The organism is Variovorax sp. ISS6 (assembly GCF_056523145.1).
This window is the reverse complement of record NZ_JAWRZC010000002.1, coordinates 1,740,962-1,850,240: the sequence shown is the minus strand read 5'-3', so window position 1 is coordinate 1,850,240 and position 109,279 is coordinate 1,740,962. Positions and strand designations below refer to the sequence as shown.

At 70.3% G+C, this 109,279-nt stretch carries 110 protein-coding genes and 1 pseudogene (1 of these 111 only partly in view); 49 read left to right on the top strand and 62 right to left on the bottom strand.

Going from position 1 to position 109,279, the window contains the following annotated elements; translation table 11 throughout:
• The 6 genes in view from AC1HIL_RS40360 to AC1HIL_RS40335 are tightly spaced (at most 31 nt apart) and all read left to right on the top strand, a layout consistent with a single transcriptional unit that may run on beyond the window.
• Positions 1-1,054, top strand: partial view of a Tm-1-like ATP-binding domain-containing protein gene (locus tag AC1HIL_RS40360; protein ID WP_479669659.1) — the 3' portion only. 164 nt of this gene lie to the left of the window's left edge; 1,054 of the gene's 1,218 nt are visible here — the last part of the coding sequence; its start codon lies off the left edge, out of view; it ends in the stop codon at positions 1,052-1,054.
• Between the two features lie 27 nt (positions 1,055-1,081).
• Entirely contained in the window at positions 1,082-1,912 is an 831-nt protein-coding gene (locus AC1HIL_RS40355; protein WP_261211165.1) for a phosphoenolpyruvate hydrolase family protein, read from the top strand.
• 17 nt (positions 1,913-1,929) lie between these two features.
• Positions 1,930-3,618, top strand: coding sequence for a flotillin family protein (locus AC1HIL_RS40350; RefSeq protein WP_479669358.1), 1,689 nt, complete (start codon positions 1,930-1,932; stop codon positions 3,616-3,618).
• A gap of 3 nt (positions 3,619-3,621) precedes the next feature.
• Entirely contained in the window at positions 3,622-4,062 is a 441-nt protein-coding gene (locus tag AC1HIL_RS40345; protein ID WP_479669359.1) for an SRPBCC family protein, read from the top strand.
• Positions 4,062-5,534, top strand: a complete 1,473-nt coding sequence (locus AC1HIL_RS40340; protein WP_422098936.1) for an SRPBCC family protein — start codon at positions 4,062-4,064, stop codon at positions 5,532-5,534. The genes AC1HIL_RS40345 and AC1HIL_RS40340 overlap by 1 nt, the downstream gene beginning before the upstream one ends.
• Positions 5,535-5,565: 31 nt before the next feature.
• The gene (locus tag AC1HIL_RS40335; RefSeq protein ID WP_296727183.1) at positions 5,566-5,943 is read left to right on the top strand and encodes a VOC family protein; all 378 of its coding nucleotides are present in this window, start codon (positions 5,566-5,568) and stop codon (positions 5,941-5,943) included.
• Positions 5,944-5,961: 18 nt separating this feature from the next.
• Here the strand turns inward: AC1HIL_RS40335 and AC1HIL_RS40330 are convergent, their stop codons facing one another.
• The 3 genes from AC1HIL_RS40330 to AC1HIL_RS40320 all read right to left on the bottom strand — a co-directional run bounded on the left by AC1HIL_RS40330 (position 5,962) and on the right by AC1HIL_RS40320 (position 8,280).
• The gene (locus AC1HIL_RS40330) at positions 5,962-7,182 is read right to left on the bottom strand and encodes a type II toxin-antitoxin system HipA family toxin (RefSeq protein WP_057592683.1); all 1,221 of its coding nucleotides are present in this window, start codon (positions 7,180-7,182) and stop codon (positions 5,962-5,964) included.
• Positions 7,172-7,450, bottom strand: a complete 279-nt coding sequence (locus tag AC1HIL_RS40325; protein ID WP_261211160.1) for a helix-turn-helix domain-containing protein — start codon at positions 7,448-7,450, stop codon at positions 7,172-7,174. The genes AC1HIL_RS40330 and AC1HIL_RS40325 overlap by 11 nt, the downstream gene beginning before the upstream one ends.
• 65 nt (positions 7,451-7,515) lie before the next feature.
• The gene (locus AC1HIL_RS40320) at positions 7,516-8,280 is read right to left on the bottom strand and encodes an IclR family transcriptional regulator (protein ID WP_479669361.1); all 765 of its coding nucleotides are present in this window, start codon (positions 8,278-8,280) and stop codon (positions 7,516-7,518) included.
• A 174-nt stretch (positions 8,281-8,454) separates the two neighbouring features.
• Here AC1HIL_RS40320 and AC1HIL_RS40315 point away from each other — a divergent pair, with 174 nt between their 5' ends.
• The 12 genes from AC1HIL_RS40315 (at position 8,455) to AC1HIL_RS40260 (ending at position 18,804) form a co-directional block, all read left to right on the top strand.
• Positions 8,455-9,444 (top strand): tripartite tricarboxylate transporter substrate binding protein, encoded by a 990-nt coding sequence (locus AC1HIL_RS40315; protein WP_479669362.1) that lies wholly within the window; start codon positions 8,455-8,457, stop codon positions 9,442-9,444.
• Between the two features lie 23 nt (positions 9,445-9,467).
• The gene (locus AC1HIL_RS40310; RefSeq protein ID WP_479669364.1) at positions 9,468-10,475 is read left to right on the top strand and encodes a 2Fe-2S iron-sulfur cluster-binding protein; all 1,008 of its coding nucleotides are present in this window, start codon (positions 9,468-9,470) and stop codon (positions 10,473-10,475) included.
• A 53-nt stretch (positions 10,476-10,528) separates the two neighbouring features.
• Complete coding sequence (locus AC1HIL_RS40305) at positions 10,529-11,893, top strand: aromatic ring-hydroxylating oxygenase subunit alpha (RefSeq protein ID WP_395346473.1); 1,365 nt, start codon at positions 10,529-10,531, stop codon at positions 11,891-11,893.
• A 20-nt stretch (positions 11,894-11,913) separates the two neighbouring features.
• Complete coding sequence (locus tag AC1HIL_RS40300; RefSeq protein WP_413765525.1) at positions 11,914-12,723, top strand: SDR family NAD(P)-dependent oxidoreductase; 810 nt, start codon at positions 11,914-11,916, stop codon at positions 12,721-12,723.
• A gap of 26 nt (positions 12,724-12,749) precedes the next feature.
• Positions 12,750-13,340 carry a 3-phenylpropionate/cinnamic acid dioxygenase subunit beta gene (locus AC1HIL_RS40295; RefSeq protein WP_057592676.1) on the top strand — a complete coding sequence of 197 codons (591 nt, stop codon included), beginning with the start codon at positions 12,750-12,752 and terminating at the stop codon, positions 13,338-13,340.
• Positions 13,341-13,349: 9 nt separating this feature from the next.
• The gene (locus tag AC1HIL_RS40290; RefSeq protein WP_093352531.1) at positions 13,350-13,544 is read left to right on the top strand and encodes a hypothetical protein; all 195 of its coding nucleotides are present in this window, start codon (positions 13,350-13,352) and stop codon (positions 13,542-13,544) included.
• 79 nt (positions 13,545-13,623) lie between these two features.
• Positions 13,624-14,607, top strand: coding sequence for a Bug family tripartite tricarboxylate transporter substrate binding protein (locus AC1HIL_RS40285; RefSeq protein ID WP_479669365.1), 984 nt, complete (start codon positions 13,624-13,626; stop codon positions 14,605-14,607).
• A 17-nt stretch (positions 14,608-14,624) separates the two neighbouring features.
• The gene (locus AC1HIL_RS40280) at positions 14,625-15,593 is read left to right on the top strand and encodes a Bug family tripartite tricarboxylate transporter substrate binding protein (protein WP_479669366.1); all 969 of its coding nucleotides are present in this window, start codon (positions 14,625-14,627) and stop codon (positions 15,591-15,593) included.
• Between the two features lie 44 nt (positions 15,594-15,637).
• Entirely contained in the window at positions 15,638-16,426 is a 789-nt protein-coding gene (locus tag AC1HIL_RS40275) for a class II aldolase/adducin family protein (RefSeq protein WP_064266408.1), read from the top strand.
• Positions 16,427-16,442: 16 nt separating this feature from the next.
• On the top strand, positions 16,443-17,864 hold the full coding sequence (gene pdxR / locus AC1HIL_RS40270; RefSeq protein ID WP_479669367.1) for a MocR-like pyridoxine biosynthesis transcription factor PdxR: 1,422 nt from the start codon (positions 16,443-16,445) through the stop codon (positions 17,862-17,864).
• A gap of 120 nt (positions 17,865-17,984) precedes the next feature.
• Positions 17,985-18,449, top strand: a complete 465-nt coding sequence (locus tag AC1HIL_RS40265) for a carboxymuconolactone decarboxylase family protein (RefSeq protein ID WP_057592721.1) — start codon at positions 17,985-17,987, stop codon at positions 18,447-18,449.
• A 118-nt stretch (positions 18,450-18,567) separates the two neighbouring features.
• Positions 18,568-18,804, top strand: coding sequence for a hypothetical protein (locus AC1HIL_RS40260; RefSeq protein WP_057592671.1), 237 nt, complete (start codon positions 18,568-18,570; stop codon positions 18,802-18,804).
• Positions 18,805-18,825: 21 nt separating this feature from the next.
• Here AC1HIL_RS40260 and AC1HIL_RS40255 read toward each other — a convergent pair whose 3' ends face one another.
• The 3 genes from AC1HIL_RS40255 to AC1HIL_RS40245 are packed head-to-tail and all read right to left on the bottom strand — an operon-like array spanning position 18,826 to position 23,619.
• Entirely contained in the window at positions 18,826-21,486 is a 2,661-nt protein-coding gene (locus tag AC1HIL_RS40255) for an AAA family ATPase (RefSeq protein ID WP_479669368.1), read from the bottom strand.
• Positions 21,483-22,616, bottom strand: coding sequence for a metallophosphoesterase family protein (locus tag AC1HIL_RS40250; RefSeq protein ID WP_479669369.1), 1,134 nt, complete (start codon positions 22,614-22,616; stop codon positions 21,483-21,485). The genes AC1HIL_RS40255 and AC1HIL_RS40250 overlap by 4 nt, the downstream gene beginning before the upstream one ends.
• Before the next feature lie 58 nt (positions 22,617-22,674).
• Entirely contained in the window at positions 22,675-23,619 is a 945-nt protein-coding gene (locus tag AC1HIL_RS40245) for a LysR family transcriptional regulator (RefSeq protein WP_057592669.1), read from the bottom strand.
• A gap of 125 nt (positions 23,620-23,744) precedes the next feature.
• Between AC1HIL_RS40245 and AC1HIL_RS40240 the strand changes: the two genes are divergently transcribed.
• Positions 23,745-25,256 (top strand): CoA-acylating methylmalonate-semialdehyde dehydrogenase, encoded by a 1,512-nt coding sequence (locus tag AC1HIL_RS40240; protein WP_479669371.1) that lies wholly within the window; start codon positions 23,745-23,747, stop codon positions 25,254-25,256.
• Positions 25,257-25,384: 128 nt separating this feature from the next.
• On the opposite strand, the gene AC1HIL_RS40235 is transcribed toward AC1HIL_RS40240, so the two are convergent.
• The 3 genes from AC1HIL_RS40235 to AC1HIL_RS40225 form a co-directional block, all read right to left on the bottom strand.
• On the bottom strand, positions 25,385-26,119 hold the full coding sequence (locus AC1HIL_RS40235) for a Fic/DOC family protein (RefSeq protein WP_413765532.1): 735 nt from the start codon (positions 26,117-26,119) through the stop codon (positions 25,385-25,387).
• A complete protein-coding gene (locus tag AC1HIL_RS40230; protein ID WP_479669372.1) occupies positions 26,103-26,423 on the bottom strand; it encodes a hypothetical protein in 321 nt (106 codons plus the stop codon). Before AC1HIL_RS40230 ends, AC1HIL_RS40235 begins: the two co-directional genes overlap by 17 nt.
• 107 nt (positions 26,424-26,530) lie before the next feature.
• Complete coding sequence (locus tag AC1HIL_RS40225) at positions 26,531-26,986, bottom strand: surface-adhesin E family protein (RefSeq protein ID WP_479669373.1); 456 nt, start codon at positions 26,984-26,986, stop codon at positions 26,531-26,533.
• Positions 26,987-27,240: 254 nt separating this feature from the next.
• Here AC1HIL_RS40225 and AC1HIL_RS40220 point away from each other — a divergent pair, with 254 nt between their 5' ends.
• Positions 27,241-27,621, top strand: a complete 381-nt coding sequence (locus AC1HIL_RS40220; protein WP_422098923.1) for a RidA family protein — start codon at positions 27,241-27,243, stop codon at positions 27,619-27,621.
• Positions 27,622-27,698: 77 nt separating this feature from the next.
• On the opposite strand, the gene AC1HIL_RS40215 is transcribed toward AC1HIL_RS40220, so the two are convergent.
• From AC1HIL_RS40215 to AC1HIL_RS40200, 4 genes are all read right to left on the bottom strand, one after another.
• Positions 27,699-28,241, bottom strand: a complete 543-nt coding sequence (locus tag AC1HIL_RS40215; RefSeq protein WP_057591196.1) for a hypothetical protein — start codon at positions 28,239-28,241, stop codon at positions 27,699-27,701.
• 245 nt (positions 28,242-28,486) lie between these two features.
• Positions 28,487-29,302: a class I SAM-dependent methyltransferase gene (locus AC1HIL_RS40210; protein ID WP_479669374.1), complete on the bottom strand. Its 816-nt coding sequence runs from the start codon at positions 29,300-29,302 to the stop codon at positions 28,487-28,489.
• 31 nt (positions 29,303-29,333) lie between these two features.
• The gene (locus AC1HIL_RS40205; protein ID WP_479669375.1) at positions 29,334-30,443 is read right to left on the bottom strand and encodes an LLM class flavin-dependent oxidoreductase; all 1,110 of its coding nucleotides are present in this window, start codon (positions 30,441-30,443) and stop codon (positions 29,334-29,336) included.
• Between the two features lie 15 nt (positions 30,444-30,458).
• On the bottom strand, positions 30,459-31,532 hold the full coding sequence (locus AC1HIL_RS40200; protein ID WP_479669376.1) for an LLM class flavin-dependent oxidoreductase: 1,074 nt from the start codon (positions 31,530-31,532) through the stop codon (positions 30,459-30,461).
• A gap of 131 nt (positions 31,533-31,663) precedes the next feature.
• Between AC1HIL_RS40200 and AC1HIL_RS40195 the strand changes: the two genes are divergently transcribed.
• On the top strand, positions 31,664-32,008 hold the full coding sequence (locus AC1HIL_RS40195) for a DUF3088 domain-containing protein (protein ID WP_479669377.1): 345 nt from the start codon (positions 31,664-31,666) through the stop codon (positions 32,006-32,008).
• Positions 32,009-32,032: 24 nt separating this feature from the next.
• On the opposite strand, the gene msuE is transcribed toward AC1HIL_RS40195, so the two are convergent.
• Positions 32,033-32,629 (bottom strand): FMN reductase, encoded by a 597-nt coding sequence (gene msuE / locus AC1HIL_RS40190; RefSeq protein WP_093352586.1) that lies wholly within the window; start codon positions 32,627-32,629, stop codon positions 32,033-32,035.
• A 284-nt stretch (positions 32,630-32,913) separates the two neighbouring features.
• Here msuE and AC1HIL_RS40185 point away from each other — a divergent pair, with 284 nt between their 5' ends.
• A complete protein-coding gene (locus AC1HIL_RS40185) occupies positions 32,914-34,155 on the top strand; it encodes an acyl-CoA dehydrogenase family protein (protein ID WP_479669378.1) in 1,242 nt (413 codons plus the stop codon).
• A 6-nt stretch (positions 34,156-34,161) separates the two neighbouring features.
• Here the strand turns inward: AC1HIL_RS40185 and AC1HIL_RS40180 are convergent, their stop codons facing one another.
• A complete protein-coding gene (locus AC1HIL_RS40180; protein ID WP_413765540.1) occupies positions 34,162-35,115 on the bottom strand; it encodes a LysR family transcriptional regulator in 954 nt (317 codons plus the stop codon).
• Between the two features lie 103 nt (positions 35,116-35,218).
• Here AC1HIL_RS40180 and AC1HIL_RS40175 point away from each other — a divergent pair, with 103 nt between their 5' ends.
• From AC1HIL_RS40175 to AC1HIL_RS40160, 4 genes are read left to right on the top strand one after another with little or no spacing between them, the layout of a single operon-like run.
• Positions 35,219-36,352, top strand: a complete 1,134-nt coding sequence (locus AC1HIL_RS40175; protein WP_479669379.1) for an aryl-sulfate sulfotransferase — start codon at positions 35,219-35,221, stop codon at positions 36,350-36,352.
• 14 nt (positions 36,353-36,366) lie between these two features.
• Positions 36,367-37,338 (top strand): ABC transporter substrate-binding protein, encoded by a 972-nt coding sequence (locus AC1HIL_RS40170; protein ID WP_479669380.1) that lies wholly within the window; start codon positions 36,367-36,369, stop codon positions 37,336-37,338.
• Positions 37,335-38,102, top strand: coding sequence for an ABC transporter ATP-binding protein (locus AC1HIL_RS40165; RefSeq protein WP_479669381.1), 768 nt, complete (start codon positions 37,335-37,337; stop codon positions 38,100-38,102). The genes AC1HIL_RS40170 and AC1HIL_RS40165 overlap by 4 nt, the downstream gene beginning before the upstream one ends.
• 13 nt (positions 38,103-38,115) lie before the next feature.
• Complete coding sequence (locus AC1HIL_RS40160; RefSeq protein ID WP_479669382.1) at positions 38,116-38,925, top strand: ABC transporter permease; 810 nt, start codon at positions 38,116-38,118, stop codon at positions 38,923-38,925.
• Between the two features lie 6 nt (positions 38,926-38,931).
• Here the strand turns inward: AC1HIL_RS40160 and AC1HIL_RS40155 are convergent, their stop codons facing one another.
• The 8 genes from AC1HIL_RS40155 to AC1HIL_RS40120 form a co-directional block, all read right to left on the bottom strand.
• The gene (locus tag AC1HIL_RS40155) at positions 38,932-40,611 is read right to left on the bottom strand and encodes an amidohydrolase (RefSeq protein WP_479669383.1); all 1,680 of its coding nucleotides are present in this window, start codon (positions 40,609-40,611) and stop codon (positions 38,932-38,934) included.
• Positions 40,598-41,491, bottom strand: coding sequence for an ABC transporter permease (locus AC1HIL_RS40150; protein ID WP_479669384.1), 894 nt, complete (start codon positions 41,489-41,491; stop codon positions 40,598-40,600). The genes AC1HIL_RS40155 and AC1HIL_RS40150 overlap by 14 nt, the downstream gene beginning before the upstream one ends.
• A complete protein-coding gene (locus tag AC1HIL_RS40145; protein WP_479669385.1) occupies positions 41,488-42,276 on the bottom strand; it encodes an ABC transporter ATP-binding protein in 789 nt (262 codons plus the stop codon). The genes AC1HIL_RS40150 and AC1HIL_RS40145 overlap by 4 nt, the downstream gene beginning before the upstream one ends.
• Before the next feature lie 4 nt (positions 42,277-42,280).
• Positions 42,281-43,300, bottom strand: a complete 1,020-nt coding sequence (locus AC1HIL_RS40140) for an ABC transporter substrate-binding protein (RefSeq protein WP_479669386.1) — start codon at positions 43,298-43,300, stop codon at positions 42,281-42,283.
• A gap of 39 nt (positions 43,301-43,339) precedes the next feature.
• The gene (locus AC1HIL_RS40135; RefSeq protein ID WP_479669387.1) at positions 43,340-44,563 is read right to left on the bottom strand and encodes an acyl-CoA dehydrogenase family protein; all 1,224 of its coding nucleotides are present in this window, start codon (positions 44,561-44,563) and stop codon (positions 43,340-43,342) included.
• A 160-nt stretch (positions 44,564-44,723) separates the two neighbouring features.
• Positions 44,724-45,380, bottom strand: a complete 657-nt coding sequence (locus AC1HIL_RS40130) for a methionine ABC transporter permease (RefSeq protein ID WP_261211133.1) — start codon at positions 45,378-45,380, stop codon at positions 44,724-44,726.
• On the bottom strand, positions 45,361-46,461 hold the full coding sequence (locus tag AC1HIL_RS40125; protein ID WP_479669661.1) for a methionine ABC transporter ATP-binding protein: 1,101 nt from the start codon (positions 46,459-46,461) through the stop codon (positions 45,361-45,363). Before AC1HIL_RS40125 ends, AC1HIL_RS40130 begins: the two co-directional genes overlap by 20 nt.
• Positions 46,458-47,276, bottom strand: a complete 819-nt coding sequence (locus AC1HIL_RS40120) for a MetQ/NlpA family ABC transporter substrate-binding protein (protein ID WP_479669388.1) — start codon at positions 47,274-47,276, stop codon at positions 46,458-46,460. The genes AC1HIL_RS40125 and AC1HIL_RS40120 overlap by 4 nt, the downstream gene beginning before the upstream one ends.
• A gap of 230 nt (positions 47,277-47,506) precedes the next feature.
• Between AC1HIL_RS40120 and AC1HIL_RS40115 the strand changes: the two genes are divergently transcribed.
• Positions 47,507-48,532, top strand: coding sequence for an ABC transporter substrate-binding protein (locus AC1HIL_RS40115; protein WP_479669389.1), 1,026 nt, complete (start codon positions 47,507-47,509; stop codon positions 48,530-48,532).
• A 9-nt stretch (positions 48,533-48,541) separates the two neighbouring features.
• Here AC1HIL_RS40115 and AC1HIL_RS40110 read toward each other — a convergent pair whose 3' ends face one another.
• The 5 genes from AC1HIL_RS40110 to AC1HIL_RS40090 all read right to left on the bottom strand — a co-directional run bounded on the left by AC1HIL_RS40110 (position 48,542) and on the right by AC1HIL_RS40090 (position 55,568).
• The gene (locus tag AC1HIL_RS40110) at positions 48,542-50,230 is read right to left on the bottom strand and encodes a dipeptide ABC transporter ATP-binding protein (protein ID WP_479669390.1); all 1,689 of its coding nucleotides are present in this window, start codon (positions 50,228-50,230) and stop codon (positions 48,542-48,544) included.
• On the bottom strand, positions 50,227-51,102 hold the full coding sequence (locus AC1HIL_RS40105) for an ABC transporter permease (protein WP_479669391.1): 876 nt from the start codon (positions 51,100-51,102) through the stop codon (positions 50,227-50,229). The genes AC1HIL_RS40110 and AC1HIL_RS40105 overlap by 4 nt, the downstream gene beginning before the upstream one ends.
• Complete coding sequence (locus AC1HIL_RS40100; protein WP_057591208.1) at positions 51,099-52,016, bottom strand: ABC transporter permease; 918 nt, start codon at positions 52,014-52,016, stop codon at positions 51,099-51,101. Before AC1HIL_RS40100 ends, AC1HIL_RS40105 begins: the two co-directional genes overlap by 4 nt.
• A 7-nt stretch (positions 52,017-52,023) precedes the next feature.
• Positions 52,024-53,667, bottom strand: coding sequence for an ABC transporter substrate-binding protein (locus tag AC1HIL_RS40095; RefSeq protein ID WP_479669392.1), 1,644 nt, complete (start codon positions 53,665-53,667; stop codon positions 52,024-52,026).
• Between the two features lie 218 nt (positions 53,668-53,885).
• Positions 53,886-55,568 carry a M14 family metallopeptidase gene (locus tag AC1HIL_RS40090; protein WP_479669393.1) on the bottom strand — a complete coding sequence of 561 codons (1,683 nt, stop codon included), beginning with the start codon at positions 55,566-55,568 and terminating at the stop codon, positions 53,886-53,888.
• A 215-nt stretch (positions 55,569-55,783) separates the two neighbouring features.
• Between AC1HIL_RS40090 and AC1HIL_RS40085 the strand changes: the two genes are divergently transcribed.
• Genes AC1HIL_RS40085 through AC1HIL_RS40075 form a run of 3 tightly spaced genes read left to right on the top strand, consistent with a single transcriptional unit; the run spans position 55,784 to position 58,437 of the window.
• On the top strand, positions 55,784-56,656 hold the full coding sequence (locus AC1HIL_RS40085) for an ABC transporter permease subunit (protein ID WP_479669662.1): 873 nt from the start codon (positions 55,784-55,786) through the stop codon (positions 56,654-56,656).
• Complete coding sequence (locus AC1HIL_RS40080; RefSeq protein ID WP_479669394.1) at positions 56,653-57,387, top strand: ABC transporter ATP-binding protein; 735 nt, start codon at positions 56,653-56,655, stop codon at positions 57,385-57,387. Before AC1HIL_RS40085 ends, AC1HIL_RS40080 begins: the two co-directional genes overlap by 4 nt.
• 42 nt (positions 57,388-57,429) lie before the next feature.
• Positions 57,430-58,437: an NrtA/SsuA/CpmA family ABC transporter substrate-binding protein gene (locus AC1HIL_RS40075; protein ID WP_479669395.1), complete on the top strand. Its 1,008-nt coding sequence runs from the start codon at positions 57,430-57,432 to the stop codon at positions 58,435-58,437.
• Positions 58,438-58,476: 39 nt separating this feature from the next.
• Here the strand turns inward: AC1HIL_RS40075 and AC1HIL_RS40070 are convergent, their stop codons facing one another.
• On the bottom strand, positions 58,477-59,898 hold the full coding sequence (locus AC1HIL_RS40070) for a trypsin-like peptidase domain-containing protein (protein WP_479669396.1): 1,422 nt from the start codon (positions 59,896-59,898) through the stop codon (positions 58,477-58,479).
• 222 nt (positions 59,899-60,120) lie between these two features.
• Between AC1HIL_RS40070 and AC1HIL_RS40065 the strand changes: the two genes are divergently transcribed.
• Complete coding sequence (locus AC1HIL_RS40065; protein ID WP_422098903.1) at positions 60,121-61,008, top strand: hypothetical protein; 888 nt, start codon at positions 60,121-60,123, stop codon at positions 61,006-61,008.
• A gap of 18 nt (positions 61,009-61,026) precedes the next feature.
• Here AC1HIL_RS40065 and AC1HIL_RS40060 read toward each other — a convergent pair whose 3' ends face one another.
• On the bottom strand, positions 61,027-61,635 hold the full coding sequence (locus AC1HIL_RS40060) for a TetR/AcrR family transcriptional regulator (RefSeq protein ID WP_479669397.1): 609 nt from the start codon (positions 61,633-61,635) through the stop codon (positions 61,027-61,029).
• Between the two features lie 78 nt (positions 61,636-61,713).
• Between AC1HIL_RS40060 and AC1HIL_RS40055 the strand changes: the two genes are divergently transcribed.
• Positions 61,714-62,337, top strand: coding sequence for an NAD(P)H-dependent oxidoreductase (locus AC1HIL_RS40055; RefSeq protein ID WP_479669398.1), 624 nt, complete (start codon positions 61,714-61,716; stop codon positions 62,335-62,337).
• Positions 62,338-62,345: 8 nt separating this feature from the next.
• On the opposite strand, the gene AC1HIL_RS40050 is transcribed toward AC1HIL_RS40055, so the two are convergent.
• From AC1HIL_RS40050 to AC1HIL_RS40025, 6 genes are all read right to left on the bottom strand, one after another.
• A complete protein-coding gene (locus tag AC1HIL_RS40050) occupies positions 62,346-63,470 on the bottom strand; it encodes a 3-deoxy-7-phosphoheptulonate synthase (RefSeq protein ID WP_479669399.1) in 1,125 nt (374 codons plus the stop codon).
• 57 nt (positions 63,471-63,527) lie between these two features.
• Positions 63,528-63,764, bottom strand: coding sequence for a hypothetical protein (locus tag AC1HIL_RS40045; RefSeq protein WP_296727040.1), 237 nt, complete (start codon positions 63,762-63,764; stop codon positions 63,528-63,530).
• Positions 63,765-63,804: 40 nt separating this feature from the next.
• Complete coding sequence (gene kdsA, locus AC1HIL_RS40040; RefSeq protein WP_296727037.1) at positions 63,805-64,650, bottom strand: 3-deoxy-8-phosphooctulonate synthase; 846 nt, start codon at positions 64,648-64,650, stop codon at positions 63,805-63,807.
• Positions 64,651-64,719: 69 nt separating this feature from the next.
• Positions 64,720-65,229, bottom strand: a complete 510-nt coding sequence (locus AC1HIL_RS40035; protein ID WP_422098900.1) for a hypothetical protein — start codon at positions 65,227-65,229, stop codon at positions 64,720-64,722.
• A 167-nt stretch (positions 65,230-65,396) separates the two neighbouring features.
• Entirely contained in the window at positions 65,397-65,732 is a 336-nt protein-coding gene (locus AC1HIL_RS40030; protein WP_057591221.1) for a YnfA family protein, read from the bottom strand.
• Positions 65,733-65,769: 37 nt separating this feature from the next.
• Positions 65,770-67,728 carry a PAS domain-containing hybrid sensor histidine kinase/response regulator gene (locus tag AC1HIL_RS40025; protein WP_479669400.1) on the bottom strand — a complete coding sequence of 653 codons (1,959 nt, stop codon included), beginning with the start codon at positions 67,726-67,728 and terminating at the stop codon, positions 65,770-65,772.
• Positions 67,729-68,023: 295 nt separating this feature from the next.
• Here AC1HIL_RS40025 and AC1HIL_RS40020 point away from each other — a divergent pair, with 295 nt between their 5' ends.
• The 5 genes from AC1HIL_RS40020 (at position 68,024) to AC1HIL_RS40000 (ending at position 72,712) form a co-directional block, all read left to right on the top strand.
• Positions 68,024-68,710, top strand: a complete 687-nt coding sequence (locus tag AC1HIL_RS40020) for a CC0125/CC1285 family lipoprotein (protein ID WP_261211110.1) — start codon at positions 68,024-68,026, stop codon at positions 68,708-68,710.
• A 55-nt stretch (positions 68,711-68,765) separates the two neighbouring features.
• Positions 68,766-69,818 carry a S1C family serine protease gene (locus AC1HIL_RS40015; protein ID WP_261211109.1) on the top strand — a complete coding sequence of 351 codons (1,053 nt, stop codon included), beginning with the start codon at positions 68,766-68,768 and terminating at the stop codon, positions 69,816-69,818.
• Positions 69,818-71,269 (top strand): TonB family protein, encoded by a 1,452-nt coding sequence (locus AC1HIL_RS40010; RefSeq protein WP_479669401.1) that lies wholly within the window; start codon positions 69,818-69,820, stop codon positions 71,267-71,269. Before AC1HIL_RS40015 ends, AC1HIL_RS40010 begins: the two co-directional genes overlap by 1 nt.
• Before the next feature lie 73 nt (positions 71,270-71,342).
• Positions 71,343-71,516 (top strand): hypothetical protein, encoded by a 174-nt coding sequence (locus AC1HIL_RS40005; protein WP_479669402.1) that lies wholly within the window; start codon positions 71,343-71,345, stop codon positions 71,514-71,516.
• Positions 71,501-72,712, top strand: a complete 1,212-nt coding sequence (locus AC1HIL_RS40000; RefSeq protein ID WP_479669403.1) for an NAD(P)/FAD-dependent oxidoreductase — start codon at positions 71,501-71,503, stop codon at positions 72,710-72,712. The genes AC1HIL_RS40005 and AC1HIL_RS40000 overlap by 16 nt, the downstream gene beginning before the upstream one ends.
• A gap of 12 nt (positions 72,713-72,724) precedes the next feature.
• Here AC1HIL_RS40000 and AC1HIL_RS39995 read toward each other — a convergent pair whose 3' ends face one another.
• The 15 genes from AC1HIL_RS39995 to AC1HIL_RS39925 all read right to left on the bottom strand — a co-directional run bounded on the left by AC1HIL_RS39995 (position 72,725) and on the right by AC1HIL_RS39925 (position 85,456).
• Positions 72,725-73,567: an IclR family transcriptional regulator gene (locus AC1HIL_RS39995; protein WP_261211105.1), complete on the bottom strand. Its 843-nt coding sequence runs from the start codon at positions 73,565-73,567 to the stop codon at positions 72,725-72,727.
• 95 nt (positions 73,568-73,662) lie between these two features.
• On the bottom strand, positions 73,663-74,382 hold the full coding sequence (locus tag AC1HIL_RS39990; RefSeq protein WP_057591225.1) for an SDR family NAD(P)-dependent oxidoreductase: 720 nt from the start codon (positions 74,380-74,382) through the stop codon (positions 73,663-73,665).
• Positions 74,383-74,407: 25 nt separating this feature from the next.
• The gene (locus AC1HIL_RS39985; protein ID WP_082321687.1) at positions 74,408-75,391 is read right to left on the bottom strand and encodes a tripartite tricarboxylate transporter substrate binding protein; all 984 of its coding nucleotides are present in this window, start codon (positions 75,389-75,391) and stop codon (positions 74,408-74,410) included.
• Between the two features lie 49 nt (positions 75,392-75,440).
• Entirely contained in the window at positions 75,441-76,181 is a 741-nt protein-coding gene (locus AC1HIL_RS39980; RefSeq protein WP_479669404.1) for an SDR family NAD(P)-dependent oxidoreductase, read from the bottom strand.
• Entirely contained in the window at positions 76,178-76,705 is a 528-nt protein-coding gene (locus AC1HIL_RS39975; protein WP_057591227.1) for a 2,4'-dihydroxyacetophenone dioxygenase family protein, read from the bottom strand. The genes AC1HIL_RS39980 and AC1HIL_RS39975 overlap by 4 nt, the downstream gene beginning before the upstream one ends.
• Before the next feature lie 139 nt (positions 76,706-76,844).
• On the bottom strand, positions 76,845-77,759 hold the full coding sequence (locus AC1HIL_RS39970) for a LysR substrate-binding domain-containing protein (protein ID WP_261211103.1): 915 nt from the start codon (positions 77,757-77,759) through the stop codon (positions 76,845-76,847).
• A gap of 60 nt (positions 77,760-77,819) precedes the next feature.
• Positions 77,820-78,719, bottom strand: a complete 900-nt coding sequence (locus AC1HIL_RS39965) for an alpha/beta hydrolase fold domain-containing protein (RefSeq protein ID WP_479669405.1) — start codon at positions 78,717-78,719, stop codon at positions 77,820-77,822.
• A complete protein-coding gene (locus tag AC1HIL_RS39960) occupies positions 78,719-80,224 on the bottom strand; it encodes a GMC family oxidoreductase (protein ID WP_479669406.1) in 1,506 nt (501 codons plus the stop codon). The genes AC1HIL_RS39965 and AC1HIL_RS39960 overlap by 1 nt, the downstream gene beginning before the upstream one ends.
• Positions 80,221-80,835: an isochorismatase family protein gene (locus tag AC1HIL_RS39955; protein ID WP_479669407.1), complete on the bottom strand. Its 615-nt coding sequence runs from the start codon at positions 80,833-80,835 to the stop codon at positions 80,221-80,223. Before AC1HIL_RS39955 ends, AC1HIL_RS39960 begins: the two co-directional genes overlap by 4 nt.
• Before the next feature lie 216 nt (positions 80,836-81,051).
• Positions 81,052-81,561 (bottom strand): hypothetical protein, encoded by a 510-nt coding sequence (locus AC1HIL_RS39950; protein WP_479669408.1) that lies wholly within the window; start codon positions 81,559-81,561, stop codon positions 81,052-81,054.
• A gap of 116 nt (positions 81,562-81,677) precedes the next feature.
• A complete protein-coding gene (locus AC1HIL_RS39945) occupies positions 81,678-81,995 on the bottom strand; it encodes a toxin-antitoxin system YwqK family antitoxin (protein ID WP_479669409.1) in 318 nt (105 codons plus the stop codon).
• A gap of 85 nt (positions 81,996-82,080) precedes the next feature.
• A complete protein-coding gene (locus tag AC1HIL_RS39940) occupies positions 82,081-82,374 on the bottom strand; it encodes a type II toxin-antitoxin system Phd/YefM family antitoxin (protein WP_413765572.1) in 294 nt (97 codons plus the stop codon).
• Positions 82,375-82,450: 76 nt separating this feature from the next.
• Positions 82,451-83,581, bottom strand: a complete 1,131-nt coding sequence (locus tag AC1HIL_RS39935) for a CaiB/BaiF CoA transferase family protein (RefSeq protein WP_479669410.1) — start codon at positions 83,579-83,581, stop codon at positions 82,451-82,453.
• A gap of 38 nt (positions 83,582-83,619) precedes the next feature.
• Positions 83,620-84,468 (bottom strand): HpcH/HpaI aldolase/citrate lyase family protein, encoded by an 849-nt coding sequence (locus AC1HIL_RS39930; protein WP_057591236.1) that lies wholly within the window; start codon positions 84,466-84,468, stop codon positions 83,620-83,622.
• A 10-nt stretch (positions 84,469-84,478) separates the two neighbouring features.
• Entirely contained in the window at positions 84,479-85,456 is a 978-nt protein-coding gene (locus AC1HIL_RS39925; protein WP_479669411.1) for a Bug family tripartite tricarboxylate transporter substrate binding protein, read from the bottom strand.
• Between the two features lie 92 nt (positions 85,457-85,548).
• Between AC1HIL_RS39925 and AC1HIL_RS39920 the strand changes: the two genes are divergently transcribed.
• From AC1HIL_RS39920 to AC1HIL_RS39905, 4 genes are all read left to right on the top strand, one after another.
• Entirely contained in the window at positions 85,549-86,265 is a 717-nt protein-coding gene (locus tag AC1HIL_RS39920; RefSeq protein WP_479669412.1) for a GntR family transcriptional regulator, read from the top strand.
• A gap of 140 nt (positions 86,266-86,405) precedes the next feature.
• Positions 86,406-87,377 carry a tripartite tricarboxylate transporter substrate-binding protein gene (locus tag AC1HIL_RS39915; protein ID WP_093347169.1) on the top strand — a complete coding sequence of 324 codons (972 nt, stop codon included), beginning with the start codon at positions 86,406-86,408 and terminating at the stop codon, positions 87,375-87,377.
• A 14-nt stretch (positions 87,378-87,391) separates the two neighbouring features.
• A complete protein-coding gene (locus AC1HIL_RS39910) occupies positions 87,392-87,748 on the top strand; it encodes a hypothetical protein (RefSeq protein ID WP_479669413.1) in 357 nt (118 codons plus the stop codon).
• A 142-nt stretch (positions 87,749-87,890) separates the two neighbouring features.
• The gene (locus AC1HIL_RS39905) at positions 87,891-89,213 is read left to right on the top strand and encodes a hypothetical protein (RefSeq protein ID WP_479669414.1); all 1,323 of its coding nucleotides are present in this window, start codon (positions 87,891-87,893) and stop codon (positions 89,211-89,213) included.
• Positions 89,214-89,219: 6 nt separating this feature from the next.
• Here AC1HIL_RS39905 and AC1HIL_RS39900 read toward each other — a convergent pair whose 3' ends face one another.
• From AC1HIL_RS39900 to AC1HIL_RS39890, 3 genes are all read right to left on the bottom strand, one after another.
• Complete coding sequence (locus tag AC1HIL_RS39900; protein ID WP_479669415.1) at positions 89,220-89,945, bottom strand: alpha/beta fold hydrolase; 726 nt, start codon at positions 89,943-89,945, stop codon at positions 89,220-89,222.
• Positions 89,946-90,156: 211 nt separating this feature from the next.
• Positions 90,157-92,391 (bottom strand): LVIVD repeat-containing protein, encoded by a 2,235-nt coding sequence (locus AC1HIL_RS39895; RefSeq protein ID WP_479669416.1) that lies wholly within the window; start codon positions 92,389-92,391, stop codon positions 90,157-90,159.
• A gap of 50 nt (positions 92,392-92,441) precedes the next feature.
• Positions 92,442-92,933 (bottom strand): hypothetical protein, encoded by a 492-nt coding sequence (locus tag AC1HIL_RS39890; RefSeq protein ID WP_479669417.1) that lies wholly within the window; start codon positions 92,931-92,933, stop codon positions 92,442-92,444.
• Between the two features lie 284 nt (positions 92,934-93,217).
• Between AC1HIL_RS39890 and AC1HIL_RS39885 the strand changes: the two genes are divergently transcribed.
• Entirely contained in the window at positions 93,218-93,625 is a 408-nt protein-coding gene (locus tag AC1HIL_RS39885) for a hypothetical protein (protein ID WP_479669418.1), read from the top strand.
• Positions 93,618-94,085, top strand: a complete 468-nt coding sequence (locus AC1HIL_RS39880; RefSeq protein ID WP_479669419.1) for a YybH family protein — start codon at positions 93,618-93,620, stop codon at positions 94,083-94,085. Before AC1HIL_RS39885 ends, AC1HIL_RS39880 begins: the two co-directional genes overlap by 8 nt.
• A 1-nt stretch (position 94,086) precedes the next feature.
• Here the strand turns inward: AC1HIL_RS39880 and AC1HIL_RS39875 are convergent, their stop codons facing one another.
• Positions 94,087-96,381: a TonB-dependent receptor gene (locus tag AC1HIL_RS39875; protein WP_479669420.1), complete on the bottom strand. Its 2,295-nt coding sequence runs from the start codon at positions 96,379-96,381 to the stop codon at positions 94,087-94,089.
• A gap of 313 nt (positions 96,382-96,694) precedes the next feature.
• Here AC1HIL_RS39875 and AC1HIL_RS39870 point away from each other — a divergent pair, with 313 nt between their 5' ends.
• Positions 96,695-97,591 carry a LysR family transcriptional regulator gene (locus tag AC1HIL_RS39870; protein ID WP_479669421.1) on the top strand — a complete coding sequence of 299 codons (897 nt, stop codon included), beginning with the start codon at positions 96,695-96,697 and terminating at the stop codon, positions 97,589-97,591.
• The gene (locus AC1HIL_RS39865) at positions 97,588-98,568 is read left to right on the top strand and encodes a tripartite tricarboxylate transporter substrate-binding protein (protein WP_479669422.1); all 981 of its coding nucleotides are present in this window, start codon (positions 97,588-97,590) and stop codon (positions 98,566-98,568) included. The genes AC1HIL_RS39870 and AC1HIL_RS39865 overlap by 4 nt, the downstream gene beginning before the upstream one ends.
• Positions 98,569-98,601: 33 nt before the next feature.
• Here AC1HIL_RS39865 and AC1HIL_RS39860 read toward each other — a convergent pair whose 3' ends face one another.
• On the bottom strand, positions 98,602-98,892 hold the full coding sequence (locus tag AC1HIL_RS39860; protein ID WP_057594164.1) for a DUF1330 domain-containing protein: 291 nt from the start codon (positions 98,890-98,892) through the stop codon (positions 98,602-98,604).
• Between the two features lie 189 nt (positions 98,893-99,081).
• Between AC1HIL_RS39860 and AC1HIL_RS39855 the strand changes: the two genes are divergently transcribed.
• Positions 99,082-99,861: a glycerophosphodiester phosphodiesterase gene (locus AC1HIL_RS39855; RefSeq protein ID WP_479669423.1), complete on the top strand. Its 780-nt coding sequence runs from the start codon at positions 99,082-99,084 to the stop codon at positions 99,859-99,861.
• 13 nt (positions 99,862-99,874) lie between these two features.
• Here AC1HIL_RS39855 and AC1HIL_RS39850 read toward each other — a convergent pair.
• The 5 genes and pseudogenes from AC1HIL_RS39850 to AC1HIL_RS39830 form a co-directional block, all read right to left on the bottom strand.
• A pseudogene (locus AC1HIL_RS39850) lies at positions 99,875-101,453 on the bottom strand (acyl-CoA synthetase).
• Between the two features lie 14 nt (positions 101,454-101,467).
• The gene (locus AC1HIL_RS39845) at positions 101,468-102,643 is read right to left on the bottom strand and encodes an acetyl-CoA acetyltransferase (RefSeq protein WP_479669424.1); all 1,176 of its coding nucleotides are present in this window, start codon (positions 102,641-102,643) and stop codon (positions 101,468-101,470) included.
• Positions 102,644-102,674: 31 nt separating this feature from the next.
• Entirely contained in the window at positions 102,675-103,913 is a 1,239-nt protein-coding gene (locus tag AC1HIL_RS39840; protein ID WP_479669425.1) for an MFS transporter, read from the bottom strand.
• 4 nt (positions 103,914-103,917) lie between these two features.
• Entirely contained in the window at positions 103,918-105,096 is a 1,179-nt protein-coding gene (locus AC1HIL_RS39835) for an alpha/beta hydrolase (RefSeq protein WP_479669426.1), read from the bottom strand.
• Positions 105,097-105,184: 88 nt separating this feature from the next.
• Positions 105,185-106,066, bottom strand: a complete 882-nt coding sequence (locus AC1HIL_RS39830; RefSeq protein ID WP_479669427.1) for a DMT family transporter — start codon at positions 106,064-106,066, stop codon at positions 105,185-105,187.
• A gap of 95 nt (positions 106,067-106,161) precedes the next feature.
• Here AC1HIL_RS39830 and AC1HIL_RS39825 point away from each other — a divergent pair, with 95 nt between their 5' ends.
• A complete protein-coding gene (locus tag AC1HIL_RS39825) occupies positions 106,162-107,013 on the top strand; it encodes a LysR family transcriptional regulator (protein WP_479669428.1) in 852 nt (283 codons plus the stop codon).
• Between the two features lie 95 nt (positions 107,014-107,108).
• On the opposite strand, the gene AC1HIL_RS39820 is transcribed toward AC1HIL_RS39825, so the two are convergent.
• A complete protein-coding gene (locus AC1HIL_RS39820; protein WP_479669429.1) occupies positions 107,109-107,378 on the bottom strand; it encodes a hypothetical protein in 270 nt (89 codons plus the stop codon).
• Between the two features lie 482 nt (positions 107,379-107,860).
• On the opposite strand from AC1HIL_RS39820, the gene AC1HIL_RS39815 reads away from it, so the two are divergent.
• Both AC1HIL_RS39815 and AC1HIL_RS39810 read left to right on the top strand, forming a co-directional pair.
• A complete protein-coding gene (locus AC1HIL_RS39815) occupies positions 107,861-108,370 on the top strand; it encodes a DUF1993 domain-containing protein (protein ID WP_479669430.1) in 510 nt (169 codons plus the stop codon).
• Positions 108,371-108,595: 225 nt separating this feature from the next.
• Entirely contained in the window at positions 108,596-109,096 is a 501-nt protein-coding gene (locus AC1HIL_RS39810) for a hypothetical protein (RefSeq protein ID WP_479669431.1), read from the top strand.
• Positions 109,097-109,279: the final 183 nt, after the last annotated feature.

Sequence of the window (109,279 nt, the reverse complement as noted above, 5' to 3'; positions counted from 1 at the left end):
CCATCCCAGGGGCGAGTCGGCGGTGTTCAGCGGAGACCGCGGCAGCGCCACCGCCGCCATGGGCCTGGCCTTCGAGGCCTTCCTGCGCACGCGGCGCGACCTCGGCGGCCTGATCTCGGCCGGCGGCTCGGGCGGCACCTCGATGGCCACGCAGGGCATGCGCGCGCTGCCGATCGGCGTGCCCAAGCTCATGGTCTCGACCATGGCCAGCGGCGACACACGGCCCTACGTGGGCCCGAGCGACATCTGCATGATGTATTCGGTCACCGACGTGCAGGGCATCAACCGCATCAGCGAGAGCGTGCTGTCGAACGCAGCCAATGCGCTGGCCGGCATGGTGGCGCATCCGGCTTCCGTGTCGGCCGTGACCCGGCCCGCCATCGGCCTCACGATGTTCGGCGTGACCACGCCCTGCGTGCAGGCCGTGACGCGGCGGCTCGAGGACGACTGGGACTGCCTGGTGTTCCATGCCACCGGCGTGGGCGGCCAGTCGATGGAGAAGCTCGCGGACTCGGGCCTGCTCGCGGGCGCGATCGACGTGTCGACCACCGAGGTGGCCGACGAGATCGCGGGCGGCGTGCTGTCGGCCGGGCCCGACCGGCTCGACGTGTTCGCGCGCCACGCCCTGCCCTATGTGGGTTCGTGCGGCGCGCTCGACATGGTGAACTTCGGCGCCTGGGACACCGTGCCCGAGCGCTTCCGGGCGCGCAATCTCTACCGCCACAACACCACGGTGACGCTGATGCGCACCACGGCCGACGAATGCCGCGCCATCGGCGAGTTCATCGCCGCCAAGCTCAATGCCATGCGCGGGCCGGTGCGATTCCTCATTCCCGAAGGCGGCGTCTCCGCCATCGACCGGCCGGGCCAGCCCTTCCACGACCCCGAGGCCGACCGCGCGCTGTTCGCCGCGCTCGAGGCGGGCTTCCGGCCCGGGCCGAACCGCCAGCTCCAGCGGCTGCCGCTGCACATCAACGACGAAGCCTTCGCCGACGCGCTGGTCGAGGCCTGGCGCGAGGTCTCGCGGGCCGCGCCCGGCGCGCGCCGCGCATGAGCGAAGAACAACCCAGGAGGAGCCCCCATGACCCGCATCTCACGCACCGCGCTGCTGGAGCGCTTCCGCACCAAGATCGCCTCGGGCCGGCCGCTGATCGGCGGCGGCGCCGGCACCGGCCTGTCGGCCAAGTGCGAGGAAGCCGGCGGCATCGACCTGATCGTGATCTACAACTCGGGCCGCTACCGCATGGCCGGGCGCGGCTCGCTCGCGGGGCTGATGGCCTACGGCAATGCCAACGAGATCGTGTGCGAGATGGCGCGCGAGGTGCTGCCGGTGGTGAAGCACACGCCGGTGCTCGCGGGCGTGAACGGCACCGACCCGTTCATGATCCCCGACGAGTTCCTGCACCGGCTGATCGCGCTGGGCTTCTCGGGCATCCAGAACTTCCCGACCGTGGGCCTGATCGACGGCACCTTCCGCGCCAACCTCGAGGAGACCGGCATGGGCTACGGCCTCGAGGTCGAGCTCGTGGCGCGCGCGCGCGCCCTCGACCTGCTGACCACGCCCTATGTCTTCGGCGAGGCCGATGCGCGCGCCATGGCCGGCGCGGGCGCCGACATCGTGGTCTGCCACCTGGGCCTGACCACGGGCGGCGCGATCGGCGCCGAGACCTCGCTGAAGCTCGACGACTGCGTGCCGCTGATCAACCGCTGGGCCGCGGCCGCGCAGGAAGTGAACCCCGGGGTGATCGTGCTCTTTCACGGCGGCCCCATCGCCACGCCGGAGGATGCGCAGTACGTGCTCGCGCGCTGCCCCGCCTGCGACGGCTTCTATGGCGCCAGCTCGATGGAGCGCCTGCCCGCGGAGGTGGCGCTGACCGAGACCACGCGCCGCTTCGTTCAGATCACGCGATAAACCAGGAGACGACATCCATGTCAGGTTCTCAATTCGGAAGTTTCATCCTCGGGCTGCTGGTGGTGGCGATCGCGGTCGCGATCGTCGTCTGGCTGCTGCACTGGCTCTACCTGCGCAGCTCCAAGGAACGCGCCTTCGTGCGCACCGGCCTGGGCGGCCAGAAGGTGGTGCTCGACGGCGGCGCCTTCGTGCTGCCGATCGTGCACGACGTGATCCCGGTCAACATGAACACGCTGCGGCTGGAGGTCAGCCGCGGGCGCGACAAGGCGCTGATCACCAAGGACCGCATGCGCGTCGATGTGATCGCCGAGTTCTACGTGCGCGTGGCGGCGAAGGCCGAGTCGGTGGCGGTGGCCGCGCAGACGCTGGGCCTTCGCACCATGGAGCCCGAGCAGCTCAAGGAACTGGTCGAGGGCAAGTTCGTCGACGCGCTGCGCACCGCCGCGGCCGAGATGACGATGGAGGAGCTGCACGAGAAGCGCGGCGCCTACGTCAAGCGGGTGCGCGAGGCGGTGGCCGAGGACCTGACCAACAACGGCCTGGAGCTCGAGGCCGCCTCGCTCACGCAGCTCGACCAGACCGGCATGGAGTTCTTCAACCCCAGCAATGCCTTCGACGCCGAGGGCCTGACGCGGCTGACCGAGCAGATCGAGCGCCGCAAGAAGCAGCGCAACGACGTCGAGCAGGACACGCTGATCGCGATCCGCAACAAGAACCTCGAGGCCGAGAAGCTGTCGCTCGAGATCGATCGCGAGAGCGAGCATGCGCGGCTGACGCAGCAGCGCGAGGTCGAGATGGCGCGCTCGCGCCAGCGCGCCGAGGTGGCGATCGAGCGCGCGCAGCGCGAGCAGCATGCCGAGAGCGCTCAGATCGCGGCGCGCCAGAGCATCGATGCCGCGCGCATCCGCTCGGAGCAGACCATCGAGGAGGAGCGCATCGGCAAGGAGCGCGCGATCCAGAGCGCCGAACTCGAGCGCCGCACCTTGCTCGAGCTGGCCGAGCAGCAGCGCTCGATCGCCGTGGCGCGCGAGAGCAAGGCGCAGAGCGAGGCCCAGGCCGAGGCCGAGGCCGCGCGCGCCCAGGCGGTGACGGCCGAGGAGAAGGTGTTCACGGCGCGCGAGGTCGAAAGCGCCGAGCGCAAGAAGACCATCGAGCTGATCGCGGCCGCGCTGGTCGCCGAGCGCGAGGCGCTGCGGCTGACCTCCGCGGCCCAGGCCGAGCACGACGCGAGCGCGCACCGCGGCGCCGCGCTACGCGCCCAGGCCGAGGCCGATGCCGACGCCGAGAAGATCCGCGCCGATGCCACGCGCGTGCGCGCCGAGATCGAGGCCGAGGCCGCGCGCTGGATGAACGAGGCGCACAACATGCTCACGCCCGAGGCGCGCCTGTCGGCCCTGCGCATGCGGCTGGTGGAGAAAGCCGAGGGCATCATCCGCGAGTCGGTGCGGCCGATGGAGCGCATCGAGGGCATCAAGATCCTGCAGGTCGACGGCTTCGGCGGTTCCTCGGGCGGCGCGCGCAATGCCGAGGGCGGCGGCAACTTCGCCGACGGGCTGGTCAATTCGGCGCTGCGCTTCCGGGCCCAGGCACCGCTGGTCGACCAGCTGCTGCGCGAGATCGGCATCGAGGGCGGCGACATCCAGAAGCTGGTCAACGAGAGCAGCGGCGCGCGTGCCGCGCTGGGCGCCGGCACGCCCAAGGAATAAGGCATGGTGAACGTCTACGTCTCGAGCGTGATCGACGCGAGCGCCGACAACGTGTGGGCGCGCGTGCGCGACTTCAACGGCCTGCCGCAGTGGCATCCGCTGATCGCCGACAGCCGGATCGAGAACAACCAGCCGGCCGACCGCGTGGGCTGCATCCGCCATTTCCACCTGCGCGACGGCGGCATGATCCGCGAGCGGCTGCTCGCACTCTCGGACTACGACTACAGCTGCAGCTACGAGATCCTCGAGAGCCCGATGGGCGTGAGCCACTACACCGCCACGCTCAAGCTCACGCCGGTGACCGACGGCGGGCGCTGCTTCGCCGAATGGAGCGCCGAGTTCGACTGCGAGGAACACCGCGAGCGCGAGCTGGCCGACTCGATCGGCGAGGGCGTGTTCCAGGGCGGCTTCGATGCGCTGAAGCGGCACTTCGGGGAACGCTGATGCTGCAGCGGGTCGTGCGCTCCACCGTCATCGACGCGCCGATCGAGCGCGTGTGGGCGGTGCTGCGCGACTTCAACAGCCATGCCGACTGGCACGAGGTGGTGGAGGCCAGCCGCATCGAGGGCGACGAGCGCGGAGACCAGGTGGGTTGCGTGCGCAGCTTCACGCTGCGCGACGGAAACCGCATCCGCGAGCAGCTGCTGAGCCTGTCGGACAGCGAGCACAAAAGCACCTACTGCATCGTCGAGGCCACCCTGCCGCTGCAGCGCTACGTGGCCACCGTCACCCTGAAGCCCGTGACCGATGGCGACCGCACCTTCTGGCATTGGGAATCGACCTTCGCCACGCCGCCGGGCCGCGAACGCGAGCTGCGCGACACGGTGGCGCGCGGCGTGTACGAGGCGGGGTTCGAGAACCTGCGGCGCTACCTGGAGCGCGGGGCGCCCACGTCTTCCGTGGGCATCGCCGCATCGGCCGCGCTCGCGCTGCCGCGGCGCGGCGTGGGCCTCGAAGCCTATGGTGGCCCCGAGGTCCTGCGCCCGCGCGACGACGAAGCGGCGGCGCCCGCCGAGGGCGAGGTGCGCATCCGCCAGCGCGCGATCGGCGTGAACTTCCTCGACGTCTACCTGCGCCGCGGCTGGATGCCGTCGATGCTGCCGGTGTCGGAGGGCGCGCCCGGCGTGCCCGGCATGGAGGCGGCCGGCAGCGTGATCGATGTCGGCCCCGGCGTCAGCGGCCTCTTTCCCGGCGATCGCGTGGCCTACCTCGGGCCCGTGCCCGGCGCCTACCGCAGCGTGCGCTCGGTGCCCGCGGACTGGGTGGTGCGGCTGCCCGCGGCCGTCGAGGACGACGAGGCCGCGGCGCTGCTGCTCAAGGGCCTCACGGCCGACTACCTGCTGCGCGACCTCGGCCGCGTGCAGCGCGGCACGCGCATCCTCGTGCATGCCGCGGCCGGCGGTGTCGGCCTGCTGCTGTGTTCCTGGGCGCGCAGCCTCGGCGCGGTCGTGGTGGGCACCGTCTCGAGCGAGGAGAAGGCCCGCGTCGCGCGCGACCATGGCTGCGAGCACGTGATCGTCACGCGCGACTACCGCTTCGCCGATGCGGTGCAGCGCGCCTGCGGCGGCGTCGACGTGCTGGTCGACGGCCTCGGCGAGGCCGCGCGTGCCGAGAACCATGCGGCGCTCGCGCGCCGCGGCCACTGGATCAGCCTCGGTCAGGCCAGCGGCGCGCTGGCCGCGCTGCCGCCCGACCTGCTGATCGCCAAGTCGCTGAGCTTCTCGCGCCCCGTGGTGTTCGACTATGTCGCCACGCCCGCGCAACTGGCCGAGCGCGCGCAGCGCCTGTGGGATGCGCTCGCCAGCGGCGCCATCCGCAAGCCGCCGATCGAACGCTTCGCGCTCGATGCCGCGGCGCGCGCCCATGAACGCCTCGAATCGCGCGCCAGCATCGGCGCCTTGGTTCTGCTGGCCTAGGGCCTGTTAACGCTATGCAAGGAGAACGCCCGTGATCGTCGGCATGAACCACTTCACCGTCACCGCGGAAGACGAGCGCCAGACGCTGGACTTCTACACCGGCCTGCTCGGCCTGCGCGTGGGCCACCGGCCCGACCTCGGCTTTCCGGGCGCCTGGCTCTACGGCAGCGGGCCGCAGGCCGTGCTGCACCTGTACTTCGGCCGGCCCGTGCCCGCGCAGCGCACCGGCGTCATCGACCACATGGCCTTCACGGCGCAGGACCTGCGCGCGGTGAAAGCGCGCTTCGACGCGGCGGGCGTGAAGTACGAACTGCGGCAGCAGGCGGGCGCGGGGACCTGGCAGCTGTTCTGCCACGATCCGAACGGGGCGAAGGTGGAGCTGGATTTCGATCCGACGGAGACGCTTTAGGACAGGTGTTCCGCTGGCCTACCGACCCTTGGCGTGGGCCATGCCATCGCTCCAGATGTCTCGCATCTGTGCCAGCAGCTCCTTGGGAATCCGCGGGTCACGGGCCGCCAGGTCCAGTGTCTTGCCCATTCCCTCGGCGATTCGCGCGAGCACCCTTTCCGGCTTCGCGACCGCGCAGACCTTGCTGCCGAACTGCAGCAGTTCCTCGGTCGTCGGATAGGCCTTGGTGTGGCCCTTGCCGGCGAAGAGCTTGAGGGCCAATGTGCGGTCCTCGAGCTCGGGTCCGCCTTCGTAGCGCGTGTACCGGTAGAGGGACGTCGTCACCACGTCGAACATCGGCGCGAGGCGGCAGTCGGCCGCCGAGGTATAGAGCAGGCCGTAGTTCTTGAGATGGCCGTCGCCGTTGCGCACCATGACGCTGAAAGCAACCTGCTCGAAGAAACGCTCGAGGTTTTCGATCGGCAACTGGAGGTACCGCATCAGCTCGGCGATGCGCTGGTAACTCCCGTGGTACTTCCGGTCGGATTGGATATCGCGCACGCGAAGCCCCATCAGCGCCGCGATGTCCTCGAAGGCGATGCGGGAGCCATCGGCGGCGATGTCGAAGCGGTCGACCAGCAGCAGTTGTCCGTCGTCCGAGAGGTCGAAGGTGGGTGTCTCGATGCCGGCGTGGCCGGCCGCTGTCAGGCACAGGAATTCGTTGGCCGACAGGCCGGGGTAGGACGGCGCGGCCGCCTTCACGATGATGGTGGGCACCGGAACGCTGACCCGGTCCGGCACCATGATCTTCGGCTGCATGCCACCGATGCCGGCACCGGTGCTCATGTACGCCCGCACCAGTTCGTCGAACACCTCGGGCGTGTAGCGGGTGGCCAGCAAGGTCTTGCGGTCGATGAGCCGGGGCGCGGCGAGCGCCGGCGCCCCCGGCAGCCGGAAGCCCAGCCGGCCGATACCGTTCGACCCCACCACCGCGAGCAGATGCATCGGGGTCAGCTCCTGCTTCGGAAACATGGCACGCAGCCGCAGGTACAGATCGCCCTCGGGCAGGTTCTGGTCCATCACCGCGAAGAGGTTGCCGTCCTGGTAGGTCGGCCGGGTCGGCGGCATGAGCAATGCGACCGAGGGCTGCTCAGTCTGGCTGTCCAGGTACCGGAACTCGTAGATCGAATGCTTGAGCAGTTGGCCGGCCGGCGCGCCGGCGATCTCGACCTCGAGCTGCCTTATCTTTTCAGGAAGCATCGTCGTCGTCCTCGTCCTGCCCGAAGCGCTGCGCGACTTCCTCCAGCGTGGGCATGCCCAGGCGCTCCAGGCGGATCGTGAGATCCATGGCGCGCAGGATGTCCAGCAGCGATGCGACGGTGATGTCCTCCCCGCGTTCGAGCCGATAGAGGACGTTGCGCGCGCGGCCGGAGCGCGCGGCGATGTCGGTCGCCTTCAGGCGGCCTTCCTTGCGCGCGCGTTGAATGGCTTGGCCGAGGTCGATAGGCAGCCTGATTTTGTCCTGCATACGCCACATTTTCCGGAAAAATCCAGAAAATGTCCATTATCCAGGACACTTTCGAAGAAGATCCGTTACGGGACCGCCCCCTTCACCCCCAACGCCTGCGACAGCCGCGCGCAAGCCTCGACCACCTGCCGCCCCAGCGCATCCACATGCCCTTCGCCGATGCGCGCGGCCGGGCCGAAGATGCCGATCGATCCCGCGACGCCGCGGCCGTTGTAGAACGGCGCGGCCACGGCCACGGCGCCTTCGATCAGTTCGTCGCGGCTCACGGCATAGCCGCGCTCGCGCGTGCGCTCGAGTTCGGCGCGCAGCTTCTTGAGGTCGATCATCAGGTCCCTGGTGTACTGCTCGAGCCGTTCGTCGGCGCCAGGCATGAAGGCCAGGATCGCGCGGCCGCTGGCGCCGCGCGCGATGCGCTCGGTGTAGCCGACACCGCGCTTGAAGTTCAGCGGCTGCGGGCTCGGCATCTCGGCCAGGCACAGGCGCATCTCGCCCTGCGCCACGAACATCGCGACCGTCTCGCGGGTCTCGCTCCACAGCCCGCGCATGATCGATTCGGCCAGCGCCGACAGGTCCAGCGTCTCGGTCCACACGTGCGACAGCCGCGCCACCGAGGGCCCGAGCCGGAAGCGCTGCGGGTCGCCGACCGAGACGATGAAGCCCTTGGTCTCGAGCGTGTAGAGGATCCGGTAGAGCGTGGGCCGGCTCAGGTCCACGCGCTGCAGCAGCTCGCCGGCGGTGAGCTCGGCGTCGTCCTTGGTGAACGCCAGAAGGATGTCGAGGGCGCGGTTGACCGCGCGCACGTTCTCCGAATTCTTCTCCTTCGGCTCCATGGCCCCTCCTGTGTCGTCGCTTTGCATCGCGGCATTTTCGCTTCCCGCCCGATCCCCTCCCCGCGCCGCACGGCCGCGCCGGCGCGGCCCGATTGCGCGATCGAATCTTGTCCGTATAATGAGCGTACAGTCCACACAATGGACAAAACGCACCGACAAGCGATTGGAGACACGATGAACCCCGCCACCCCTTCCCGCCTCCGCGGCCGCTCTCTGCTGGCGGGCGCCGCCCTCTTTCTTGCAGCCCTGGCCGCGCCCGCGCAGGCCGCCTACCCCGACAAGCCGGTGCGCGTGGTGGTCGGCTTCGCGCCCGGCGGCACCAACGACATCCTGGCCCGGCTGATCTCGGTCAAGCTCTCGGAGCGGCTCAAGCAGTCCTTCGTGGTCGACAACCGCGCGGGCGCCAACTCGATCATTGCGGCCGAGCTGGTGGCCAAGGCGCCGGCCGACGGCTACACGCTGTTCGTGGCCTCGTCGGGCGCGATGACGGTGAACCCGGCGGTCTACGGCAAGCTGCCCTACGACCCGGTCAAGGACTTCCAGCCGGTGGCGCTGCTGGGCTCGTTCCCGCTGGTGGTGACGACCAACGCCGCGTCGAGCGCGAAGACCATGGCCGAGCTCAAGGCGCTCGCGGCCAAGGCACCGGCCGGCGGACTCAACCACGGCGTGGCCTCGTCCTCGTTCCAGCTCGCGGCCGAGCTCTACACGAGCGAGGGCGGTGCGAAGTTCACGCACGTCAACTACAAGGGCACGGGGCCGGTCATCACCGCGCTGCTGGGCAACGAGGTCGACCTCGGCTTCCTCGACATCGCGGCCGTGCTGCCGCAGATCCAGGCCGGCCGGCTCAAGGCCGTGGCCGTGACGACGGCGAAGCGCTCGAGCGTGCTGCCGCAGGTGCCGACCATCGCCGAGTCGGGCACGCCCGGCTACGACGTGCCGATCTGGACCGGCCTGGTGGCGCCCGCGGGCACGCCCACCGAGGTGGCGGACCGCATCCGCGCCGCGCTCAAGGAGGTACTGGCCGAGCCCGACACCGTGAAGAAGCTGCAGGCCCTCGGCATGGAGCCGGGCCATGTGGACAGCGCGGCCTTCGGCAAGCAGATCGCCGCCGACATCGCGCGCTGGACCGCGCTCGCGAAGAACGCCAACCTCAAGGTCGACTGACCGGCGCACCCAAGGAGCCACCGATGAGCGCCAGCGTCGCGATCACCCTGCTCTTCGCCGATGGCGGCACGCGCCGCGTCGATGCGAATCCCGGCGACACCGTCGTGGCCGCGGCCGCCGAGGCCGGGCTCCACCTGCTGACCGACTGCAGCAACGGCCAGTGCGGCACCTGCACCGCGCAGCTGGTCTGCGGCAGCGTCGAACTCGGCGACTACGACCGCGCCGTGCTGCCCGATGCCGACCGCGCGGACGGCGCCACCTTGTGCTGCGTCTCGCGCGTCACGGCGCAAGACTGCGTGATCGAACTGCCCTACGACCTTTCCGAGGCCACGGCCGAGGAGCCGCCACCGATCGCGGGCACGGTCAGCGCGATCGAGCGCGTGGCGCTCGAGACGATGCGGCTCGAAGTCCGCGTCGATGCGCCCGTGACTTTCCAGCCCGGCCAGTACGTGCGCCTGCGCGCCGCGGGCAGCGAGGCCTGGCGCTCCTACTCGATGGCCAATGCCTCGGGCGACAGCACGCTGGTGTTCTACGTGCGGCTGGTCGACGGCGGTGCCTTCTCGAGCTGGCTCGCGCAGTCGGCCGCGGTCGGCGCCACGCTCGAACTGAGCGAGCCGCGCGGCAGCTTCTTCCTGCGCCAGGAACCGCGGCCGCGCCTGTTCGTGGCCGGCGGCACCGGGCTCGCGCCCTTTCTCTCGATGCTCGAGGCGATCGCTTCGCGCGAAGGCGCGGCGATGCAGCCGACCACGCTGCTGCTCGGCGTGCGCAGCGGCGCCCACCTGTTCGCGCTCGAGCGGATCGAACAGCTCAAACAACGGCTGCCGGCGCTCGACGTGCGCCTGGCCGCCGAGGCCGAGCCCGGCGACGCCTGCCACGGCGGCTATGCCACCGACCTGATCGGCACGCTCGCGCTCGATCCCGCCACGCGCATCTACCTGTGCGGCCCGCCGCCGATGGTCGAGGCCGGCCGCAGCGCCGCGGCCTCGGCCGGCCTTTCGCGCGCCGACATGCTCTGCGAACGCTTCAACTGAAGCGCCGCTCTCCGATTCCCCACCCGACGCACACGACGACAAGGACGCAACGAATGACGACGACGACACCGATGGTCTATCACCGGATGGTCGACCTCAAGCAGGGCACGATCAGCCGCGAGATCTTCTCGAGCAAGGACGTGTACGAGGAAGAGCTCGAGAAGGTGTTCGCGCGCGCCTGGCTCTTCGTGGGCCACGAGAGCCAGATCCCCAAGCCCGGCGACTATTTCACCTCGCGCATGGGCGCGGAATCGGTGATCCTCACGCGCGACAAGAAGAACAAGGTGCACGTGTTCCTCAACTCCTGCCGCCACCGCGGCATGAAGGTGTGCCAGTACGACCACGGCAACACGCAGCTCTTCACCTGCCCCTATCACAGCTGGAGCTACACCACCGAGGGCAAGCTGTTCGGCGTGCCGCAGTTCAAGGCCATCTACGACGGCTGCCTCGAGAAGGAGAACTGGTCGCTGATCGAAGTCGCGCAGCTCGCGATCTACAAGGGCACGGTGTGGGCCACCTGGGACAAGGACGCGCCCGACTTCCTCACCTACCTGGGCGACGCGCGCGCGCACCTCGACCTCGCGCTCGACTGCCGCGACGGCCGCGAGGGCGGCTCCGAGGTGCTGGTGGGCGTGCAGAAATGGGTGATCCCCTGCAACTGGAAGTTCGCGGCCGAGAACTTCCTCGGCGACACCTATCACAACGTGAGCCACCGCTCGGTCGACCTGATCGGCATCGGCCCGAGCGCCGAGGTCGGCGTGAAGGGCCGGCGCGACAACGAGCTCGAGTACGCGCAGCACCTGTGGGTGAACTTCCCCGCCGGCCACGGCGTGCACAGCGCGCTGCTGCCGGAAGACACGCCCTTCGTCGACACCTACAAGAACAACCCGGTGATCGCCGAGTACTTCCGCCATTGCCACGAAGAGCGCAAGCGCCGGCTCGGCGCCGAGAAGAACCGGCTGGTGCCCTTCGTCGGCACCATCTATCCGAACACCTCGTTCCACGGCAAGCAGCCGCGCAACCTCTGCGTGTGGCATCCCAACGGGCCGGAGTCGACCGAGGCCTGGCGCTTCTTCCTGGTCGACGCCGACGCCCCGCAGGAGGTGAAGGACTTCCTACGCACCTACTACATGCGCTATTCGGGTCCGGCCGGCATGACCGAGCAGGACGACATGGAGAACTGGAACTACGCCACCGCGGGCAGCCGGGGCACCATCGCCAAGCGCTATCCCTACAACTACCAGCAGTCGATGGGCAAGGTCACGACCGAGGGTCCGGTGCCCGGCAACGTCAGCCTGCAGGTCAGCGAGGAGAACCCGCGCCAGTTCTACCGCCGCTGGCGCGACTACATGGACGGCGCCGACTGGGACACCCTGCTGGGCCGCCACGACACCGGCGCGGCGAGCTTCGCCGGATGACGGCAGCGGAATCAACAGGCATGGCGCACCAGCCCGTCACCCTCGTCACCGGCGGCACCTTCGGCCTCGGCGAAGCCATTGCGCTCGAGCTGGCCCGGCGCGGCCACCGCGTGCTGGCCTTCGGGCTCGCGCAGCCGCAGGTCTCGAGCACCGCGCAAGGCCTCGAGGGCGTGCGCGCCGCGGCCGAGGCCGCGGGCCTGGCCGAGCGCATCGAGGTGCTCGAGGCCGATGTGTCCAGCGCCGCCGATGTCGAACGCGTGGTCGAACGCGCGCTGTCGCGCTTCGGCCGCATCGACGGCCTGGTCAACAACGCCGCCATCGGCCCGCTCGGCACGGTGCTCGACACGAGCGAGGAGATGTTCGACCGCATCCTGGCCGTCAACGTGAAGGGCGTGTACCTCGCCTCGCGCGCCGTCATCCCCACGATGGCCGCGCAGGGCGGCGGCTCGATCGTCAACATCGGCTCGGGCGCCGGCCACGGCAAGCCCAACATGGCGGCCTACGCGGCCAGCAAGGGCGCGGTGCTCGCGCTCACCACCGCGATGGCCTACGACCACTTCCACCAGCACATCCGCGTGAACCTCGCGATTCCCGGCGGCGGCGGCATCGTCTCGGGCATGAGCGTGGGCCGCGTGGGCGGCGACGCCGCGCTGTTCGCGGGCCGCAAGGTCGCGGGCACGGTGGCGGGCCGCCCGGCCAACGGGCGCGACCTGGCCAACGCCGTGGCCTTCCTGCTGTCCGACGACGCCGCCACCGTCTCGGGCACGGTGGTCGATGTCGGCTGCTTCGCGAACCAGGGCGGACCGATCCCGCCCGCACCGAATTCCTGACCGAACCTCCCACGAAGGACGCATCGATGACCGAGACCCTCACCGAACCGACCGCCGTCGCCAGCCCGCCGCCGAGGCCGCCACGCGACGCGCGCTACTACGAACTCAAGCGCGATATCGAGGAGTTCCTCTACGACGAGGCCGAGATGCTCGATCAGCGGCGCTTTCGCGAATGGCTGGACACGCTGGCCGAGGACCTCGTGTACTTCATGCCGATGATGTTCAACGTCAAGTTCGGCCAGCACGAGACGCGCGAGAAGACCCGCTACGAGAAGGACATGAGCTGGTTCAACGAGGGCAAGTGGACCCTGACCAAGCGCGCCGAACAGATCCTCACCGGCGTGCACTGGGCCGAGGAACCGCTGTCGCGGCTGTGCCGCCTCGTCACCAACGTGCAGCTCACCGCGATCGAAGAAAACGCCGCCGGCCAGCAGGAGGTGTCGGTGCTCAGCGGCTTCCTGATATACCAGAACCGCTGCGAGCACGAGGAGTACTACTTCGCCGGCAAGCGCAGCGACGTGCTGCGGCGCGTGGACGGCCGGTGGCAGCTCGCGCGGCGCGAGATCCGGCTCGGCCAGAACGTGCTGCTGGCCAAGAACCTCACCATGTTCTTCTGAGGCCCGCCCATGCTGAACATCATGCACCTCGAGGCGGGCCGCCGGCTCGAACTGCGCAGCGGCGCCATCGGCGAGATCGTCGAGAACATGGGCGACGGCATCTGGGTGCAGCTGCGCATCCTGAGCGCGCCGCGCGGCGACTTCGCCGCGGGCGACGAAGAGCTGATCCACTGCGAGGACATCAAGGACCTCGCGCCCGACTGACATCGACACACGACGGACAGGACCGGGCCATCGAAGCCCGGCCGTCCGTCGACGCCCCTACCAACCGGAGACAAGCCCCATGAAGATCCTTTCGACGCGCCTGAGCGCGCGTGCGCTCGCAAGCGCCGCCCTCGCCCTTTGCGCCTTCGCCGCCACGGCGCAGCCCTTTCCTTCCAAACCGGTGACGCTGGTCGTTCCCTTCGCGCCCGGCGCCTCGGCCGATGGCATCGCGCGCATCGTCGGGCGCGAGCTCTCGGTGTCGCTCGGCCAGCCCGTGGTGGTCGACAACAAGCCCGGCGGCGGCGGCGCCACCGGCCTGATCGGCGTGGCGAAGGCCGCGCCCGACGGCTACACCATCGGCATGGGCGCCACCGGCGCGATCGTGGTCAATCCGAACCTGCCCGATGCCGCGCCGCTCAAGCCGCAGGAGCAGCTCGCGCCGGTCGCGAAGGTGGCCGACATCCCGCTGGTGCTGGTGGCCGGCGCGAAGACCGGGCTGCGCGACCTGCGCGGCTTCATCGAGAAGGCGCGCGCCACGCCCGAGGGCACGAGCTACGGCACCACCGGCCAGTACACCGCGCAACACCTCGCGGGCGAACTGCTGGCCAGCATGGCGAAGCTCAAGCTGGTCGCCGTGCCTTACCGCGGCAGCGGCCCCGCGGTCACCGACCTGCTCGGCGGCCAGTTGCCGGTGGCGGTGGTCGACCTGACCTCGGCCTATCCGCACATCAAGAGCGGCGCGCTGGTGGCGCTCGGCGTGACCAGCGCCACGCGCAGCGCGGTCGCGCCCGAAATTCCGACCCTCGCCGAGGGCGGCGTGCCCGGCTATTCGGCCACCGCGTGGATGGGCCTGTTCGCGCCCGCCAAGGCACCGCCCGAGGCGATCGAGAAGCTCGCGGGCGCGATCCAGGCCGTGGTCGCCAAGCCCGAGGTGCAGTCGCAGATCGTCGGGCTCGCGGCCGAACCGCGCTACCTCGGGCCGGCCGGTTTCAAGAGCTTCATCCACGCCGAGTCGGACAAATGGGCGGGCGTGATCGCCTCCATTCCCGCGCCGCAGAAGTAGCCCGCCAAGGAGACGCCATGAACCGCCTGAAGAGATTCGCCGGCCTGCTCGGCCTCGCCATGCTGGCCGGCGCCAGCACCGCCGCGCCCTGGGCGCCCACCAGGCCGGTGCGCATCATCGTGCCGATCACCGGCAGCACCAACGACACGGTGGCGCGGCTGGTGCAGCCGAAGCTGCAGGAGGCACTGGGCCAGCCGGTGATCGTCGAGAACCGGCCCGGCGCGGGCGGCAACATCGGCGCCGACTACGTCGCCAAGTCGCCGCCCGACGGCCACACGCTGCTGGTGGGCTACAACGGGCCGATCGCGATCAACGCCACGCTGTTCCGCAAGATGCCCTTCGATCCGCGCAAGGACCTCGCGCCGATCACGCTGGCCGTGACCTCGCCGCAGTACCTCGTGGTCAATGCCGACCTGCCCGCGAAGACGCCGGCCGAGTTCGTCGCGCTGGCGAAGGCGCGCAAGGGCGGGCTGTCGTATGCCTCGGTGGCGGTGGGCAGCGCCTCGCACCTCACGATGGAGATGCTGAAGTCCGCAGCGCAGGTCGACATCACGCACGTGCCGTACAAGGGCGCCGGGCCGGCGCTGGTCGACCTCGTGGCCGGCAACGTGCAGAGCGCCTTCCTGGTGCCGGGCAACGTGCAGCAGTTCGTCAAGGACGGCCGGCTGCGCGTGATCGCGACCACGGGCGAAAAGCGCTTCGCGAACGTGCCCGAGGTGCCGACCATGGTCGAGTCGGGCTATCCCGATTTCGTCGCCACCTCGTGGGTCGGCTTCCTCGCGCCCGGCGGCACGCCGCGGCCCGTGATCGACCGGCTCAATGCCGAGATCGTGAAGATCGTGCGCTCGCCCGAGATCAGCGCGAAACTCCGGGAGCTGGAATTCGACGTGGTGGCCGGCTCGCCCGAGGATTTCTCGCGCTGGATCGACAAGGAAGTGACGCGCTGGGGCGCGGTCATCAAGTCGACCGGCGCCACCGTCGACTGACCAGCGCACCCACGATCCGAACGAAGAACCCAGGAGACACACGAATGACGATGGATGCGGCCTCGGCCCCACCCGCTCCCCCCGCGCCGGCCGGCATGCCGGCCGCCGAATGGACCGCCCGGCTCGACCTGGCCTGCTGCTACCGGCTGTTCGACCACCTCGGCTGGACCGAGCTGATCTTCAACCACATCACGCTGCGCGTGGACGAGGCCGGCGAGGGATCGGAAGCGCGCTACCTCATCAACCCCTTCGGACTGCACTACGCCGAGGTCACGCCACTGAACCTGATCTGCACCGACATCGGCGGCAACTCGCAAAGCGAGAGCGCCTACACGGTCAACAAGGCGGGCTTCGTGATCCACAGCGCCGTGCATGCCGCGCGGCCCGATGCGCACTGCATCATGCACGTGCACACCACCGCGGGCTGCGCCGTCGCGTCGAAGGAAGAGGGCCTGCGGCACGACAACTTCTACAGCGCGATGATGTACGGCGACGTGGCCTACCACGACTACGAGGGCGTGACCACGAACCTCGACGAGCAGCCGCGGCTGGTGCGCTCGCTCGGCCAGGCCAACCACCTGATCCTGCGCAACCACGGGCTGCTGGCCGCGGGGCCCGACATCCCGACCGCCTTCAACCGCCTGTGGACCCTGCAGCGCGCCTGCGAGATCCAGCTCGCCTCCGATGCCGGGCGCGGGCCGAACCGCGCGATTCCCGCCGAGATCCTCGAGACCGTGCCGGCCACGCGCGTCGCGGGGCGCGGCCCCGTCAACCGGCTGGTGTTCGAGGCCATGCTGCGGCGCGCGGGCATCTCGCGCGCGATGTTCGGCTGAGCGGGCGCCGCACGCCATGGCCGCCGGCAGCAAGGGCACCCTTCCCCCGCTGGACCGCGGATCCGCCGAGCCCTTCTACCGCCAGATCTACGAACGCTTTCGCAACGCCATCGCGAACGGCACGCTGAACCCGGGCGACCGCATCCCCTCGGCGCGCGCGCTCACGCAGGAGCTGGGCCTGGCGCGCGGCACCATCGATGCCGCCTACGGCCTGCTCGCGGCCGAGGGCTACATCCAGGCGCGCGGGCAGGCGGGCACGGTGGTGTCGCCGGGCCTGCGGCCGCGCATGCCCCTGGCGCGCGAACGGCCCGCGCCCGCGGCCAGGCCCTACGCGCCGAGCTTCCGGCCCGATTCGATCCTGCCGTTCCAGATGGGCCTGCCCGCGCTCGACGTCTTCCCGCGCAAGATCTGGGCACGACTCGGCGCACGCGCCGCGCGCGCGATGCAGCCCATCGACATGACGCATCCGGCGGTGCCGGGCCTGCCCGCGCTGCGCGCCGGGATCGCCGCCTACCTGCATGTGTCGCGCGGCATCGACTGCGCACCCGCGCAGGTCTTCCTCACCTCGGGCTACCGCCACACGCTCGAGCTGGTCGCGCAGGCGCTGCTCGAACCGGCCGACCGCGTGTGGTTCGAGAACCCCGGCTATCCGCCCACGCGCGAACTGCTGGCGGCGATGCGGCTCGCGGGCGTGGCGGTGCCGGTGGACGCCGAGGGCCTGGTGGTGGACGAAGGCCTGCGGCTCGCCCCGAAGGCGCGCGCCGCGGTGGTCACGCCCGCGCACCAGAGCCCGCTGTGCGTCTCGCTGTCGCTGCCGCGCCGGCTCGCGCTGCTCGACTGGGCCCGGCGCAACCGGTCGTGGATCGTCGAGGACGACTACGACGGCGAGTACCGCTATGCCGGCCGTCCGCTGCCCGCGCTCAAGAGCCTGGACCGCGACGGCCGCGTGATCTATGCCGGCACCTTCAGCAAGGTGCTGTTCCCGAGCCTGCGGCTGGCCTACCTCGTCGTGCCCGAGGCGCAGGTCGGGCGCTTCGAGCGGGCCTTGTCGATGTTCGCGGGCGGCAGCCCGCAGCTCACGCAGGCGATCGTCGCCGACTTCATCGCCGAGGGCCACTTCGCGCGCCACATCCAGCGCATGCGCAGGCTCTATGCCGAGCGCCGCGATGCCACGCGCGCCGGCCTCGAGCGCGTGCTCGGCGCCAGGGTGCGCATCGACGAACAGCCCGGCGGCATGCACCTGATCCTGCGGCTGCAGGGCCGGCGCTCCGACCGCAGGCTGGTCGCGCGCATGCGCGAGGAAGGCCTGTTCGCGGAGGCCCTGACCGACTGGGCCGTCGACCGGGACATCGCGCCGGCGCTGATGGTGGGGTTCACGAACGTCGATTCGCAGGCCACGGCCGAGGCGCTGGCGCAGCGGATCCTGAAGCTGCTGTGAGCGAGCGGGAAGGCCGGATCATGGCCTAGTGCACAAGGCCGATCTTGGCTCTTTCGAACTATGCCAAGCACGGGCACCATGAAGTCCTTCATCGCCACATCGCATCCAGAGGATTCCGTCATGACCCATCGCATCGACTACGCCAAGGTTTCGCCCGAAGGCTACAAGGCCTTCGGCGGGGTGTACGCCGCGCTCCAGAAGAGCGGCCTGCCCAAGGAACTGGTCGACCTCGTCTACCTGCGCGTTTCGCAGATCAACGGCTGCGCCTACTGCATCGACATGCATTCGCGCGACCTGCTCAAGGGCGGCCTCGCCGTCGACAAGCTGGTGCTGGTGCCGGTGTGGCACGAGGCCGGCGCCGTGTTCAGCGCGCGCGAACGCGCCGCGCTGGCCTGGTCGGAATCGGTGACCCGCGTGGCCGACACCGGCGTGCCCGATGCCGACTACCAGGCCGCCAGAACCGAATTCAGCGAGAAGGAACTGGTCGACCTGACCTATGCCATCGGCCTGATGAATGCTTTCAACCGCCTTGGCGTGACCTTCCGCGCCACGCCGGCCGCGGCCGTGGCCGCCGCCAAGGCCTGAAGCGGCGGCCGCTCCCACGCGCAGGAGGCATTCAGTTACAGGCCTCATCGGCGCCGTCCGACGCACCGCCCCGAGCCCCCGCCACGATCATTCCCGCCATATTCCCGGAGGTTCCCAAATGGCTGTGGCGCAAAAGAACTGGATGACGGACGGCGGCGGCCCCAAGGAGGCATCGCTCGCCACATGGACCGTGCTCGTGTCGCTGGTGGTGGTGGTCGTGACGATGGGCTGCCTCTACCTCGCGGTCCAACGAGAGCGGGCGGCCGTGGCGCAGGCACCCGTGTCGGCCGTGTCGGTGCAGACGCAACCCGAAGAGATCTCCCTGGCGAGCATGCCGGTCGGGCTGGCGAAGTAAGGCCAGCCGGGCCAAGACCGCTCAGGCCAGCGGCCGCAGCGCCACCCCCATGTCGCGCCAATCCTCCGGATGGCAGGTGAACAGCAGCACCTGGTGCCGCTGCGCCGCATCGAACAGCACCCGCTTCATCTGCGCCAGGCGCGGCGCATCGCTGTGCACCAGCGCGTCGTCGAGGATCAGCAGGGTCGGACGACCCGCCTCCTGCAACAGGTCGGCATAGGCGAAGCGGCTGATGAGCCGCAATTGCTCGCGCGCGCCGAAGCTCAACTCCTGCAACTGACCGCTCTCCACCGCGCCGCCCAGGCGCGCGCGCGTGAGCGTGGCGGGCGCGAGTCCCGCATCCATCTCGACCGTGGCGCCGGGCATCAGCAACGGCAGGTAGTGCTGCATGCGCGCCTGCAGCGGTGCCTGCAGCCGGGTCAGCGTGGCCTGCCGCTTCTGCTCCAGCTTGCGGCACAGCAGCGACAGCGCCTCGGCACGGCGCTGCAGGTCGGCCTGCCGGCGCTGCGCCTGCGCGAGCTGGCCGGCCAGCGCCTCACGCTGTTCCTCGAGGCCCTGGGCACCGGACTGCTGCAAGGCGCTCTCGAGCACCAGCAGCTGTTCGCGCCGTTGCTGGTGGCCGCGCATCAGTTGCTCGATGCTGCGCCGCAGCCGCTCGATGTCCTGCAGCACGATGTCGGGTCGCGCGGCCTGCAATTCGGTCTCGGTGAGATCGATGCGCGCGGCCAGGGCATCGGCCTCGGCGCTCGCGGCCAGCAGTTGCTGGTTCGCCTGCGCCTGGCGCTGCTGGCGGCCCGAGTCGGCCAGCGTGGCCTGGGCCGCGGCCAGTTCGCGCCGAGCCGCCTCGCTCGCACCCTGCGCGGCCGACTGGCGGCGCTGCGCCTCGCCCAGGATCTTGCGCAGCGCCTGCTCGGCCGCCACGGCGGCTTCTTGCGCGGCCTCGGCCTCTTCCATCGAGGGCAACTCGCCCGCGGGCGGTGCGGGCAGCCGTTCGAGCGCGGCCTGCGCGCCCGCATGGCGGGCCTGCGCCTGGGCATGCTCGCCGCGCAGCGCGTCGATGCCGCGCGGCGCGACGATCGCCAGCGCCTGCTGCGCGAGCCGGGTCTGGGCCTCGAGGTCGGCCGCGGCGCGCTGCCGCGCCTGGGCCTGCGCGACCTCGTCCACGCCGAGCGAGCGCAGCGCCGCCTGCAGCGCCTCGCGCGCATCGGCATGCTGGCGCGCCAGGCCCGCGAGATCGTTGCCGCCGGGCGTGATGATCAGTTGGCCGCCGCCGGGCAGGTGCAGCGTGGCGGGCGCATCGACGAGCCGTTCGCCCTCGGCGCGCAACTCGTGGCTTTCGCCGCGTGCCTGCAGGCGCAGCGCCTGGCCTTCGGGCAGCACGAACTGCAATCGCGTGGCGACAGCCTGGCGGCGCAGGTCGGCATCGCGCTCGGCGCGCTCGAGCTTGAGCAGCCGATCGAGTTCGGCCGGCTGGATCGCCGGTGTGGAGGCGGCCGTGGCGCGCAGGGCCGCGAGCCGCTCCTGCGCTTCCTCGGCACGCGCGAGGTTCTCGGCATGGCGCACGACCTCGGCCTGGGCCTGCTGCAGTTGCTGCTGCAGGCCGCGCCGCTGCGCTTCCTGGCTCGCCGCGCGCCAGGCCTCGCGTGCGGCATCGACGCGCCGTTGCGCCGCATCGGCCTGCGTGCGCGCCTGGGCCACGGCCTCGTCGCTCTCGCGCAACTGGCGCTCGGCCTCGTCGGCGGCCCGCTCGCGCGCCTGCGCCGTCGCCTGCTGCTGCGCCAGGCCCTCGAGCGCCTTGGCGAGCAGGTCGCGCGTTTCCTGCAACTGCCGCAGCCGCGCGCGGTCGCCAAGCAATTGCGCCTGGCCGGCCTGCAGCGCCTCGTTGCGCGTCTGCGCGGCCTGCAGTTCCTCGCGCAGCGCATCCCAGGGCCGGGCCGTCTCGTCGGCCTGGTGCTGCTGGCGCATCAGCGCGAGCTGGTCGACCTGCTCGCGGTAGGTGGTGATCTGCGCATCGAGCGCGGCCCGCTGCGCCTGCAGCGCGGCGGCCTGCTCGATGACCTCGGCATAGGCGGCGCGCGGCTTGCCGGTCGAGGTCAGCAGCTCGTCGCGCTGCGCGCGCAGGCTGTCGAGCAGCGCATCGCCGCCGCTCGCGGCCAGCGGCGCCGCGGCATCGCCGGCCGGGTCGCGCAGCGCATCGTGCAGGTGGTCGCGCGCATGGCTCACGTCGAGCTCCTGGCCGCGTCCCTGCTCCACCCACAGCAGACCCGGAATGCCCCAGTTCTCGGGCCGGCTCGCGCCCTTGGCCGCGAACGAGAAACCGAACAGCTGTGCCAGGTGGTCCTCGGCCTCGGTGCCCTCGAGGCTGCGCGCGCCGGCATCGAGCACGCAGCGCTTCTTCGCGAGGAAGCTCTTCATGAGCCGGTGCGGCTGGCCGTCGAGCAGGAAGTCGAGTTCGACCTGCGGCGCGGCGCCCGTGCCCTCGCCCCAGGGGCGCAGGTCCTCGACCTGGGTGGAACGGTGGCGTTCGAAGAAGGCCGCGCGAATGGCGCGCACCAGCGTGCTCTTGCCGGCCTCGTTGGCGGCCGCGACGATGTTGAGCCCGGGCTCGAAGCCATCGAGCTCGAAGGGCGCGCGAAAGCGCCGCAGCTGTTCGACACGCAAGCGGGTGATCTGCAGCTTCATGGCCGGGCCCCCTCCGCCGCGCCGCGCGCGAGTTCGGCCGCGAGCAGCGCGAGTGCGTCCTGCGCGATGCGCGCCTGCGCCGGGTCGGCGCCGGCCTGGGCCTCGCGCAGTTCCTGCATCACCTCGCCGAGGTAGCCATCGGCGCGCAGGCCGGCGATGTCCTCGTCGGTGGGCTCGAGCCGCAGCGCCGACAGGTCTGCCTGCAGATGGCGTGCACGCGCCTCCGCGCGGCCGATCGTGGCCTGCAGCCGCTGCAGCCCCACGAGGTCGATGCGGCCCTGCACGCGCAGGTCGACCACGTCGTGCGCATCGAGCCCCTCGAGCTGCGCTTCGAGCGCATCGACGTCGGTCGCGACCTGCAGCACGCCGGCGATGGCCTGCCAGCGGAAGCGGCCGACCTGGAGCTGCGTGACGCGCGGCTCGGCACCGGGCGCGTCGATCTCGACCAGCAGCGCCTGGCCCGAGCCGTTGTCCTTGAAACGGTCGGGCTCGGGCGTTCCCGCGTACCAGGTGCGCGCGTCGATGCGCTTGCAGCCGTGCCAGTCGCCGAGCGCGAGGTAGTCGAGCCGTGCGCTCGCCGCGCGCTCGGGCGCGATCGGGTTGGCCGAGTCGATGTCCTCCGACAGCAAGCCCTGCACGCTGCCATGCGCGAGGCCGATGCGCAGCAAGCCCGCGGGCGTGTCGGCCTCGTCGAACCAGGCCGTGAGGTCGTTGTAGGTGTGACGCTGCGCGAGCGGCGCGGGCAGCACCGCGAAGCCCTGGGCCTCGAACAGGCGCGGCTCGGGCGCGAGCAGCAGATGCACGTGGGACGGCACCGCGCCCAGGCGCTGCGCGCGGGTCCACACGCTCTCGGCCAGCGCGGCGTCGTGGTTGCCGGGAATCAGCAGCCAGGGGCCGGAATAGGCGGCCAGTGCATTGAACAGCCGGCGCAGCGTGCGCTCGGAGACGGTCTGGGCATCGAACACGTCGCCCGCGACCAGCACCGCGTCGACCCGGTGCTCGAGCGCGAGCGCGGCGAGGCGCTCGACCACGGCGATGCGCGCCTCGGCCAGGATCGGCGCGTGCTCGGGGTCGAAGCTCGCGAACTGGCGGCCGATCTGCCAGTCGGCCGTATGAAGAAAACGTGTCATGAAAGGATGGGAGGGTGCGGCGCTCTCGCGCCGTGGCGTTGCATTGTCGGTGCTTCGCTCACGCGTCGAAGCCCTCGGCCAGCGTCTCGCGCAGCCAGGCCACGAACACGGCCACCGCGCGCGGCACATGGGTGGCATAGGGACGGATCGCATAGAGCTTCTCGCCGAAGGCACCGACCGAGCGCCATTGCGGCAGCACCTCCTGCAGCTTGCCCGACTGCAGCGCCGACTGCGCGCTGAAGTCGGGCACCAGCGCGATGCCCAGGCCGCTCACGGCCGCGTCGCGCAGCGCCTCGCTGTTGTTGGCCACCAGCGGCCCCGACACCGGCACCGTGATGCGCTGCACCGCCGCCTTCGAGGCCGCGGCCCGAGCCTCGAAATGCCAGGTCGGCGTTTCCTGCGCGCGCGGGTAATGCAGGCAGTCGTGCTCGGCCAGCGCCTGCGGCTCGCGCGGCGTGCCGCGGCGGCGCAGGTAGGCGCGGCTCGCGACCAGCACCGAGCGGGTGTCGCACAGCGTCCAGGCGACGTGGGTGTCGGGCGGCGCGGCCGTGTGGCGGATCGCGAGGTCGAAGCCCTCCATCGCGAGCGAGCTCAGGCGGTCCGACATGTCGAGCTCGATGCGCACCTCGGGCTGCGCGCGCAGGAAGGCCGCGAGCCGCGGCACCAGTTGCTGGCGCGCCAGCGCCACCGGCGCGGTGACGCGCACCAGTCCGCGCGGCACGCCGGCCAGGTCGCGCACGCCCTCGAAGCTGTGGGCAATCTGCTCGAAGGGCCCGCGCATGTCCTCCACCAGCCGCTGGCCGGCCTCGGTGAGCCGCACGCTGCGCGTGGTGCGCTGCACCAGCGAGGCGCCGGCCGCGCGCTCGAGCTCGGCGATGCGCTGGCTCATGGCCGCCTTGCTCACGTTGAGCCGCAGCGCCGCCGCCGTGAAGCTGCCCTGCTGCGCCAGCACCGTGAGCCAGTGCAGGTGGGTCCAGAGCGACTCGATATTTTGGGTCTTCATGGATCCATTGTTCACTATCGCAAACAATAAGTTCAAGCTTCGCGTCTAGGCGGCGGCGGCCTCGCTGCCTAAACTGCCCTCGATCCCCCGCATTCCCGCCTCCTTTCACACGAGAGACACGCACCATGCCCATCCAGTCCATCGATCACTACATCGCCGGCAAGGCCGTCGCCAACACCTCGGGCCGCACGCAGGACGTGACCAACCCGGCCACCGGTGCCGTCACCGGCCGCGCCGGCCTGGCCGATGCCAGCCAGGTCGCCGCCGCCGTGGCCGCCGCGCAGGCCGCCTTCCCGGCCTGGGCCGACACCCCGCCGCTGCGCCGCGCGCGCGTGATGTTCAAGTTCCTCGAGCTGCTCAACCAGCACAAGGACGAGTTGGCCCACCTGATCACCGCCGAGCACGGCAAGGTGTTCACCGACGCGCAGGGCGAAGTCAGCCGCGGCATCGACATCGTCGAGTTCGCCTGCGGCATTCCGCAGCTGCTCAAGGGCGACTTCACCGACCAGGTCTCGACCGGCATCGACAACTGGACCCTGCGCCAGCCGCTGGGCGTGGTCGCGGGCATCACGCCCTTCAACTTCCCGGTGATGGTGCCGATGTGGATGTTCCCGGTGGCGATCGCCGCGGGCAACACCTTCATCCTCAAGCCCAGCCCGACCGACCCGAGCCCCGCGCTGCGCATCGCCGAGCTGCTCAAGCAGGCCGGCCTGCCCGACGGCGTGTTCAACGTGGTGCAGGGCGACAAGGCCGCGGTCGATGCACTGCTCGAGCATCCCGACGTCAAGGCCGTCAGCTTCGTGGGCTCGACCCCGATCGCCAACTACATCTACGAGACCGGCGCGCGCCACGGCAAGCGCGTGCAGGCCCTGGGCGGCGCCAAGAACCACATGGTGGTCATGCCCGACGCCGACATCGACCAGGCGGTCGACGCGCTGATCGGCGCGGGCTACGGCTCGGCCGGCGAACGCTGCATGGCGATCAGCGTGGCGGTGCTGGTGGGCGACGCGGCCGAGAAGATCATGCCGAAGCTGATCGAGCGCACCAAGACCCTGAAGGTGCTTGACGGCGAGAACCTCGAGGCCGAGATGGGCCCGATCGTCACGCGTGCCGCGCACGAGCGCATCACCGGCTACATCGCCCAGGGCGAGAAGGAAGGTGCGACGCTGCTGGTCGATGGCCGCCAGTTCGACGGCGCCAAGGCCGGCAAGGGCTGCGACGACGGCTTCTGGATGGGCGGCACCCTGTTCGACAACGTCACGCCCGAGATGCGCATCTACAAGGAAGAGATCTTCGGCCCGGTGCTGTCGTGCGTGCGCGTCGCCAACTTCAAGGACGCCGTCGACCTCGTCAACGCCCACGAATTCGGCAACGGCGTGAGCTGCTTCACCCGCGACGGCAACGTGGCACGCGAATTCGGCCGCCGCATCCAGGTCGGCATGGTCGGCATCAACGTGCCGATCCCGGTGCCGATGGCCTGGCACGGCTTCGGCGGCTGGAAGCGCTCGCTGTTCGGCGACATGCACGCCTATGGCGAGGAAGGCGTGCGCTTCTACACCAAGCAGAAGTCGATCATGCAGCGCTGGCCCGAGAGCACGCCGAAGGGGGCGGAGTTCGTGATGCCTACGGCAAAGTAAGCGACTCGACGTTTCGTTCGCTGATTGAACGCCCCCTCGAGGGGCAATGCAGCCGCCGCCGGGGAACCCGTTGGCGGCTGCGTGCATTGGGGGTCATGGCACGGGCCGACGACGGAATGGGGACTGCTTCATACGTCGGGGTCGATGCGGTAGTCCCGTTGCTGCTCGAACTCGCGGTACTTCTGCGACACCTGCTCATCGGTGTATTCGCCCTCGACGGTGTCCTCGATGCCTCGGCCGCTCAGACCCGGCAGCCCACCGATCGCGCCGCCCCACAGGTGCCGCTCCTGCGGCACGCCCACGAACGCCAGCAGATACGCATCGAGGATCCCCTTGCCCGGCGACGCGATCTCCGCGCTCAGTGCCGCAAGGTAGTCGGCCTTCCGTGTCCGGTGCCACTCGATGCAGAAACCGGCGCGATGGCACAGCTCGCTATGGATCACGAGCATCGTCCGCCCGTTGCCGTCCAGAAACGGATGCCCATAGGCGAACAGCCCCATGACCTCTCCGGGCCGCTGCCGCAATTGCCGCGGGTTGGCGGCCATGCGCAGTCCGGCCTCCACCGCGCGACGCGCATCGCGCGGATGACTGAACCACGTGCCGGCCTTGGAGACGGCCGAATCGGGCGCCGTGGCCGCCCGGTCCTGTCCCGCCCAGGGGTAGAAGGCCGAGAACAGGATCCTGTGAACTTCCAGGAACTCCGCGTAGGCCACGGTCCGCCGCGTCGCGAGGAACGCCAACGCTTCATCGAGCCCCGCTCGAAACAGCTGGTGCTCGAGTTCCTGGACGATCTGCGGGTCTTTCTCCGTGTAGAGATTGCGGAGATAGCCCCGCTCGTCGAAGTCCTTAAACGGATCGAACACGCTGCTTCTGTTCGCGCAGGTAATTGATCAGCAAGGTGGCCATGTCCTGGGTGGAGAGCTTGCCCGCCCGCTTCAATGCAATGAGCAGGTCCTGCACATCGCCGGAGCGGACCTCGTCGCCCGCCAGCCGCGTGACCGTGTCCGCCCATTGATCGGCGGGTGTACGGGTGTAGCGCACACCGAGCTCGTGCGCGAGATTCCGGACGAAGGCCTCGACACCGCTGACAGGCAGCACCAGACCGCGGGGGAGCGTGCGCCCCTTGTGCGCGCGCGAAGGCGTGTGCGTGCGATCCTGGAGTTTCATGGGTGTGTCGATGGCCCCCGCATTTTATCACCCCGCCCGAAAATTATTCAAAAACCTCAATTACATCAACAACTTACATGCTGCCAACGAACCGACGGCCAGCCGACTCAGCTCGCCCGCATCCGGCAAGCCGCCCGCACGATCCGCGCCGTCGGATTCGGCGTCATGTCGAGAAAACGCATCGGCTTGGGCGAGGCCCTGTAGTCGGCCACATGGTGCGGCTCGCCGCGCCACAGCGGCTCGGCATAGAAGCGCGCCTGCACATAGGTCGCGCTTTTCGCCTGGCAGTCGAAGACCACGCGCGATTCGTACGAGCGATAGGGGATGCGGTCCCAGTTGAAGCGCGGGCCCGAGCGGTTCACGCGCACGTTCATCTCGATCAGCGGCTTCTCGGGCGCGGCTTCGCCTTCCGCGGGCGGCGGTGCCGCGATGCGGTTCGGATCGACCTGCACCGTGTCGGCCGCCTTGTCGAGCGGATCGCCGACCACGGTGAACCATGCGGGCTGCGCCCATGCCAGGCTGCCCGCCACTGAAAGACCCGCCGCCAGCCACCAATGCCTCACGCGTTTGCTCCTCGTTGTCGCGACCGGGCCCCGCCGGGTCGGCAGGGAAAATAACCGAAGAATCCGGTTCGCTGACACAGGAATTTACAGTTTGGGGTCTGCCGGATTTGTCGGACGCCGACGTGGAGGACCTGCGGAAAGCATGCCGTTGGCCCGCCCGACGCCGGACAAAGCTTGCGCGCCGGCCGCATGCCGAGGCGTTTTCCGACATGACGTCAACGCATGACCCACCGAATCTGCAAAGGATCGCACTCATGACCAGAAAGCTCATCAGCTCCGGCTCCACCTTCGAACAGCAGATCGGCTACTCGCGCGCCGTCGTCGCGGGCGACTGGGTGTTCGTCTCGGGGACCACGGGCTTCGACTACTCCAACATGACCATCTCGGACGACGTGGTCGAGCAGACCGAGCAATGCCTGAAGAACATCGAGGCGGCGCTGCAGGAAGCCGGCGCCAGCCTGCGCGACGTGGTGCGCGTGACCTATGTGCTGCCGAACGGCGCCGAGTTCGAGGCCTGCTGGCCGGTGCTGCGCAAGTACTTCGGCGAGGTGCGCCCCGCGGCGATGATGATCTCGGCGGGACTGGCCGATCCGCGCATGAAGATCGAGATCGAGGTGACGGCGCTGCGCGGTTGAGTGGATGGGAAGAGAGGCAACGCGCAGCCTCGACTCACCGCGCGGGACGGCAGCGAGCCGCGCTCGCCGCTACCTGCTCACAGACCATCGCTCACATAGAACGGCCGCGAGGCATAGAAGCGCTGTTTCGCGATGTCGGCGGTCAGCATCTCGACGTCCTTCTGGGCAATGCCGTACTGTCCCTTGAAGACCTGGGCCGCGATCCCCTTGGCGATCTGCCGGAACGACTGCGTGCCGACGTCGCGGCCATTGACCGCCAGGATGTACAGGGCCTCGGCGATATAGCCCATGGCCTCGTTCTCGTACCCCGAATGCTTGCCCAGCGTCAGCATGTCGAGGTGCGCATGCGTCGCCTCGTGGATCACCAGCGCGCGGTCGCGCTCGTCGAGCAGGTTCAGTGTTTCCGCCACGTCCATGACACCGAATCTGGCGTCGTACTCCGCGGCATTGCCCTTCCCGACGTTCGTGCCGATCCGGATCTTTCCGGTTTCGACGGCGCGCGCGACGTCACGGTAGGCGCTCGGCCAGACCCTCAGGTTGTTGATCGCGAAGTTGTGCTTCGCGATCGCCCTGTCGTATTTCAGGATCTGGATGACATGACTCTTCACGGTGGCGTTCACTGACGGCTCCTCGACGGTTGTCCCAAAGAAGCCTGGATTCTGCGAAGACCACGGGCCTTGCGACCATATGCTGTTGGAGGTGGCAGCACCCCGTCGGGGCCGCGCTTACGGCCGATCACATTTGGGAGTGCCCCGGCCGCTCGGGGCCGAGGCGTGTCCGTCAGAGCACTCCAGGCGCCCGCCGGACGATGTCCCGTACCCGGAGGCGCCGCGGCTTCACGAAACGCAGCGTCATGCGGTCCGATTCACCGATGGCGAGGTACTTCGCGCGGTCCACGTCGCCCCCGCGCAGCGTCGGCGGCAATGCCCAGACGCCGTTCCTGGTCGCGCGTGTCGCGCGGATTGGCATTGATCTCGCTCTCGCCGTCGAACACGAAGCCGGCCGCGCGGGCGCGCGCGATCACGAAGTCCTGCGCCACGTAGCCGCTGTCGATGGTCCGCGCGAGCGAGGTGCCGGGCAGCGCGCGATGCTCCTCCACCCCGAGCACGCCACCGGGCTTGAGCACGTCGTAAAAGGCGCGCAAGGTCTCGTCGAAATGGCCGTCGGCGATCCAGTTGTGGATGTTGCGGAAGGTCAGCACCGCGTCGGCGCCACCCGGCGGATGGATGTCGGTGAAGCGGCCGGTGGGCAAAGTGCCGAGCACCACGCGGCCGTAGTGGGCTGGATCGTCCGCGAGTTTCTTCGCGAAGGCCGCGCGGGCGCGTTGCTGCTCGGGCGTGCCGTCGGCCGGCGCATGGGCCGCGTAGAGGCGGCCTCGGGCTTTCAGAAAGGGCGCGAGGATCTCCGTGTACCAGCCGCCGCCCGGTGCGATCTCGACCACCGACCACTCGGGCCGCAGGTCGAAGAAGGACAGCGTCTCGAGCGGATGCCGCGCGCCGTCGCGCGCGCGGTTGGCCGCGCTGCGCTGCGGGCCGTCGATCGCCGACTGCAGCGCGGCGAGCGCGGGATCGGTCGCGCCCATGGCAACGGGCGCGACGGCGGCCGAGGCCAGGCCCAGCAGCAGCGCGCGGCGCCGGTCCGAGTGACGGCCGGGCATGGCGACAAGGGATGCGATGGACATGGGACGCTGCTCTTTCTCGAAATGGACGCTCTCAGGCCAGGGCGGCATCCGCGCGTGCCGCGAGCGATCGCGCGGCCGCGCCGGCCACGCGCGGCAGCACATGATCGGCGAAGCGGCGCATTTCCGCTTCGAAGGGCTGGAACTGCAGCATGAACAGCTCGATGCCGGCCGCGTGGAAGGCCTCGATGCGGCGCGCCACGCTGTCGTAGCTGCCCACGAGCTCAGCCGCGGTGCCGCCGTTCGAGCCCACGCGCGGCGACTTCCGCGCGGTCTGGAACATCACGGCCTTGGGATCGATGTTGGGTTTGTTGGCCGCGCGCAGCGGCGCGTCGAGCGCCGCGAGCGCGAGCAGCCGCGCATGCTCGGCGCGCGCCTCCTCGTCGGTCTCGCGCGCGACCACGAAGGCCGAGAGCCCGAACTGCAGCGGCGCCCAGCCGGCCGGGCGCTCGCGGCGCCGCAAGTCGGCGATCAGCGCCTGCACGTCGGCCAGCGGCTGGCCGTTGATGAACCAGGTGTCGCCGCGACCGGCCACCAGCGCGCGCGCCGGCTCCGATTCGCCGCCCACGTAGATGCGCGGCCGCGCACGGTGCAGGCCCGCCGGGCTCAGCCGGTAGTCGTCGAGCTTGAAGTGCTCGCCCGCGAAGCGCGTGCGCTCGCCGCGCAGCAGCGACTCCACCACCTCGATCCATTCGCGGCCATAGGCATAGCGCGCATCGTGCTCGGCGAAGGGAATGCCGGCGCGCTCGAGCTCGGGCCGGTTCCAGGCATTGACGAGGTTGATCGCGAAGCGCCCGCCGCTGATCTCCTCGATGCCCAGCGCCATCTTCGCGAGCACCGCCGGGTGATAGAGGTAGGGCTTGATGGCCGCGATGATCTCGATGCGCGAAGTGAGCGCGGCCAGCGCCGCGGCCGCCGTCCAGGCCTCGAGCTGGGCGCTCTCGCCATCGTGCGGATTGACCGTGTGCTGCGCCACCAGCACCGAGTCGAAACCGAGCCGCTCGGCCTCGAGCACCAGCGCGCGGTTGCGCCGCCAGGAGGCGTCATAGGGTTCGTCGGGATCCTGCAGCGCGGCGCGGCTGCCATGCACCAGCGCCCAGATGCCGAAGCGCGGGCCGGGCCCGCTGGAAAAAGTAGAGGTCATGGCGATGAGGAAAGGTTACGCCGCGGCATCGCGCAGCAGTGGCAGCAGCTGCTCGCCCTGCCGGCGGATCTCGTGGAGGTAGGGCGTGTCGGACAGCACGAAATGCGTGATGCCCAGCGCCTGGTACTTGCGCAGCGAGCGCGCGACGTCCTGCGCCGAGCCCACCAGCCAGGTGGTGGCGGCACCGCCGCCGCCGTACTTGCCGGGCGTGGTGTAGAGGTTGTCGTCGAGCACCTCGCCGCGCTCGTGCAGCTGCAGCAGCCGGCGCTGGCCCACGGCCTGCGCGCGGTCGGGCTCGCCGGGCGCCGCGCCGCGCGCCATCTGCGCCACCTTCGCCTCGGCATCGGCCCAGGCTTCCTCGGTGGTGTCGCGCACCAGCGTCGTGACCCGCAGGCCGAAGCGCAGCGGCGGCAGATCGCGGTCGAGGCCGCGGCTCAGCGCCTTCAGCCGTTCGATGCGTTCCTCGATGCCGTCGCGCGGCTCGCCCCAGAACAGCTGCACGTCGGCCTCGGTCGCCGACACCCGCTCGGCCGCCTCGGAGGCGCCACCGAAATAGATCGTCGGATGGCGCCGCGTGCCGCGCACCTCGATGCGCGGCTGCACGGTGGCGTTCTCCACGCCGAAGTGCTCGCCACGGTACGTCACGCCCTCCTCGGTCCAGAGCCGGCGCACCAGGTGGATGAACTCGCGCGTGCGCGCATAGCGCTGCGCGGGGTCACCCTCGCTGTCGCCATAGGCCGCGAGCTGGTCCTTGCCCGAGACGATGTTGATGCGCACGCGGCCGCCGCTCAGGTGGTCGAGCGTGGCCGCGGCCGATGCGAACTGCGCGGGCCGCCAGTAGCCCGGGCGGATCGCGATCAACGGCTCGAAACTGGTGGTGCACGCGGCCAGCGCGGTCGCCACCGTGAAGGTGTCGGGCCGGCCCCAGCCGGCGCCGATCAGCGCGCCCTTCCAGCCATGCGCCTCGAGCGCCAGCGCATGCCGGGTCAGCGTATCGAGGCTGTTGTGGCCCTCGACGGCGGCATCGCCGCGATGGCCGGCCACGACCTGGTTGGGGACGTACCAGAGGAATTCGGTGGGTTCGCTCATCGCCGTGCCTCCACCACCGGGACGCAAGCGCGCGATGCGGATATGCACATGTGCTTTTCTTCGTTCGCCCGCGAGCGGCTTCGCTCCATCGTTGGGTTCTTCATTTCACCGACTTCCAAAGGATTCCTCGCATGAGCCGCGACCGACTCTTCCTGCTCGAGGCAGGCTTCACCGACGACAGGTACCCGGGCGATGCCTTCGTCTGCCCCGACGGCCTGCCGATCGAGGGGCTGCTGGCCTCGGCGCCCGAACAGGCCGCGCGCCTCGAGGTGCACCGGCTGCCGTTCCCGCGCCCGCGCGCGGCCGTGGTGGCGCTGCTCGACGAGGCACACCAGAGCCTGCCGGTGCTGGTGTTCGGCGACGAGCCGCCGGCACCGGCCGACGCGCAGTCGCTCGGCGCCTTGCGCTTCGTGACCGACACGCGCCGCATCCTCGCGCTGCTGGCCGAGCGCCACGGCTTTCCGAAGGTACATTGACCCCCGAGCCGGGCGCGGCTGGCTTCAGGCCACGGCGTGCAGCTGCGGTCGCGGCGCGGCGGCGCGCTCGGCCTGCGGCTGCAGCTGCCGCAGCACCGGCAGCGCACGCGAGACCGCCAGCGCGATGCGCGCGCGCAGCAGCTCGCTGCGCACCTGGTAGTTCTCGAAATCGCGGTCGGTGGCGTAGACACCGATCGGCAGCGTGTGCGACTGGAAGAAGCTGAACAGCGGCCGCAGCTGGTGGTCGATCACCAGCGCATGGCGCTCGCTGCCGCCGGTCGCGGCCAGCAGCACCGGCTTGTCGATCAGCGCATCGTGGTGCACGAAGTCGAGGAAGTGCTTGAACAGGCCGCTGTAGGCGCCGCGGAACACGGGGCTGGCGGCGATCACCAGGTCGGCCGACTCGAGGGCCACGAGGGCTTCCTCGACCGCGGCCGGCAATTGCGGGCGGTAGAGCACGGCGCCGAACTGCGGCACCAGGTTGCCGATCTCGATCACGCGGCTCTCGACCGGGATCGCCTGGGCGATGCCTTCGATCAGCTCCTCGACCAGCACCAGGGTGCGCGAGGGGCGTTGCAGGCCGCCGGACAGGGCGACGATCTTGAGGGGGGTTTGGGGCATGGGATGGATGGCGCGGCCGGCGGGCTGCGCGTGTGCAGACTAGGGCTGCGGCCATTCTGCGCGCCGTGCGCGGCGCGTGAACCTCGACTTTCGCATGTGCTTCTGCGAACTTCGTCTATGCGCCGCACGGGGTGCGCCGCGCGCATGGCAGGCATGCGCGGCGGCCATGGGAGAAGCCGCATATGGGCCGCATATGGATGTGCGCAATCGTTCGTTCCGCGCGGCCGATGCGCGTCCCAGAATCGCGCCGGCCCTCTCCCTCCCCCTCTTCTCTCTTCCCCCGCATGACGCTCCCCACCTCCGCCATCGATCATCCCTGGGGCGCACCGCCCAGCGCGCGCTACGACGAACTCGCGCGGCCGTTCCGCGCCGTGTTCGCGCGCATCCGCGAGGGCGCGGTGGCGCGCGACCTCGCGCACCAGCTGCCGCACGAGGAGATCGGCTGGCTGCGCGAGGCCGGCTTCACGCGGCTGCGCCTGCCGGTCGAACGCGGCGGCGCCGACGCCAGCCTGGTCGAGCTGTTCGCGCTGCTGACCGAGCTCGGCGCGGCCGACACCAACGTGGTCAATGCCCTGCGCGCGCACTTCGGCTTCACCGAGGACGTGCTGCTCGCGCCCGAGTCGCCGTGGCGCACACACTGGCTCGAGCGGCTCGCCACGGGCGAGCTCGTGGGCTCGGGCTTCTCGGAGACCGGCGGCGCCAAGGTCGGCGCCTTCTCGACCCGGCTGCGCGCCACGCCGCGCGGGCTGCGGCTCGACGGGCGCAAGTTCTACACCACCGGTTCGCTGTTCGCCGACTGGATCAACGCCGTGGCCGACGACGACGAAAGCCAGCCCACGATGATCTCGGTGCCGCGCCAGGCTGCGGGCGTGCAGGTGCTCGACGACTGGGACGGCTTCGGCCAGGCGCTCACCGCGAGCGGCACCGCCACCTTCGAGGACGTGGCCATCGATCCACTGTGGGTCAACCCGAGCAAGCAGCGCTTTCCCTACGCCTCGCCCTACTTCCAGACCGTGCACCTGGCCTCGCTGGCCGGCATCGCGCGCGCCTCGAGCGACGACCTCGCGCAGCGCGTGCGCGAACGCGACCGCAGCTACAGCCACGGCAATGCCGCGCGCGTGTCCGACGATCCGCAGATCCTGCAGGTAGTGGGCCGCGGCCGCAGCGCGGCCTATGGCGCGAGCGCGATCGTGCTGCAGGCGGCCGGCGCGCTGCAGCGCGCGCACGATGCGCACCTCGACGGCGCGCTGTCCGACGAGGCACGCGCCGCCGCCGCGGCCGCCGCGCATGTGGAGGTCGACCAGGCAGTCTCGGTCGTCACGCGGCTGGTGCTCGACGCGAGCACCGAGCTGTTCGACGCGCTCGGCGCCTCGGCCACGCTGCGCACCCACGGGCTGGACCGCTACTGGCGCAACGCGCGCACCATCTCCTCGCACAACCCGCGCGTCTACCGCGAACGCCAGGTCGGCGCCTTCGCGGTCAACGGCACGCCGCCGCCGACCTTCTACCGCGTCGGCAGGAGCTGAACGCCGCTACTGCGCGAACGCATCGAGAGCCAGCGCGCCGGCCGGCCGGTCGAAGCGCTGCTCGATCTGCTGGATCGCCTGCGCGAGGAACTGCAGGAACATGCCCATCGCCACCGCGGTGGTCTGGCCCGCGCGCTGGTAGAGGCAGCTGAACGAGCGCGCGCCCGCGTCGGCCAGGCCGGTCCACACCAGGCGGCCGGCCGCCACGTCTTCCACCACGTTCTCGGCGATCAGGAAGCCGATGCCCGTGCCGCCGGCCACCAGGCGCCGCACCATCGCGACCGAGCTGGTCTCCACCAGCGGGCGGGTCTGGCGGTGCGCGCGCAGGTCGATCTGGTCGACCATGGCGCGCAGCTCGGTATCGGGCGTCATCAGGATCAGCGGATGCTCGAGGCAGTCGCGCAGCCGCGGCAGCTTGCCCAGCGCCGTGAGCGGATGGCCGGGCGGCGTGACCAGCCCGAGCTGCTGCGCGAAGGCGCCGATCTCCTCCACGCCCGGCGGCGGCTTGCGGCGCAGGCAGTAGCCGATGTCGGCCTCGCCGGTCGCAACCCAGCGCAGGATGTTCTCGCCGCTGCCCGAGCGCACGCCGTAGGTCACGCCGGGGTAGCTCTTCATCGCGGCCTCGATCACCTCGGGCACCAGTTGCTCGGCCGAGGAGTGCGAGACCGCGAGGTTGATGTGGCCGCGGCGCAGCGAGCGCAGGTCCTCGACCTGGCTCAGCGCGCTGTCGAAGTCGCGCTGGCCGCGGCGCACCGCGGCAATCATGATCTCGCCCGCCGTCGTGAGCTGCATGCCGCGCGGCAGCCGGTCGAACAGCGGCGCGCCGACCTGCTCCTCGAGGTTGAGGATCTGCTGGTGCACGGCCGCGGCCGTGAGGTGCAGCGACTCGGCCGCCTTGCGGATCGAGCCGCGGCGGGCGACCTCGTCGAAGCAGCGAAAGGACTGGGAGATGGCGCGCATCGGGGCAATGTACGTTTTTTCCTGACGCACCGTTCAAAACAATCATATTTTCCTGACGGCTCGGGCGGCCTAGATTCGGCGCCATCGCACTGAGGAACCCGTCTTGAACACTCGCATCCGTCCCGCCTCCACCGTCGACCAGGTCACGCAGCGCCGCCGCGGCGTCGGCCTGATCGCCCACGATCCCGTGCTCAGCGCGGGCGGCTACACGCTGATCGCGCCTCAGACCGCGCGGGGCCACGTCTACCTCGTCGGCATCGACGGCGAGGTGGTCCACCAATGGAAGCTGCCGGTGCGCGCGGGCCGCCATGCCGTGATCCTCGGCAACGGCAACCTCGGCTACAACGGTAACCACGCCGATTCGCTCGACCGCTACCCCGCCTGGTCGATGTGGCACGGCGGCGACTTCCGCGAGCTCACGCCCGAGGGCGAGCTGGTCTGGCACTACGAGGACCCGTCGCATCACCACGACGCCATGTGGCTGCCCAACGGCAACCTGCTGTACGCGGCCTGCGCGCCCGTGCCCGCCGACTTCGCACGCCGCGTGCCCGGCGGCACCGCGCACGCCGGCGACGACACCATGTACGGCGACGTGATCCGTGAAGTGAACCGCGCGGGCGAGATCGTCTGGGAATGGAAGTGCTGGGAGCACCTCGCGCCCGAGGACTTCCCGATCCACCCGGGCTTCGGCCGCTACCACTGGCCGCTGGTCAATGGCCTCGACGTCGACGCCGAGGGCCTGGTGCTCATGAGCCTGCGCACCACCTCGGGCGTGATCGGCGTCGACAAGGCCAGCGGCCAGGTGCGGCTGCACATTCCGTCGAGCGTGGTCTCGCACCAGCATGCGCCGGTGGCGCTGCCCAATGGCCGCATCCTGGTATTCGACAACGGCAACTTCCGCCATGGCGCGCACGTGGCCTTCTCGCGCGTGCTCGAGATCGACCCGGCGACCCACGAGGTCGCGTGGTCCTATGCCGACGAGATGGTCAACGCCTTCTACACCGCCTTCATGGGCAACGCGCAGCGGCTGCCCAACGGCAACACGCACGTCACCGAGTCGGCCACCGGCCGGCTGTTCGAGGTCACGCCTGAGGGCGAGGTGGTCTGGGAGTACGTGATCCCGTGGTTCGACGAGTACCCCGACGAGGCCGCGCGCAAGACCGGGCCGGGCCGGCTCAACAGCGTGTTCAAGACCTACCGCTACACGCGCGAGCAACTGCCGTGGCTGCGGGCCTGATGACCGATCGCGCCATGAAAACCTCCACCCTCCTCGCCCGCGCGCTGTGCGCCGCCGCCGCGCTGCTCTCCTTCGCCCCCGCGGCCAGCGCCGCACCCGAAGTGCAGAACGTGCGCATCCTCTCCAACTGGTTCGCGCAGCCCGACCAGGCCGGCTACTGGCAGGCGCAACAGGACGGCCTCGGCAAGGAAGCGGGCATCCGCATCAGCGTGCTGCAGGGCGGCCCGAAGATCCAGACCGTGCCGCAGGTGGCCTCGGGCCAGGCCGAGTTCGGCATCGGCAATGCCGACGACGTGCTGCTCGCGCGGCTGCGCGGCGCGCCGGTGCGCGCCGTGTTCGCGCACCTCGACCACGTGCCCTACACGCTGGTGTATCACGCCGACCCGGCCGTCAAGGGCATCGCCGACCTGCAGGGCCGTACCTTCGCGGTCAACATCGGCAATGCCTACTGGGAGTGGACCAAGAAGCGCTACAAGCTCGCCAACACGCGCGAGATCCCGGTCTCGGGCGACCTGAGCCTGTTCCGCGACGATCCGAAGATGGTGCAGCAGGGCTACTCGCTGTTCCTGCCCGCGCGCATGGCCGCGAGCGGCCTCGCGGTGCAGCAGATCACGCTGGCCTCGCTCGGCTACCGGCCCTACAGCGTGCTGTTCACCACCGACGAGCTGATTCGCACCAGGCCCGCATTGGTGAAGGCCGCGATCGCCGCGGTACAGCAGGGCTGGCGCAACTACGTGCGCGACCCCTCGGGCCTCAAGCCGCTCTTGACCGGCATGAACAAACAGATCTCGCCCGAGATCTACGACGCCGCCAACAAGCTGATGATCGAGACGCTGGTCTCGCACGACCTCAACCGCGTCGGCTGCATGGACGACGCGCGCTGGAAGGAGCTGGCCGGCCAGTTGCGCAGCGTGGCCTTCCTGCCTGCGGGCTTCGACGAGCGCCAGGCCTACGACCGCGGCCTCGTGCCCGGCTGCCAGCCATGAGCATCGGCGCTTCGATCGCGCTCGAGGGTGTCTCCAAGCGCTTCGACCGCGGCCTGCAGGCGCTCGACCCGATCGACCTCGAACTGCGCGCCGGCGAGTTCGTCTCGCTGGTCGGCCCCTCGGGCTGCGGCAAGTCGACGCTGCTGCGCATCCTGGCCGGCCTGGTGGCCCCCAGCACCGGCCGCTGCCGCCTGGGACCGGGCGCCGAGGCCGCCAGGGCCTTCGTGTTCCAGGAGCCGGCGCTGCTGCCCTGGCGCACGGCCGGGCGCAATGCGCAGTTGCTGATGGAGCTCGAAGGCCTCGCGCCCGACGAGCTGCAGCGCCGCGCCGCCGAGGCGCTCGCGCTGGTCGGCCTCGCGGGCATGGAGAAGCTCTATCCGCACCAGCTCTCGGGCGGCATGCGCATGCGGCTGTCGCTGGCGCGCGCGCTCGCGCTGCGCCCCGGCCTGCTGCTGCTCGACGAGCCGCTGGCCGCCGTCGACGAGCTGTCGCGCGAGCTGCTGCAGGAGGAGCTGTCGGCGCTGTGGCGCCAGGCCGGCTTCACCGGCGTGCTGGTGACGCACAGCGTGCACGAGGCCGTGTTCCTCTCGAAGCGCGTGGTCGTGATGTCGCCGCGGCCGGGCCGCGTGGTCGAGGTCGTCGAGGTGCCGTTCGTCTTTCCGCGCACGCCGCAATTGCGCGCGAGCGCGGAGTTCGCGCGGCTGGCCGGCGAGGTGACGGCCGCGCTGCGGCGCGAGACCGTGCCGCGCGCGGCATTCGCATGAGGCAGGCCACGCCATGACCCCCCACCCTTCCTCTTCGATCGCCGCGCGCTGGACGCGCGACGCCTGGCCCGTCGTGCTGGTCGCCGTGCTCGTCATCGGCCTGTGGTTCGCGCTGACCGCCACCGTCTACCGCGGCAAAGGCTACCTGCTGCCCTCGCCGCTCGAGGTGGGCGCGGCTGCCATCGAGAACGCCGGCCTGCTGCTGATGGCCGCCTTCACCACGCTGAAGGAAGCGAGCCTGGGCTTCCTGGTCGCCATCGTCGGCGGCATCGCGCTGGCGGCGCTGCTGAGCCAGTCGCGGCTGCTCGAGCGCAGCCTCTATCCCTACGTGGTGCTGCTGCAGACCGTGCCGGTGGTGGCGATCGCGCCGCTGATCGTGCTCTGGTTCGGCTACAACGAGGGCTCGGTGGTCGTGATCAGCCTGATCATGTCGCTGTTCCCGATCGTCAACAACACGCTGCTGGGGCTGCGCTCCACCTCGCGCAACCTGGTCGAGCTGTTCGCGCTGCACAACCGCAGCCGCTGGACCGCCTTTCGCAAGCTACAGCTGCCCGCGGCGCTGCCGCACATCATCGCGGGCCTGCGCGTGTCGGCGGGGCTGTCGGTGATCGGCGCCATCGTCGGCGAATTCATCATCGGCTCGGGCAATGCCGAGGGCGGGCTCGGCGTACAGATCGTGTTCGCGCAGGGCCGCATGTACACGGCGCTGCTGTTCGCCGAGGTGATCGCGGCCACGCTGCTGGGCTTTCTGTTCTTCGCGCTCGTGAGCGCGGTGGGCCGCGCGCTGCTGCGGCACTGGCACGAGTCGGCGATGCCGGGCTGAGGCCCTTCAGTCCAGCCAGCCGCCGCTGTCGTGCACCGAGCGACCACCGACCAGCGTCAGCTCGGCATGCACCTGCCCCAGCGCCTCCAGCGGCACCGTGAGCGGATCGGCATCGAGCACCGCGAGGTCGGCATAACGCCCCGGCGCCAGCGTGCCCTTGCGGTCCTCCTCGAAGCTCAGGAAGGCGCCGTTGCGCGTCACGGTCTCGAGCGCCTGCAGCCGGCTCAGCGCCTGGCCCGGGCCGATGGCACGGCCGGTGGTGCGCTCCTCGCGCGCCACCGAGGCCCACACCGCGGTGAACAGGCTCACGGGGATGTTGTCGCTGCCCGCGGCCAGCGGCAGCCCGGCTTCGAGCAATGCGCGCTGCGGCAGGAATTCCTCCTGCCGCTCGCGGTCGGCCAGCCGCGGCGCGCCGTTCTTCCACAGCATGTAGAACGGGATGCTCGTGACCATCAGGCCCAGCCGCTTCACGCGTTCGATGTCGGAGGCCGTGACGTAGCCCACGTGCTCCACCACCCAGCGCCGGCCCGCGAGCGGGAAGCGCGCGTCGATGGCCTCGAACACCTCGAGCACCTCGGTCAGCCGGTCGACCACCACGCTGTGCACGCGCAGGTCGTGCTCGGCCGCGAGCCAGGCGTAGTCGCGGAAGTCCTCGATGCGGTTGGCCCATTCGACGAAGCCCATCCAGCCGGTGTTGGGCAGCGCGCGCCGCACGGCGTTGGCCGCGGCGCGGTCGCCGCCCAGGCCGACGTAGATGCCGCCGATGGCAAGCATCGGGTCGCCGCTGCCGCGCCCGCGCGCATGCGCGAGCCAGTCGCGCATCGCGAGCCGCGCCTCGGCCACGTTCGACCAGGTCGGGCTCACGCACAGGCGGGTGCGCATGCTGAGCCCGCCCTCCTCCCACAGCCGGCGATAGACCGCGATGGTCTCGGGCGAGGAGCCGTGGCCCTCGTAGATGCTGGTGGTGCCGCAGGCGTGGTAGAGCGGCAGCGAACGGCGCAGCCCCTCGAGCCGGTCGTCGAAGCCGAAGGCCGGCACCTGCGTGAGCACCGAGAACTCGACCAGCGGCCGCTTGTTGGTCTCGACGATCACGCCGTTGGGCCGGCCGTCGTCGCCCAGTTCGATCTGCAGCCCGCCGCAGTCGGGGCAGGTGTGCTCGTCGATGCGGTGCAGCGCCAGCGCGCGGCTGTTGAGCGCGCTGTGGCCCGGCGGCACGCCCCAGTTGCCGAACAGGCCCGGGATGTAGACCGGATGATCGGGCGCCACCGCGTCGAGCTCGTGCCGGTTCGGCATGCGCCGTTCGGCCAGGTTGGACGGGCCGCCGAAGTAGAACGGCGGCCGGCCCACGGGCATGGTCACGATCCAGCGGCCCGGCGGCGTGCGCGCGGCCTCGGCCGCGACCACCGCCAGCACGTCGGCGATGCAGGTGGCATGCGCGAGGCTGGGCCGCAAGGTCTTCAGGCCCTCGCGCTCCATGTGCGCATGGGCGTCGACGAGGCCGGGCAGCACGGTGCGGCCGCCGAGGTCGATGACGCGCGTGTCGGCGGTGCGCGTGCGCGCCACCTCGGCCTCGCTGCCGACCGCGAGCACGCGGCCGCCGGCCAGCGCCACCGCCCGCGCGGGCGCCGCGCTGGGCTCCATCGTCAGCACCTGGCCGTTGGCCAGGATCAGCTCAGCGGCGGCCATCGGCGCCATACCAGGGGAACAGGCGGTGCAGCAGCCAGGCGAACAGCTGGTCGGCCAAAAATCCGATGGCGCCGAGGAACAGCAGGCCCACGAACATGATGTCGACGCGGAACACCAGGTGCGCGAACGAGATCAGGTAGCCCAGGCCCTGCTCGGCCCCGACCAGCTCGGCCGCCACCAGCACCACGAAGGACACGGCCGTGGCCTGGCGCAGCCCCGCGAACACGAAGGGCAGCGCGGCCGGCAGCGCCACCTGCGTCATGGCCGCGAAGGGACTGGCGCCGAGCGCGGCGGCCGAGCGCAGGTAGACGGCGGGGATGTCGCGCACGCCGATGAAGGTGTTGACCCAGACCGGGAAGAAGGCGCCCCAGGCGATCAGCATCACCTTCGAGAGATCGCCGAGCCCGAACCAGACGATGGCCAGCGGCACGATCGCGATCGCCGGGATGGCGCGCAGGCCGTGCAGCACCGGGTCGGTGAACTGGCGCAGGGTGGTGCTGCGCCCGGTCAGCACGCCTGCCACCACGCCGAGCGAGGCGCCGAGCAGGAAGCCCCAGAGCGCGCGCAGCAGGCTCGCGCCCACGTGCGGCCAGATGTCGCCCTTGCGCCAGGCCATGTCGAGCAGCACACCAGCCACCTGCGAGGGCGGCGGGAACATCTTGGTGTTGATGCCGGGCACGACGCGCGGCGCGATCTCCCAGGCCAGCAGGAAGGCCACGATGCCGGCCGCGCCCAGCAGCAACTGGCGCCGGCGCGCGCGCCGCTGCCGCGCGAGCCGGTCGCGCCGGAAGTCGCGTTCGAGCGCTTCGCGCCGCGACAGCGATGCCTCGGCCGGCGCCGCCTCGGCACGCGCGCGCAGGTCGTCGAGCGCCGCGCTCACGAGGCCACCTCTTCCGACTGCGCGAAGGCCGCCGCGATGCGCGCATAGGCCGCGCCGAAGGCCGGGTCGGCGCGCTCGCGCGGATACGGCAGGTCGACCTCGACGATCTCGCGGATGCGTCCCGGGTGCGGGCTCATCACCACCACGCGCTGCGCGAGGAAGACCGCCTCCTCGATGTTGTGGGTGATGAAGAACACCGACAGCCCGAGCTCGCGCCACAGCCGCAGCAGCTCGCGCTGCAGGCTCGCGCGCGTGAGCGCGTCGATGGCCGCGAAGGGCTCGTCCATCAGCAGCACCTTCGGACGCGTGGCGAGCGCGCGCGCCACCGCCACGCGCTGGCGCATGCCGCCCGAGAGCTCGAAGGGATAGCGCCGCGCCGCATGCGACAGGCCCATGAGCGCGAGCAGTTCCTCGGCGCGCGCGCGGCGCTCGGCGGCGCCCAGGCCCAGCATCTTGAGGCCGAACTCCACGTTGCGCCGCGCATTGAGCCAGGGGAACAGCGCGTACTCCTGGAACACCACGCCGCGGTCGGCGCCGGGCCCGGTCACGGGCTGGCCGCCGGCCGTCACGCTGCCCGTGGTGGGCTCGACGAAACCCGCGATGGCGTTGAGCAGCGTGGTCTTGCCGCAGCCGCTCGGGCCGATGGCGCAGACGAACTCGCCCTCGCCGATGTCGAGGTTCACGTCGGTCATGGCCCAGTTCAGCTCGCCGTTCGACGAGGCGTAGAGCTTGGAGGCATCGCGCACGCTGACGATCGCGCGCGAGGCCGTGTGGTTCGCGCCCATGGCCTCAGCCCAGGCGCACGCGATCGGGCGCCGCGGCCTTCAGCGCATCGGCGTAGATCAGCTTGCGGTAGAGCGCGCGCAGGTCTTCCTTCGGCGGCGTCGCAAGCCCGGCCTCGACGGCCCACTGCGCGTTGAGCACCAGGTCGTCGAGCAGCCGCTCGTCGAGCCGCACGCCGACCGAGACGGTCTCGAGCCCGGCCTTGGTGGTCTCGACCGTGGCCTTGGTGCGCTCGGCCACCAGCGCGATCGCCTCGGCGGTCTGGGCGCGGTAGAAGGCCTCGGCATCGAGCAGGCTGCGCACCGCGGCCTCCACCAGCTTGGGGCGCGACTGCACCAGCGATTCGCTCGCGGTCAGCACGTAGTGGCTCAGGAACACCTTCTCCAGCCCCGTGTCGTCGAGCACCTTGACCTTGCCGCCGCTGTCGGCGATGGCCTTCTGGCCCGCGTCCCAGCCCCAGGCGAAGGCATCGATGTCGCCCTTGGCGATGGCGGTCACGGCATCGGGGCCGCGCAGGTTGACCAGCGTCACGTCCTTGAGCGCGAGGCCGTGCAGCGAGAGGAAGCGGCTCAGGAAGTAGTGGCCGCTGGTGCCGACCGTGGTCGCCACGCGCCTGCCCTTGAGCTGCGCGCCGGTCGCGATGCCGCGGTCGCTGCGCGCCGCCACCACCATGCCGCTCGACAGCCGGCTGAACTCGGCCACGATGACCGCGCGCACGCCGTTCGCGCCGGCCAGGCCGATCACGCTGTCGGTGGCGGTCGCGAACTGGGCCTTGCCGGCCACGGCCGCGTCGAAGGCCAGCCGGCCCGAGGTGAACTGCAGCGTGGTGGCCTCGATGCCGTGGTTCTTCCAGAGGTTACGGCTCGACACCAGGTAGGGAATGGCCCAGCTGAAGCCCTGGCTCTCGGCGACCACGATCTTCTCGAGCGATTGCGCGCGCAGCGGCAGGGACAGGCCGGCGGTACCGGCGAGGGCGGCGAGACCGAGGCCGAAGCGGCGGCGGTCGATGGGATGCGAGGAGTTCATGGGGTCGGAGGGAGGAAAAAGAATACGGAACGCGAGGGCTCAGCCATAGCCATAGGGATTCGGCACGTCGCCCGCCAGCAGCCAGGCGCCGATGCCCTGGTGCCGGTAGTCGAGCGGGTCGTGCAGCGTGTGCACGCGCACGTTGCGCCAGTAGCGGTCGAGGTTGTGCTTCGAGGCGGTGCCGCGCGCGCCCACCAGCTCGAAGATCTGCGAGGTGACGTGCAGCGCCGTGCGCGCGGCCTGCGTGCGCGCGGCAGCCACGTCGATCGCGAGCGCCCCGCGGCTTTCGGCCGTGAGCGCGAAGCCCTGCTCCCAGGCCTGCTGGAAGCGCTCGTTGGCCTGGTTCGACAGCGCGGTGGCGGCCTGCAGCGCCGACCACATCTCGCCCGCGCGCAGTTGCAGCAGCCGGTCGTCCTCGGCGCGCTCCACGCCGGCCATGGGCCAGGGCTGGGTGTGGGCGCGCAGATGCTCGATGGCGGCGCGCAGCGCGCCGAAGGCATTGCCGAGGTAGATCTCGGTCAGCACGATCTGGCCGATCAGGTTGCGCAGCGTGGCGCGCGGGCTCGAGGCCACGCCGGGCGGGCCGAGGATCTCGTCGTGCGCGATGCGCACGCGCCGGAACTCGACGTTGCCGCTGTCGGTCTGGCGCTGGCCCATGTTGTCCCAGTCGCCGAGCACCGTGATGCCCGCGCGCGAGGTCGGCACCACGGCGAACAGCCGGTCGGTGGGCTCGGGGCCGAGCACCACCGAGACGTTGAGCACGTCGGAGTCTGGGGCGCCCGAGCAGAAGCCCTTCACGCCGTCGATCTCGATGCCGTCGTCGGTGCGCGCCGCCTGCAGCCGGGTGTCGCGTGCATTCACGGCATTGCCCCAGAACCAGCGCTTCTCCACCGCCTCGCCGAGGAAGCGCGCCTGCTGCGCCTCGGAACCGAACAGCAGCACGCTCGCCACCTGCAGGTGCTGGAAGCCGAACAGGTGCGCGAGCGAGCTGTCGGCCTGCGCGAGCCGGCGCAGGATGCGGAAGATCAGCGGCCAGGCCGCCTGCTGGCCGCCATGGGCCGCGGGGATCGCGAGCGTGAGCAGGCCGCTGCGGCGCAGCAGCGCGCGTTCGGCCAGTGCCGTGCCGCCCGCGCGGTCGCGCTCGGCGGCACTGGCGGCCAGGGTGTTCGCGAGCGCGAGCACCGGCTCGGTGAAGACGCCGAAGTCCTCGGCGAAGGGATCGGCCGCCGATGGCGTGCCCTGGGGAGCGGAAGAAGAGGACACGGGATGGCGGCCTGCGGTGGAGAAGAGGAAGCGGAAAGCGGGGGCGGGCCGGAACGCGGGATCGGAGAGCGGCGACGCCGGCCGCGGCGGCTGCACGCATGATGCCGAGCCGGACCCCGTTCGCTTAGAACATTCCGGAGCATGGATATGCGCCGCGCGTTCAGCGCCGGTGGTCGACGCGCCGCGCCAGCCACTCGCCGACGAACTGGATCGCCGACACCAGCGCGATCAGGATCACGATCACCTCGAACATCACGCGCGTCTCGTAGCGCTCGTAGCCGTAGCGGATCGCCAGGTCGCCGAGGCCGCCCGCGCCCACGGCGCCCGCCATGGCCGAGGCATTGACCATCGCGATCACGCTGACCGTCATGCCGCCGATGATCCCGGGCAGCGCCTCGGGCAGCAGCACGTGGCGCACGATGTGCCAGCGCCGGCAGCCCATGGCGCGCGCGGCCTCGACCAGGCCCGCGTCGACGTCGTTGAGGCTGACCTGCGCGATGCGCGCATAGAACGGGATCAGGTTGGCCGCCAGCGGCACCACCGCGGCCCAGGTGCCGAGCGTGGTGCCGACCAGGAAGCGCGTGACCGGCAGCAGCGCGATCAGCAGGATGATGAACGGGATCGCGCGGCAGACGTTCACCGCGATCGACAGCGCCCGGTGGAAGCGCGGCCGCGGATAGAGGTTGCGCGGCGCCGTCACCGTGAGCACCACCGCGAGCACCAGCCCCAGCGCGATCGCGATGAAGGCCGAGACGCCCACCATCAGCAGGGTCTGGAAAAAGGCCTGGACGTACTTGTCAATCTGCGGCGTGGACATAGCCCAGGACCTCGATGCGGTCGGCCGCGAGCGCCTGGCGCGCGGCTTCGATGTCGAAAGAAGGGTCCGCGCCCACCGGCACGGCCACCAGCAGCCGGCCCTGCGCATGGCCGCGGATGCGGTCGAGCCCGCCGTGCAGCCAGGTTGCACCGGGGCCGAGCGCGGCCAGCGCCTCGAAGGGCAGGCCCCGCGGCCGCGCGGCGCCGTCGAAGCCCAGGCTCAGCACCCGCAGGGCCGGCCGGCCCGGGATGCCTCCAAGGCCTTCGACGTCGGGCACCAGCGCCGCCGCAAGGTCGGGCGGCAGGTCGTGCAGCAGCGGCTGCAGCAGCGCGCGCGTGGCCTCGGCCCGCGGCTTGCCGAACACGCGCCACACCTCGCCGAGCTCGACGAGGCGGCCGCGGTCGAGCACCAGCACGCGGTCGCAGACCTCGCGGATCACCGCCATGTCGTGCGTGATCAGCACCACCGTGAGGCCGAAGCGCCGGTTGATGTCGCGCAGCAGCGCGAGGATAGCCTGCGTGGTCTCGGGATCGAGCGCCGAGGTCGCCTCGTCGCACAGCAGGATCTGCGGCCGGTGCACCAGCGCGCGCGCGATGCCCACGCGCTGCTTCTGCCCGCCCGAGAGCTGCGCCGGCCAGGCATCGGCCTTGTCGGCCAGGCCGACGAGTTCGAGCAGTTCGTCCACGCGCTCGCGGATGCGCCGCGGTTCCACGCCCGCCACCTTGAGCGGCAGCGCGACGTTGTCGCGCACGGTCTTGGCCGACAGCAGGTTGAAGTGCTGGAAGATCATGCCGATGCGCCGGCGCAGCGCGACCAGGCCGTCCTCGTCGAGGCCGCCCACGTCCACGCCGTCGACGCGCACCGTGCCGCCGCTCGCGGCCTCGAGCGCATTGACGGTGCGCAGCAGCGTGGACTTGCCAGCGCCGCTGCGCCCGATGATGCCGAAGACCTCGCCGCGCTCGACGGCGAACGAGACCGCCTCGAGCGCCGCCACCGTGCCTGCCGCGCCCGCGTAACTCTTGGAGACCTGCTCGAAGACGATGTGGGCCGGCGCCGGTGCCGGCGTCGTCGCGGCGCTCAGAACACGGGCAGTACCGAACCCTGGTACCGCGTCTGGATGAACTGGCGCACCTCCTCCGACTGATAGGCCTGGACCAGCGGCTTGACCCAGGCCGCGTTCCTGTCCTTCTCGCGCACCACGATGATGTTGACGTAGGGGTTGTTCTCCTTCTTCTCGACCGCGAGGCCGTCGCGCGTGGCGATCAGGCCGGCCTGGTAGGCGAAGGTGTTGACGATGGCCGAGGCATCCACGTCCTCGAGCGAACGCGCAAGCACCACCGAGGCGGCCTCCACCAGCTGCACCTTCTTCCTGTAGCCGGTCACGTCGGCCAGCGTGGCGGTGCCCTTGAAGGGATCGAAGCCTTCGCGCAGGGTGAGCACGCCCCGGTCGCGCAGCACGACCAGCGCGCGCGTCTGGTTGCTCGGGTCGTCGGGAATGCCGAGCTTGGCGCCGTCGGGCAGGTCCTTGAAGGCCTTGTGCTTCTTCGAATAGAAGGCGATCGGCGAGATGTAGGTATTGCCCACGCTGACCAGCTTGTAGCCGCGCTGCTTGACCTGGTCGTTGAGGAAGGGGATGTGCTGGAACGAATTGGCCTCGAGGTCGCCGTTGTTGAGCGCCTCGTTGGGGCTGGCCGAGCCGGTGATGACCACCGGCTTGACCTCGAGGCCGTTGCGCCTGGCGACCTTGGTGACCACTTCCCAGATCTCCTCGTCGACGCCGCCGCGCACGCCCACGCGCAGGATCGGCGATTGCGCGAGGGCCGCGGTCTGCGCCCAGAGCGCGGTCGAGGCGAGGACGAGTGCGCCCAGGGCGCGAAGAACACTGCGTGTGTGCATGACTTTCTCTTTTCGGTTGCCGTTTTTTGCTGCGGCCGATCTTCGAAGGCCCCGCCATGGCGGAAAAGGAAAGTTTTCGCACAAGCAATCTCGCTGCGCGACGAAGGCGCGGATCGATCCGCGCCGCGCGCCGCTGACGCGCTTGCACATGCGCATTCCGAAGTTGCCGTGGCGCGAGGCCACCGATACGGTCGACGGCTTCGCATGTCACCCTGCCTGGAGTTCCTTCGATGACCGCTTCGCTGCCTTCCCTCCCGCTTCCGCCGAGCCGCCGCACGCTGGTGCGCGGTGCCGCCGCCGCGCTCGGCGCCGCCGGCCTCGGCCTGCTGGGCCGCCGTGCCTGGGGCGCCGACAACGACAAGCCGATCACGCTGTCGTGGACCGGCACCGGCCTGTGCCTGAGCCCGATCGTGATCGCCAACGAGCTCGGTTATTTCGCAAAGAACAACGTGAAGGTGGAGATCATCAACTTCGCGGGCGCGGTCGACCAGGTGCTCGAATCGATCGCCACCGGCAAGGCCGACATCTCGCTGGGCCTGATCCATGCCTGGCTCAAGCCGCTGGAAGCGGGCTTCGACGTGAAGGTGGTGGGCACCGCGCACGCGGGCTGCATCCGCGTGCTCGCGCCCAAAACCTCGGGCATCGCGAGCATCGAGGCCGTGAAGGGCAAGACCATCGGCGTCTCGAGTCCCGCGGGCTATGGGCGCCAGTTCTTCTCGACCGCGCTGGCGCGGCGCGGCGTGAACCCCGACCAGGACGTGCAGTGGCGCGTGTTCCCGGCCGACCAGCTCGACATCGCGCAGAAGAAGGGCGAGATCGATGTCATCGCCGACTCGGACCCGAACCTCTACCTGATCGAGAAGCGCAACCCCGGCGCCTACCTCGAGATCGCGAACATCCTCAAGGGCGACTTCAAGGACCGGCTGTGCTGCATCGTCGCGGCGCGCGGCGAACTGGTGAAACGCAATCCGCAGCAGGTGGCGGCCGTGGTGCGATCGCTGCACCAGGCCGCGGACTTCATCGCCGAGAACCCCAACGAGGCCGGGCGCGCGGTGAGCAAGCTGTTCCCGAAGGTGGCGCAGCAGGACCTCGGCAGCATCCTCTCGACCATCGGCTACACGCACCACGCCAAGCGCTTCGATCTCGCGAAGGAGATCGAGAGCTATGCAGTCGACCTCAAGCAGGTGGGGGTGCTCAAGAAGAGCACCGATCCGGCGCGCTTCGCGAAATTCCTGACGGTGGACGTGCTGGCCTGAGCGCCTGCTTCAGGCCGCCAGCGGCTCGGGCACCGCGGCCAGCAGCGAGCGCGTGTAGTCGTGCGCGGGCCGCGACAGCACCTCCTCCACCGGCCCCTGCTCGACCAGCCGGCCACGGTTGAGCACCAGCACGCGGTCGGCCACGTGGCGCACGAGGTTGATGTCGTGCGAGATGAACAGCAGCGCCGTGCCCAGCCGCGACTGCAGCTCGGCGATCAAGTCGATGACCTGGGCCTGCACCGAGACGTCGAGCGCCGACACCGGCTCGTCGCAGACGATCAGCGCGGGCTGCGCCGCGAGCGCGCGCGCGATCGCCACGCGCTGGCGCTGCCCGCCCGAGAGCGAACGCGGAAAACGCTCGGCCAGCTCGGGCGCCAGGCCCACCTGCTGCAGCAGCGCCGCGATGCGCGCGCCCGTCTCGGCGCGCGGCAGGCCCTGCAGGTTCTCGGCGATCACCTGCGACACGCGGTAGCGCGGATCGAAGCTGCTCAGCGGATCCTGCGGGATGTACTGCAGCCGTGGCCGCAGCGGCCGCCGCGCGGCCTCGGAGATGCCCGACCACGGCTGGCCCAGCAGCCGCACCGTGCCCGCGTCGGGCTCGAGCAGGCCGAGCACGATCTTCGCGCAGGTGGACTTGCCCGAGCCCGATTCGCCGACCAGGCCGAGCACCTCGCCGGCCGCGATCGAGAACGACAGGTCCTCGAGCGCCACGAAGTCCTCGCGCGGACCCAGCCCGCGCCGCACCGCGAAGCGCTTGCCGATGCCCCGGACCTCGAGCACCGGCGCCTGCGCGGCCGGCACCGGCGCGCGCGGCGGCAGCGGCTCGCGCACGATGCGCAGCCGCGCCCCGGGGCCCTCGCCGGTTGACTCGAAGCGAGCCGACGACAGCCGGCTGCCGCGCGAGGAGGTCGAGGGCACGGCCGCGATCAGCTGCCGGGTGTAGCCATGGCGCGGGCTCGACAGCACGTCGCGCACCGGGCCTTGCTCGAGCACGCGGCCATGGCGCATCACGAGCACGCGGTCGGCGATGCCCGCCACCGCCGACAGGTCATGGCTGATCAGCAGCAGGCCGCTGCCTTCGTCGCGCACGCGCCGCGCCAGCACCTCGATCACCTGCTTCTGCAGCGCCGCGTCGAGCGCGGTGGTGGGCTCGTCGGCCACGATCAGCGGCGGCAGGCCCGCGATGGCCGCCGCGATCAGCGCGCGCTGGCGCAACCCGCCCGAGAGCTGGTGCGCGTACTGGCCGATGCGGCGTTCGGGATCGGGCATGCCCACGCGCGCGAGCGTTTCCAGCACGCGCCGGCGCACCGCCGTGCGGCCGCGCAGCAGGCCATGGTGCTCGAGCACCTCGCCGACCTCGCGGCCGATGGGGCGCAGCGGATCGAGCGACACCAGCGCGTCCTGCATCACCAGCCCCGCGAAGGTGCCGCGCAGGCGGCGCCAGTCGGTGGCATCGAAGCGGTTCGCGTCGCGCCCGTCGATCAGGAACCTGCGCGCATGCACGCGCGCGCCCGGCCCGGCGAGCGCGAGCAGGCTGCGCGCGGTCACGCTCTTGCCCGAGCCCGACTCGCCGACCAGCGCCACGCATTCGCCGCGCGCGATGCGCAGGTCGAGCGCCTCGACCACGGTGCGCTCGCCCGCGGGCGTGTCGAAGCGGACCGTGAGGCCTTCCACATCGACCAGCGGAGCATCGCTCATGCCAGCCTCCCCTCGAAGCGCCGCTGCAGATGGTGGCCGAGCACGGTGAACGAGATCACCGTGAGCGTGATGGCCGCGCCCGGGAACACGCCGGGCCACCAGGCCACGCGCAGCACGTCGCGGCTCTCGGCCAGCATCACGCCCCACTCGGGCGTGGGCGGCTGCGGGCCGAGGCCGAGGAAGCTCAGGCCCGAGGCCGCGAGCACGGTCGATCCCACGTAGACGGTAGCGGTCACGGGCACCGCCACCAGCACGTTGGGCAGCAGATGGCCGAAGAACACCTGGGCGCGGCTGCGGCCGTAGATGTAGGCATGGGTCACGTAGTCGGCCTGGCGCACGATGCGCGTCTGCGCGCGCACCACGCGCGCGAACTTCGGAATGCCCGCGATGCCGACCGCGAGCGCGATGTTGGCCAGCCCCGGGCCGAGGAACACCACCACCAGCATCGCCAGCAGCACGCCCGGAAAGGACGAGATCACGTCGAACAGCCGCGACAGCCCCTCGTCGAGCAGCCATTGCTTCTGGCCCGCCACCAGGCCCAGCAGCACGCCGGCCAGCACCGAGATCGCGGTGCCGCCGATGCCGATGAACAGCGAGTAGCGCGCGCCATGCACGGTGCGCGAGAGCACGTCGCGGCCGAGCCGATCGGTGCCGAAGGGATGCTCGGCGCCCGGCGGCTGCAGCACCGCGAGGAAGTCGCCCTCGAGCGGATCGAGCGGCGCCAGCCAGCGCGGCGCGACGGTGGCGATCACCAGCAGCGCGACGAACAGCGCCGACAGCAGCACCGCGAGCGGCGGCAGGCGCCGGCGCGGCGCGCTCGACGCGGGTGCGCCACCCGCGGGCAGCGCGACGGTCTCGGATGCGGAAGTCATGATGCCTTGAGCCTCGGGTCGATCAGTGCATAGAGCAGGTCCAGCAAGGTGGACGCCGCGACGTGGATGAAGGCCGCCAGCAGCACCACCGCGAGCACCACGGGCGCATCCTGGCTCAGCACCGCGTTGAGCGTGACGGTGCCCAGGCCGGGCCGGCCGAACACCTTCTCGGTGATGACGGCGCCGCCGAGCAGGCCGCCGATGATCCAGCCGCCGAGCGTGACCACGGGCAGCGCCGCATGGCGCAGCACGTGCCGCAGGCGCAGCCGCAGCTCACCCAGGCCGCGCGCGCGCACCGTGACCACGAAGGGCTGCTCGAGCGCGCGCTCCATCGCCTCGCGCAGCACCTGCGCCAGCAGGCCCGCGGTCGGCAGCGCCAGCGCGGTCGCCGGCAGCACCAGCGCGCGCCAGTCGGCCGCGCCCGAGACCGGGAACCAGCGCAGCGTGAACGAGAAGGCCATCAGCAGCAGGATGCCGAGCCAGAACACCGGCGTGGAGGCGAACACCAGCTCCAGCATGGAGGCCGCCGCGCGCGCGAAGCGCCCGCGGCCCGAGGTCAGCGTGGCCACCACCACCGCGAACAGCAGCGCCAGCACGCCGGCCGCGAGCGCGAGCTCGACCGTGGGCCACAGCTGCGCCATCACCACGCGCGCCACCGGCTGGCGCAGTTCGTACGAGGTGCCGAAGTCGCCGCTGGCGATGCGCGCCAGGAAGCCCAGGTACTGCTCCCACAGCGGGCGGTCCAACCCCCACTCGGCCGCGATGGCCTCGCGCAGGCCCGGGTAGTCGAGGTCGCCGGCCAGGATGTCCTCGACCCGGCCCGGCAGCGCATGCAGGGCCAGGAAGGCCGCGGTGGCGCTGCCCCACGCCACCAGCAGGCCGGCGCCCAGCCGCGAGATCACCAGTCGCCACATGACGGGCTCAGCGCTCCGACAGCCACACGTCGTGGAAGTTCGACGGCGAGTCGAGCTGCGTCTCGAACGACAGACCGCGCACCCGGCTCTTGGCCGCGAGCTGGTAGTTGGCCGAGAACAGCGGCACGATGATGCCCTGGTCCACCGCGTGGCGCTGCGCGGCGTCGACCAGCTTCTTCTTCTCCTCGAGATTCGTGGAAGCCAGCGCGTCGTTGATGTAGCCGAACAGCGTCCTGTCGCCCTTGTCGGCCACCGCGCGGATGAAGCCGCTCTCGCCGATGTTGCCCTGCAGCTCCTGCGCCGCGTCGGCCGGCAGGTAGGTGTTGGGATAGATGCTCCACGAGCCCTTCTGCAGCTGCTGCGCCCACTCGCCGCCGGTGACGAAGCGCAGCCGCAGGTCGAAGCCCAGGTTCTTGCGCAGCTGCGCCTGCAGGCCCTGGATCAGCACGTCGCGGTTATCGCGCACGAAGGGCTGCGGATAGCCGACCTCGATGGTCAGGCGCTGGCCGTCCTTGGTGCGGAAGCCCTCGGCGTCGCGGCCGGTCCAGCCCGCTTCGTCGAGCAGCTTGTTGGCCGCGGCCGGGTTGTTGCCCCAGCTGCCCTCGAGCGCCTTGTTGTAGAAGAAGCTGTCGGGGCCGATGTTCGACCAGGCGCGGCGGTAGGTACCGCGGTAGACGCTCTTGACCAGCGCATCGATGTCGGCGCCGTCGCGCAGCGCGCGGCGCACGCGCACGTCGGTGGCCGGCGGGATCGTGTAGTTGACGTTGAGGGTGAACGAGGTCTGCGCGCCCGCGGGGCCGACCAGGAACTGGAAGCCCGGCTGGTCCTTGAACAGGCCCACGTCGGTGGGCTGCACGCCCTCGATCACGTCGACCTGGCCCGAGCTCAGCGCGCCCGCGCGCACCGCGTACTCGGGCAGGAAGCGCACCGTCACGCGGTCCAGCCAGGCCGGGCCCTGGTGCGCCGCATAGCCGGGCGCCCACTGGTAGCGCGGGTTGCGCGCGAAGCCGGCCGACTGTCCGCGCACGTAGTTCTGGAACACGAAGGGACCGCTGCCCGCGATGGCGGGGCCGCCGCCGCACAGGTCGTCGCCCGACTGCAGCGACTTCGGCGAGATCAGGCCCAGCCGCACGCTGGCGATCGATTCGAGCAGGCCCGAGTCGGGCCGGGCCAGCTGCAGCCGCACTTCGCTGGCCGACACCACCTGCACGCGTTCCACCGCCTTGAGCAGTTCGCCGGCGGCGTTGGTGTTCTTGGTGTCGCGCACGAAGTCGAAGTTGAACTTCACGGCCGCCGCGTCGAGCGGCGTGCCGTCATGGAACTGCAGGCCCGGCTTGAGCTTGAAGGCATAGGTCTTGCCGTCGGGCGAGACGCTCCACTCCTGCGCCAGCCAGGGCAGGAACTTGCCGCCCTTGCCCTTGGCGACCAGCGAGTCGATGTAGTTGCGGATCAGGATGTAGGAGTTCTGCTGCGTCGAGCGGTGCGGGTTGAAGCAGATCGGATCGGTGGTGACGCCGAAGACCACCTCGCCGCCCTGGCGCGGCGTGTCGGCGGCCAGCGCGAGGTTCATGCCGCACGCCGCGAGCAGGCCGGCCTGGAGGATGCGCGGCAATGCGCGCCGCGGGGAAGCAGGGGCAAGGGAGATCTTCATGACGACGGAAAGGAACGTGAGAAAGCCGCGCGGACGAATCCGCGCCTGGAAGAAAGGACAAGGAGTCGGCGCGCGCGGCGCCGGCCGTGCAGGCCCGGGCGAACGCCCGTGCACGGGCAGCGCCGATCTTCGAAGCTCAGGGCTTCGCGGCTAACGAAAGTTTTCGCAGAAGCTATCTCGCTCAGCGCACATGGAGCGCTTCAGCGCCCTTCATCCGCTCAATCCAGAAGTCCGTCCCAGTAGAGACGCGCTGCAGCCAGCACGGTCCGCATCTGCGTCGTGTGCGCGAGCCTGAAGGCCGCGCCGCGCACGGTCTCGTCGGGGAACTCGCTGATCAGCGTGAACGGCACGGTCGAGCGCTCGTCGGTGATCACCATGCAGGGAATTCCGTTGATGGGCGCGAACGGCAGCTCGCCGACGTGGGCATGCCACATGCGCTGCTGGAGCGCATTGAACGCGGCCAGCTCGGCCGAGCCCGCGAGCAGTTCCTTCGTGAGCGCATCGAGGAAGCGCAGGCCGTCGTGGCCCCGGTGCTGGCGCAGGATCAGGAAGAAGCCCTTGGGCACCGTCCACAGCTCGCTGCCGCGCGGCACGTAGCCGGCGCGCGGGCGCGTCCATTCGTGCGCCGGGTAGCCATGCAGGCTCAGGTGCAGGCGCGCGCCGGTGCGAGCGATCGCCTCGAGCCGCGGCGCCTTCTCGCCGAAGGGCGGCTTGGTGCGCGCCTCGAGGTCGTCGCCCAGCGCGGTGTAGCGCGCGGCATGCGCCATGTGCGTGGGATCGGTCTGCTGGAGCCGATGATGCAGCGCCGCGCCGTCGGGGTTCTCGAGCGCGACCAGCGCATAGTGCGCGCCGGGCAGCGCATTGAGCAGCGGTGCCGCGCGCAACGCGCCGACCACGCCCGAGCTCTCGTTCGCATGCTGGCCGGCCGTGACCACCAGGCCCGGCAGCGTGCCGCGCACATGCAGGCCCGCGACCGGGCGGCCCTGGAACGAGGTCACGCCGAAACGCTCGCCGGGCAGGCGCGCCATCGCGGCCTCGACCTCGACCGGGGCCAGCGAGCGGTCGGCGGTGTCGAGCACCAGCGTGGTGTCGACGGGCGGGTCGATCCGCCGATGCGCGGCCAGCCGCACCGTGACGCGCGTGTCGTCCTCGCTGCGCGAGATCAGCGGCACGATGTGGCCAGGCTGCAGCGTGCGATCGGCATCGTCGAGGCCGGCGCGCGCCTTGAAGAACTCGAGCGCGCCGTAGTAGCAGTCCTCGTGCAGCGCCTCGAAGGTGTCGATGGTCTCCTCGCCGAAGGGCAGCCGGCGTTCGATGCCGGTGGTGGCGATCGCGATCTCGAGCGTGTCGAACAGCGGCAGCGTGTCGCTCCAGGCATGGCCGCGCACCGCGTCGAGCGCGGCCGCGCAGGCGACCTCGAACTCGGTGGGCAGCGCGGCGTCGTGCACCAGCGCGTCGCCGTCCCAGACGCGCAGCCAGCCGCAGGGCGAGGCGGTGGCATCGTTGGGCGCGAACACGCGCCACTGCCGTTCGCCGGCGGTCACGAGGTGCTCGCCGGGCAGCTCGCCTTCGGCGAAACGCAGCGCGACGCCCTCGCCGAGCAGGCCGGCCAGCGGATAGGCCTCGAGGCGAAAGCGCTGGCCCTGGCCCGCGGGCGTGCGGACCTCGATCGAGGTCGCCCCATCGCCCTCGAATTCCTCGAGAAAGAAATGCACCAGCGGCTTGTAGGCGCTGCGCAGCACGGCCTGCACGCCTGCCGCGGCGAGCGCCTGCTCGGCGGCGCGGCGCATCGGCGCGTCCTCGAACAGCCAGGCTTCGATGCGCGTGACCGGGTGGGCGCCGAAGCGTTCGACCAGTTGCACCAGCGTGCGGGGGAAGGTGGCGTCGAGCAGCAGGGTCATGGCGGGAAGAATAAACCGCCTCGCGGCGTGGGGTTACCAACGGGCAGACACGCGGCCCCGGGGACAGGCGCCCCCAGTCTTGGCCCTCGGGCGCGCAATGCAAGCACGGAATCCGCATACGTTGATCCGTTTTCGTTCTTTGGCCCGCAGGTGGGCGCACGCTAGCCTGCGCCGGCTCCCGACTCACGGGGACCCTCATGGAAAGCCTCGCCTCGATGTCTCATGTCTTCGACAACCTCCCGCTGCCCACGGCACCCGCTGCCGTCGAGCCGGCCGCCAAGCCCTTGCCGCCGCGCCGCGCGCCACGCGTGCTGTCGCGCAACCGGCTGCTGCTGATCTCCTGGCTGGTGCCGGCCCTGGTGCTGGTGGCGTGGGAGCTGGCGGCGCGGGCCGGCTATCTCTCGATCCATGTGCTGCCCGCGCCCAGCAAGGTGGCGGCCACGGCCTGGGGCCTGATCCAGGAAGGACGGCTGATCAGCGACATGGGCACCAGCCTGCTGCGCGCGGCCACCGGCTTCGTGATCGGCGGCTCGATCGGCTTCGCGCTCGGCACGGTGGTGGGTTTCTCGCGGCTGGCCGAGGCGCTGTTCGACCGCAGCATCCAGATGATCCGCGCCATTCCCTTCCTCGCGATGCTGCCGCTGTTGATCGTCTGGTTCGGCGTGGACGAGGGCGGCAAGATCTTCCTGGTGTCGCTGGGCGTGATGTTCCCGATCTACATCAACACCGTGCTGGGCATCCGGCAGGTCGACCCCAAGCTGCTCGAGCTCGGCCGCGTGACGGGCCTGAGCAACGCCACGCTGATCCGGCGCATCGTGCTGCCGGGCGCGCTGCCCTCGATCCTCGCGGGCGTGCGCTATGCGCTCGCGGTGGCTTGGCTCGCGCTGGTGATCGCCGAGACCATCGCCACCAGCTCGGGCATCGGCTACCTCGCGATGGATGCGCGCGAGTTCCTGCGCACCGACGTGATCGTGCTGACCATCGTGGTCTACGCCACCATCGGCGTGGCCTCGGATGCGGTGGCCCGGCTGCTCGAACGCCGGCTGCTGGCCTGGCATCCCAACTACGCGGCGGGAGAGCGGCGATGAGCGTGCAGCCATCGCAACCCGAGGCCCCCGCTGTCGTCGTGCACGGCCTGCAGCGCCGCTATGGCGAGCGCACCGTGATCGGCGGGCTCGACCTGCGCATCGCGCGCGGCGAATTCGTCGCGCTCCTCGGCGAGAGCGGCTGCGGCAAGACCACGCTGCTGCGCGCGCTCGCCGGCCTCGATGCCATCGACGGCGGACGTATCGACGGACCGCGCCAGCCCGCGGTGGTGTTCCAGGAACACCGGCTGCTGCCGTGGGATTCGCTCTGGCGCAATGTCTCGCTGGGCCTCGACGAAGCCACCGGCAAGGCGCTCGCTCAGGCCGCGCTGGCCGAGGTCGGCCTCGGCGACCGGCTCGACGACTGGCCGCGCAACCTCTCGGGCGGCCAGGCGCAGCGCGTGGCGCTGGCGCGCGCGCTGGTGCGCGAGCCCCGGCTGCTGCTGCTCGACGAACCCTTCGCCGCGCTCGACGCGCTCACGCGCATCCGCATGCATGGCCTGGTGAAGGAGCTGGTGCGCCGCCACCGGCCCGGCGTGCTGCTGGTCACGCACGACGTCGACGAGGCGGTGGCGCTGGCCGACCGCGTGCTCGTGATGCGCGACGGCGCGATCGCGAGCGAATACGCCGTGTCGCCCGAAGCCAATGCCAGGCGCACGCATCCCGATGCCACGGCGCTGCGCGAGGCGCTGCTGGCCGAGCTCGGCGTGGCGGCCGACAGCGTGCCCGCCTGAACCTCCTTTTCGTTTTCCTTTCTCCACCGGCCTCTTCCCTTCATGACCTCCTCGTTCTCCCCGGCCTCGCGCCGCAGCTTCCTGCAGACCGCCGTCGTCGGCGCCGGCGCCCTGGCCACGGGCCTGGCCCAGGCGCAGGCCGCCGGCCCGGCCAAGGCCACGCGCAACACCGACACCGTGCGCCTCACCTGGGGCCGCGGCGGCCTGCCCGCGCTGGCGAAGAACCGCGGCGAGTTCGAGAAGCTGCTGGCCAAGGACGGCATCAAGGTGCAGTGGATCGGCCCCTTCCCCAACCATGCGCCCTCGCTGCAGGCCGTGACCGGCGGCAGCGCCGACTTCGGTTTCGGCGGCAGCACCACGCCCGCGCTGGCCGCCATGCTCGCGGGCTCGCCGCTGGTGTTCACGCAGTTCGCCATCGTCGAGCCGCGCAGCACGGCGATCATCGCCAAGGACGGCTCGGGCATCGACAAGGTGCAGGACCTGGTGGGCAAGTCGGTCGCGGTCAACCGCTCGGGCCTCGGCGAATTCCTGCTCGTGGCCGCGCTCGAGAAGCACAACATCGACCGCGGCAAGGTCAAGTTCGTCTACCTCAATCCGCCCGACGCCGGCCCGGCCTTCGCGCAGGGCAAGATCGACGCCTGGTCGATGTGGAGCCCGGGCGTGGACATCGCGCGCACCGAGTACAAGGCGCACGACGTCTTCTTCGAGGGCCGCGACCTCGACTTCCTGATCGACTTCAACTCCTACGTCACGCACCGCAAGTTCGCCGAGGAGAACGTGGCCATCGTGCGCGCCGTGAACGCGGCCTACGCGGCCGAGGCGAAATGGATCAGCGAGCATCCGGTGGAGGCCGAGACGCTGAACCAGCAGGACGCGGGCTACAGCGACGCGGTGCGCGACACGCTGGTCAAGCTCAAGCGCCGCTGGGACGTGCGCGGCGTGCAGGACGCGAAGTTCCTGCAGGAATTCCAGAAGGCCTCCGACTGGCTGTCGGAGCGCAAGATCCTGCCGCAGAAGGCCAGGGTCACGGACTACCTCGCGCGGCTGTGAGGACGGGGCAACACCTCGCGGCAGGAAGGCGACGGCCCCTCAGCCGCAGCGCGGCTCGCCGGCGCGGGTGCAGATCGGCACGAAGATGCGCGTGCCAGCGCGCTGCACCAGCAGCGCCGCCGTGCCGTCGGCCGTGTCGAGCTGCTGCGCCAGCGCCTCGGCGCTGTCGATCGGCTGGCCGTTGAGCGCGAGGATCAGGTCGCCCGGCTGCACGCCCGCGCGCGAGGCCGCCGCGTTCACGCGCTGCACCAGCAGGCCGCCCTCCACGCGCAGCAACTGCCGCTCGGCCTGCGCCAGCGGACGCACCGCGAAGCCCAGGCGCGACGGCGCGCTCGCGGCACCTGTCGCCAGCGGCGGCGTCTCGAAGCCGTCGACGCGCACCTCGAGCACCTGCTCCGTGCGGTCGCGCCACACCATCAGGCGCACGCTGTCGCCCGGCGTCTGCTCGGCGATGAAGCCCAGCGCATCGGCCGCCTGCACCACCTCGCGGCCTTGCACCGCCAGGATCACGTCGCCCGGCCTCAGCCCGCCGGTCTCGGCCGCGCCGCGCGGCTCCACGTAGTTCACCAGCGCGCCGGCCGGGCGCGGCAGCCGGAAGGTGTCGGCCAGCGCCTGCCCCATTTCCTGCACCGACACGCCGATGCGCCCGCGCGTGACCTTGCCGGTGGCCAGCAGCTGGTCCTTGATGCGCATGGCCGCGTCGATCGGAATCGCGAACGAGAGGCCCTGGTAGCCGCCGCTGCGGCTGTAGATGCGCGAGTTGATCCCGATCACCTCGCCGCGCAGGTTGAACAGCGGCCCGCCCGAATTGCCGGGGTTGATCGGCACGTCGGTCTGCAGGAACTGCATGTACTCCGCGCCCGGCAGCAGGCGCCCCTTCGCGCTCACGATGCCGGCCGTCACCGAGTTGCCGAAGCCGTAGGGCGAACCGATCTCCACCACGCCGTCGCCGGGCTCCACGCTCGAGGGCTCGCCGATGCGCACCGTGGGCAGGCCGCTCGCATCGATCTTGAGCAGCGCCACGTCGGCCACCGCGTCGAGCCCGACCAGGCGCGCGCGGAACTCGCGCCGGTCCGGCAGCTTCACCGTGATCTGCGTGCCGCGCGCCACCACGTGCGCGTTGGTCAGGATCAGCCCGTCGGCGCTGATGAGAAAGCCGGTGCCCAAGCTGGCCTGGTCGGTCTCGACGGGCTGCGGCTGCGCGCCGGGCACCAGCAGCAGCCAGCGGTCGCTGAGGCGGCGCGCCGGCGCCGAAGGCCGCTCCACGCCGATGTGGACCACGGCCGGCCCGTAGCGCTTGACCAGCTCCGCGAGCCCCGAGCTCGGCCAGGGCATCGCGGCCTGCAGCGGCCCGCCGAACGCCAGCCCCGCGAGCGCGACGGCCAGCGCCGCGCAGAAGCGCCACGTCCGCGTGCTCGCTCCGGCGGCGCGCGGCGAGGGTCTGGCGGACGAAACGGTCATGGCGGTCTTTCAGGAGCAAGGTGGGCCCAGCCGCACGACGCGCCGACGAACAGGGTCGAGGCGCGCGGACGGGGCGGGCCTCGAAGACAAGACGGTCCGGCGCTTGCCGGACTGCGCTTTGTCATGAAAATTTCATGAAGGGCCGGGCCGACGCCGCGTGCTAACGTCGACGCCAAAGGGGCCTCGGCCGAGGCCCCGACCACTCCGACGAAGATGGGATCGATGAGCCTGACCCGCGCCTGGTCGCGCCTCCAGTCGCTGCGCGACCAGCCGGCCCGCAGCGACGTGCTGCTGACGCGCGCGGCCCTGATCCTCTGCGTTCCGATCATGCTGGCCTACGGCTGCGCCGGGCTCGTCTATGGCGAGCTGCCGATGCTCACGCCCTTCGGCTTCGTCGAGATGCCCGGTGCCTGCGCCTGGCTCACGGCCGCGATGGCCTTCGCGCTCGCGGTGCTGGCGACCGACTGGCTGGTGCGCGGCGAGCTGGCCACCCCGCGTGCCTCGGTGATCGTCACGACGCGCTCATGGCGCGTGGGCGATCCGCCGATGCCCGCCCTGCCCCCGCATGTGTGGCCGCAACCGCGCAGCTCGCCGCTGCGCATCGCCTGCCTCGGCATCGCGGCGGTGGCCTGTGCCTCGGCGCTGGTGGGACGCATCACGCTCGCGCTGGGCTGGCAGGCCTTCGCGCGGCCGGGCGGACTGGCGCCGAACGCGGAATGGCCGCTCTATCCGCTGCAATGGCTCTGGCCCTGGCTGCTGCCGCTGACACGCCAGCCCGTGCTGCTGGGCACGATCGTGGTGGGCGCGGTGCTGCTGCTGGCCGCCTATCTGCTGGCATGGCGCAAGGTGCGCGGCGCCTGGCTGCCGTTCATCACGATGCTGCCGCTGCTGCTGGCGGTTCATTTCCTCGGCGCGGCCGGCTTCGATTTCGCGGGCGCGCGAGGCCTCGGCGGGATCGTCGAGCCCGAGCTGTCGGCCGCGCTGGCGCAGCGCCCCGGGCACTACAACATCCACACCTTCCTGAGCCTGTGGGGCGCCATCGGGGCACTCACGGTCGGGCTGATCGGGGGCTTCTGGCTCGAGTCCTCGTCGGTGCTCGAAGAGGACTGATCCCGGGACGCGAGCGGCTCAGGTCCTGCGCGCGATGCGCACGATGGCGTCGTAGATCTCGCGCTCCGCGTCCGCCGGCTCGATCTCTCCCGCGGCGGCCGCGAACGACACGGCCTCGGCCGTGCCCAGCATGGCGCGCATGGCCGCCAACGCGAGCGGCTGTTTCGCGAAGGGCTGCAGCGCATCGCGGCACTTGGCGAGGAACAGCGCCTCGTGCTCCTTCTTGAGCGCATCGAGCTCGGGCGAGCCGGCCAGCGCGGCGCTCACGCCGGGCATCTCGCGGCCCATCTCCATCACGCAGTTGACGTAGGTGGCGGCGATCACCTTGGCCACGGCCGGCAGCGACCGGGCCGCGACCCGCAGGGCCTCGTCCATCAGGGCGTGCTGCCGGCCGTCGTACTCCTCGTAGAGCACGCCGAGCAGCCCGGTGCGCGTGCCGAAGTGGTCGTAGACCACGGGCTTGGTCACGCCCGCGCGCTCGGCCAGGTAGCCCAGCGTGAGCGCGTCGGTACCCTCGCCGCGCACGATGGACCAGGCCACGTCCATGAGCTGGCGGTTGCGCTCCTCCTTGGGCAGGCGCTTCTTCGCCGCGACGGGCGCGGGCGGTTTCGGGGGGGTGCTTGACATGATTAACCTACCAAAGGTAACCTACAGAAAGTAATCTACCAACAGTAGTTTAAATCCATCCGCAAGAAAGGAAGCTCCATGCACGCCCTCGTCGTCGTCAGCCACCCCGATCCGAAATCGCTCACGCATGCCGTCGCGCGCGCCTACGCCGAGGGCGTGGCGGCCTCCGGCGACCACAGCACCGAGATCGCCGACCTCGCCGCGGAGGGCTTCCAGCCGGCCTTCGGCCAGGCCGACGCCACCGCCTACCTGCTGCAGGCGCCGCTGCAGGCCGACGTGCTGCGCGAGCAGCAGCGCATCGAGCGCGCCGACGCGCTGGTGCTCGTCTATCCCGTCTACTGGTGGTCGTTCCCGGGCCAGCTCAAGGGCTGGATCGACCGCGTGTTCTCCAACGGCTGGGCCTACGACGAGCGGCCCGACGGCTCGCTCGGCAAGCGGCTCGGCCACCTCCCGATCCACCTGATCGGCATCGGCGGCGCGGACGGCGGCACCTATGCGCGGCACGGCTACGACAAGGCGATGCGCACGCAGATCGACCACGGCATCTTCGATTTCTGCGGCGCGCCGGTGCGCACCTCGGAGTTCCTGGTCGATGTAAATGGGCAGGGCGGGGCCGCGCACCTGGTCACCGCGCGGGGGCTTGGCAGCAACGCGTTCGCGAAGGAAGCGCCGCAGCGAGCGGTTACCGAGCTGGCGGGCTAACCCCAGGCTCAGCCCTTCGCCAACCGCCGCCGCGCCTTCACCGCCGAAGCCAGCCCCTCGAGCACCGGCACCGTCTGCGCGAAGCCGATGCAGGCATCGGTGATCGAGACGCCGTGCTTGAGCGCCACGCCGGGCTTGAGGTCCTGCCGCCCTTCCTCGAGGTGGCTCTCGATCATGAGGCCGGTGATGCGCCGCTCGCCGCCCGCGATCTGCGCCGCGACGTCCTCGGCCACCAAGATCTGGCGCTGGTGCTGCTTGCTGCTGTTGCCGTGCGAGACGTCGATCATGACCTGCGGCCGCAGGCCGTTCGCCAGCAGCGCCTGGCAGCTGGACTCGACGTCGGCGGCCGAATAGTTGGGCGCCTTGCCGCCGCGCAGAATCACGTGGCAGTCGTCGTTGCCGCGGGTTTCGAAGATCGCCGCCATGCCCATCTTGGTCATGCCCATGAAGGCATGCGGCGCGCGGGCCGCGAGGATGGCGTCGGCCGCGACCTTGACGCTGCCGTCGGTGCCGTTCTTGAAGCCGACCGGGCAGCTGAGGCCCGAGGCCAGTTGCCGGTGGCTCTGGCTCTCGGTGGTGCGCGCGCCGATGGCGCCCCAGGCGATCAGGTCGGCGATGAACTGCGGGCTCAGCAGGTCGAGGAACTCGGTGCCGGTCGGCAGGCCCAGCGTGGTCAGCTCGAGCAGCAGGCGCCGCGCGCGCTCCAGGCCTTCGTTGATGGCGAAGCTGCCGTCCAGGTGCGGGTCGTTGATGTAGCCCTTCCAGCCCACGGTGGTGCGCGGCTTCTCGAAATAAGCACGCATCACGATCAGCAGGTCGTCCTGCAGCGAATCGGCCAACTTCTTGAGGCGCTGCGCGTATTCGATGGCCTGGTCGTGGTCGTGGATCGAGCACGGGCCGACCACCACCACCAGCCGGTCGTCGCGACCGTGCAGCACGTCGGCGATCGCGGCGCGGGCGCCCTCGACCAGCGCCAGGGTGTTGTCGCGCACGGGCACGCGCTCCTGCAGCAGGGCGGGGGTCATGAGCGGGCGCACGGCGCCGATGCGCACGTCGTCGATCCGGGTGGTGTCGAGCGTGCTGTCGCGGGAGCCGATTTCGGCGTCGTGGAGGGGGTCGTCGAGGCGGGGCATGGTCGTGGGTGGAATGTCGGAGGGCCCGCCGATTGTCCCCGAACGCACCCATGGCCCTCAGAGGAAGCGCGAGCGCCTTTCGTCGCGCGGGCCGACCGCGAGGTCCTCCGACAGTCCCTTGAGCACGGCATAGCCGGCCTGGAGCGCATCGAGATAGGTGGCAAATCCCGCCGCGGCTTCGAGCAGGCGCTCGTACTCGGGCGAACCGTCGAACGACTCGAGCAGCACCCAGTAGTACTCGCTCGTGTCGTGTTGTTCCACCGTCAGCGCGATGGAGATGAGAGGGCCGAACATGCGGGGATGCTCGCAGTCCCGCATGACGGTCTGAAGAAAGCTAGATCTGCAGGACGGGGAACGACTTCACGAGGTCGTCGAGCGCCTTGAGTTGCGCCATCAAGGGCTCGAGCTGGTGCAGCGGCAGCGCGCTCGGTCCGTCGCACTTGGCCTGGGCCGGATCGGGATGGGCCTCGATGAACAGGCCCGCGAGGCCCAGCGCCATGCCCGCGCGCGCGAGGTCCACCAGCTGTTCGCGGCGGCCGCCCGAGGCGGCGGCGCCGGCCTCGCGCTGCTGCAGCGCATGGGTCACGTCGAAGATCACGGGCAGGTCGCCCGTGGTCTTCTTCATCACGCCGAAGCCCAGCATGTCGACCACCAGGTTGTCGTAGCCGAAGCAGGTGCCGCGGTCGCACAGGATGATCTGGTCGTTGCCCGCTTCCCTGAACTTCTCGACGATGTTGAACATCTGGCTCGGGCTCAGGAACTGCGGCTTCTTGATGTTGATGACGCGGCCGGTCTTCGCGAGCGCCACCACCAGGTCGGTCTGGCGCGCGAGAAAGGCCGGCAGCTGCAGCACGTCGACCACCTCGGCCACCGGCGCGGCCTGGGCCGGCTCGTGCACGTCGGTCAGCACCGGCACGCCGAAGGACGATTTCACCTCCTGCAGGATGCGCAGGCCCTCGTCGAGGCCGGGGCCGCGGTACGAGTGGATCGACGAGCGGTTGGCCTTGTCGAAGCTTCCCTTGAACACGTAGGGAATGCCGAGCTTGCCGGTGACGCGCACGAATTCTTCGGCGGTGCGCAGCGCCAGGTCCTTCGACTCGAGCACGTTGACGCCGCCGAACAGCACGAAGGGGCCGTCGTTGCGCACGCCGATACCGGGGGGGATGGTGACGTTTTTCATGGGGAGCTCCTGTCCTGAATCTTGGGGCCTATTGTCGGCGCTCCCGGCGGCCGCTCTCCCGACCGGGAATCAGGGCATCTTCACGGCGATCTGCGACAGCCCGCGCAGATGGCGCGGCCCGAGGCGCGCGTCGTTGGCCGAGATCAGGCACAGCGCGCCCAGGTGCGGCTCGAGCGGGCCACCGTTCTTCTCGTACAGCACCAGCGCCTTCTCGCCGATCGTGCTGTTGTAGAGCTCGTTCCAGCTGAAGATGGCCTGGTAGCCGTCGTCGCCCAGCGCGACCACCACGCAGCGCTTGAGCTCCGAGCGCGGCCGCTCGGAGAAGCCGCAGGCATCGAGCACGTCGACCAGCCGCGCGCCCGCGTAGCTGTCGACCTGCGCCACGGCGCGGCCCGAATAGCACAGCACCTGGGTCGGGCCGAGGTCGTGGCGCGCCATGCGCTCGAGCGCCTCGCGCGAGAACGCGGATGGCCGCGGCACGCCGCCGAGCACATGCAACAGGGCCCCCGCGCGCGGATTCGGGCTTTCTTCGCCCGCGAAGCGACGCTGCTCCACGGGCACAACGGCATCCAGGCTCATCGTGGTTCCTCGGTGATCGACAGGTGGCAGGCCGGCATTCTGCGCGGCGCGCCCGGTCGGCGCGATCCGCTTCGGCGTATGGCCGCCATCCGCGAAACAGGATTTCGCCATATTCCAACTGACATAGCGAAAACCGGAATCTACCCCGATCCGATGCCCCTTGCGGCTCAGCGCGCCAGCCGCGGCCCGGCCATGATGATGAACATGCCGAGCAGGCTGACCCCCACGCCCACCCAGTCGGTCACGCTCGGCTGCACCTTGTCGACCGCCCAGAGCCACAGCACCGCCACGCCGATGTAGACCCCGCCGTAGGCCGCATACACCCGGCCCGCCGCGGTCGGATGCAGGGTCAGCAACCAGGCGAACAGGGCCAGCGAGACCGCCGCGGGCAGCAACAGCCAGGCCGAATGGCCCTGGCGCAGCCAGAGATAGGGCAGGTAGCAGCCGACGATCTCGGCCAGGGCGGTGGCGACGAAGAGGGCGAAGGTCTTGAGCAGGTCCATGCGGGGATTCTCGGTCCGGGCACGGCCCGCCCTGCCATCAACCCGCCGCCGCGCCCGCCTGCTGGTCCTGGAACAGCCGCTCCAGCATCCGCGCCAGCCGGTCCACGTCCACCGGCTTGGTCAGGTGCCCGAGGAACCCAGCCTCGAAGCTGGTGTCGCGGTCGCTGGGCTGGCCGTAGCCGGTCACGGCGATCAGAGCGGGCGGGTCGACCAGTTCGGCGCGCAGCCGGCGCGCGACCTCGTGGCCGTCGATGCCGGGCAGGCCGATGTCGAGCAGCACGACGTCGGGCCGGCCGGCCTTGACCGCCTCGATGGCGGCGAAGCCGTCGTGTACGACCGCGCTGGCATAGCCGAGCGCGTCCATCAGCAGCGCCATGGTCTCGGCGGCATCCTGGTTGTCGTCGACCACCAGCACCAGCCGTTCGCCGGGCGCCCGGCCCGATGCACCCTCAGCCGACAGCGGCTGCGCCACGGCCGCCAGGTTGACGACGAATTCGCTGCCCTCGCCCGGGCGCCCGCTGCTGAACACGCTGACGCGGCCGCCGTGCAGCGCGACCAGTTGCTGCACCAGGCTCAGCCCGAGGCCGAGCCCGCCCTTGGAGCGCGCGGCATCCTGCTCGCCCTGCACGAACAGGTCGAAGATGCGGCGGATGTCCTGCGGCGCGATGCCCGGGCCGGTGTCGCGCACCGCGATCTCGGCCTCGATCGGGCTGGCGTCCGCGGTGCCGGGCGCGGCGGGGCCGAGGCCGAGCCGCAGTTCGATGCGCCCGCCGCTGTCGGTGAACTTGGCGGCGTTGTGCACGAGGTTGCTGACCACCTGCACCAGCCGCGCCCGGTCGCCCGTGACCCAGGGATCGGCGCCGTCGACCTGCAGCTCGAGCAGCTGCGACTTCAGCGCCATCAGCGGGCGCACCGTCTCGACCGCGTCGTGGATCACCTCGCGCAGCCGCACCGGCTTGGCCTCGAGGTGGATCTTGCCGCTGGTGATGCGGCCCACGTCGAGCAGGTCGTCGATCAGCCGGGTCATCTGCCGCAGTTGCCTGTCGATGATGTCGCGCGTGCTGTTGAAGATGCGCGACTCGATCTTCTCGCGCTTGAGCAGCTCGAGCGCGTTCGAGATCGGCGCGAGCGGATTGCGCAGCTCGTGCCCGAGCATCGCGAGGAAGGTCGCCATGCGCCGGCCCTCGTCCTCCAGCGCCGTGATGCGGCGGCGCTCGCTGAGGTCGCGCGTGACCTTGGCGAAGCCCTTGTGCTGGCCCGCGGCGTCGTACAGCGCCGTGATGACCACGCTGGCCCAGAAGCGGCTGCCGTCCTTGCGCACGCGCCAGCCCTCGTCCTCGAAGCGGCCGTCGCGCAGCGCGTTGCGCAGCTCCTGCGCGGGCCAGCCGCTGGCCGCCACATCGGGCGGATAGAAGGTCGAGAAGTGCCGGCCGATGATCTCGGCCGCCTCGTAGCCCTTGTTCTTCTGCGCGCCCGCGTTCCAGCTGATCACGTGGCCCGCGGGGTCGAGCATGAAGATCGCATAGTCCTTCACGCCCTCGACCAGCAGCCGGAAGCGCTCCTCGCTCGCGCGCAGCAGCTCGTCCTGCTGGCGCCGCGCGCTGAGGTCGCGCGTGATCTTGGAGAAGCCGCGCACCCTGCCGTCGGGCCCGATGAGCCGCGTGATGACCACGCTGGCCCAGAAGCGCGAGCCGTCCTTGCGCACGCGCCAGCCCTCGTCCTGGAAATGGCCCGCCTCGCGTGCCTGCGCGAGTTCCTGGCCGGGCGCGTCGCGCTGCTGTGCCTCGGCCGGATAGAACATCGAGACATGGCGGCCCAGGACTTCGGCGTCTTCGTAGCCACAGACCAGCCGCGCGCCGGCGTTCCAGCTCAGCACCATGCCGTCGGGGTCGAGGAAGAAGATCGCGTAGTCGGTGACGGCGTCGATCATCTGCCGGTGATCGGCGTCCGACAGGTTGGCGAGGGACAGCCGCTCGGTCGCGGCAGGGTCTGGCATGTTGTTTGTTCTCTCGGACAGTGGGGCGCGCCGGCTCTCCCCCGCGGGTGGACCGGGGAGTATTCCTCCGCCCATCGGGCCGATCCGTGGGACGTTGCCGACATTTCCGGTCGGCATTCCCGCTGGGGTCAACCGGATTCCGTTGCCGCGGCCCGCGCTCCTCTTGCGAGACCGTCGTTCGGTTTTCGCAACAGACCGGGGCGCCCATCGCCTGGGTCCGCCCCATCGTGTTAACTTTTTGTTGCGAACCCGAATCGCTTTTTGTATCGTCCCCCAGCACATCGAGGGGATGGGTATGAAGAGACACAACAACAGAATCCGCGGCCTCGCCGCGGCCGCCATCGCTGCCGCCGCACTGGGCCTCCTGGGCGCCTGCTCGACCATGTACCACCCGGCCGGCCTGACCGGTGGCTACACCGACACCCGCGTCACGGCCAACAGCTACATCGTCGAGTTCTCGGGCAACGGCTACACCTCCAAGGAAGCCGTCTGGAACTTCTGGATCTACCGCTGCGCCGACCTGACCCAGCAGTCGGGCTACACCTACTTCGCCATCGAGCCCAAGGGTTCGGCCGCGCAGGTCGACGATGCGCCGGCCGTGCCGCGCTTCGTGGTCGATGACGGGCAGCCACCCGAATGGATCGAGCTCAAGGGCGGCGGTGCCCCGACCTTCGTCTATGTCCCCGGCGGCGGCGGCACCATCACCACCTGGCGCGGCAAGGGCACGATCCTGATGTTCAAGTCCGCCACCGAACCCGGCGCCCAATACGCGCTGAAGGCCAGTGCGGTGATGGAGGCGCTCAAGCCGTTCATGGCGACCCAGGGCCGTGGCAATGCGCTCACACCCGAGCAACTGGTGAAGGTCGCCATGGCGGTGCCCGAGCCCGTGGCGGAAACGAGCCCGCCCGCGGTGCCCTGGTCGGGCGGCAGCGGCGGGCGCGTCGAGATGAAGGACCTGAGCGGCCTGTTGCCGCCACGCTGAGCGAAAGCCTGGTACCGACCGGCCCGCTTCTCCTCGTCCATTTCCGGAGTTCCCCTTGAAGACATCGAAGATCGTGGCCGCGGCGGCGTCGGCCTGGCTGCTCGCCAGCCCGTGCGCGCACGCCCTCACGCCCGAAGAACTGTTCCGCCAGGCTTCGCCGGCCGTGTGGGTGGTGATCGCGCGTGACACCCAGGGGCAGCCGGTGGGTTCGGGCAGCGCGGTGTCCACGGCCCCGGGCCGCGTCGTCACCAACTGCCACGTGCTGCGCAAGGCGGCCTCGCTCACGCTGCGGCGCGAGCGCGAGTTGTACACAGCGACGCTCGAGCACCCCGATCCCGAGCGCGATCTCTGCCAGCTCCGCGCCGACGGCCTGCCGGCGGGGCCGACACCGACGATCGCTCCGACCGCCACGCTGCGCGTGGGCCAGAAGGTCTATGCGATCGGGGCGCCGCGCGGGCTCGAGCAGAGCCTCAGCGACGGCCTGGTGTCCTCGCTGCGGCGCAATACCGCCGGCGAGCTCGAATACATCCAGGTGACCGCGCCGATCTCGCCGGGCTCCAGCGGCGGCGGCCTGTTCGACGAGCAGGGCCGGCTGATCGGCATCACCACCGCCGCCATCGGCGGCACGGCTCAGAACCTCAACTTCGCGCGTCCGGCCCAGTGGATCGAGGAACTCCCGGCGCGCGCGCGATCCGCGGTCGCGACCTTCCAGCGCTCCGAGCAGATCGGCACGGCCGAGGCGCCGAGCCTGCCGCCGATCGTGGCCGACATCGAGCCGCCGGCGCGGCCAGCGGTCCGAAAGCTCGCGCCGGCCGCGACCGCAAACTCGACGGCGCCGGCCCCGGTGCCGCCGCCCACGCCCGTCCCCACTGTCCACGCACAGCCCGCGACCGCTTCCCCGCCACCGGCGGCGGCAAGCCCCGTCTCGGGCTCGAGCGCCAACCTGCTCGGTGCCGAGCAGGCCGCGATCGCGCGCAAGTGCAGCACGCAGCCGCGCGCGGCCTTCGTCGGCCAGGGCAGCGGCGTCGAGACCTACAGCGTGCCTTGCGACGACGGCTACGCGCTCATCCTGAGTTGCACGGCCGGGCAATGCCGGGAGGTGCGCTGATGCGCGCGCGCATGCCGCGGCGGCTGCTGGCCGCGCTCGCGTTCGCGCTGCGGCTGCTGGCGGCCGGCGTGCTCGCCACCACGGCGGGTGGCGCCCAGGCGCAAATGCAGGGCACGGGCGAATGGGACCGGGTGCACCAGTTCTTCCAGGCCCACTACGCGGCCGGCCGCCTGTCCGAGGCGATCGAGACCGGCCTGCGGCTGGTCCGCCTGTCCGAGCGGACCCTGCCTCCGCTGAACCCGCGCATGGGCGTGGCCCTGTGGTCGCTCGGCCTCGCCTACCAGGAACAGGGGCAGCCGCGCCTGGCCGAGCCGCTGCTGCGCCGTGCGGTCGCGATCACCGAACGCATGCCGGCACCGCCCGCGGGTACGCTGGCGTCGATGCTGGTCTCGCTGGCGCGGATCTGCGCCGACGAGGGCCGCACCGAGGAGGCCGAGCGGCTCTACGCCCGCGCCACTTCGCTGCTGACGCCCACGGCGGACGAGGATCGCAGCCTGTATGCGCGGCTGCTGTTCGACCAGGGAGCGATGTACGTCTTCATCGACCGGCCCGAGCAGGCGGACCCGCTGCTGCGCGATGCGCTGACACGACGGGAAGCGCTGGCCGGGCCGCAGGGTTCGTCCAGCGTCGCCCAGGCGATCTGGATGCTGGGCGTGAGCCGCGTCACCGCCAAGGACCCGAACGCCGCCATCGCGCATTTCAATCGCGCGCTCGAGATGCTCGAGCGGCAGCCGCGCCGCAACGACAGCGTGACCGGCTCGCTGCTCAACGACATCGCCGCCGCCTGGGTCGGTCTCGGGCAGCCCGAGAAAGCCGAGGCGGTGCAGAAGCGCGCCTTGGAACTGCTCGGCGCTTCCACCTCCTCGAACAACAGGGCGCTGGCGCGCGGCCTCGCCACCCTGGCGCAGATCCAGAGCGCCGCCGGCGATCTCGACGGCGCCTCGGCATCGGCCACGCGTTCGCTCGAGCTGCGGCAGTTGCTGTTCTTCCGCGACGACCCCGTGATCAGCGACACGCTGGACCTGCTCGCCGGCATCAAGGAACGCCAGGGCCGCGCGGACGAGGCCGCGCCGCTGCGCGCACGCGCCGTGCAGATCAAGGACAAGGTGGCCGCGCGCCGCGCCGACCCATTGGCCACGCAGCCCAGCTACACAGCCGCGCCACGCGTGGCCTATCCGGCGGACGCCCGCGAGAACGGCTACGAAGGCAAGGTGGTGGTGCGCGTGCTCGTCAGTGCCGACGGCACGGCCGCCTTCGTGACCGTGGTGTCGAGCTCGGGGTACGGCACGCTCGACGAAGCCGCCACGCGATCGGTGCTCGGCATGCTGTTCAAGCCCGCGCAGACGCGCGGCGGTGTCGCGGTGCCCGCGGCGATCCAGATCCCGATCGAGTACCGGTTGCCGCCCGCCGCACCCACGCCCGCACCCACGCCCGCGCCCGCAGGCGACTGAGCGAACGTCCCCTACGGCGGGGACAGACAAGCAGCCCCCGCGGCCCGACCATCGCGCTGCAGGAGACACGCAGATGGAATGGCTGATCCCTTACAAGCTCGACACCGACGCGCCCGATGGCGGCCGGCCTTCGCTCGAGGTGCCGCGCGCGCCGGAACCGGTCGCCGCGCGGCACCGCGATACATGGGCGCACGTGCGCGCCCTCTTCCTCCCCACCCCGACGCGCGCGCCATGCAGCAGGTCGTGATCGTCGGCGCGGGCCACGCGGGCTTCCAGTGCTGCGCCTCGCTGCGCCAGGAAGGTTTCGACGGCGCCATCGTGCTCGTGGGCGACGAGGCCAGCCTGCCCTACCAGCGGCCGCCGCTGTCGAAGGCCTACCTGCTCGCGAAGGCGAGCGCGAGCGACCTGCATTTCCGGCCCGAGCGCTTCTTCGAGGAACAGCGCGTGCAGCGCGTGCAGGGCCGCGTCGAGCTGATCGATCGCGCCGCGCAGCGCGTGGTGCTGACATCGGGCCAGGCGATCGCCTACGACCATCTCGTGATCGCCACCGGATCGAGCCCGCGCCGCATGCGCGTCGAGGGCGCGGACCTCGAGGGCGTGATGAGCCTGCAGACGCTGGCCGATGCCGACCGGCTGCGCGAGCGCATGGCCGACAGCCGGCGCGCGGTGGTGGTCGGCGCGGGCTTCATCGGGCTCGAGTTCGCCTCGGTGGCGCGTGCCCTCGGGCTGGAGGTGACGGTGCTCGACGTGGCCGATCGCGCGCTGGCGCGGGCCGCCTCGCCGCACAGCGCGCAGGCCGTGGCGGCCTCGCACGAGGGTCGCGGCACGCGGCTGTGCTTCGGCTGCGGCGTGACCGCACTGGAGAGCCGTGAGGGCCGGATCGCGGCGGTGCGCACCGCCGACGGCGAGACGCTGCCCGCCGACCTCGTGGTGGTCGGCATCGGCGCCGAGCCGCGCACGCAGCTCGCGGCGCAGGCCGGGCTCGCGGTCGACAACGGCATCCGCGTCGATGCGCAGTTGCTGAGCTCCGATCCGGCGATCTCGGCCATCGGCGACGTGGCGGCCTTTCCCGACCCGGTCAGCGGACGCCACATCCGGCTCGAATCGGTGCAGAACGCCGGCGACCAGGCGCGCAGCGTGGCGGCGCGGCTCGCGGGCAAGACGGTGGCGCACGGCCCGGTGCCGTGGTTCTGGAGCGACCAGGGAGAACTCAAGCTGCAGATCGCCGGGCTGCGCGCGGCCGACGATGCGCACGTGGTGCTGCGCGATGCGGCCTCATCGGCCGCCACCGTGCTGTGCATCCGCGAAGGGCGCCTCGCGGCGGTCGAGACCCTCAACCGCGCGGGCGATCACATGCTCGCGCGCCGGCTGCTGGCCAAGGGCGTGGCGCTGAGCGAGGAAGAAGCGCGGGCGCCGGGCTTCCAGCTCAAGGCGCTGGCCTGAGCCGCACGCGCGTCAGAGCACGTCGCTGCCCGACAGCGAAGGCGTCTGCGCGATGCGCTCCGAGATGACGCGGCAGGCCTCGAGCAGCGGCGCCACGTAGGCCTGCGCCGGATCTTCCTTCTGGCGGAACACCAGCGTGCTCACGCTGATCGCCGCCACCGGCACGCCGCCCACGCCGCGGATCACCGCGCCGAAGCAGAAGATGCCGGCCTCGTTCTCCTCGTTGTCGACCGACCAGCCGCGCTCGCGCGTCTTGCGCACCTCGGCGCGCAGCGCGGCGGCATCGACGGTGGTGTTGGGCGTGTAGCGCGGCATCGGCAGGCGCTTCACCAGCGCCTCGAGCGCGCCGTCGTCGAGCGCAGCCATGTAGGCCTTGCCGACGGCGGTGGCATGCAGCGACACGCTGGTGCCGATGCGCGAGGCCATGCGCACCGCGCTCGGGCTCTCGAGCTTCTCGATGTAGACCATGGTCGTGTCGTTGGGCACGGCCAGGTGCACGGTCTCGCCCGTGAGGTCGCGCAGCCGCTTGAGCTCGTCGACGGCCGCCAGCCGCAGTTCGGAACGGCCCCAGCTGCGGCTCGCGAGCTGGATCAGCCGCGGGCCCAGCCCCAGGGTCGCGCTGTGCGGGTTCTCGACCAGCAGCCGCTCGGCGATCAGCGCCGCCACGATGCGATGCACCGTGGGCCGCGGATAGCCGCTCGCGCGCATCAGCGCCGCGACGTTGACCGGCTCCTGCGCATCGGCCACCAGTTGCAGCACGTGCATGAACTTGGAGAACGACGCGGTGCCCGCGACCTGGTTCGCGGAAGAAGCCGAAGAGGCGGGAGCGGCGGAGGAAGACCGGGGAGCGGGCATGGACGAAGGGACGAGGCCGGCGCGGGCACCGGCGGGAACGAGGGCCGGGCCATTATCCATACCCTCCATCCAGTCCACGCGCATGCGGCGCGCCCTCAGCTCACCATGTAGCCGCCGTCGACCGGCAGCACCACGCCGGTCATGAACGACGCGGCCGGCGTGCAGAGGAACATCGCGGCACGCGCCACGTCGTCGGGCGTGCCCCAGCGGCCCAGCGGCGTGCGCGCGAGGATCGGGCCCGCGCGCGCGGGATCGTCCTGCAGCGGTTTCGTGAGCGGCGTCGCGATCCAGCCCGGCGCGATCGCGTTCACGCGGATGCCGTCGGCCGCGTAGGCGATCGCCAGCGACTTGGTGAGCTGCGCCACGCCGCCCTTGCTCGAGGCATAGCCGGGCACCAGCCCGCCGCCGAAGAAGCTCAGCATCGAGGCCGTGTTGACGATGCAGCCGCCGCTCGCCTTGAGGCGCTCGCGCGTCATGCCGCACACGCGCATCGTGCCCGTGAGGTTCACGGCCAGCACCTTCTCGAACACCGCGAGGTCGTGCTCCGCGCCGCGCTGGATGATGCCGGCGCAGTTGAAGACGATGTCCAGGCGCTCGATGCCGCCGATCGCGGCCTCGAGGCTCGCGTCCGAGGTCACGTCGGCCTGCCGGACCTCGACCGCGGCATCGAGCGTGCCGTCGCCGTTGCCCAGGCCGATGGCCGTGACCTGCGCGCCGAGCGCGGCCAGGTGGTTGGCGATCACGGCGCCGATGCCCTGGGTGGCACCGGACACCAGTGCCCGCTTGCCCTTGAAGAGTGCTGCCTCGTAAGTCATGAAAAGGGAGTTGCCTTTGCGTGGATCAGTTCTTGATGTCGAGCTTGCCCATCAGCGTCTTGAAGTAGGCGCTGTCCTTGGCCATCGTGGCCTTGAAGGCGACGTCGTCGGCATAGGCGAAGCCCAGGTTCTGCTTGTCGAGCACCTCGCGGAAGGCGGGCTCGTTGGCGGCCTGCTGGCTCACGGTCTTCAGGTAAGCGATGACCTCGGGCGGCGTGTTCTTCGGCGCCGCGATGCCGCGCCAGGTGCCGATCACCAGGTCGATGTTGCGTTCCTTGAGCGTGGGCACCTTCTCGAAGCCCTTCACGCGCTGCTCGGCCATCACGGCCAGCGTCTTGAGCTTGCCGGCCTGCACGTAGGTCGTGACCTCGGCCGGGCTCACCGCCACCGCGTCGATGTGGCCGCCCATCAGCGCGAGCACCGCGGGGCCGGCGCCCTGGAACGGCGTGTGGTTGAACTTCACGCTGGTCTTGTCCTCGAGCGCGGCGGCGGCCAGGTGCCAGATCGAGCCGTTGCCGGCATTGCCCACGCTGAGCTTGCCGCTGTCCTTCTTCGCGGCGGCCAGGAACTCCTCGATGGTGTTCCACGGCGCATCGGCGCGCACGGTGATCGCGGCCTGGTCGGCGTTGAGGCGCGCGATGGGCGCGAGGTCCTCGTAGGTGAACTTCGCGAGGCCCATGTGCGGCAGCGTCGTGAGTTCCACCGTGACCACCGCGAGGCGGTAGCCGTCGGGCTTGGCGTTGACCACGTCCTGCCAGCCGATGGCGCCGCTGGCGCCGGGCTTGTTGACGATGATCATGCTCTGCGGCATGTGCTTGCGCGTGGCGTCGGCGAAGGCGCGCGCCAGCGCGTCGGTGCCGCCGCCGGGCTGGAACGGCACCACCAGTTCGACCGGCTTGTTGGGATAGTCGCGCGATTGCGCCGAGGCGGGCGCGGCGGCCAGCAGCGCCGCCACCGGCAGCAGCGACAGCGCCGCGAGGCGTTGCAGTTTCGAGGCGAAGCGAATCATGGGGTGTGTCTCCGTGGTTTGAAAATGAATGGGACCGAAAAAACTTGCTTCAGTACGTGGCCCGACCGCCCGAGAGGTCGAAGGTGGCGCCGGTGCTGAAGCTGCACGAGCCCGAGCACAGCCAGGCCACCATCTCGGCCACCTCGGCGCTCTCGCCCAGGCGCTGCATCGGGCTCTTGCCGATCATGGTCTGCACGTGCTCGGCCGACATCTGCTCGAGGATCGGCGTGCGCACCGCGGCCGGCGCGATCGCGTTCACCAGGATGCCGGTGGTCGCGAGCTCCTTGCCGAGCGACTTGGTCAGCGCGATCACGCCGGCCTTGGCCGCGCTGTAGGCCGAGGCATTGGGCGTGCCCTCCTTGCCGGCCAGCGAGGCGATGTTGACGATGCGGCCCGCGCCCGCGGCGCGCAGGTGCGGCACCACCGCGCGGCACACGTTGAAGGTGCCGACCAGGTTCACGTCGACGATGCGGCGCCAGGTGGCGGGGTCGTAGGCATCGAGCGGCACCGTCGGTCCCGCGAAGCCCGCGCTGTTGACCACGAAGTCGATGCGGCCGAAGCGCGCGACCACCGCTGCAGCGGCGCGCTCGACCGTGGCGAGATCGCTCACGTCGACCTGCCAGGCGTCGTCGCTCGCGCCAGCCTCGGCCATGTCCCACACCGCCACGCGCGCGCCGCTGCGCCGCAGCTGCGCCGCGACCTCCGCGCCGATGCCGCTGGCACCGCCGGTGACCACCGCCACCGCGCCCGCGAAGTCGTAGCCGGCGCGGCCGTAGGCCGTCGTGCTCATCGGATGAACTGCTTGACGTAGTCCGCGCCGAGGCCGACGTTCTCGAAATGCTTGCGGCACATGTCGATCTTGGTGAACACGTCCTCGTAGCCCATGCCCTTGCCCCAGGGATCGGTGTAGTACATGACACCGTTGACCTGGAAGTAGGTGATCATTTCCTCGACGTCCTCGGGCACGTACAGCGTGTGCGTCTCGCCCGGCGGCTCGAACACGTAGCTGCCCTCGGTGGCTTCCCAGTCGTGCTCGAGATAGCGCCAGCGCCCCTTGAGCACGAAGCCGTGCACCGCCTGCGGATGGCGGTGGCGGCTCAGCACGCCCGACTTGCGCACCTTCAGCAGGTTCATCCAGTAGCCCTGGCTCGCGTTCAGGCACAGCGGCCGGAACCACACGTTCTCGGCCTGCGGCACCCACAGGCGCTCGTCGGTCGGGATCGCATGCTGCACCACGATCTCCGGCAGCGCGTCCGGAGGATTCGGGTACTGGTAGGGCATCTTCGGGGTCGGGTCCGAATCATCGAGGGGCATGTCGCTTGTCCATATTGTGGATGTATGTCCATATTGTAGACATCGACATGCGGCGCACATCTTTGCGTAAACCCTGATGGCGCGCGCGACCGCGCCGCCGCATGGGCGCGGCGGTTCGGATCACAGGAGGTGTTTGCGCTCAGTCGAGGCGGACGGCGGCGGGAAAGGCTTCGACGAGGTGCTCGATGAAGGCGCGCGCGGCCGCGCTCATGCCGCGCCGGCTCGGCATCAGTGCCGAGATGGTCGAGTCGGCCGCCACCCAGTCGGGCAGCACGCGCCGCAGGCGGCCGGCGCGCAGTTCGTCGCGGCAGATGTAGGCCGGCAATGCGACCACGCCCATGCGCGCCTCGGCCGCGCGCTTCAGGGTCACCATGCAGGTGCCCTCCATGCGTGGGCGGATCGCGACCTGCACGGTCTGCGCGCGGTCGTCCTCGCGCTTGAGCTGCCACAGGGGCGCGAGGCCGCCGCGCTTCATGAACAGCGTCGCGCAGCCCAGCAGGTCGTCGGGCGTCTCGATGGCGCCGGCGGCCTCGAGGAACTCGGGCGCCGCGAACAGGTGCCAGGGCGCTTCAGCGAGCGGGCGCTGCACCAGGTTCGAATCGGGCAGCGCGCCCGAGTAGGCGCGGATCGCGAAGTCGTAGCGGTCGGCCACGATGTCGACGTTGGCGTCGCTCGCGTCCTGCAGCAGGTTGACCTTCGGGTACTTAGCGAGAAAGCTCGCGACCATCCCGGTCATCGCGAACTGCGAGGTCGCGACCGACACCGTGTAGCGCACGGTGCCCGTCGGCTCCGTGCTGCGGCTGCGCATCGCGGCTTCGGCCTCGTTGGCGCGCGCGATCGTGGCGACCGCATGGCCGTAGAAGGCTTCGCCCGACTCGGTCAGCGTGATGCGCCGCGAGGTGCGCGCCAGCAGCGTCAGGCCGAGCTCGGCCTCGAGCTGCTGGATGCGGTAGCTGATCGTCGACACGGGGCGCTGCAGCGCGCGCGCCGCGGCCGAGAGGCTGCCCCGGTCGATCACTTCCACGAAGTACCGAAAGTCGTTGAGGTCGAGCACGCGTGTCCTTCGCCGATGAAGTCTTCGAAGCCGCGCCAACTTAGCATGTTCCGCGACGGATCAGGCGCTCCAGTGACGAGCCACGAACGCAGCCGCGCGGTCGAGCGACTTGCGCGCACTCGCGAGTTCGCGCGTGTTGAGCTGGAACACGTGGTGCATGCCCTGCCATTCCTCGAGCTCGACCTGGGCGCCAGCGCCGCTGGCCGCTTCCACGAGACGGCGCGAATCGTCGCGCAGCACCTCGTCCGAGCCGACCTGGACCAGCGTGGGCGGCAGTCGTCCCAGGTCCGCATCGAACAGCGGCGAGCCGCGCGAATCGCTGGCCGGCGCGCCGCCCAGGTAGGCCGCGGCCGAAGCGCGCAGATAGCCCACGTCGAGCAGCGGATCGCCCACCGCCAGTTCCTGCGCGCTCGCGCCGCTCAGGCTCAGGTCGGTCCAGGGCGAGAACGCGACCAGCGACGACACGGCGATGCCCTGCCTCGCGGCCTCGAGCACGGTCGCGAGCGACAGGCCGCCACCGGCCGAGTCGCCCGCCACCGCCACCGCGCCGAAGCGCTTGGCCAGCCCCGCGAGCGCGCGCAGCGCGAGGTCGCGCGCCGCGGGCAGCACGGCCTCGGGCGCCAGCGGGTACTCGAGCACGAAGACGGGCACGCGCGTGCGCGCCGCGAGCTGGCTGGCCAATCCGACATAGGCGCTCGCATGGCCCAGGCCGTAACCGCCGCCGTGGATGAACAGCAGCGCGCGCCCGGGCACGGCCTGCGCGGGCTCCACCCACCAGCCGGAAGCGGCTTCGTCGACGGCCTCGCGCGCCGCGACCTCGGAAGCGGTGGGCGTCTGAGCGATGAAGCGGTCGTAGATGTCGCGCGGCGTGCCGGGCGCGGTGGACCAGAAGCGGCCGAACTCGAGGCGCAGCGCGCGCGCCGCTGCGATGTCCTGGGGATCGATGGGAACGAGGGCCATCAGCGAACTCCGAAACCGTGGCCCGCGAGATGCCAGGCCATCATCATGGTGGTGATGTTGGGCGGCGCGCTCGGTGCCCTGGGCATGATCGACGCGTCGATCACGAACAGGCCCGGCACGCCGTGGACGCGCCCGCCGCCATCGACCACGCCCTGGCCGGGCGGTCCCATGCGGCAGGTCGAGGTGGGGTGCGCATAGCCGTCGAGCTGCTGCTCGATCGCGCGCCGCAGGTCGTCGCCATCCGAGAACTCCGGCCCCGGCGCCATCTCGGCCGCGACCATCTGCGCGAACGGCGACTGCCGTCCGATCGCGCGCGACAGCCGCACGGCCTCGAGCATGCGCGCCATGTCGCGCGGCGTGCCCAGCAGGTTGTAGCGGATGCGCGGCGCGCTGCGCGGATCGCGGTCGGCCAGCTCGAGGCTGCCGGTCGCCTCGGGCTGCGTCACCGACACCGCCAGCACGATCGCACCGCCCGTGGGGCTCAGCGCCGGATCGAACAGATGGGTGGCCGAGATGTGCAGGTCGAGGTCGCCGGGCTCGGCCTGCGAGGACGCGGCCCAGAGGATCGCGCCCGCCGCGGGATGCATGCCGGCCGCCTCGGGCGTCAGCGCGTAGACGTTGTAGTAGAACGGATGCTCCTGCAGGCCCTGCCCCACCGGCAGTTCGGCCACCAGCGGAATGCCCAGCGACGCCAGGTGCGGCGCGGGGCCGATGCCCGATCGCAGCAGGATCGCCGGGCTGCCGAAGGCACCCGCGCTGAGGATCACCTGGCCCGCGCGATGGCTCTGGCCCTCGGCATCGACCACGCCCACCGCGCGCCCGTCCTCGAACAGCACGCGGTCGATCTCCACGCCGCCACGGATCGTGAGGTTGGGCCGCGCACGCACGTCCTCGCCGAGGAAGGCGATGCCGGTGTTGATGCGCCGCCCCGAGATCACGTTGAGCGGATAGGGCGCGACGCCGGCCTGCTGTTCGCCGTTGAAGTCCGCGACGCGCGCGAAGCCGAGCGCGGCCGTCGCATCGACGAAGCCATTGAGCGCCGGCGTCAGTTCGTCGCGCCGCCGGTTGCGGATCGGCAGCGGACCCGCGCGGCCGCGCAACGCATCGTCGCCGTCGGGCGTGTTCTCGATCGCCTTGAAGGCCTCGAGCAGCTCGGGCCACTGCCAGCCTTCGATGCCGAGCGCGCGCCACTTCGCGAAGTCCGCGGGCCGCGAGCGCATCGCCACCGCCGCGTTGACGGCCGAGCTGCCGCCCAGCGTCTTGCCGCGCGGCGCGTGGATGCTGCGGCCCGCGAGGCCGGTCTCGGCCTGGTAGCCCCAGTCGTGGCCATCGGGTCCGCCGGCCGTATCGGCATCGGCGAGGTCGCGTGGAAACACGTTCGGCCGGTAGGCTTCGCCGGCTTCGAGCAGCAGCACCTTGCGCGCCGGATCGGCGCTGAGCCGATGCGCCAGCACAGCGCCCGCCGAGCCGCCACCGACGACGATGACGTCGAAGGCAGCGCTCATCGCGACAGCGCTCCGGCCACCTGGCCCATCAGCACCGCGAACGGCATGTCGAGCGCGGCATACACGTCGAGCGCCTTCGGATCGGCGTTGTCGCCCATGATCTCGACCATCAGGGTCGCGTAGTCGGAGATCTCGATGCCGAGCGTCGTCAGGCGCGCGATGCCCGCTTCGCGCTTGGCGGCCGAGAAGGTGCCGCAGGCGTCGATGGCAACGATCGGCTGGTAGCCCTCCTCGCGCGCCGAGATCGCCGGCAGCGAGGCGCAGACCTCGAACGACAGCCCCGCGATGATCAGGTGGTCGCGCTTGGTTGCCTTCACCGCTTCCACGAAGGGCGGGTAGTCCCAGGCGTTGACCGTCGAGCGGTCCATGATCTCGCCGCCGCCCAGCGCTTCCTTGAGTTCGGAGGCCGTCGGTCCCCACATGCTGTCGCGCGCCGTCGTCACCGCGACGATCGGCAGGCCCAGGACCTTGGCCGCTTTCGCGAGGCCGAGGACGTTGTGCTTGAGATCGCTGACCGTCATGTCGCGCACGCCGGTCATCAGTCCGACCTGGTGGTCGATGAGCAGGACGGCCGTGTTGTCCCGCGTCATGCGGGTGCGTTGGGCTTGCATTGGTGTGACTCCTTGCGATGGGTGGATGCGGGTTCGAAACGTGAGGCATTCGAACGGATGCGCCAGGCAGGGTCAACGAGATCGGCGGGGATCGGGGCTGGAAGGATCTTCCAATGGGTTGGAGGGTGGGAGAGGTTCCAATGGGGCGGATGCTTTGGAGATCGCGAGCGCAAGCGACCGCGCCTCAGCATGGCCGGCGTCCAAAGCCTCCATGGACTACCGCGGCAGGGAACGCTGGTCGGGATAGGGGACCTTGTGACGCAGCACGCCAAAGGCGACGAGCCCGCCGAGACCGGGCAGCAAGAGAGGCAGCAGCCCATAGCCGACCCAGCTTCGTTCGGCCAGGACCGCCGCACGCCCGATCAGCACGTGGAACGCGAAGAAAAGCGCGACATATCCCGCCGTGCCGTACGTTGCATACCGTGTGTCCGGAGAGCCCGCGAAGAAGAAGCCCATCACCATCAGCAGGAAACACAGGCGTGCCCAATTCAAGGTCTTGTGGGCATCGATCAGGCGAAGTTCGGCCGCCGACGGCGGCGTGCGCTGGACTTCAGCCTCGGAGCCCAAGCCGGCCTTTTCCCTACGCTCCTTCACGTAGCTGTGAAGAAACACGGTCCCGATGAATGCCATGCTCAAGCCGAGGATGACACCCCAAGCACCGCCGACCACCGCGTTGATGACCACGAAAAAAGCGGCGAAGGTGGCGATGCGAAATCCGAGATTCATCCTGGTTCCCTCCTGGTTTCAGCGTCCGGAAATCCGGGTCGTTTCGTGCATTGGGTGACGCGCCACGCGCGCTCATCGAAGCTTGATTTGCTACAGCTTCGGCATGGCCTCTGCGCTCAACCGCCGTGGCTCTCGCTCGGCCCTTCGGTCCCATCCGCATTCCAGAAGCGCCACACGCCGACTTCACTCCCGTCGCGATAGTGCCCCTCGGAGGCCCGCCGGCCATCGGGATGGAAGTCGCGCCACAGCCCGTCTTCCTTGCCGTCGACGTAGTGGCCTTCCGATGCCACCGTGCCGTTCTCGTGATAGGCCACGAACGAGCCATGCCGGATCCATCGCGTCCTGTCGGGCGACATCACCCTCGTGTAGCGGAATCGGATGGTTCCGGATTCGTAGGGGATCTCGGCGATGTTGAGGTCGGCTTCGGTGGTCATGTCGTGGTTGCTGAGAAACGCGTTGACAGGCGGATGGTAGTGGCGGCCAATGGAATCGCCAGAATCCTGCCGCCGGCGCGAGCGCTCACGGTGCTGGTCGAACGCCGAGTGCTTCTTCCAATTCCTCATCGGGCACGAACGACCCGGTCAAGGCCTCCCGTAAGCCAGCGATGGCATCTTCAGCCAGCACGAGATTTGCGTGCTCCGCTTGGAGGGCATGGTAGTAGTCCAGGCGACGCGCATCGACCAACGCGACGTAGCGCACACCGTTCCTGGTCAACATCTTCTCCGATCCGCTTTTGACCACCTCCGCGGCGAGTGCAGAGAGACGAGCGCGCGCTTCGCTGATGGGAACAATGTCCGATGCTCTCGATGCCATTTCGCTGAGTCCGATAGGGATTGCGTCGACGTCAGTCTAGCAACCGCCTTCGCTCATAGCCGCAAGCCCGTTCGACTTATCCACCCCCACCCACGACCTGCACCGTATGCTCCCCCAGCATCGGCGCCCTCGCCTCCCGCTTCACCCCGCGCTCGCCATTGAAGCGAATCGGCTCCACCACCGCGCGATAGCTGCCCAGCGTGGGATGCGCATGCGTCTCCAGCAGCCCCTGGTGGGCGACCTGATCGTCGTCGAACACCTCCTCGATGCCGCGCACTACGGTGCATGGCACGCGCGTGCCGAAGATCGCTTCCCATTCGCGGGCGTCGTGCCGCATCAGCGCGGCGCGCAGTTGCGGCACCAGCTCGGCCTCGTTGGCCTTGCGCAGGCGCATGTCGGCAAAGCGTGGATCGCGCGCGAGGTGCGCGAGGTCCGTGAGTTCGCACAGCGCCTCCCAGAACGGCTGGGTCTGGGCCTGCAGGTAGACGTAGCCTTCGCGCGTGGGGTGGATGCCCGAGAGCGCGCCGCCGCGCAGGTCGCGGTCGACGCCGGGGCCCTCGCCCTCGGACCACACCATGCGGCCCGCCTGCATCGCGAGCGCCGCTTGCAGCAACGAGGTATCGACGCGCTGCGGCAGGCCGGTGCGTTCGCGCTGGAACAGCGCGGCGCAGATGCCGGTGGCGATCAGGCTCGCGCCGTAGAAATCGACGGCCGAACCCCACACCACGCGCGGCTCGTCGCCCGGATAGCCCTGCGCCTTGGCGATGCCGGTGCGGCATTGCAGCACCTGGTCGAAGCCGGGACGCTGCGCCTGCGGGCCATCGGGGCCATAGCCGGTGAAGCTGCAATAGATCAGGCGCGGCTGGATCGCGGTCAGCGTCTCGCAGTCCAGCGCCAGCCGCTCGGCCACGCCGGGGCGGAAGTTGTGCAGCACCACGTCGGCCTGGGCCACGAGCCGGTGGCAGGCCTCGCGGTCCGCGGGCTGCTTGAGGTCGAGCACGATGCTGCGCTTGTTGCGGTTCACGCCGATGAAGGCGCGGCTCTCGCCGGGCAGGGTCGAGGGGTAGTACCGCATCGGGTCGCCCTCGGGCGCCTCGATCTTGATCACGTCGGCGCCCAGGTCGCCCAGCAGGCTCGCGCCATAGGGGCCCGCGATGTAGGTGGTGAAGTCCAGCACCTGGATGCCGTCGAGTATCTGTTGCGCCATCGATGTCGTCGTTTCGGGTCGTGGAGTGTGATGAAGAACTAGGCAAGCAGGCGGCGCGCGCGATCGACCATCGGGCGATCGATCATGCGGCCATCGAGCCGCAGCGCGCCCAGGCCCTCGGCGTCGGCGCGGGCATGCGCCTCGAGCACCTTGCGGGCCTGCGCGATCTCGGCCTCGGTGGGCGCGAACACGCGGTTGAAGACCTGCACCTGTGCCGGGTGCACGGCGGGCGTGCCGCTGAAGCCCAGCCGGTGCGACAGGCGCGCCGCGCCTTCGAGCGCGTCCATGTCGTCGAGCTCGGCGATGGAGGCGGCCAGCCCCCAGCAGGCCAGGCCCTCGGCCGCGGCGCACATCGCGACGCGCGCCGCGGCTGGCACCAGCAGGTCGGCATGCGGAGGACGGCCGATCGCGGCCGCGTAGTCCTCGGCGCCGAAGCCCAGCGCGCGCAGGGCGGGATGGGCGGCCGCGATCGCATCGGCGCGCAGCACGCCGCGCGGGGTTTCGATCAGCGCGACCAGCGAGCGCGGCCCGGTCGAACCGCGCTCGCGCGCATGCCGCTCGAGGTGCACGAAGGCCGCGCGCACCTCGCTCGGCGACTCGACCTTGGGCAGCATGACGGCATCGACGCCCGCGGCCACGCAGGCCTCGAGGTCGGCGTCGAGCAGTTCGGCCTCCGCATTCACGCGCGCCATCAACGGCAGGCCGGTGCCGCGCAGCGCACCGGCCGCATGCGCCAGCGCGAGCCGCGCCTCGGCCTTGCGCTGCGGCGCGATCGCGTCCTCGAGATCGAGGATCAGCGCCTGCGCGCCGCGCTCGCCCGCGCGCGCGAAGAAGCGCGGCTCGAGCACCGGCACGAACAGCGCACAACGAATGCGGTGGGCGTCCATCGGCGGCTCCTCAGTCGGCGGTGATGCCCAGGCGGGCCACCACGCCTTCCCACACCGGCGCGTCCTTCAGCATCTGGGTGCGGAAGCTCTCGACCGGCATCACCAGCGGCTCGGTCTCCATGCTCGCGAACTGGGCCTTGACCTCGGGCGAGGACATCACGGCCGCCATCTCGGTGCTGATGCGCTCGACGATGGGCGCGGGCAGCTTCGACGGGCCGAACAGCCCGCCCATGGTGTTGAGCGTGAGGCCGGGATAGCCGAGCTCGGCCATCGTCGGCACGTCGGGATAAGTGGCCAGGCGCTGCGCCGAGGTCACGGCCAGGGCCCGCAGCCGGCCGCCGCGGATCAGCGCACCGGCGGCAATCGGCGAGTCGGTCGAGAACAGCACCTGCCCGCCCGCGAGGTCGGCCAGCGACTGGCCGCTGCCCTTGTAGGGCACGTGGGTGGCCTTGGCATTGACCTGCTGCAGGTACATCTCGGTCGCCAGGTGCGTGAGCGTGCCGGTGCCGGAAGACGAATAGCTCGACGGCGCGGCCGCCAGCCGCTTCGTCAGTTCCTGCAGGCTGCGCGGGCTGTCGGGCTGGGTGCCGACCAGCACCATGTAGGGGCTGCGCAGCGCCGCGGCCACCGCGGTGAAGTCGCGCAGGTGGAACTTCGCGTTGCGGTTCATCGCGGGCACCACCACCAGCGGCGCGGTGGTGCTCAGCAGCAGCGTGTAGCCGTCGGCCGGCTGGTCGAGCACGAACTGGTGGCCGATGATGCCGCCGCCACCGGCCTTGTTCTCCACGTACACGCTCTGCTTGAGCCGCTCGCCGAGCTTGCTCGCGAGCAGGCGCCCGATCACGTCGCTGCCCGAGCCGGTGCCCTGGGTCACCACCAGCCGGATCGGCTTGCTGGGGTAGGTGTCGGCCAGCGCCAGCGGTGCCACGCCGGCCAGCGGCAGTGCGGCGCCCACGGACAGCGCCCGGATAAAGTCTCTACGATGCATGCGTTTGTCTCCAGTGGCGTCTGCTTCGCCTAATTAGTCGAATATTCGAATATTATCTCTTCATGGCGCATCCAACAAGTGCCGGCGCGGCGTTGACCATCCAGGACATCGTCGACGCCATCGTCCGCGAGATCGACGAAGGCCGTTATCCCGTCGGCAGCCTGCTGCCTTCCGAAGCCCAGTTGCAGGCGCAGTTCGGCGCCACGCGCTACCGCCTGCGCGAGGCCATGAGCGCGCTGCGCAAGCTCGGCGTGATCGACTCGCGCGCCGGCATCGGCACCCATGTGCTGGCGCGCAATCCCACGCCCTTCTTCGTGCATTCGCAGCAGACGCTCGAAAGCATCATGGAGGCCGCGCGCACCACGCAACTCAAGCTGGAGCGCGCCGGCCTCGTCGCGGCCGACGAACAGCTGGCCGGGCTGCTGCAGGCCGAGCCGGGCAGCCAGTGGTTCTTCCTCGACACGCTGCGCTACCTGCGCGGCGAGGCGCGGCCCACCGGCGCGCTGTGGCTCTACATGCGGCCCGAGTTCGCGGGCGTGGCCGAGCGGCTGGAGACATGGAACGGCCCGGTCTTCAAGCTGATCGAGCGGCTCTACGGCGTGGGCGTCGCGGTGGTGGAACAGGAGATCGACGCGGCGCCGCTGGAATCGCGCCTGGCCGAGCGCCTGGATGCGGTGCCCAGCTCGCCCTGCCTGCAGGTCACGCGCCACTGGTTCGATGGCGCGGGCAAGCTGGTGCAGTGCTCGGTCGGCCTCTATCCGCAGGGGCGCTCGCGCTATCGGTCGCGGCTGCCGCTCGCGAGCCTCTGAGTTCGAACGGCCGGGCATCGGGCGCCACCGATGCCCAGGCTGTCGGTGTTCACCTAAGGTGACCGCCTTAACAACCAGGCGTCTTCTGCGCGGCGTGGGTGGGCTATAGCATTTTCGGCTTCACCCATAACGAGACATCAATGAAGCGCCTGTTCACGATCGCGATCGCGGCCCTCGCCGCCCTTCCTGCGTTCGCCGAGTATCCCGACAAACCGATCATGATCGTGGTGCCCTTCGCGGCCGGCGGCCCCACCGACAAGGTGGCGCGCGACTTCGCCGAGGCGCTGCGCAAGCCGCTGGGCAACGTGGCGATCACCATCGACAACACCGGCGGCGCCGGCGGCACGCTCGGCGCCGCCAAGGCCGCGCGCGCGGCCAACGACGGCTACACGCTGATGCTGCACCACGTGAGCATGGCGACCTCGCCCTCGCTGTACCGCAAGCTGCCCTACAAGACGCTCGAGGGCTTCGAGTACCTGGGCCTGATCAACGAAGTGCCGATGACGCTCATCAGCTCGAAGTCGGTGCCCGCGAACAACTTCACCGAGCTGCGCAAGTGGCTCGAGACCAACGGCAGCAAGACCAACCTCGCCAACGCCGGCATCGGCTCGGCCTCGCACCTGTGCGGCCTGATGCTGCAGAGCGCACTGAAGATCGCGCCGCAGACCATCCCCTACAAGGGCACGGCACCGGCCATGACCGACCTGATCGGCGGCCAGGTCGACATCATGTGCGACCAGACCACCAACACCACCGCGCAGATCGAGGGCAACATGGTCAGGGCCTATGCCGTGACCACGCAGCAGCGCCTGAAGACGCCGGTGCTGGCCGCCCTGCCCACGCTCGACGAGAGCGGCCTGAAGGGCTTCAACGTCAGCATCTGGCATGGCCTGTTCGCGCCCGCGGGCACGCCCAAGGCAGTCACCGACAAGCTCAATGCGGCGCTGAAGGTGGCGCTCAAGGACCCGGCCTTCATCAAAAGCCAGGAAGGGCTCGGCGCCGTGATCATCACCGATGCGCGCGTCAACGGTCCGGAGCACAAGAAGTTCGTCGAGACCGAGATCGAGAAGTGGGGCGCCGTCATCAAGGCGGCCGGCCAGTACGCGGACTGAGCATGGACCGCGCCATGACGACGAATCCGAACCGCCTGCGCCTACGGCTGATCGCACTCGCGGCGCTGGCGCCGCTCGCGGGCGCCGCCGCGGCCGCCTCGCCGAAGTTCTCCATCGAGCTCGTGGGCGGCCGCATCAAGGGCGACGACACGCTGAAGGTGCGCCAGGGCGACCAGGTGCAGATCAGCGTGGTCAGCGACCAGCCCCTGGTGCTGCACCTGCACGGCTACGACATCGAAACGCAGGTGACGCCGCCCGCACCGGCGCTGCTGAGCTTCAAGGCCAGCCTCGCGGGCCGCTTCCCGGTGCACGAGCATCGCCACGGTCCGGGCAACCACCGCGCCGTGATGTTCGTCGAAGTCCATCCCTAGGCGCGCCCTGAAAACGCTTCGCTTCGGCACCGGTCTCGCGATCGCGTGCGCCTCGGCCGGCGCGCGGGCGCACGGCTTCGGCCAGCGCTTCGACCTGCCGCTGCCGCTGTGGCTGTGGCTCACGGGGGCCGGCGCGACCCTCGTGCTGACCTTCGCGGCGCTCGCGCTGTTCGCGCGGCGCCACGACTTCGCCTCCTCCTTCCTGCGCGACACCGACCTGCTGCGCTTCGCGCCGCTGCGCCGCATCGCGCATCCGCTCGCGGTGGTGCTGCGAACGCTGGGCTGCGCGCTGTTCGTGCTGACGCTGGCCACCGGCTTCCTCGGCAACTCCGATGCCTATGCGAACCTGATCGTCACGATGGTCTGGGTGCTGTGGTGGGTCGGCATGGCCTTCTTCTGCGCGCTGGTCGGCGACCTGTGGGAGATCGTCAATCCGCTGCCCACGCTGTACCGCGCCGCCGCGCGCCTGGTAGGCGGCGGCCGCAAATCGCTGGGCCTGCGCTGGCCGAAATGGCTGGGCGCGTGGCCGGCGGTCGCGCTGTTCTTCGCCTTCGCCTGGACCGAACTGGTGTGGCAGGACAAGGACGTACCCTCCGCCCTCGCCGGCGCCCTGCTGGGCTATGCGCTGCTGAGCTGGGCCGGCATGCTGCTGTTCGGCGTGGAGGCCTGGCACCACCGGGCGGATGCCTTCGCGATGGCCTTCCGCGTGCTGGGCCGCTTCGCGCCGCTCGAGCTGCGAGGCTCGACGCCGACCGAGCCTGCGCGCCTGCGGCTTCGGCCCTACGGCGCCGGCCTGCTGACGACCGAACCGGTGCCGAATTCGGTGGCGGCCTTCGTGCTGCTGATGCTCGCGACCGTCACCTTCGACGGCTTCCACGAAACCCCTCTGATGGACCGCATCGGCACCGCCGCGCAGACCTCGCGCACGGTGGCCGAGACGCTGTTCACGCTCTCTTCCGCAACCGGCATGGACGAGACGCAATGGCTCAACAGCGTCATGCTGCTGCTGTTCCCCGTGGCCTTCGTGCTGATCTTCCGCGCCGTGGGCGCGTGGATGCTGCGCCTGGCCGGCAGCACCGAGCGCGCGGCCGTGAATGCCATGGTCTGGAGCCTGGTGCCGATCGCCGTGGCCTACCACCTCGCGCATTACGCCTCGCTGCTGCTGACGACAGGACAGTTCATCGTGCCGCTCGCCTCCGATCCCTTCGGCTGGGGCTGGAACCTGTTCGGCACGCGCGGCCGCGCGGTCGACCTCGGCATCGTGAGCCCGGCGGTGTACTGGTACACGGCCGTGACGCTGATCGTCGTCGGTCATGTGCTCGCGGTCGTCGTCGCCCATGTCGAAGCCACGCGCCGCTTCGCGAACCACCGCGCGGCGATGCTGAGCCAGTTGCCGATGCTGGTGCTGATGGTGGCCTATACGAGCCTGAGCCTCTGGATCATGGCGCAGCCGATCGTGGGGTGAGCGGCATCAAGGCAAGGCTGCCTGGCGCTTCAGAAACCCCTCGACCACACCCGCGAAGTACGACGGATGCTGCTGCATCGGGTAGTGCCCGCAATCGGGCACCACCCGCAGCTCCGCGTTCGGATGCCACGCGAGGAAGGTGCGCTCCATCGCCTCCGCATCGAGCCCCGGATCCTTGTCGCCGACGACGACCAGGAACGGCGTTTCGAGCCCCCGCACCTCGTCGGCGAAATCGGCCGTGACCAGCATGTCGAGGTAGTGCCTGCGGCATGCGGGCGCCACCGCCTCGCGGTGGTGCCGCACCTTCTCCTCGACCCATTCGTCGGGCAAGCCCCCGCCGACGAACTTGAGCAGCCGCCGAAGCGCGTCGTCGTCGTCGGCCGTGCTCGCGAAGAAGGCCAAGGCCTCCGGACTCAGTTTGTTGCCGGCGGCTGAAACGGGGCACACGGCGATCGCGCTCGCGATGCGCGAGGGCGCGTCCGCCGCGAGGCGTTGCGTGACCATCCCGGTCATCGAATGACCGAGGACATGGAAGCGCCGCCAGCCGAGGCGGTCGGCGAGCGCGAGGCAGTCCGCGGCGATCTCCTTCACCGTGCACTCGCCCGGCAGCGCGATCGACAGCCCATAGCCGCGCAGGTCGGCGAAGACGTGGGTGAACGCCTGGCCGTCGAGCCAGGGCAGCAGCACGTCGTAGTTCGCGTGGTCGCCGAGCCAGTCGTGCAGGACCAGCACGGGGATCGGCCCATGGCCATGCCGGGCGTATCCGAGGCCGGCGTGCGATGCGGGGCGAATCTCGAGGGGTGCTTTGATCTCTGGGTTCCATGGAAGTTGCGGAACAAAAAGAAAACGCCCTCCCGGCGAACCGGGAGGGCGTTTTGAAAGTGCCGCGATGTTATCGACCGCGCGAGCGAAGGTCAACAGGCATGCACGGTCCTTCGCATCTTCAGCTCTTGAGGTTCGCCACCGCCAGCTTCCCGCCGCTTTGCAGGTAGCCATTGGTCGTGAACGAGCAGCCCTCGGTGCAGCTCAGCGAGAAGAAGCCCTTGTTGCCGCCGTTGTCGGTCACCTGCAGGCGGAACTTCGCGGGCTGGCCGTCGAAGCTGCCGTCGGCGTCGATCTGCACCGAGTTGCTGGTGGCCGTGACCTGCGCGCCATCCGCGTCGATGGCCGAGCCCAGGCGCGTCACCGCACCCAGCTGCACCTTGTTGCCCAGGCCCTCGATGCTCAGGCTGACGCTCGGGCCCTTGCTGTCGCGGCCGGCCTTCAGCGCCACCGTGAGGTCGCCCTGCGCCGTCGCCACCTTGCCGCTGACGTTCGCGCTGCGGCTCATGCACGGGTTGTATTGCGGGTTGGTCAGCTCGAGCGAGACCAGGCCGCCCTGGTTCCAGCCCGTGTAGTAGAGGCAGTTCTCGGCGTCGTAGCGCGGGTCGGGACGGGTGAAGTCCATCTTGCTGGGCGTGTTGCGCCGCGCGACGTAGTAGCCGATCTCCTTCGGGCTGGTCGGATCGGTCCAGTCGGCGAAGCGGATGCCGCCCGATGCGGCCGCGTAGACGGCCACGCGCATGTGGTTGCGGTCGTCGAAGTTCAGGTAGTGGACCATCGGGACGTTGCCGCCCTCGGCCACCAGCGTCGGGCAGACGCTGGCCTTGTTGGCATCCTGCTCGTAGGTGCCGACGATCTTCGGATGCTTCTCGTCCGAGATGTCGATCATGCGGCCGAAGCTCTGCTGCTTGCACTGGTTCGGCAGGCCGTTGGTGTCGCTGGTCGTCAGGGCGTACGACTCGTCGGTCGAGACGATGTACTCCTTGCCGTTGACGTGCCGCACCCATTCGGTGGCGTGCGTCGCGGCCGTCGAGGTCATGCGCGCATAGCCGCCCTGCTCGAACTCGGGGTTGGGCTGCTGGTCGCACCACGAGAGGAAGCTCACGTACTTGAGCTTCGGATCGGCCACGCGCTTGACGATGTCGCTCGAGTCCATGATCAGCAGGCCGTTGGCGCAGGTCTGGTCGCGCCAGAAGGTGGTGGTGGGCGTCGGCAGGTTGCCGGCCACCTGGCCGCCGCCGCCGTACACCGCGAGATAGAGCCGCGTGCCGTCGGGATTGGTGCTGACGTCATGGATGTTGGTCGCGGCCATGATGCGCCAGTTCTTGTTGCTCTTCACCTCGTCGGGCAGCTGCGAGCGGTTCCAGCTCAGCAGCAGCTTCGGGTTCTTCGGATCGTCGAGGTTGGTGATGTGCAGGTCGACGCGCTTGTTGTCGATGGTGTAGTTGGCGAAGTTGTCGTCCGTGGGCGAGGTGCCGCCGGTGATGAGCGTGGTGCCGCCGTCCTTGGCCGTGGTGCCGAAGGGCACGCCGTACCAGGTCTTGCCGTCAGGCGAGAGCCAGCCGTCGTGGTGGCCGCCCGAGGACTGGTAGCTCGCGTTCAGCGGCACCGGGTGCAGGCAGTCGCTGACGTCGTAGACGTCCACCATCTTGTTGTCCTTGTAGCCGGCCACCAGCAGGTCGCCCGAAAGCTCGAGGCCCGAGTACGCCTCGATCGCCGCCGGCGTGCGCAGGATCTTCCCGTTCGGGTTGACCGGCGTGGCGGCGGTGGTCTCCTCGCCCCACTTGTTGGTGCTCGTGGCCTTGACGGTGGCCGAGGGCGCGGTGCCGACGACCGTGGTGTCGCCGCTCGCGGGCACGACCTGCATCTTCGTCGGCGTCTTCATGTCGAACACGATGATGCCGGTGGTCAGCGCGGCATCGCCGCCGGCCGCGCCATCGCGGTTGGAGGCGTACGCGCAACGCGTCGAGCCCTTGGCCTTGATCTGCAGGTCGCCGAAGGCGCCGCGGCCGAACAGCGTGTTCTGCGCGACCTTGCGCGCACCGCACCAGTAGCCCTGGAAGCCATCGGGATTGGCGGTGGCGTCGTACATCGCCGACTTGGGGATGTGGCCGTTGACGCCCGGCTCTGCCTGGTCCCCGGGGCCGGCTTCGCACAGCCGCGGCGGCGTCACGTACGGCTGGGCCACCGGGCCCGTGTCGGCCGGCGGCTGGTCGGTGGACCCCGCGGGGGGCGGCGCCGATCCGACGATGAGCGGCGCGCTGTCGTTGCTGCCGCCGCAGGCGGCGAGCAGCAAGGCGCTGGTCAGGGCGCCAACCAACAGCAGGTTGGCTCTGGGGGCTTGTCTTCTCTTCATGGTTCTTCTTTCTCTGTCAAAAAACACGGGGCCAGGGGAAAGTCTTCGCGTCAATGTCCGAAGGGGGCGGGGTCGCCCGCGAATGCCGGTTCCACGTCCGGCTCCGGCGGATGGGCCGGGCGGGAAGGCAGCGGCGAGGCGACGGTGCGGTCGGTCTCGATCACGACCGACTGCCCCGCGCCCGCGAGCACGACGCTGTCGGGCTGGATCGCGCTGACGGTGAGGCCCTCGAGGTGGCCACCGACACGCAGTTGCAACAGCTGCGAGTCGTCGGTGCGGCGCATCAGCGCGAAGCTGTCCACGCCATCGGCCGCCACGACCGTGCCGACGAGCTTGAAGGCCGCGACCGACAGCGCGGCGTCGACCGGCTTCGCGGCCACCGGCACGGGCTTCGGCGCCGGCGCCACCACCGGCGCGGGAGCCACAGCGACCGGCGGCATCGGCACGACGGCCTCATCGGACGACGGCCACCACCACGTGGCCGACAGCGCAATGACGCACACCGCCGCAAGCCACCAGGGCCAGCGGATGCGATGCGTCACGGAAGCCTGCATAAGGTGTCGATGTGGTCGTGGAGTGGGCGCAGAGATTAGTTGTGAAAGCCCTGCGTCAGAAGACGACCAACGGTTAAAACGTTCGTCGCAGGTGAGCGCGTGAATCGCATCGCGGGCCCTGTCCGAGACCCTCGCCGACACTGGCGTCACGGCACGAAAGCCGCGTGTTTTCATCGCATGCGGACGTCGATCGCGATGCATCGTTATCCCTTGCGCGCGCGCGCCGCGTCGATAACATCGCCGGCTTCTTTCAATGGAGGCAAGGGACAGCGATGTTGCTGACGACATGGATCCTCGCCGGCGCGCGGGCCTCGGCCATGGCCGCGGCCCTGCTGCTCGCGCAGCACGCGGTGGCCGGCCACGACGCGGTCGATCCCGCCGTGCGGCGCTTCACGGCCAAGGTGACCGGCGTGGGCCAGGCCGGCAAGGCGGGCCGCATCGCCACCTTGCGCTTCGAACCGATCGGCCCGGGCATGGTGGCCCCCAAGCGCAACGAGATGCGCGGCTGGCGGCTCACCTTCATCCGCGGCAAGATGTTCGGCCGCACCCTGTGGCTCCAGAGCAATACGCCCGACGAACTCACGGTGCGCGCCACCGATCCCTCGATGGAAGGCGTGAACGCCGGCGACATCGTCGTCATCGAATTGATCGACCCCAAGCTGGTCGACCCCCATGCGTAGGCTGCTGCTCGCCGCAACGTTCTCTGTCCTGGCCACAGCGGCGGCAGCGCAGACCGTGAAGCTGCCGGCCGACGCGGTCGACGGCTTTCACGCCGCGCTCAAGCGCAAGGACACGGGCGGTGCGCTTTCCTACCTCGACCGTTCGCTGGTGGTGTTCGAGTTCGGCGTCACCGACCCGACGATCGAGGCTTATGCGCTGAGCCACCTGCCGGGCGACATCGACATGGCGGCCGTCTCCACCTGGACCCTGCAGGCGCGCCGCCTCGGCGGCAGCGGCAACGAGCGCTGGGTGCTCAGCACCTACCACGTGACGGGCAAGCTGCCCGACGGCAAGCCCATCGACCAGGTGATGCAGGAGACCGCGATCGTGCGCCGCGCGGGCGACAGCTTCCGCATCGTCCACCTGCACTGGTCGAGCGACAAGCTCTGGGCGCAACCGCCTCGGACCGCCGCGCCCTGACTCAGAGGTCGAAGCGCAATTCGGCCGTGTAGGTGCGTTGCGGGTACGGGTGGAAGTTCCAGTAGCGGTCGTTGTTCGCGTTGTCGATGCCGAAGGCCGCCGACCACTGCCTGTCGATCTGGTAGCGGACGCGCAGGTCCACCGTGAAGTAGCGGCTCGCCCCGAAGTAGGCGAAGGCGTTGACGTCGCTGTTGTCGAGGTTCGAGTACTGCCGGCCGCTGTAGCGCGCGGCCACCGTGAAGGCCCAGCGCGCATCGGGCTTGTAGGTGGCGTAGGCCGTGGCGCGCCAGCGCGGCACGCGCGGCTGCCACTTGCCCACCGCCGCCGGAAAGGCCGCGTCGGCCACCGTCTTCGAATCGGCATAGGTCAGGCTGCCGCCGAGATCGAGGCCCTGGATGCCGACGTCCTGCCCGGTGTAGGCAAGCTCCACGCCGGTGGTGCGCATCCGGTCGACGTTCTGCACGCGCGAGACGGTCGAGTTCGGGATCAACTGGCTGTAGAGCGCATTCTTCGTGGTCTCGTGGAACAGCGTGGCACGCAGCAGGCCGTTGCCCAGGTCCTGCTCGGCCGTGAGTTCGCCGGTCCACGACTTCTCGGGCTTCAGGTTCGGGTCGTTGACGAACGAGAGCGCGCCACCCGAGGTCGCGCCATAGAGTTCGCCCACCGTCGGATAGCGCACCGCGCGGCCCACCGAGGCCTTGATCACCGTCGAAGGCGCGAGCTGGAAGGCCAGGGCTGCCTTGGGCGATAGGTCGGACTCGCTGCGCGAGGCATAGGGCTGTGCGCTCGTGGCCGTGGCGGTGAAGCCGTCCGTGGCCTTCCACTTCTCGTAGCGAAGCCCGAGCACGGTCTTCCATCGCGGTGCGAAGGACCATGCGTCCTGCGCCCAGGCACTGAGCGTCCGGCTGCGCCCGCCGACTTGGCTCACGGGCGTGAACGCAGGGCCGTCCCGCCAGTCGCCGAGCACGTTGGTCTTGGCGATGACGAGCTTGTAGGTATCGCGGCCGACACCGAAGTCGACCACGTGCGCGCCGCCCACGCCCTGCGGCCGCCAGGTGCCCTTGGCCGCGAGCGTGTTCCAGCCGGTGCCGCCCTGGTCCTGCAAGGTGCCGGCACCGCCGAGGGCCGCGAGCGGCAGCGCGACCGTGGGCGAGCGCTGCGTGTCCCTGGCGTAGTCGTAGAGGCTGGCGGCCACCTCCCAGTCGAAGGCACCCTGGGTGTTGCTCTTGACGGACAGCCCGTGCATGAAGTGCGTGGCGCGGTCCTCGGTCCACGGAAAGGCCGTGGGCGCGAGCGTGAAGCTGCGCCCGCCGATGTTGACCGGCCCGCTGTAGACCGGCTGGCCGCGTGCATCGACGAGGTAGCTCTCGCTCTGCCCGCTGCCGGCGTTCTGCCACCAGCCGAGCGTGTAGCTCGCGCGCAGCGTGGGCGAGATGTCGTAGGCCAGCTTGAGCTTGGCGTGGTCCTGCACGGTGCGGTACTGCGTGCCCGCGCCGAGGATCAGCCATGGGGCGTTGGTGGTGTTGAGGCCCGGCACCGCGCCGAACACCGGCGTTCCCGCGCCGCCGGCCACGGTGGACGCCAGCGTCGCCGTGGTGAAGGTCAGCGGCTGCCCCTGACTGTCGGTGCGGTTGACGTCGATCCACCAGGACCAGTCGCCGCTGCGGCTGCCCAGCGAGGCGCTGGTCTGCCAGCCGTTGAAGCGCCTCTTCGTGCGGTAGAGCTCGTTGGGCTGCGAGGAGAAGCCCGCCTTCACATGGGCCTCGAGCTTGTCGGGCATGCGCGTCACGTAGTCGACCACCGCGCCCGCCGAGTTGCCCGGGTACGCGGCCGAGAACGGGCCGTACATCACGTCGACCCGCTCGATCTCCTCGGCCGTGACCAGGCCCCAGCGCGGCGCGAAGTTGGTGCCGTTGGCGATGCCGTTGCCCAGGTAGTTCGACAGCAGGATGCCGTCGGCATAGACGGCCGAGCGCGCGCTGTTGCCGGTGCCCGAGGCGCGCGTGGAAAGGATCGCGTGGTTGTAGTCGCCGATGTAGCGCTTGCGCACCAGCAGGCTCGGCAGGTACTTGAGCGCGTCCTCGCTGTCGGTGGCGTTCACGCGCGTCTCGATCTCGGCGCGCGTCACGCCCTCGATGGTGGTGGGAATCTGCGTGGGCAGCGAACTCGGCCGGGCGCCGGTGACCGTGACGATGCCGAGCGACCTGGCGCGCTCGGGCGCGTCCTGGGCCATGGCATCGGTTGCAACGCAGGGAAAGGCCGCGACCAGCGCGAGCGACAGGAGGGACCTGTTCATGAAGGCCGGGCGCGATCTGTAGCGGGAAGTCGCATGTCTCTGTTCTTGTTCGGATGCGCCGGCGCCGCGGCGCGAAAGCGGCAGAGGTTAGTCGCGGCCCGTGGCGCCCCGGAAGGACTTCGTCGGTTAACTCGTTCACCAAAGGTGGGCGCATGCGAGCGGCTTTCGGCGCACCGCGAACGCCGCAAACCCGCATGGATGCTGGTATTTCGCTCGTTGCAGCGCATGCTGCACACGTCCGCGGCGGCGCTGCACCCCGGCGGACGCTTGCCGGATAATTCGCGACCACAACGACAACGAGACACGAGACAAAGTGCGCGAGGCCCACCTCCGAGATCTGATCGCCGTCATCGAAACCGGCAGCGTGCGGTCCGCCGCGCGCAAGCTCGGCCTGGCGCAGGCAGCAGTCAGCAAGAACCTCACCGCGCTCGAGAAATCGCTGGGCGTGCCGCTGCTGGTGCGCTCCGCGCGCGGCGTCGAGCCCACCGAGTTCGGCCGCATCGTGCTGCGCCGCGCGCGCGTGATCGATGCCGAGCTGCGCCATCTGCAGGAGGAGCTCGAGAGCGCCGGCGGCGAGGGCCGCAAGCTGATCACGGTGGGCCTGTCGGCCACGGCCGAGGCCATGCTGCTGCCCACAGCCGTGGCGCGCTTTCGCGAGCACACGCCGAACGCGCTGATCAGCGTGCTCGGCGGCCGCTCGTCGTCGACCATCGCGGCGCTGCGCGAAGCCAGGATCGACTTCGCGGTCGGCCCGCTGCCCACCGACCAGAGCCTGTCCGACCTGCACACCGAGCAGCTGTGCAGTTCCGACATGGGCATCGTCGTGCGCGCGGGCCACCCGGCCGCCGATGCGCGCGACCTGGCCGCGCTCGTGCCCTATGGCTGGCTCTACAGCGTGCAGCAGTCGGGCGGGCCGATGATCGTCACGCTGATGATCCGGCAGGGCCTGCCGGCGCCGACGCTGGTGGCGCATTGCGATTCCTCGAGCGCGCTGGTGTCGATGCTGCTGCAGAGCGACCTCGTCACGCTCAACAGCCTGGGCGGGCTGGAGCCCTTGCGCGAACGCGGTCTGCTCAAGGTCCTGCCCATCAAGCTCGATCTGCCGCCGGCCGTGCAGCACCTCGTGACGCCGACGAAGCGGCCGCTGACCCCCTCGGCCGCGGCGCTGGCCGACGAGTTCCGGCGCGCCTCGCGCAGGCTGCGGCGGTGAACGGCGGCACGCTGGCGACGCGGCGCGCTCTGCTCGCCGCCATCGCGTGCGCCGGCCTGTCCGGCCGCCACGCGCTGGCCGCCAACGACACGGGCCGGCCCCTGCGCATGATCGTGCCGCAGGCCCCGGGCGGCGCCGCCGACTTCATGGCACGGCTGATCGCCCGGGAACTGTCGAGCGTGCTCGACCGCCCGGTGGTGGTCGACAACCGCGCGGGCGGCGGCATGATCGTCGGCACGCAGGCCGTGGCCATGGCCGCGCCCGACGGCAACACCATCGGCATGGTGTTCTCGCCGCATGCCGCCAACGAGGCGATGCGCCAGCAGATGCCCTACGACGCGCTCGACGATTTCGAGCCCCTGTGCCTCGGCGGCCATTCGATCGTCGTGCTGGTCACGCAGCCGGGCTTCGCCGCGCGCGACGTGGCCCAGTTGATCGCGCTGGCAAGGCGCACCGATCCGCCGCTGCAGTACGCGTCGCTGGGCATCGGCTCTGTGTCGCACCTGGCTGGCGAGCTGCTCGCCATCGAGGCCGACGTGACGCTCGAGCACGTGCCCTACAACGGCAGCGCGCAGATCTACCGCGCGCTGCTCAACGGCGATCTGCCGCTGGCCTTCGTCACCCTGGAGAGCGCGCTGCCGCACCTGCAGTCGCGGCGCCTGCGCGCGCTGGGCATCACCAGCGCCCGGCGGGCCGCGTCCTATCCGCAGCTGCCGGCCATCGCGGAGTCGCTGCCCGGCTTCGAGCTGATCGGCTTCTATGGTTTCGTGGCACCGGCGCACACGCCGCCGGTGCAGGTCGAGGCGCTGAGCAGCGCACTCGCCCAGACCCTGCAGACCCCGCAGGTGCACGACCGGCTGGCGGCCGGCGGGGTCGAGGTTTCGGTCGCGCCGCCGGCGGCCTTCGCCGCCTTCCTGCGTCAGCAGATCGACAAGTACGCGGCGCTGTCCAGGCGCACGGGGATCACGCTGGACTGAAGCGGGCCCCGGTCCGGCCCGCTCCCGCTTCGCTCAGCTGCCTTCGATGATCCGCAGATCGCGCTCGGCGCCGTCGCCCAGCGCGACCAGCGCGGCCTGGTAGTCGGGGCTGTCGTGGGTGGCCGTGGCCTGCGCCACGCTGTCGAACTCGATCAGCACGGTGCGTTCGGCCAGGCCGTATTCGTAGGTTTTCGCGGGCAGGCCGCGTGCCAGGAAACGCCCGCCGCCGGCGGCGATGGCCGGACCGGCCAGCTTCGCGTAGGCCGCGAGTTTGTCGGCGTCCTTGACGGCGCGGTATGCACTGACCCAATAGGCTTTTGCCATGTCGATTTCTCTGTAGTTGCCAAAGGCTTTCAATATAGCGGGGCAAGGCGCCTCGCGCCTCGGCCCGGCCGCAAGCCACCTACACTGCACCGGCCAATCTCCTGGCTCGCATCGCACTCCGTCCACTCCACGTCGCGAGGTTCCATGGCTGGTGCAATTTTTCGATGGCGGCGCTGGCGATGGCTGCTGGTGCCTCTGCTGCTGTTCGGCCTCCTGCTGTCGATGAGCGACCCGCTCTATCGGTACGCGGCGGCCCGGACGCCGGCCTTTGCCTTCCCCGCATGCCAGAAGGCCTGGGCCCATCGCGGGTATGCGGCAGCCGGCGGCGAGAACAGCCTCGCGGGCATCGCGGAGGCGTTCAGACGCGGCGCGACCGGCGTGGAGATCGACGTTCTGTTCGACCCCGAGCTCGACGACTTCGTGGTCTCCCACGACCGGCCCTACACCCTGTTCGACGGCCAGCCGCTGCGCCTGGAATCGGTGCTGTCGCGTTTCCCGCGCAGCGGCCTCTTCTGGCTCGATGCGAAGGACCTGCGCAAGCTCTCGCCCTGGACCGCCCACCAGGCGACGCACCGGCTCAGCGCGCTGCTCGATCGCTACGGCCTCACCGAGCGCGCGTTCGTGGAATCGAGCCAGCCGCTGTACCTGTCCTGGCTGGCCGACCAGGGCGTGCACACCAGCTATGCCATCAGCCCCAACGACCGCAAGTACAGCGCGCCGCTGTACCGGCTGCACGCGGCCTTCGTGAAACTGGCCTATGCCTTCGTGGGCGCCGACGCCATCTCGATGACCGCCGCGCGCTACACGCCGGTCACCGCGGCCACCTTCGACGAGGCCGCGATCCTGCTGTCGACCGTCAACGACGCCGGCATGCTGCGATACCTGTCGGCGCGGCCCGAAGTCAAGGTCGTCCTGACGGACGAAGACCACTACGCCGTCACGGCCTGCACCGATCGCCCGCGCCGATGATCGTGGCCACGCGCTACGGGCTCGCGATCTCCCCGCGCTCGACCAGCAGTTGCCGGATGTCCTTCTTCGCGATCTTCCCGTAGCCCGACTTCGGCAAGGCCTCCCAGAAGAACACGTGGTGCGGCCAGCGGTAGCGCGCGCAGCGGCCGTCGAGGTGCGCGATCAGCGCATCGCCGTCGACCTGCGCGCCCTCGCGCCGCACCACCACCGCCACGCCGACCTCGCCCCACTTGGGGTCGGGCACGCCGAGCACCGCCACCTCGGCCACCGCGGGATGGGTGAGCAGCACCTCCTCGACCTCGCGCGGATAGACGTTGGAGCCGCCCGAGATGTACATGTCGGACTCGCGGCCGGTGATGTAGAGCAGGCCGCGCGCATCGAGCCGGCCGAGGTCGCCGGTGTGGAACCAGCCGCCACGCAGCGCCTTGCGCGTGGCCTCCTCGTTGCCGTGGTAGCCCGCGAACACGGCGGGGCCGCGCACGCAGAATCTCGCCGACCTCGCCCGTGGGCAGGCGTTGCAGCTCGGCATCCAGGATCGCCACCTCCATGCCGGTGCGCGCGCGGCCGCACGAGCCGATGTTGGCGTTCGGGTCCTCGTCGTCCGCCGAATGCATGGCGGCCGGCAGCACCGTGATGTTGCCGGTGACCTCGCCGAGCCCGAAGTACTGCACCAGCACCTTGCCGAGCTTCTTCAGCGCGAGCTTCTGGTCGGCGCGGTACATCGGGGCGCCCGCGTAGATCACGTGGCGCAGCGAGCTGTGGTCGTAGCGGTCGACCGCCGGATGCTCGACCAGCATCTTGACGATGGTCGGCACGGTGAAGAGGTTGCTGACGCGATGCGCCTGCACCGAGGCCCAGAAGGCCTCGGGGTCGAGCTTCTCACTGGCCGGCAGCACGGTGGCCGCGCCGCGCGCCACGTTGAGCAGCGCATGGATGCCCGCGCCGTGCGACAGCGGCGCCACCGCGATCGAGCAGTCGTGCTCGGTCGTGCCCGGGATCAGGTCGGCCAGGTGGTTGGCGACCACGAAGGCCATCTGCCCGTGCGTGAGCACGCCGGCCTTGGGCCGGCCGGTGGTGCCCGAGGTGTAGAAGAACCACAGCGGGTCGTCGCGGTCGACGGTCTCGTGCTCGGCCTGCGCCGCGTCGTGTGCCTCGTGCGCGCGCAGCAGGTCTTCGTACGAATGCTCGCCCTCGCGCGCGCGGCCGATCGCGAGCACATGCGCGAGCGCCGGCGAGGCCGCGCGCACCGCGTCGGTGTGGCCGGGGAAGATGTCCTCCACGATCATCGCGACCGCGCCGCTCGACGCGCCGAGGTAGGCCACCTCGGGCGGCGTGAGCCGGAAATTGGTCGGCACCCAGACGCAGCCGAGGCGGAACGCGACCCAGCAGCTCTCGAACATCTGCAGGTTGTTGCGCGACTGCACCAGGATGCGGTCGCCCTTCTTCAATCCGAGCGCGCGCAGCGCCGCGGTCATCGCGGCCACGCGCGCCTCGATCTCGCCCCAGGTCCAGCTGCGGCCGCCCTCCTGGATGAGGCCCGGCCGCTCGGCAAAGAGCGCGGCCGTCTGCGTGAGCAGCCGGCCCAGGTTCATCGCCTGCGCCGCACTCACGAGGCCGGCTCCAGGATGCTGAGGTAGCTCGCCACCGCCGAGCCGCCCATGTTGAACACCGCGCCCATGCGCGTGCGCTCGACCTGCATGCCGCCGGCCGTGCCCGAGAGCTGCATCGCGGCCATCACGTGCTGCGACACGCCGGTGGCGCCGATCGGATGGCCCTTGGACTTGAGTCCGCCCGAGGGATTGACCGGCAGCCGGCCGTCCTTGCGCGTCACGCCGTCGAGGATCACGCGCGCGCCCTCGCCGTGCGGCGCGAGCCCCATGGCCTCGTACTCGAGCAGCTCGGCGATGGTGAAGCAGTCGTGCGTCTCGACGAAGCCCAGGTCGTCGAGCGAGGCGCCGGCCGAGGCCAGGCCCTTGTTCCACGCCATGGCCGCGCCCTCGAACTTCGTCGGATCGCGGCGCGACATCGGCAGGAAGTCGTTGACCTGCGTGCGCGAGCGCCAGCGCACCGCGGGCACCTTGGCGCCCGCGAGCGGCTCGGTCGACAGCACCAGCGCGGCCGCGCCGTCGGACACCAGCGAGCAGTCCGAACGCTTGAGCGGCCCTGACACGAAGGGGTTCTTGTCCGAGGGCGTGCGGCAGAAGTCGAAGCCGAAGTCGCGCCGCATGTGGGCATAGGGGTTGTGCATGCCGTTGGCGTGGTTCTTGGCCGCGATGGCCGCGAGCGCGTCGGACTGGTCGCCGAAGCGCTCGAAGTAGTTGCTCGCAATGCCGCCGAAGATGCCCGCGAAGCCGGCCGGGTCGGCGCCCTCCTCCTTCACGTACGAGCACTTGATCAGCGTGGCCGCCACCTCGGGCGTGCGCAGGCCGTTCATGCGCTCCATGCCGATCACCAGCGTGCGCTTCATGCGGCCCGCGGCCATGGCGTCGAGCGCGGCCCAGATCGCGGCCGAGCCGGTGGCGCAGGCGTTCTCGCAGCGCACGGCCGGCGTGTGGCGGAACTCGGGCATGGCCACCGCGGGCAGCGAGGCCGTGAAGTCCTGGCCGACGAAGCCGGCGTTGAAGTGGCCCACGAAGATGCCGTCGATGTCCTCGGGCGCCACGCCCGCGCTGTCGAGCGCGGGTTGCACGGCGTCGCGGATGAGCTGCTCGAGCTCGGCGTTGTCGAGCTTGCCGAAGGGCGTGTGGCCCCAGCCGACGATGTAGGCGTTGTCGTTGCGCATGATGTCTCCTGGAAGGAATGGAAAGCGGGATTCAGGGCACGGCGGGCCGCGCGGGCACGGGCCGGCCATGACGTTGTACCAAGGTCAGCGCGATCGTGCCGGCCGCGGCCGCGAGCACGCCCGTGGTGAGCGACAGCACGGCGGCGCTGCCGCTGCGGTACATCAGGCCCATCCAGCCGCCGCAGAGGAAGGCCGCGCCCGCGAAGATGAAGCCGCCGAGCGCCGAGGCCGCGCCGGCCTGCAGCGGAAACGGCGTGGCCATGCCGACGTGGCCGCAGGGCTGGTGGATACCGTAGGCCAGCAGCATCAGCCACAGGCCCGCCGTGAGCGTGCCGGCCGTGTGCGCACCGGCAAGCTGCGGCACCACCAGCACCAGCGCCGCCAGCAGCGACAGGAAGCCCGCGCGCCGCACCGAGGTCACGATGCCGTGCGCCGCGATCCAGCGCCGGCACAGCATGGTGCCCGCGAGGTAGGTGACCGAGGCGCCGCCGATCACCAGGCCGAAGCCCACGCGCGAGACGCCGAAGGTTTCGATGAAGAGATAGGCCGAGCTCGAGAAGAAACCGAAGTTGGCCGCGTAGCCGAAGGCGTTGAGCAAAGTCCACGACTGGAAGGCCGGATCGCGCGCGATGCGCGCATAGCCCGCGAGCAACGGGCCGAGGCGCAGCGCATCGGGCTTGAGCGAGCGCGCGGTCTCGGGCACGCGCGCGAGCACCAGCAGCGCGCCGGCCAGGCCGCACAACGCCATCGACCACAGCGTGGCGCGCCAGCCCAGGGTCTGGGCCAGCAGCGCGCCGGTCACGGGGATCAGCATCGTCAGGCAGGCCAGCACCGACATCGCCACCGTCATCACGTGCGTGCCGTGCTGCTGCTCGAACAGGTCGCGCACGATCGCGCGGCCGCAGACCATGCAGGCCGCGATGCCCAGGCCCTGCGCCGCGCGCGCGGCGATCAGCACCTCTATGTTCGGCGCCATCGCGCCCACCGCGGCGCCCACCGCGTACAGCAGGAAGCCCGCCACCAGCACCGGCCGCCGGCCGAAGCGGTCGGAAGCCGGGCCCCACAGCAGCTGGCTCAATCCGAAGCTGAACACCAGCACCGCGAGCGTGAGCTGCACCACGCCCACGCGCGCCGCGTACTCGTTGCGGATCGCGGGCAGCGCCGCGAGGTAGAGGTCGGTGCCCAGCGGCTGGACCGCCGTCGAGAGCGTGACCACGCCGACGACCAGCGCCGGCCCCATCGCCGCGACGGCGGCCGTGCCGGTCTTCACGGACTCAGCGCTCGAGCAGTTCGCGCTCCTGCAGCCAGCCGCGGATCAGCGCCGTGGCTTCCTGCAGCAGCTCGGGCTGGCCGGCGTAGTAGTGGGTCGCGCCCTTCACCACGCGAAAGAGCTTGTCGGGCGAGGCCGCGGCCTCGAACAGCATCCTGGGATGCGTGGTCGGCACTGCGTCGTCGGCGCTGTTCTCGATCACCAGGAGCGGCACGCGGATGCGGCGCGCGCCTTCGAGGCCGTTGCCGCAGGAATCGTCGAGCGACCATTGCGACAGCCAGCTGCGCAAGGTGGTGAAGCGCGCGAGCCCGACCGGCCCGGAGTTCACCGTTTCGGGATTGCCCATATAGCACCAGCGCGGCCGGCGGTCGTTGGGGTCGAGCGTGGGATCGAGAAAGCGCGGATCGGCCAGCGTGCGGTGCACGAGAAAGGGCCGCTCCATCTCGCCGGTGTTGCGCGCCTGGAGCTCGGCCAGCTTCGACCGCGCCCAGGCCGTGATGCGGCGCATGCGGTCGAGTTGCGCCACGCGGTAGCGCTGGATGTAGGCCGGCGAATACGGCGGCTGGTTCGGGTTGCGCGGGTCGTAGATGTCGAACTCGACGTCGCGGTCGTCGGGGTTCAGCTCGTCCTTCACCGAGGGATCGATGGTCTCGGCCAGCAGGTGCGCACGCGAGAGGTGCGCGGCCTGGTAGATCACCGCGTCGGCCGGGATCAGTCCCTTGCCCTTGAGATCGACCGCGTCGCCGGCCGGCGTGTGCGTGATGCGCGGATCCTCGGCCTCGGCCTGGTAGCTCACCGCCAGCGCCCCGCCGCCCGACCAGCCCACCAGCACCACGTGGCGGTAGCCCCAGACCTGCTTCGCATGGCGGATGTAGGCGCTCAGGTCGAGGAACACTTTTTCCATGATCAGCGCCGTGTCGTTGCGCTGGTAGCGGCTGCCCGCGCACAGCACGTGCGCGCCGGTGGCCGCCATCGCGCGCGGCACCGGCAGCAGCTGCAGCGTCGATGCTGGGTGCATGAAGACCATCAGCGTGTCGGACGCCTGGCCCTCGGGCCGGAAGCGGATCGCCTCGAGGTTCACCGCGCCCTGGTTGCCGGAGAAGCCGTAGGTCTCGGTGAAGGCGGCGTGCTCGTCGTACTGGAGGTGCACCCACTCGGTCTGGACGGTGAAGGACTCGGTCATGGGGGGAATGTAGGACTGGGCGGGGGGGATGGCAGTCCCCCGGTGGAGGTACAGGGGCCCGGCCTACCTGGCCGAGTGCGCAATCGGCCTACCCGCGCGCCGCCCCGGTCGCCGCAATCACGATCCCCGCCAGCACGGCCAGCAGCCCCGCGACAAGGTTCCACCGCAGCGGCTCCGCCAGCAGCCAGGCGCCCACCAGCCCCGCCGCCACCGGATTGACCGTCACCGAGATCGCCACGCGCGTGGGCGTGGTGCGGCCCAGCGCGAAAGCCCAGAGGAAGAAGACGATCGCACCGCCGAACACGCCGAGGTAGGCGATGGCCAGCCACTGGGCCGTGCCGAAGGAAGCCACGGGCGCGAAGCTTCCGCCCTGCCAGGCGATACCAGTGAGGCACAGCGCGCCGACCGCCATCGCCAAGGCGGTGAAGGTCAGCGGCCCCGAACGACGGATCAGCGGGCGCGAGCCCACGCTGTAGAACGCCATGCACAGCGCGGCCGCGAGCATCAGCAGGTCGCCGCGCCAGGCATCGGGCGGTGCGGTGCGCAATCCCGACAGCAGCGCCAGCCCCACGCCCGCCATCGCGACCAGCACGCCGACCGTCTTGCGCCGCGTGAAGGGCTCGACGCGCAGCAGGCCCGCCACGGCCATGGTGAGCAACGGCAGCGCTGACAGCGCCAGCGCGCCGCGCGCGGCGGTCGTGTGGTGCAGCGAGGCATTGAAGAGCAGCGGGAACAGACCGAAGAACAGCAGCCCCAGCCCGGCGGCCGCAGGCCAGTCGCGCGGCGCGGGCCACGACTCGCCGGAACGCAGCAGCGCCATCGGCAGCAAGAGGCAGAAGCCGATGCCGAAGCGGAAGGCGCCGAGCGCCACTGGATCGATGGCGCCCGCGACATAGCGCGTTGCGCCCACCGCGGCGCCGCCCAGCGCGCTGGACAGCATCGCGGCCGCGATGCCCAAGAGTTCTCCCACGCTCGTGCTCCCTTGTCGATGAAGTGACAGCAGCGTAGGCAGCCCTCTATCATCAATCAATGGAATTTATTTGGTCGCCCTGATCAACAAATCGAATGAGCATCCCGACGCTCGACCCCGAGCTGCTGAAGGCCTTCGTGGCCGTGGCCGACCATCGCTCCTTCACGCGCGCGGCAACCGCGCTGAACCGCACGCAGTCGGCCGTGAGCATGCAGATCAAGCGGCTCGAGGAGCGGCTGGGCACCGCGCTCTTTCACCGCACCAAGGTCAACGTCGAGCTGAGCCTCGCGGGCGAGGGCCTACTCGGCTATGCGCGCCGCATCCTGCTGCTCAACGACGAGGCGGTGGGCCATCTGCAGCAGCACAAGGTCGAGGGCCGCGTGCGGCTCGGCGTCATGGACGACTACGGCAGCTTCGTCGTGCCGCCCGTGCTCGCCAGCTTCGTGGCCGCGTACCCGCGCATCCACATCGAGATGGAGACCGGCCTGACCGCGCGCATGCCCGAGCGGCTGGGCGAAGACTTCGACCTCGTGATCGCGATGCATCCCGAAGGCCAGGGCGGCGGCGAGTTGCTGCGACGCGAACAGGCGGTCTGGGCCACGGCCGTTTCTCAATCGGTGGAATCGCAGGACCCGCTGCCGGTTGCGCTCTATCCGCAGGGCTGCCTGTTCCGCCAATGGGCGACCGAGGCGCTCGATGCGTCGGGGCGACCATGGCGACTGGCCTTCGTGAGCCACAGCCTCGCAGCCGTGGAATCCATCGCGGCGCAGGGACTGGCGGTGACGGTGGTGAAGTCGGGCACCTTTCCGCCGAGGCTGCGGGCGCTGTCGGAACGCGATGGCATGCCGCGGTTGCCTGGGGCGGATATACGGCTGCATCGGGCGACTGGTCTGTCGCGGGCGGCTGGGTTGTTGGCGGATCACATCGCGGGGGCCATTGCGCTCTGACTGGCGCGATCAGTTGGCAGCCCTTGCGAATAGCGAGGACAGGATAGGACCTGTCTCCTAAGCGGGCCGCGAAATCGCGGCCCGCAGACCGGCCCTTACCCGCCAGTCTCGAGCGCGCCACGTCGCGCCGTCTCGCTCAACTGAAACAGCTCCCCGGCTTTGCGAGCGAGCTCCGCCGCGAGCCAGAGCAGGTTGTCCAGGTGGCGAGGCCCTTCGCCGCTGCACCAATCGATGTCCTTTCCGTGGGAGGCCCACAGAAGCGCTTCGAGTTGGGAGAGAGCGTTTTCGAGGAGATCCGCCGGGTTTTGGGCGGTTTCTCCGGAAGATACCGGCGTGCGACGCCGGGCTATAGTCTTGGTAGCCATTTTTGTGCGTTTCCTTTCTAGGGTGTTGCACGAACTTGGTTAGACGGCTGGGGTGCTCTAACACCCTGGCCGTCGCCTTTTGATACCTCGCATCTGCATCGCTGCTTTGGCAACGACGACCTGCCGCGAGGCGGGCAGTCTTTGAACATCTCGGAGGATTGGTGGGTTGCGCCTTTCTGCTTCCCTAGGTGGGGTCGCGAGTGAGAGGGGCATCCACTCTAGGGAAGAAGTGGGCGGGTTGCCTTGCCGCTCGACACGAAGTCGCGGCAACCGCCAACAAATGCAGCTTCCGCGATGCGCGGAGCGCGGACCTCGAAGAGGCAGTGGCGGGCCGGTCCCGATCGGCGTGAGCGCCGGAAGAAAAGCCGGCCCCATAAGCCGGGTCGATTCAGTTCACCCTGTGCTGTTAGCCTCACATGGTCGGCAGGACCTCTGCCACGCCAACTCCGGCCATCGCGCCGAATTTCAGAACTGAACTCACTATGACCAGCCCGCTCTACAACGCCTCCATCCCCGTCATGCAGCAGATGCTGCGCGCCATGTCCGACGTGCTCAAGAAGGCCGAAGACCACGCGACGCAGAAGAACATCGATCCAAATGCGCTGCTGCAGGCGCGGCTGTTCCCTGACATGTTTCCGCTGGTACGTCAGGTACAGATCGCCGCGGACTTCTCCAAAGGCATTGCCTCCCGCCTGGCTGGTGCCGAGGTGCCGTCCTGGCCCGACACCGAGGTCAGCTTCGCCGACCTGCAAGCGTTGATCGCCAAAGCTTTGGCCCACATCGGCTCCTTCAAGCCTCAGCAATTTGATTCAAGCGAAAGCCGCGAGATCGTATTGCGCCCTGGCACCCCCAAGGAAAAGAAGCTGACCGCAAATGCATATCTTCTGCACTACGGACTGCCGCAGTTTTTCTTCCACGTGACCACCACCTATGCCATCTTGCGCCACAACGGTGTTGAGGTCGGTAAGCGTGACTACATGGGTGCCTACTGACCCAAGACAGATAGAACTCGGGCCACTGCCGCTCCATAGCAACTAGAGCCTCCGTCGCTGCACGATTTCGGGTGACTGTGGATGGATGCTCTATCGAGCCTTAATTTGCTTGGCGGCTGGTCAACGCTGACCGAATGTCTGTTGCGTGAGGCTGTGAATTACGCAGCCGACTCGTTGCGGGCGTTTGACGTTGTCTGCCAACCTACGGCTACCATGAGATGAAAAATGAACGTAGAAACCTTGTATCCAGTTCTTGGACTTTCGGCCACGTCCCTAGACGTGCAAACGGCGTTCACTAATCTCGATATTGACTTGACTTCCGAACTCGAACTTCCAGAGGATGATTTCAGAGCCTACATCGAGCGCCCGGCAGCAGGAGTCGCGTTTTCATTCACGGACGAAGCATGGTTTCTAGGAATAGCAGATCAACCACTCAGAGTTGGTCCTCTTTTCTTCAACGTTATCTTCTTCTACTCCGACGGCGTAGATGGTTATTCCCAATACAGCCACGCTTTACCCTTTGGTCTGACATTCTCCGATGACTCTGGATCGGCGAGAAAGAAGCTGGGCGAGCCTGAATGGATTCGGCGGACAAACGATGGGAAGATAGGGGCAGACAGGTGGGAAGTCAGTCAGAAGCGTCGCCTCCATGCGACGTATGGTCCCGCTGGGCGACTCCACACACTGATCTATAGCTTGCCAGATGCCAACTTGCGAAATACCTGAGGCTACACAGATCCGCATCAAAGCAGTTGGCAAGTTGTATGGCGCGCGGTGTCGATAGCTCCGGACATTGCCGGAGGCTTGCCAATTTTCCCATTGACGCTGACAGCCGAGCCACCAAGACTGACCTCAACATTACCGAGGTTCTATACGAGTCGGGAGCGGTCCACTCGCCATACCGGCCAC

Bases quoted from the DNA above. Each gene is read 5' to 3' on its own strand.
- AC1HIL_RS40355 (WP_261211165.1), top strand. From the start codon at position 1,082: ATGACCCGCATCTCACGCACCGCGCTGCTGGAGCGCTTCCGCACCAAG.
- AC1HIL_RS40350 (WP_479669358.1), top strand. From the start codon at position 1,930: ATGTCAGGTTCTCAATTCGGAAGTTTCATCCTCGGGCTGCTGGTGGTG.
- AC1HIL_RS40345 (WP_479669359.1), top strand. From the start codon at position 3,622: ATGGTGAACGTCTACGTCTCGAGCGTGATCGACGCGAGCGCCGACAAC.
- AC1HIL_RS40340 (WP_422098936.1), top strand. From the start codon at position 4,062: ATGCTGCAGCGGGTCGTGCGCTCCACCGTCATCGACGCGCCGATCGAG.
- AC1HIL_RS40330 (WP_057592683.1), bottom strand. From the start codon at position 7,182: ATGCTTCCTGAAAAGATAAGGCAGCTCGAGGTCGAGATCGCCGGCGCG.
- AC1HIL_RS40325 (WP_261211160.1), bottom strand. From the start codon at position 7,450: ATGCAGGACAAAATCAGGCTGCCTATCGACCTCGGCCAAGCCATTCAA.
- AC1HIL_RS40320 (WP_479669361.1), bottom strand. From the start codon at position 8,280: ATGGAGCCGAAGGAGAAGAATTCGGAGAACGTGCGCGCGGTCAACCGC.
- AC1HIL_RS40315 (WP_479669362.1), top strand. From the start codon at position 8,455: ATGAACCCCGCCACCCCTTCCCGCCTCCGCGGCCGCTCTCTGCTGGCG.
- AC1HIL_RS40310 (WP_479669364.1), top strand. From the start codon at position 9,468: ATGAGCGCCAGCGTCGCGATCACCCTGCTCTTCGCCGATGGCGGCACG.
- AC1HIL_RS40305 (WP_395346473.1), top strand. From the start codon at position 10,529: ATGACGACGACGACACCGATGGTCTATCACCGGATGGTCGACCTCAAG.
- AC1HIL_RS40300 (WP_413765525.1), top strand. From the start codon at position 11,914: ATGGCGCACCAGCCCGTCACCCTCGTCACCGGCGGCACCTTCGGCCTC.
- AC1HIL_RS40295 (WP_057592676.1), top strand. From the start codon at position 12,750: ATGACCGAGACCCTCACCGAACCGACCGCCGTCGCCAGCCCGCCGCCG.
- AC1HIL_RS40290 (WP_093352531.1), top strand. From the start codon at position 13,350: ATGCTGAACATCATGCACCTCGAGGCGGGCCGCCGGCTCGAACTGCGC.
- AC1HIL_RS40285 (WP_479669365.1), top strand. From the start codon at position 13,624: ATGAAGATCCTTTCGACGCGCCTGAGCGCGCGTGCGCTCGCAAGCGCC.
- AC1HIL_RS40280 (WP_479669366.1), top strand. From the start codon at position 14,625: ATGAACCGCCTGAAGAGATTCGCCGGCCTGCTCGGCCTCGCCATGCTG.
- AC1HIL_RS40275 (WP_064266408.1), top strand. From the start codon at position 15,638: ATGACGATGGATGCGGCCTCGGCCCCACCCGCTCCCCCCGCGCCGGCC.
- pdxR (WP_479669367.1), top strand. From the start codon at position 16,443: ATGGCCGCCGGCAGCAAGGGCACCCTTCCCCCGCTGGACCGCGGATCC.
- AC1HIL_RS40265 (WP_057592721.1), top strand. From the start codon at position 17,985: ATGACCCATCGCATCGACTACGCCAAGGTTTCGCCCGAAGGCTACAAG.
- AC1HIL_RS40260 (WP_057592671.1), top strand. From the start codon at position 18,568: ATGGCTGTGGCGCAAAAGAACTGGATGACGGACGGCGGCGGCCCCAAG.
- AC1HIL_RS40255 (WP_479669368.1), bottom strand. From the start codon at position 21,486: ATGAAGCTGCAGATCACCCGCTTGCGTGTCGAACAGCTGCGGCGCTTT.
- AC1HIL_RS40250 (WP_479669369.1), bottom strand. From the start codon at position 22,616: ATGACACGTTTTCTTCATACGGCCGACTGGCAGATCGGCCGCCAGTTC.
- AC1HIL_RS40245 (WP_057592669.1), bottom strand. From the start codon at position 23,619: ATGAAGACCCAAAATATCGAGTCGCTCTGGACCCACCTGCACTGGCTC.
- AC1HIL_RS40240 (WP_479669371.1), top strand. From the start codon at position 23,745: ATGCCCATCCAGTCCATCGATCACTACATCGCCGGCAAGGCCGTCGCC.
- AC1HIL_RS40230 (WP_479669372.1), bottom strand. From the start codon at position 26,423: ATGAAACTCCAGGATCGCACGCACACGCCTTCGCGCGCGCACAAGGGG.
- AC1HIL_RS40220 (WP_422098923.1), top strand. From the start codon at position 27,241: ATGACCAGAAAGCTCATCAGCTCCGGCTCCACCTTCGAACAGCAGATC.
- AC1HIL_RS40210 (WP_479669374.1), bottom strand. From the start codon at position 29,302: ATGTCCATCGCATCCCTTGTCGCCATGCCCGGCCGTCACTCGGACCGG.
- AC1HIL_RS40205 (WP_479669375.1), bottom strand. From the start codon at position 30,443: ATGACCTCTACTTTTTCCAGCGGGCCCGGCCCGCGCTTCGGCATCTGG.
- AC1HIL_RS40200 (WP_479669376.1), bottom strand. From the start codon at position 31,532: ATGAGCGAACCCACCGAATTCCTCTGGTACGTCCCCAACCAGGTCGTG.
- AC1HIL_RS40195 (WP_479669377.1), top strand. From the start codon at position 31,664: ATGAGCCGCGACCGACTCTTCCTGCTCGAGGCAGGCTTCACCGACGAC.
- msuE (WP_093352586.1), bottom strand. From the start codon at position 32,629: ATGCCCCAAACCCCCCTCAAGATCGTCGCCCTGTCCGGCGGCCTGCAA.
- AC1HIL_RS40185 (WP_479669378.1), top strand. From the start codon at position 32,914: ATGACGCTCCCCACCTCCGCCATCGATCATCCCTGGGGCGCACCGCCC.
- AC1HIL_RS40180 (WP_413765540.1), bottom strand. From the start codon at position 35,115: ATGCGCGCCATCTCCCAGTCCTTTCGCTGCTTCGACGAGGTCGCCCGC.
- AC1HIL_RS40170 (WP_479669380.1), top strand. From the start codon at position 36,367: ATGAAAACCTCCACCCTCCTCGCCCGCGCGCTGTGCGCCGCCGCCGCG.
- AC1HIL_RS40165 (WP_479669381.1), top strand. From the start codon at position 37,335: ATGAGCATCGGCGCTTCGATCGCGCTCGAGGGTGTCTCCAAGCGCTTC.
- AC1HIL_RS40160 (WP_479669382.1), top strand. From the start codon at position 38,116: ATGACCCCCCACCCTTCCTCTTCGATCGCCGCGCGCTGGACGCGCGAC.
- AC1HIL_RS40155 (WP_479669383.1), bottom strand. From the start codon at position 40,611: ATGGCCGCCGCTGAGCTGATCCTGGCCAACGGCCAGGTGCTGACGATG.
- AC1HIL_RS40145 (WP_479669385.1), bottom strand. From the start codon at position 42,276: ATGGGCGCGAACCACACGGCCTCGCGCGCGATCGTCAGCGTGCGCGAT.
- AC1HIL_RS40140 (WP_479669386.1), bottom strand. From the start codon at position 43,300: ATGAACTCCTCGCATCCCATCGACCGCCGCCGCTTCGGCCTCGGTCTC.
- AC1HIL_RS40130 (WP_261211133.1), bottom strand. From the start codon at position 45,380: ATGTCCACGCCGCAGATTGACAAGTACGTCCAGGCCTTTTTCCAGACC.
- AC1HIL_RS40120 (WP_479669388.1), bottom strand. From the start codon at position 47,276: ATGCACACACGCAGTGTTCTTCGCGCCCTGGGCGCACTCGTCCTCGCC.
- AC1HIL_RS40115 (WP_479669389.1), top strand. From the start codon at position 47,507: ATGACCGCTTCGCTGCCTTCCCTCCCGCTTCCGCCGAGCCGCCGCACG.
- AC1HIL_RS40110 (WP_479669390.1), bottom strand. From the start codon at position 50,230: ATGAGCGATGCTCCGCTGGTCGATGTGGAAGGCCTCACGGTCCGCTTC.
- AC1HIL_RS40105 (WP_479669391.1), bottom strand. From the start codon at position 51,102: ATGACTTCCGCATCCGAGACCGTCGCGCTGCCCGCGGGTGGCGCACCC.
- AC1HIL_RS40100 (WP_057591208.1), bottom strand. From the start codon at position 52,016: ATGTGGCGACTGGTGATCTCGCGGCTGGGCGCCGGCCTGCTGGTGGCG.
- AC1HIL_RS40095 (WP_479669392.1), bottom strand. From the start codon at position 53,667: ATGAAGATCTCCCTTGCCCCTGCTTCCCCGCGGCGCGCATTGCCGCGC.
- AC1HIL_RS40090 (WP_479669393.1), bottom strand. From the start codon at position 55,568: ATGACCCTGCTGCTCGACGCCACCTTCCCCCGCACGCTGGTGCAACTG.
- AC1HIL_RS40085 (WP_479669662.1), top strand. From the start codon at position 55,784: ATGTCTCATGTCTTCGACAACCTCCCGCTGCCCACGGCACCCGCTGCC.
- AC1HIL_RS40080 (WP_479669394.1), top strand. From the start codon at position 56,653: ATGAGCGTGCAGCCATCGCAACCCGAGGCCCCCGCTGTCGTCGTGCAC.
- AC1HIL_RS40075 (WP_479669395.1), top strand. From the start codon at position 57,430: ATGACCTCCTCGTTCTCCCCGGCCTCGCGCCGCAGCTTCCTGCAGACC.
- AC1HIL_RS40070 (WP_479669396.1), bottom strand. From the start codon at position 59,898: ATGACCGTTTCGTCCGCCAGACCCTCGCCGCGCGCCGCCGGAGCGAGC.
- AC1HIL_RS40065 (WP_422098903.1), top strand. From the start codon at position 60,121: ATGAGCCTGACCCGCGCCTGGTCGCGCCTCCAGTCGCTGCGCGACCAG.
- AC1HIL_RS40060 (WP_479669397.1), bottom strand. From the start codon at position 61,635: ATGTCAAGCACCCCCCCGAAACCGCCCGCGCCCGTCGCGGCGAAGAAG.
- AC1HIL_RS40055 (WP_479669398.1), top strand. From the start codon at position 61,714: ATGCACGCCCTCGTCGTCGTCAGCCACCCCGATCCGAAATCGCTCACG.
- AC1HIL_RS40050 (WP_479669399.1), bottom strand. From the start codon at position 63,470: ATGCCCCGCCTCGACGACCCCCTCCACGACGCCGAAATCGGCTCCCGC.
- AC1HIL_RS40045 (WP_296727040.1), bottom strand. From the start codon at position 63,764: ATGTTCGGCCCTCTCATCTCCATCGCGCTGACGGTGGAACAACACGAC.
- kdsA (WP_296727037.1), bottom strand. From the start codon at position 64,650: ATGAAAAACGTCACCATCCCCCCCGGTATCGGCGTGCGCAACGACGGC.
- AC1HIL_RS40035 (WP_422098900.1), bottom strand. From the start codon at position 65,229: ATGAGCCTGGATGCCGTTGTGCCCGTGGAGCAGCGTCGCTTCGCGGGC.
- AC1HIL_RS40030 (WP_057591221.1), bottom strand. From the start codon at position 65,732: ATGGACCTGCTCAAGACCTTCGCCCTCTTCGTCGCCACCGCCCTGGCC.
- AC1HIL_RS40025 (WP_479669400.1), bottom strand. From the start codon at position 67,728: ATGCCAGACCCTGCCGCGACCGAGCGGCTGTCCCTCGCCAACCTGTCG.
- AC1HIL_RS40020 (WP_261211110.1), top strand. From the start codon at position 68,024: ATGAAGAGACACAACAACAGAATCCGCGGCCTCGCCGCGGCCGCCATC.
- AC1HIL_RS40010 (WP_479669401.1), top strand. From the start codon at position 69,818: ATGCGCGCGCGCATGCCGCGGCGGCTGCTGGCCGCGCTCGCGTTCGCG.
- AC1HIL_RS40005 (WP_479669402.1), top strand. From the start codon at position 71,343: ATGGAATGGCTGATCCCTTACAAGCTCGACACCGACGCGCCCGATGGC.
- AC1HIL_RS40000 (WP_479669403.1), top strand. From the start codon at position 71,501: ATGCAGCAGGTCGTGATCGTCGGCGCGGGCCACGCGGGCTTCCAGTGC.
- AC1HIL_RS39995 (WP_261211105.1), bottom strand. From the start codon at position 73,567: ATGCCCGCTCCCCGGTCTTCCTCCGCCGCTCCCGCCTCTTCGGCTTCT.
- AC1HIL_RS39990 (WP_057591225.1), bottom strand. From the start codon at position 74,382: ATGACTTACGAGGCAGCACTCTTCAAGGGCAAGCGGGCACTGGTGTCC.
- AC1HIL_RS39985 (WP_082321687.1), bottom strand. From the start codon at position 75,391: ATGATTCGCTTCGCCTCGAAACTGCAACGCCTCGCGGCGCTGTCGCTG.
- AC1HIL_RS39980 (WP_479669404.1), bottom strand. From the start codon at position 76,181: ATGAGCACGACGGCCTACGGCCGCGCCGGCTACGACTTCGCGGGCGCG.
- AC1HIL_RS39975 (WP_057591227.1), bottom strand. From the start codon at position 76,705: ATGCCCCTCGATGATTCGGACCCGACCCCGAAGATGCCCTACCAGTAC.
- AC1HIL_RS39965 (WP_479669405.1), bottom strand. From the start codon at position 78,719: ATGGCCCTCGTTCCCATCGATCCCCAGGACATCGCAGCGGCGCGCGCG.
- AC1HIL_RS39960 (WP_479669406.1), bottom strand. From the start codon at position 80,224: ATGAGCGCTGCCTTCGACGTCATCGTCGTCGGTGGCGGCTCGGCGGGC.
- AC1HIL_RS39955 (WP_479669407.1), bottom strand. From the start codon at position 80,835: ATGCAAGCCCAACGCACCCGCATGACGCGGGACAACACGGCCGTCCTG.
- AC1HIL_RS39950 (WP_479669408.1), bottom strand. From the start codon at position 81,561: ATGAATCTCGGATTTCGCATCGCCACCTTCGCCGCTTTTTTCGTGGTC.
- AC1HIL_RS39945 (WP_479669409.1), bottom strand. From the start codon at position 81,995: ATGACCACCGAAGCCGACCTCAACATCGCCGAGATCCCCTACGAATCC.
- AC1HIL_RS39940 (WP_413765572.1), bottom strand. From the start codon at position 82,374: ATGGCATCGAGAGCATCGGACATTGTTCCCATCAGCGAAGCGCGCGCT.
- AC1HIL_RS39935 (WP_479669410.1), bottom strand. From the start codon at position 83,581: ATGGCGCAACAGATACTCGACGGCATCCAGGTGCTGGACTTCACCACC.
- AC1HIL_RS39930 (WP_057591236.1), bottom strand. From the start codon at position 84,468: ATGGACGCCCACCGCATTCGTTGTGCGCTGTTCGTGCCGGTGCTCGAG.
- AC1HIL_RS39925 (WP_479669411.1), bottom strand. From the start codon at position 85,456: ATGCATCGTAGAGACTTTATCCGGGCGCTGTCCGTGGGCGCCGCACTG.
- AC1HIL_RS39915 (WP_093347169.1), top strand. From the start codon at position 86,406: ATGAAGCGCCTGTTCACGATCGCGATCGCGGCCCTCGCCGCCCTTCCT.
- AC1HIL_RS39910 (WP_479669413.1), top strand. From the start codon at position 87,392: ATGACGACGAATCCGAACCGCCTGCGCCTACGGCTGATCGCACTCGCG.
- AC1HIL_RS39895 (WP_479669416.1), bottom strand. From the start codon at position 92,391: ATGAAGAGAAGACAAGCCCCCAGAGCCAACCTGCTGTTGGTTGGCGCC.
- AC1HIL_RS39885 (WP_479669418.1), top strand. From the start codon at position 93,218: ATGTTGCTGACGACATGGATCCTCGCCGGCGCGCGGGCCTCGGCCATG.
- AC1HIL_RS39880 (WP_479669419.1), top strand. From the start codon at position 93,618: ATGCGTAGGCTGCTGCTCGCCGCAACGTTCTCTGTCCTGGCCACAGCG.
- AC1HIL_RS39875 (WP_479669420.1), bottom strand. From the start codon at position 96,381: ATGAACAGGTCCCTCCTGTCGCTCGCGCTGGTCGCGGCCTTTCCCTGC.
- AC1HIL_RS39860 (WP_057594164.1), bottom strand. From the start codon at position 98,892: ATGGCAAAAGCCTATTGGGTCAGTGCATACCGCGCCGTCAAGGACGCC.
- AC1HIL_RS39845 (WP_479669424.1), bottom strand. From the start codon at position 102,643: ATGCGCAACGACAACGCCTACATCGTCGGCTGGGGCCACACGCCCTTC.
- AC1HIL_RS39835 (WP_479669426.1), bottom strand. From the start codon at position 105,096: ATGACCGAGTCCTTCACCGTCCAGACCGAGTGGGTGCACCTCCAGTAC.
- AC1HIL_RS39825 (WP_479669428.1), top strand. From the start codon at position 106,162: ATGAGCATCCCGACGCTCGACCCCGAGCTGCTGAAGGCCTTCGTGGCC.
- AC1HIL_RS39820 (WP_479669429.1), bottom strand. From the start codon at position 107,378: ATGGCTACCAAGACTATAGCCCGGCGTCGCACGCCGGTATCTTCCGGA.
- AC1HIL_RS39815 (WP_479669430.1), top strand. From the start codon at position 107,861: ATGACCAGCCCGCTCTACAACGCCTCCATCCCCGTCATGCAGCAGATG.
- AC1HIL_RS39810 (WP_479669431.1), top strand. From the start codon at position 108,596: ATGAACGTAGAAACCTTGTATCCAGTTCTTGGACTTTCGGCCACGTCC.